The sequence below is a fragment of the Microbulbifer mixtoriginis (SeqCode) genome, from assembly GCF_052467235.1.
The window spans coordinates 4177733-4293075 of sequence record NZ_CP174305.1 but is presented as its reverse complement, the minus strand read 5'-3'; the positions used below and the strand labels follow the sequence as shown (position 1 = coordinate 4293075).

At 47.2% G+C, this 115343-nt stretch carries 99 protein-coding genes, 2 tRNA genes and 3 pseudogenes (2 of these 104 running past the window's edge); 30 read left to right on the top strand and 74 right to left on the bottom strand.

From position 1 onward, the window contains the following. Positions 1–1327: the 5' portion of a vanadium-dependent haloperoxidase gene (locus ACJJIO_RS18840; protein WP_444886392.1), read on the bottom strand. Its footprint begins 173 nt before the window's first position; the window shows 1327 of its 1500 coding nt (coding positions 1–1327); its start codon is at positions 1325–1327; the stop codon falls past the left edge of the window. 717 nt (positions 1328–2044) lie between these two features. Further along, positions 2045–2662, bottom strand: a complete 618-nt coding sequence (locus tag ACJJIO_RS18835) for a LysE family translocator (protein WP_444909444.1) — start codon at positions 2660–2662, stop codon at positions 2045–2047. A 297-nt stretch (positions 2663–2959) separates the two neighbouring features. Between ACJJIO_RS18835 and ACJJIO_RS18830 the strand changes: the two genes are divergently transcribed. Beyond that, positions 2960–3484, top strand: a complete 525-nt coding sequence (locus ACJJIO_RS18830) for an IS110 family transposase (RefSeq protein WP_444909443.1) — start codon at positions 2960–2962, stop codon at positions 3482–3484. A 49-nt stretch (positions 3485–3533) separates the two neighbouring features. Here ACJJIO_RS18830 and ACJJIO_RS18825 read toward each other — a convergent pair whose 3' ends face one another. The 12 genes from ACJJIO_RS18825 to ACJJIO_RS18770 all read right to left on the bottom strand — a co-directional run bounded on the left by ACJJIO_RS18825 (position 3534) and on the right by ACJJIO_RS18770 (position 10357). Continuing rightward, a complete protein-coding gene (locus tag ACJJIO_RS18825) occupies positions 3534–4031 on the bottom strand; it encodes a hypothetical protein (protein WP_444909442.1) in 498 nt (165 codons plus the stop codon). 106 nt (positions 4032–4137) lie between these two features. Then, positions 4138–4410: a hypothetical protein gene (locus ACJJIO_RS18820; protein ID WP_444909441.1), complete on the bottom strand. Its 273-nt coding sequence runs from the start codon at positions 4408–4410 to the stop codon at positions 4138–4140. A 123-nt stretch (positions 4411–4533) separates the two neighbouring features. Continuing rightward, positions 4534–4749, bottom strand: coding sequence for a hypothetical protein (locus tag ACJJIO_RS18815; RefSeq protein ID WP_444909440.1), 216 nt, complete (start codon positions 4747–4749; stop codon positions 4534–4536). A gap of 156 nt (positions 4750–4905) precedes the next feature. Next, entirely contained in the window at positions 4906–5451 is a 546-nt protein-coding gene (locus tag ACJJIO_RS18810; protein WP_444909439.1) for a hypothetical protein, read from the bottom strand. Further along, positions 5427–5729: a hypothetical protein gene (locus tag ACJJIO_RS18805; RefSeq protein WP_444884527.1), complete on the bottom strand. Its 303-nt coding sequence runs from the start codon at positions 5727–5729 to the stop codon at positions 5427–5429. Before ACJJIO_RS18805 ends, ACJJIO_RS18810 begins: the two co-directional genes overlap by 25 nt. A gap of 585 nt (positions 5730–6314) precedes the next feature. Continuing rightward, entirely contained in the window at positions 6315–6746 is a 432-nt protein-coding gene (locus tag ACJJIO_RS18800) for a hypothetical protein (RefSeq protein WP_444909438.1), read from the bottom strand. Further along, a protein-coding gene (locus ACJJIO_RS18795) for an IS3 family transposase (protein ID WP_444889693.1) occupies positions 6743–7926 on the bottom strand; the annotation gives its coding sequence in 2 pieces (ribosomal slippage) (positions 6743–7644 and positions 7644–7926; 1185 coding nt in all). The genes ACJJIO_RS18800 and ACJJIO_RS18795 overlap by 4 nt, the downstream gene beginning before the upstream one ends. After that, entirely contained in the window at positions 7904–8446 is a 543-nt protein-coding gene (locus tag ACJJIO_RS18790) for a hypothetical protein (RefSeq protein WP_444909437.1), read from the bottom strand. Before ACJJIO_RS18790 ends, ACJJIO_RS18795 begins: the two co-directional genes overlap by 23 nt. Positions 8447–8537: 91 nt before the next feature. After that, entirely contained in the window at positions 8538–8936 is a 399-nt protein-coding gene (locus ACJJIO_RS18785) for a hypothetical protein (protein ID WP_444909436.1), read from the bottom strand. Between the two features lie 90 nt (positions 8937–9026). Continuing rightward, on the bottom strand, positions 9027–9251 hold the full coding sequence (locus ACJJIO_RS18780) for a hypothetical protein (protein WP_444909435.1): 225 nt from the start codon (positions 9249–9251) through the stop codon (positions 9027–9029). A gap of 234 nt (positions 9252–9485) precedes the next feature. Further along, positions 9486–10016 (bottom strand): hypothetical protein, encoded by a 531-nt coding sequence (locus ACJJIO_RS18775; RefSeq protein WP_444909434.1) that lies wholly within the window; start codon positions 10014–10016, stop codon positions 9486–9488. A gap of 65 nt (positions 10017–10081) precedes the next feature. After that, positions 10082–10357: a hypothetical protein gene (locus ACJJIO_RS18770; RefSeq protein ID WP_444909433.1), complete on the bottom strand. Its 276-nt coding sequence runs from the start codon at positions 10355–10357 to the stop codon at positions 10082–10084. Between the two features lie 287 nt (positions 10358–10644). Here ACJJIO_RS18770 and ACJJIO_RS18765 point away from each other — a divergent pair, with 287 nt between their 5' ends. After that, complete coding sequence (locus ACJJIO_RS18765; RefSeq protein ID WP_444909432.1) at positions 10645–11586, top strand: IS110 family RNA-guided transposase; 942 nt, start codon at positions 10645–10647, stop codon at positions 11584–11586. 21 nt (positions 11587–11607) lie between these two features. Here ACJJIO_RS18765 and ACJJIO_RS18760 read toward each other — a convergent pair whose 3' ends face one another. The 16 genes from ACJJIO_RS18760 to ACJJIO_RS18685 all read right to left on the bottom strand — a co-directional run bounded on the left by ACJJIO_RS18760 (position 11608) and on the right by ACJJIO_RS18685 (position 22594). Beyond that, the gene (locus tag ACJJIO_RS18760) at positions 11608–12282 is read right to left on the bottom strand and encodes a hypothetical protein (RefSeq protein ID WP_444909431.1); all 675 of its coding nucleotides are present in this window, start codon (positions 12280–12282) and stop codon (positions 11608–11610) included. Between the two features lie 87 nt (positions 12283–12369). Then, on the bottom strand, positions 12370–12948 hold the full coding sequence (locus ACJJIO_RS18755) for a hypothetical protein (RefSeq protein ID WP_444909430.1): 579 nt from the start codon (positions 12946–12948) through the stop codon (positions 12370–12372). A 125-nt stretch (positions 12949–13073) separates the two neighbouring features. Beyond that, the gene (locus tag ACJJIO_RS18750) at positions 13074–13547 is read right to left on the bottom strand and encodes a DUF8453 domain-containing protein (RefSeq protein WP_444909429.1); all 474 of its coding nucleotides are present in this window, start codon (positions 13545–13547) and stop codon (positions 13074–13076) included. Continuing rightward, positions 13544–13780 (bottom strand): hypothetical protein, encoded by a 237-nt coding sequence (locus ACJJIO_RS18745; protein WP_444909428.1) that lies wholly within the window; start codon positions 13778–13780, stop codon positions 13544–13546. The genes ACJJIO_RS18750 and ACJJIO_RS18745 overlap by 4 nt, the downstream gene beginning before the upstream one ends. 137 nt (positions 13781–13917) lie before the next feature. Then, entirely contained in the window at positions 13918–14328 is a 411-nt protein-coding gene (locus ACJJIO_RS18740; RefSeq protein WP_444909427.1) for a hypothetical protein, read from the bottom strand. Between the two features lie 785 nt (positions 14329–15113). Then, positions 15114–16136: a hypothetical protein gene (locus ACJJIO_RS18735; protein WP_444909426.1), complete on the bottom strand. Its 1023-nt coding sequence runs from the start codon at positions 16134–16136 to the stop codon at positions 15114–15116. Positions 16137–16964: 828 nt separating this feature from the next. Continuing rightward, positions 16965–17150 (bottom strand): hypothetical protein, encoded by a 186-nt coding sequence (locus ACJJIO_RS18730; RefSeq protein ID WP_444909425.1) that lies wholly within the window; start codon positions 17148–17150, stop codon positions 16965–16967. A gap of 360 nt (positions 17151–17510) precedes the next feature. Further along, complete coding sequence (locus tag ACJJIO_RS18725) at positions 17511–17909, bottom strand: hypothetical protein (RefSeq protein WP_444909424.1); 399 nt, start codon at positions 17907–17909, stop codon at positions 17511–17513. Positions 17910–18032: 123 nt separating this feature from the next. After that, on the bottom strand, positions 18033–18275 hold the full coding sequence (locus ACJJIO_RS18720; RefSeq protein ID WP_444898736.1) for a hypothetical protein: 243 nt from the start codon (positions 18273–18275) through the stop codon (positions 18033–18035). A 68-nt stretch (positions 18276–18343) separates the two neighbouring features. Beyond that, a complete protein-coding gene (locus tag ACJJIO_RS18715) occupies positions 18344–18691 on the bottom strand; it encodes a hypothetical protein (protein ID WP_444909423.1) in 348 nt (115 codons plus the stop codon). 91 nt (positions 18692–18782) lie between these two features. Continuing rightward, positions 18783–19112, bottom strand: a complete 330-nt coding sequence (locus ACJJIO_RS18710) for a hypothetical protein (protein WP_444909422.1) — start codon at positions 19110–19112, stop codon at positions 18783–18785. Between the two features lie 497 nt (positions 19113–19609). Beyond that, positions 19610–19906, bottom strand: a complete 297-nt coding sequence (locus ACJJIO_RS18705; RefSeq protein ID WP_444896912.1) for a hypothetical protein — start codon at positions 19904–19906, stop codon at positions 19610–19612. A gap of 126 nt (positions 19907–20032) precedes the next feature. Beyond that, the gene (locus ACJJIO_RS18700; protein ID WP_444909421.1) at positions 20033–20380 is read right to left on the bottom strand and encodes a hypothetical protein; all 348 of its coding nucleotides are present in this window, start codon (positions 20378–20380) and stop codon (positions 20033–20035) included. A 496-nt stretch (positions 20381–20876) separates the two neighbouring features. Then, complete coding sequence (locus tag ACJJIO_RS18695) at positions 20877–21287, bottom strand: DUF6228 family protein (RefSeq protein ID WP_444911018.1); 411 nt, start codon at positions 21285–21287, stop codon at positions 20877–20879. Between the two features lie 478 nt (positions 21288–21765). Further along, entirely contained in the window at positions 21766–22098 is a 333-nt protein-coding gene (locus tag ACJJIO_RS18690) for a hypothetical protein (RefSeq protein ID WP_444909420.1), read from the bottom strand. A gap of 115 nt (positions 22099–22213) precedes the next feature. Next, positions 22214–22594: a hypothetical protein gene (locus ACJJIO_RS18685; RefSeq protein ID WP_444909419.1), complete on the bottom strand. Its 381-nt coding sequence runs from the start codon at positions 22592–22594 to the stop codon at positions 22214–22216. 325 nt (positions 22595–22919) lie between these two features. On the opposite strand from ACJJIO_RS18685, the gene ACJJIO_RS18680 reads away from it, so the two are divergent. Further along, positions 22920–23900, top strand: a complete 981-nt coding sequence (locus ACJJIO_RS18680) for an integron integrase (protein ID WP_444909418.1) — start codon at positions 22920–22922, stop codon at positions 23898–23900. A gap of 80 nt (positions 23901–23980) precedes the next feature. Here ACJJIO_RS18680 and ACJJIO_RS18675 read toward each other — a convergent pair whose 3' ends face one another. The 12 genes from ACJJIO_RS18675 to ACJJIO_RS18620 all read right to left on the bottom strand — a co-directional run bounded on the left by ACJJIO_RS18675 (position 23981) and on the right by ACJJIO_RS18620 (position 35515). After that, on the bottom strand, positions 23981–24427 hold the full coding sequence (locus tag ACJJIO_RS18675) for a GNAT family N-acetyltransferase (protein WP_444909417.1): 447 nt from the start codon (positions 24425–24427) through the stop codon (positions 23981–23983). Positions 24428–24509: 82 nt separating this feature from the next. Then, positions 24510–24974: a thioesterase family protein gene (locus ACJJIO_RS18670; protein WP_252081947.1), complete on the bottom strand. Its 465-nt coding sequence runs from the start codon at positions 24972–24974 to the stop codon at positions 24510–24512. Beyond that, positions 24971–26368: a Si-specific NAD(P)(+) transhydrogenase gene (gene sthA / locus ACJJIO_RS18665; protein WP_444909416.1), complete on the bottom strand. Its 1398-nt coding sequence runs from the start codon at positions 26366–26368 to the stop codon at positions 24971–24973. Before sthA ends, ACJJIO_RS18670 begins: the two co-directional genes overlap by 4 nt. Before the next feature lie 136 nt (positions 26369–26504). Continuing rightward, positions 26505–26747, bottom strand: coding sequence for a (Na+)-NQR maturation NqrM (gene nqrM / locus ACJJIO_RS18660; protein ID WP_252081949.1), 243 nt, complete (start codon positions 26745–26747; stop codon positions 26505–26507). After that, a complete protein-coding gene (locus ACJJIO_RS18655) occupies positions 26747–27805 on the bottom strand; it encodes an FAD:protein FMN transferase (protein WP_444909415.1) in 1059 nt (352 codons plus the stop codon). The genes nqrM and ACJJIO_RS18655 overlap by 1 nt, the downstream gene beginning before the upstream one ends. Before the next feature lie 14 nt (positions 27806–27819). After that, the gene (gene nqrF, locus ACJJIO_RS18650; protein WP_252081951.1) at positions 27820–29043 is read right to left on the bottom strand and encodes an NADH:ubiquinone reductase (Na(+)-transporting) subunit F; all 1224 of its coding nucleotides are present in this window, start codon (positions 29041–29043) and stop codon (positions 27820–27822) included. A gap of 17 nt (positions 29044–29060) precedes the next feature. Further along, positions 29061–29669, bottom strand: a complete 609-nt coding sequence (gene nqrE, locus ACJJIO_RS18645) for an NADH:ubiquinone reductase (Na(+)-transporting) subunit E (RefSeq protein ID WP_444909414.1) — start codon at positions 29667–29669, stop codon at positions 29061–29063. A 3-nt stretch (positions 29670–29672) separates the two neighbouring features. Beyond that, on the bottom strand, positions 29673–30329 hold the full coding sequence (locus ACJJIO_RS18640; protein WP_252081952.1) for an NADH:ubiquinone reductase (Na(+)-transporting) subunit D: 657 nt from the start codon (positions 30327–30329) through the stop codon (positions 29673–29675). Between the two features lie 2 nt (positions 30330–30331). Continuing rightward, on the bottom strand, positions 30332–31114 hold the full coding sequence (locus ACJJIO_RS18635; protein ID WP_252081953.1) for a Na(+)-translocating NADH-quinone reductase subunit C: 783 nt from the start codon (positions 31112–31114) through the stop codon (positions 30332–30334). After that, positions 31107–32318, bottom strand: a complete 1212-nt coding sequence (locus ACJJIO_RS18630) for an NADH:ubiquinone reductase (Na(+)-transporting) subunit B (RefSeq protein WP_444909413.1) — start codon at positions 32316–32318, stop codon at positions 31107–31109. The genes ACJJIO_RS18635 and ACJJIO_RS18630 overlap by 8 nt, the downstream gene beginning before the upstream one ends. A 2-nt stretch (positions 32319–32320) precedes the next feature. Then, positions 32321–33661 (bottom strand): Na(+)-translocating NADH-quinone reductase subunit A, encoded by a 1341-nt coding sequence (locus ACJJIO_RS18625; protein WP_252081955.1) that lies wholly within the window; start codon positions 33659–33661, stop codon positions 32321–32323. Positions 33662–34054: 393 nt separating this feature from the next. Beyond that, the gene (locus ACJJIO_RS18620) at positions 34055–35515 is read right to left on the bottom strand and encodes a glyceraldehyde-3-phosphate dehydrogenase (RefSeq protein WP_444885908.1); all 1461 of its coding nucleotides are present in this window, start codon (positions 35513–35515) and stop codon (positions 34055–34057) included. A gap of 306 nt (positions 35516–35821) precedes the next feature. On the opposite strand from ACJJIO_RS18620, the gene mfd reads away from it, so the two are divergent. Continuing rightward, positions 35822–39301: a transcription-repair coupling factor gene (mfd, locus tag ACJJIO_RS18615; RefSeq protein ID WP_444909412.1), complete on the top strand. Its 3480-nt coding sequence runs from the start codon at positions 35822–35824 to the stop codon at positions 39299–39301. Positions 39302–39438: 137 nt separating this feature from the next. After that, positions 39439–40398 (top strand): CsiV family protein, encoded by a 960-nt coding sequence (locus ACJJIO_RS18610; protein WP_444909411.1) that lies wholly within the window; start codon positions 39439–39441, stop codon positions 40396–40398. 662 nt (positions 40399–41060) lie between these two features. Here ACJJIO_RS18610 and ACJJIO_RS18605 read toward each other — a convergent pair. The 5 genes from ACJJIO_RS18605 to ACJJIO_RS18585 form a co-directional block, all read right to left on the bottom strand. Then, positions 41061–41276, bottom strand: a complete 216-nt coding sequence (locus tag ACJJIO_RS18605) for a cold-shock protein (protein WP_020413094.1) — start codon at positions 41274–41276, stop codon at positions 41061–41063. Positions 41277–41575: 299 nt separating this feature from the next. Next, positions 41576–42682, bottom strand: coding sequence for a mechanosensitive ion channel family protein (locus tag ACJJIO_RS18600; RefSeq protein WP_444909410.1), 1107 nt, complete (start codon positions 42680–42682; stop codon positions 41576–41578). 79 nt (positions 42683–42761) lie between these two features. Continuing rightward, complete coding sequence (gene nagZ / locus ACJJIO_RS18595) at positions 42762–43778, bottom strand: beta-N-acetylhexosaminidase (RefSeq protein ID WP_444909409.1); 1017 nt, start codon at positions 43776–43778, stop codon at positions 42762–42764. A 34-nt stretch (positions 43779–43812) separates the two neighbouring features. Beyond that, positions 43813–44445 (bottom strand): TetR/AcrR family transcriptional regulator, encoded by a 633-nt coding sequence (locus ACJJIO_RS18590; protein WP_444884603.1) that lies wholly within the window; start codon positions 44443–44445, stop codon positions 43813–43815. Between the two features lie 394 nt (positions 44446–44839). After that, on the bottom strand, positions 44840–45478 hold the full coding sequence (locus tag ACJJIO_RS18585) for an LOG family protein (RefSeq protein ID WP_252081961.1): 639 nt from the start codon (positions 45476–45478) through the stop codon (positions 44840–44842). Between the two features lie 164 nt (positions 45479–45642). Between ACJJIO_RS18585 and lexA the strand changes: the two genes are divergently transcribed. Next, positions 45643–46248 carry a transcriptional repressor LexA gene (gene lexA, locus ACJJIO_RS18580; RefSeq protein ID WP_252081962.1) on the top strand — a complete coding sequence of 202 codons (606 nt, stop codon included), beginning with the start codon at positions 45643–45645 and terminating at the stop codon, positions 46246–46248. Between the two features lie 86 nt (positions 46249–46334). Here lexA and ACJJIO_RS18575 read toward each other — a convergent pair whose 3' ends face one another. The 4 genes from ACJJIO_RS18575 to ACJJIO_RS18560 all read right to left on the bottom strand — a co-directional run bounded on the left by ACJJIO_RS18575 (position 46335) and on the right by ACJJIO_RS18560 (position 50590). After that, positions 46335–46589 carry a hypothetical protein gene (locus tag ACJJIO_RS18575; RefSeq protein ID WP_152453256.1) on the bottom strand — a complete coding sequence of 85 codons (255 nt, stop codon included), beginning with the start codon at positions 46587–46589 and terminating at the stop codon, positions 46335–46337. A gap of 103 nt (positions 46590–46692) precedes the next feature. Next, positions 46693–47181 carry a DUF6586 family protein gene (locus tag ACJJIO_RS18570; RefSeq protein ID WP_444909408.1) on the bottom strand — a complete coding sequence of 163 codons (489 nt, stop codon included), beginning with the start codon at positions 47179–47181 and terminating at the stop codon, positions 46693–46695. Further along, on the bottom strand, positions 47182–49851 hold the full coding sequence (gene topA, locus ACJJIO_RS18565) for a type I DNA topoisomerase (RefSeq protein ID WP_444884601.1): 2670 nt from the start codon (positions 49849–49851) through the stop codon (positions 47182–47184). 214 nt (positions 49852–50065) lie between these two features. After that, complete coding sequence (locus ACJJIO_RS18560) at positions 50066–50590, bottom strand: hypothetical protein (RefSeq protein WP_444909407.1); 525 nt, start codon at positions 50588–50590, stop codon at positions 50066–50068. A 146-nt stretch (positions 50591–50736) separates the two neighbouring features. On the opposite strand from ACJJIO_RS18560, the gene ACJJIO_RS18555 reads away from it, so the two are divergent. Then, on the top strand, positions 50737–51180 hold the full coding sequence (locus ACJJIO_RS18555) for a universal stress protein (protein WP_252081967.1): 444 nt from the start codon (positions 50737–50739) through the stop codon (positions 51178–51180). A gap of 59 nt (positions 51181–51239) precedes the next feature. Here the strand turns inward: ACJJIO_RS18555 and ACJJIO_RS18550 are convergent, their stop codons facing one another. Next, a complete protein-coding gene (locus tag ACJJIO_RS18550) occupies positions 51240–53105 on the bottom strand; it encodes an ATP-binding cassette domain-containing protein (RefSeq protein WP_444909406.1) in 1866 nt (621 codons plus the stop codon). Positions 53106–53268: 163 nt separating this feature from the next. Between ACJJIO_RS18550 and ACJJIO_RS18545 the strand changes: the two genes are divergently transcribed. Continuing rightward, complete coding sequence (locus ACJJIO_RS18545) at positions 53269–55272, top strand: transglycosylase SLT domain-containing protein (RefSeq protein ID WP_444909405.1); 2004 nt, start codon at positions 53269–53271, stop codon at positions 55270–55272. 129 nt (positions 55273–55401) lie between these two features. On the opposite strand, the gene ACJJIO_RS18540 is transcribed toward ACJJIO_RS18545, so the two are convergent. After that, positions 55402–55659 carry a glutaredoxin family protein gene (locus ACJJIO_RS18540; RefSeq protein WP_252081970.1) on the bottom strand — a complete coding sequence of 86 codons (258 nt, stop codon included), beginning with the start codon at positions 55657–55659 and terminating at the stop codon, positions 55402–55404. Beyond that, on the bottom strand, positions 55656–56537 hold the full coding sequence (locus tag ACJJIO_RS18535) for an FHA domain-containing protein (RefSeq protein WP_444909404.1): 882 nt from the start codon (positions 56535–56537) through the stop codon (positions 55656–55658). Before ACJJIO_RS18535 ends, ACJJIO_RS18540 begins: the two co-directional genes overlap by 4 nt. A gap of 329 nt (positions 56538–56866) precedes the next feature. Between ACJJIO_RS18535 and ACJJIO_RS18530 the strand changes: the two genes are divergently transcribed. From ACJJIO_RS18530 to ACJJIO_RS18520, 3 genes are read left to right on the top strand one after another with little or no spacing between them, the layout of a single operon-like run. After that, entirely contained in the window at positions 56867–57799 is a 933-nt protein-coding gene (locus tag ACJJIO_RS18530; protein ID WP_444909403.1) for a PP2C family protein-serine/threonine phosphatase, read from the top strand. 17 nt (positions 57800–57816) lie between these two features. Then, positions 57817–60153: an SUMF1/EgtB/PvdO family nonheme iron enzyme gene (locus ACJJIO_RS18525; RefSeq protein WP_444909402.1), complete on the top strand. Its 2337-nt coding sequence runs from the start codon at positions 57817–57819 to the stop codon at positions 60151–60153. Positions 60154–60194: 41 nt separating this feature from the next. After that, positions 60195–60605 (top strand): hypothetical protein, encoded by a 411-nt coding sequence (locus ACJJIO_RS18520; protein ID WP_444909401.1) that lies wholly within the window; start codon positions 60195–60197, stop codon positions 60603–60605. A gap of 110 nt (positions 60606–60715) precedes the next feature. Here ACJJIO_RS18520 and rlmKL read toward each other — a convergent pair whose 3' ends face one another. Then, complete coding sequence (rlmKL, locus tag ACJJIO_RS18515) at positions 60716–62902, bottom strand: bifunctional 23S rRNA (guanine(2069)-N(7))-methyltransferase RlmK/23S rRNA (guanine(2445)-N(2))-methyltransferase RlmL (RefSeq protein WP_444911017.1); 2187 nt, start codon at positions 62900–62902, stop codon at positions 60716–60718. Between the two features lie 438 nt (positions 62903–63340). Between rlmKL and rmf the strand changes: the two genes are divergently transcribed. Continuing rightward, positions 63341–63592 (top strand): ribosome modulation factor, encoded by a 252-nt coding sequence (gene rmf / locus ACJJIO_RS18510; protein WP_444884593.1) that lies wholly within the window; start codon positions 63341–63343, stop codon positions 63590–63592. Between the two features lie 138 nt (positions 63593–63730). On the opposite strand, the gene ACJJIO_RS18505 is transcribed toward rmf, so the two are convergent. Next, a complete protein-coding gene (locus tag ACJJIO_RS18505; protein ID WP_444900554.1) occupies positions 63731–64768 on the bottom strand; it encodes a quinone-dependent dihydroorotate dehydrogenase in 1038 nt (345 codons plus the stop codon). 130 nt (positions 64769–64898) lie between these two features. Continuing rightward, a complete protein-coding gene (locus ACJJIO_RS18500; protein WP_444911016.1) occupies positions 64899–69815 on the bottom strand; it encodes an NAD-glutamate dehydrogenase in 4917 nt (1638 codons plus the stop codon). Positions 69816–70130: 315 nt separating this feature from the next. Between ACJJIO_RS18500 and ACJJIO_RS18495 the strand changes: the two genes are divergently transcribed. The 6 genes from ACJJIO_RS18495 (at position 70131) to ACJJIO_RS18470 (ending at position 77400) form a co-directional block, all read left to right on the top strand. Beyond that, the gene (locus tag ACJJIO_RS18495; RefSeq protein WP_444884591.1) at positions 70131–71102 is read left to right on the top strand and encodes an AAA family ATPase; all 972 of its coding nucleotides are present in this window, start codon (positions 70131–70133) and stop codon (positions 71100–71102) included. Further along, complete coding sequence (locus ACJJIO_RS18490; protein ID WP_252081977.1) at positions 71102–72073, top strand: DUF58 domain-containing protein; 972 nt, start codon at positions 71102–71104, stop codon at positions 72071–72073. The genes ACJJIO_RS18495 and ACJJIO_RS18490 overlap by 1 nt, the downstream gene beginning before the upstream one ends. 100 nt (positions 72074–72173) lie before the next feature. Then, the gene (locus ACJJIO_RS18485; RefSeq protein ID WP_444909400.1) at positions 72174–72725 is read left to right on the top strand and encodes a DUF4381 domain-containing protein; all 552 of its coding nucleotides are present in this window, start codon (positions 72174–72176) and stop codon (positions 72723–72725) included. Next, entirely contained in the window at positions 72718–73755 is a 1038-nt protein-coding gene (locus tag ACJJIO_RS18480; RefSeq protein ID WP_444911015.1) for a vWA domain-containing protein, read from the top strand. Before ACJJIO_RS18485 ends, ACJJIO_RS18480 begins: the two co-directional genes overlap by 8 nt. Continuing rightward, entirely contained in the window at positions 73755–75632 is a 1878-nt protein-coding gene (locus ACJJIO_RS18475) for a VWA domain-containing protein (RefSeq protein WP_444909399.1), read from the top strand. The genes ACJJIO_RS18480 and ACJJIO_RS18475 overlap by 1 nt, the downstream gene beginning before the upstream one ends. Positions 75633–75696: 64 nt before the next feature. Then, positions 75697–77400 carry a BatD family protein gene (locus ACJJIO_RS18470; protein ID WP_444909398.1) on the top strand — a complete coding sequence of 568 codons (1704 nt, stop codon included), beginning with the start codon at positions 75697–75699 and terminating at the stop codon, positions 77398–77400. 206 nt (positions 77401–77606) lie between these two features. Here the strand turns inward: ACJJIO_RS18470 and ACJJIO_RS18465 are convergent. From ACJJIO_RS18465 to ACJJIO_RS18455, 3 genes and pseudogenes are all read right to left on the bottom strand, one after another. Beyond that, a pseudogene (locus ACJJIO_RS18465) lies at positions 77607–78579 on the bottom strand (integrase core domain-containing protein). Between the two features lie 349 nt (positions 78580–78928). Next, positions 78929–80041, bottom strand: coding sequence for a glycosyltransferase family 4 protein (locus ACJJIO_RS18460; RefSeq protein ID WP_444909397.1), 1113 nt, complete (start codon positions 80039–80041; stop codon positions 78929–78931). Then, the gene (locus ACJJIO_RS18455) at positions 80038–81069 is read right to left on the bottom strand and encodes a glycosyltransferase (protein WP_507014964.1); all 1032 of its coding nucleotides are present in this window, start codon (positions 81067–81069) and stop codon (positions 80038–80040) included. Before ACJJIO_RS18455 ends, ACJJIO_RS18460 begins: the two co-directional genes overlap by 4 nt. Before the next feature lie 216 nt (positions 81070–81285). Here ACJJIO_RS18455 and ACJJIO_RS18450 point away from each other — a divergent pair, with 216 nt between their 5' ends. From ACJJIO_RS18450 to ACJJIO_RS18425, 6 genes are read left to right on the top strand one after another with little or no spacing between them, the layout of a single operon-like run. After that, on the top strand, positions 81286–82053 hold the full coding sequence (locus ACJJIO_RS18450) for an ABC transporter permease (RefSeq protein WP_444909395.1): 768 nt from the start codon (positions 81286–81288) through the stop codon (positions 82051–82053). Beyond that, entirely contained in the window at positions 82050–82772 is a 723-nt protein-coding gene (locus tag ACJJIO_RS18445; protein ID WP_444909394.1) for an ABC transporter ATP-binding protein, read from the top strand. Before ACJJIO_RS18450 ends, ACJJIO_RS18445 begins: the two co-directional genes overlap by 4 nt. Further along, entirely contained in the window at positions 82769–83770 is a 1002-nt protein-coding gene (locus tag ACJJIO_RS18440; protein WP_444909393.1) for a hypothetical protein, read from the top strand. The genes ACJJIO_RS18445 and ACJJIO_RS18440 overlap by 4 nt, the downstream gene beginning before the upstream one ends. A gap of 26 nt (positions 83771–83796) precedes the next feature. Next, complete coding sequence (locus ACJJIO_RS18435; protein WP_444909392.1) at positions 83797–84732, top strand: glycosyltransferase; 936 nt, start codon at positions 83797–83799, stop codon at positions 84730–84732. Further along, the gene (gene glf / locus ACJJIO_RS18430) at positions 84729–85853 is read left to right on the top strand and encodes a UDP-galactopyranose mutase (protein WP_444909391.1); all 1125 of its coding nucleotides are present in this window, start codon (positions 84729–84731) and stop codon (positions 85851–85853) included. Before ACJJIO_RS18435 ends, glf begins: the two co-directional genes overlap by 4 nt. Positions 85854–85889: 36 nt before the next feature. Beyond that, complete coding sequence (locus ACJJIO_RS18425; RefSeq protein WP_444909390.1) at positions 85890–87686, top strand: glycosyltransferase family 2 protein; 1797 nt, start codon at positions 85890–85892, stop codon at positions 87684–87686. Positions 87687–89207: 1521 nt separating this feature from the next. On the opposite strand, the gene ACJJIO_RS18420 is transcribed toward ACJJIO_RS18425, so the two are convergent. From ACJJIO_RS18420 to cysC, 8 genes are all read right to left on the bottom strand, one after another. Beyond that, positions 89208–90524 carry a glycosyltransferase family 2 protein gene (locus ACJJIO_RS18420; protein ID WP_444909389.1) on the bottom strand — a complete coding sequence of 439 codons (1317 nt, stop codon included), beginning with the start codon at positions 90522–90524 and terminating at the stop codon, positions 89208–89210. Between the two features lie 11 nt (positions 90525–90535). Beyond that, positions 90536–91510, bottom strand: a complete 975-nt coding sequence (locus ACJJIO_RS18415; RefSeq protein WP_444909388.1) for a glycosyltransferase family A protein — start codon at positions 91508–91510, stop codon at positions 90536–90538. Positions 91511–91619: 109 nt separating this feature from the next. After that, the gene (locus ACJJIO_RS18410) at positions 91620–92495 is read right to left on the bottom strand and encodes an NAD(+) kinase (protein WP_444909387.1); all 876 of its coding nucleotides are present in this window, start codon (positions 92493–92495) and stop codon (positions 91620–91622) included. Positions 92496–92687: 192 nt separating this feature from the next. Next, the gene (locus ACJJIO_RS18405) at positions 92688–93653 is read right to left on the bottom strand and encodes a 1-aminocyclopropane-1-carboxylate deaminase/D-cysteine desulfhydrase (protein WP_444909386.1); all 966 of its coding nucleotides are present in this window, start codon (positions 93651–93653) and stop codon (positions 92688–92690) included. A 370-nt stretch (positions 93654–94023) separates the two neighbouring features. Continuing rightward, positions 94024–94100 (bottom strand) — tRNA-Asp (locus tag ACJJIO_RS18400). Between the two features lie 27 nt (positions 94101–94127). Further along, positions 94128–94203 (bottom strand) — tRNA-Val (locus ACJJIO_RS18395). Between the two features lie 95 nt (positions 94204–94298). Then, positions 94299–96665 (bottom strand): DUF6351 family protein, encoded by a 2367-nt coding sequence (locus ACJJIO_RS18390; RefSeq protein ID WP_444909385.1) that lies wholly within the window; start codon positions 96663–96665, stop codon positions 94299–94301. Positions 96666–96869: 204 nt separating this feature from the next. After that, a complete protein-coding gene (gene cysC, locus ACJJIO_RS18385; protein ID WP_444909384.1) occupies positions 96870–97499 on the bottom strand; it encodes an adenylyl-sulfate kinase in 630 nt (209 codons plus the stop codon). Between the two features lie 987 nt (positions 97500–98486). On the opposite strand from cysC, the gene nhaA reads away from it, so the two are divergent. Further along, entirely contained in the window at positions 98487–99929 is a 1443-nt protein-coding gene (gene nhaA, locus ACJJIO_RS18380) for a Na+/H+ antiporter NhaA (protein WP_444909383.1), read from the top strand. Between the two features lie 180 nt (positions 99930–100109). Here nhaA and ACJJIO_RS18375 read toward each other — a convergent pair whose 3' ends face one another. Together ACJJIO_RS18375 and ACJJIO_RS18370 are read right to left on the bottom strand one after the other, a co-directional pair. Beyond that, on the bottom strand, positions 100110–100505 hold the full coding sequence (locus ACJJIO_RS18375; RefSeq protein ID WP_444909382.1) for a universal stress protein: 396 nt from the start codon (positions 100503–100505) through the stop codon (positions 100110–100112). 724 nt (positions 100506–101229) lie between these two features. Continuing rightward, a complete protein-coding gene (locus ACJJIO_RS18370; RefSeq protein WP_444909381.1) occupies positions 101230–103668 on the bottom strand; it encodes a glycosyltransferase in 2439 nt (812 codons plus the stop codon). A 2157-nt stretch (positions 103669–105825) separates the two neighbouring features. Here ACJJIO_RS18370 and ACJJIO_RS18365 point away from each other — a divergent pair. Further along, the gene (locus tag ACJJIO_RS18365) at positions 105826–107190 is read left to right on the top strand and encodes an ATP-grasp fold amidoligase family protein (protein WP_444909380.1); all 1365 of its coding nucleotides are present in this window, start codon (positions 105826–105828) and stop codon (positions 107188–107190) included. Between the two features lie 423 nt (positions 107191–107613). On the opposite strand, the pseudogene tnpA reads toward ACJJIO_RS18365, so the two are convergent. Continuing rightward, positions 107614–108039: pseudogene (gene tnpA, locus ACJJIO_RS18360) on the bottom strand (IS200/IS605 family transposase). 36 nt (positions 108040–108075) lie between these two features. Here tnpA and ACJJIO_RS18355 point away from each other — a divergent pair. The 4 genes and pseudogenes from ACJJIO_RS18355 (at position 108076) to ACJJIO_RS18340 (ending at position 111588) form a co-directional block, all read left to right on the top strand. After that, positions 108076–108312 (top strand): hypothetical protein, encoded by a 237-nt coding sequence (locus ACJJIO_RS18355; protein ID WP_444909379.1) that lies wholly within the window; start codon positions 108076–108078, stop codon positions 108310–108312. Positions 108313–108324: 12 nt separating this feature from the next. Continuing rightward, positions 108325–108609 (top strand): hypothetical protein, encoded by a 285-nt coding sequence (locus ACJJIO_RS18350; protein WP_444909378.1) that lies wholly within the window; start codon positions 108325–108327, stop codon positions 108607–108609. A gap of 215 nt (positions 108610–108824) precedes the next feature. After that, positions 108825–109772: pseudogene (locus ACJJIO_RS18345) on the top strand (IS30 family transposase). 1069 nt (positions 109773–110841) lie between these two features. Beyond that, the gene (locus tag ACJJIO_RS18340; protein WP_444909377.1) at positions 110842–111588 is read left to right on the top strand and encodes a hypothetical protein; all 747 of its coding nucleotides are present in this window, start codon (positions 110842–110844) and stop codon (positions 111586–111588) included. Positions 111589–112098: 510 nt separating this feature from the next. Here the strand turns inward: ACJJIO_RS18340 and ACJJIO_RS18335 are convergent. The 3 genes from ACJJIO_RS18335 to ACJJIO_RS18325 all read right to left on the bottom strand — a co-directional run. After that, positions 112099–113796 carry a hypothetical protein gene (locus tag ACJJIO_RS18335; protein WP_444909376.1) on the bottom strand — a complete coding sequence of 566 codons (1698 nt, stop codon included), beginning with the start codon at positions 113794–113796 and terminating at the stop codon, positions 112099–112101. A 395-nt stretch (positions 113797–114191) separates the two neighbouring features. After that, entirely contained in the window at positions 114192–114662 is a 471-nt protein-coding gene (locus ACJJIO_RS18330; RefSeq protein ID WP_444909375.1) for a hypothetical protein, read from the bottom strand. A 445-nt stretch (positions 114663–115107) separates the two neighbouring features. After that, positions 115108–115343, bottom strand: partial view of a DUF2793 domain-containing protein gene (locus ACJJIO_RS18325; protein WP_444909374.1) — the 3' portion only. 82 nt of this gene lie beyond the right edge of the window; 236 of the gene's 318 nt are visible here — the last part of the coding sequence; its start codon lies off the right edge, out of view; it ends in the stop codon at positions 115108–115110.

Sequence of the window (115343 nt, the reverse complement as noted above, 5' to 3'; positions counted from 1 at the left end):
CTTGCGGTGTTATACCAGGTTCGATCTGTGAGCTTCCCGCAGGAGCTGGTACGCTATACCCTAACGTATCTCCTTGAGGTAAAAATAGGCGGCTTGTTTCTGCATGAGCTGCACAAAAACTGGCAGATGCAGAGGGATATTCCGGATGATCTGCTACAGGTAAATAGCTTGTCCATTGGCTAGCTGGCAAGTCGTTCACTGTTCCTTTGCCTACGCCACCCCAAGCAGTAACTAGCTCGTCCTTATAAATATAACGAACGGCAGAAAAAGGCCGTACTGAATTATGGCGACGCTTTTCTTTCCAAATTGCAATAGCTGTATCAAAAGCGGCCATATTGGTGAGGAAGTCATAATGAATGAAGTCCATCAACGAAAGACCTTGAGATTCAGATGCAAATACAGCAGCAAAGCCCAAGCTGAATATCTTCATATCAAACAGCTCGGCTTTCATCTTCTGCTCATCCGTCAAGCTCGCTGACGTATTCAGTACATCATTAACTTGCGCAACATAACTTGGATAGTTCCAGATTTTTGACTTCAGAGGTATTGGAGAGGTGAATTCATCCGGAGACTCATAGCTATAGGGTGTTGTCAGTGCAATTTGAGGGGTTACGAATTGCTGAACCCGGAATACGCCAGGGCGCTCCATTAAAACAGCTGGTTGCCACTTAGAAGGGAAGCGTAATTTGTATGCCGTATTAGCTGGCTTGAAATCGGTATAGTCGGCATAGGGTAAACGATGATATAGCTGATCTCCCTCATTACCCAACTGATTCATACCGTCATTGGCGCGCCCTTCCAATACCTTTCGGCCGGCATAGTTACCAATACCAATCGGCGTAGTAGTATCTTCAGAAAGGTTGTAGGGATCCAAACCTAATTCAACCAGCATGTTATCCCATTCCGGTACCAAATGTGGAAACAACCCACTTAGCACTTTATGAGATGCGTAAGAAAGTGCAATATTTAATTCACTGTTATCCGATGGCTGAGGCATCCTTGCAATGTCAGAATAAACACCTTTTGCAGTAGGGTGATAAGGTGCTGTTGCATCAAACCAGGAGTTGGTTATTAATGTCGTAAAACGTAGCACTAAAGTTGCATCATTAGCAGCGGGCGAAACCTCAAAAATTGCGCAGGCCGCAGCAGGAATTATATTCTGTACTGCAGCATTGCAACTCTCTAAGTCTACAGAGCTACACTTTGGTGGCAATGTAACATCGGCCAATTGTGGGCAAGTGAAGGCTTGAGCCTGCCAGCTAGCTGAAACAACTAGAAAACCCAAAACTCCTTTTAGAGCCTGCTTATAAAATTTATTGCTTCGCATTAAACTTCCCTTTTCATTTGATTAACATTAATAACAGAACTTTCGTCCCATAAGACATTTCCGCCGTCAGCAAAAGCCACGTAGACTATTTCAAAATTTTGACACTACTACCCCCCATTACCATTTATAGTGATCATAACGCCCGCATTACTGCAATATTGTGATACAACGCAAGCATCCTAAATATGTAGTGTCAAGCCAAGAGGAGACCAATTACCATTAGAGTTCTTCTCTTATTAAGTACTTAGATACTGCTGGCAGTTAAGCAAACGATACATATAAAGTTCTTATTAGATCGCACCTACTATTTACCAAACAGCCTAACCGATGAAAGGGACACAGCCAAATACCCCAAAATACAAGAACTTACACCCTAAAAAAGACACAAGAATGGAGTAAGAAAAGTGTTCCAAACAGTGAATTTAAAACCTACCCTAGCGCCATCTTCATATAAATAAATAACTCGAAGGAAAGTATATTCTTCAACTTAACTTTGTTGTTTTAGTCGACATGAATTTCAATTAAAGATGAGACGATCAGATTGCCTAGCGTGTCAGAATAAACCTAGGGAGGTGATAGAAAAACATAGATAAATTTTGAGAATTTCACCACAAGCAAGGATGCGACATCGATTAATTAGCGCCTTCAGGCACTTAGAGTGAAAAGCTACTACCCACTTAACTGGAGGAGGTTTCAGGCGCGAAGTTAATTGGCTTGTTATACCCGCTCACTAAACGCCAGCCTGATGCCGAGTGCTGCAAAGCTAGTTGCAAAGAGCTTCTGAATTGCAATGCTTGCTTTCTCTGATTTAATAATGAATGCGCTAAAACTACCTGATAGAAAACCATACACAATAAAAACGCCAAACGTCATTATCATGAACACAACGCCAAGTGTAAGCATGCTATCCAATGCACCTTCTGTTGTAGCTGGAATAAACTGAGGAAGAAACGCTAGAAAGAAAATAGATAATTTTGGGTTTAGTATATTTAGCAAAAAGCCTTTTACTATGATGCCTGAGTATTTGCTGTCTGACTGCTGGTTAGAAACTGATAAAGGAGATGAGGAACGCCACATTTGATATGCCAAATAAAGCAAGTAGACAGCTCCAATGTATTTAACGATTTGAAACGCTATTACACTAGTTTGAAAAATTGCAGCCAAACCAAAAGCGCTTGCTAAGAGTGCTGGAATGATGCCTAAAGTGCATCCTAGGGCAGCAAATAAACTTGCTTTTCTACCAATAAACAATCCGGTAGCCACAGTATACAACACTCCGGTCCCGGGAATTAAAACTACAACTAACGAAGTAAGTAAAAACTCTAAAGATATCATCCGGTGTATCCTTCTCCTGCAAGGGTATAACGTTCAGCTTACATATTTTGCGGGCAATCGTGCTGCTGCTTGTATGGTCGTTCTTGTCCGATTCTGATGTTGAAAATCCTTTTCGCTAACGGGTAAATTGAGACCCACCTTCAGCGGCCACCGAAGGCCTTGTTTATCACAGTTCGCTGCCCGGCCGGTTCGTAAAAGACCGATAACAAGTATGAACGTGATAAGTACTCACTAGGCATAACTCGAATAGTCATGTGGGCCTCGAGCCCGAATAGCAAGGCGGAGATAGCTTATCTTATGGAACCTCAAGAGATCAATGTCGGTATCGATACCAGCAGTAAACAACTCGATATTTATGTGAGACCTAATAGCCAATTCTTTAGTGTTACCAATGATAAAAATGGTATTAAGGATGCCATTAAACAACTACAACCTCTTAAACCTGAAAGAGTATTGATCGAGTCCACAGGAAGGCTAGAATTAGAATTTGTCTGTGCTGCTCATAAAGCGGGACTGCCGATAGTTGCTTGCAATCCTTCACAAGTAAGAAACTTTGCAAAGTCAGCGGGGCGGCTCGCAAAAACAGATAAGCTGGATGCAATTGATATCGCACATTTTGGTGAAGCAATGAAGCCAAGATTGTCATCGATCAAACCAGAAAAACTAAGAAATATCAGTGAGTTGCTGACGGTCAGGAACCAGTGCTTAGAAATGAGCACAATGCAAAAGAATCGCCTCAAGAGAATGCCTAAGTCTGTTCACAAGCCCATTCAGGCTATCCATTCTAAATACGATGGTAAAAAACAACACTTACTGGGATGAGAAAATGGCTTAAATACTTGACAAAGGACCATAGTCACTTGTTAAGCCCTTACTCCCATAGCTCCAGGTACTTGCTATGGAGCTCTTTCCGCTCTTGATCTGACATATTTGAAATTGCCAAACCCTTAGCGCACCTATTTTCGATCACATACTCCTGCCAGCTTGGAGGGAAATCTGAAAGCCTTACTTCTGGCTCAGGCCGCTTAAAGTGAACTAGTTTGAGAGTAAAGTAACTAAACTCTTCTGCTCCACGCATAACTTGGAAAGATTGCCAGAAATGCATATGCCCAAAGAGAACAGAAAGCATCAAAACGAGCGAAAAAAATGGAATAAATCGCTGGGCTTTTGCAACTATGCCAAGTCCCAACTCCAAAAGTGACCAGATAGCAAGCAACAGGAATACTACCGTATACATCCAAAAAGGATTCAATGAATCCGGATGGTAATCCCACACGTCCTCAAAACTCCAGCATTCGAATGGAGTTGCCGTCATAAAAATATGGAATCGGAAGAAAATCAGAACTGCCGTAATCGACAGCACCAGCACCGTTAATCTCCAATAATTTGATTCCACGTATCTCATTTTTACTTTGGCTTAACGCCCGTAGCAGGCGCGCGCATTTTGCGTCGCCTACCTGCGTTTGTTAGTAGCCTTAGCCTTTATTTGATACGAGGTAAGCTCTAGCTCTTTCAAAACGGCCACCCTCTCCGCATATAGACACAAAAAAGTAGCCTTCATATTTTTCTAATAGGACTGATATTTCAAAGCCCTCTTCTTTTAGAATATAGCGCGCTTCATTCTTCCCAGAATTTACAAATTGATCTTCAAATCTGGAGAAATTACCCTTTACATAAGGCACTTTTGTCAATTCAGATAGACCAATTAAAACTGACTCTGTGTCTGCAACACACTCTGTATAGTTCATGTTCAATCTATTAGCTACTAACGACTACAACAGGGGAGGCTGGAGCGTAGCGTAGGCCGTCCCGCGAAGGGCCAAAGGCCCGTAGCAACCTACTTGTACTTGTTATACTTTTCTTGCGTCAAGTTAATCACCGACCGTACCAATTGAAAAAATGAAAAATAATATTGCTAGAGAGCCGACAAGAAACCATTGCCCATGCACAGCAAACACAATCATACCAAGCAACAAGAAAATAATTATTAGAGTTGACCCTAGATCGTTAAGAATTTTCTTGCGCTTCAGTTTTTTAACCTTTGATTTTAATGTCTTTCCTGACAATGACTCTACGTTATTTTTCAAATATTAATCTCTCTAAATGTATAACACCCGCAGCAGGGGCAACCAATATTGAGCACCCATTGTGCTAAAAAGGAGCGCAGCGACAAGCACAATAGGTGCACAGCGTTGGGCGTCCCGCGCAGGCTCGAAGGGCCGGAGCTATACTGCCTGCGTTTGTTAAAGGGACTTGCCACACCACTGTGTTACTGCCACTTTAGGATCAACCTCAGGCTCATTAACCTTTTCACCAGAGCTAGCCGCGCACTCGTTACTACCACACGTATATCCAACAGCACGATCTACTTCTCCGTACTCTTGAATTAAGCCAACAGCTGCATTGTTACGAAGATAGAAGCGATTCTTATACGTTCCAGTTGGTACTGCGAGCGGAACTGGTACTACGCCAACAAATGCTCCAGCACCAGCCCACGACGTTCCGTCTTTATATATAAGTACTTTGCAATACTCAAATTGATCTACAGAATCAGGTTTTCCCCAACGTTCGATAATTTCAAGTTCTGAGTAAGGCGAATCTCTCTTTTCGAATGAGAATTGATTTCTCTCATTCCCTAGACTGAATTCTGTTCTAGCCCATTCTTTTTTCCCGTAAGTTCCAACAGCAAAACCAACACAACCCGACATTATGCTTAGGGAGACTATTACGAGAACTGCTCTAATCATTGACGTACCTTTAACGCTCAAAGCAGCGGTGCGTTTACGCATCCGCTGCCTTTGCTTGTTATGTTTTTACAACCGCTTGCGCTGCAGAACTGAAGCTGGTTGTCGTTTAATACAAGACCTTTTCCGTACCCTTGGTTTGGTTGCCTGAAGTCGGAAGCCAGAACATTGCCAACTGTAACAGGCAGCTCTCCATTTATTGCCTCGATAGCTTCAGGCCCGACTTTGCTTGAGTGAATGACCACTTGGATAGTACCGTCCCACATTTCTTGCGTGTAGTAAGTGGCAAATCCACCGCAGTACCTTTCTACTTGCTGGCGCATAGCATGATCGTCATTTTTCCAAGGATTAAACGCATACCCAAATATGAGCACAACTCCTATTGCTAGAACCAAAACCAAAGCGCTAACGATTTTAAGAAATTTGGCAATGATCTTCGATTACTCCTGAAACATAACGCCTTTAGCATGTGCGGCTGCGCAGCAGACGTCGCATGCCTAAATTTGTTATGTGCATTTGCCAACTGCCTTAATTGAATAGTGTACTGTACCTGCATGGCTTGTCTTTTTATATAGGCAAAGTTCTGAGCCTATTTTTACTTGACCAGGAGAGCTTACCGCCACATGAACTAAGCTGCCGTTAGCTAATTTGACCGAGAGCTTAGGCTCATTTCCAGTTTGGCTGCCATCATAGACCTGAGCTTGCGCGACACCCGAAACAAGCTCAGTGCTTTTAGGCAGGCCGACATATAGGAAGAGTACTCCAATGCCTAGCGTAACCAAGATTGCGAAAAAAATGCCTTTGCGCTCGGAACACCAGAGTTCAACTGTCGCAAATATGGCTCGTTTATCTCTCATATTCTGGGTACATAACGTCGCAAACACGCGCTTGTCGCGTGTTTTGCCTTGTTAACCCCACTCAAGAAAACTCTCCCCTTGCTCATTTATTTCAACGAAAATATCTGAGTAAGGCGAAATTTCAGGAAACTCGACACCAGGGTCACAGCGAACAGTAACCCCAAGAACCTCCACTAGCCTTCTAGCAAATTCAACGTCAGAACTCCATTTTTCTGCACCCTTGATACTAACTGATATATAACCATCTTGAATGCCAGTATTAATTAGAACCGCAATCTTATTACACGTGAATAAAGTATGTCCCTCATCGATTTCGCAATCGTAGGACAATGCACCAATCTCTTCATTAAGGAATGAAACCACTTGCGTTGTTTCATTTCCCTTCACATAAACTTCTATATCTTCCATTTTGCTCATATGGGTTAACGCCGCATTCACCGGCTTGTGATCTTGCCCCGATAAAACGGACACACTACTTTTCATACTGCTATTCGCTCATATTCCATTGGTGATCGGTAGCCTAGAGCTGAATGCAGCCGCCTACGGTTGTAAAAATCATTAATATATCGAGCCAAAGCATACTTTAGATGGCTCATTGTCTGGAATCTAGTTTCTCTAATCAGTTCAGCTTTTAAGCTATGGAAGAACGACTCCATATGGGCATTATCCGTACATTTACCCGCTCTACTCAAGCTATGCTGGATTCCATATTTTCTCAACTCTTTTTGATACTCGGACCCTCTGTACTCTACACCTCTGTCCGTGTGTAATATTAATCCCGGTTTGGATCCTCTTTTCCTTACAGCATTCATCAGGGTTCTTCGGGTTAATTCTGTTGTTCTTTTCGTATCTAAACTCCAACCGATTACTCGGCGAGAATACAAATCCATCACCACTGACAAGTACTGCCATTGACCCTTAACCTTAAGGTAGGTTATGTCAGCAACCCAAACTTGATTCTTGCTTTTAGGCACAGCTCCATCCGGTCTAAGATTCTCCCCAGAGGCTAGGAAACGCTTTATGCCTGGTGCCCTACGTGTCACTCTCGTAACTCTGGCTACGACTCCTAATTCCTGCATCAGCCGGGCTACGCGCTTACGGCTAACTTCATATCCCTTGGTCAGCAGGGCTTTCCAAATTCTTGGACTACCATAGCGCCCTGCAGAGTCATCCGAAATCTTTTGAATCTGAACCTTTAGATCATCATCTTGGTGTTTTCGGTGCGATCGCTGCCTCTTCAGCCAATCATAATAGCCACTGCGCGATACTCCCAGCCACTGACAAGTTCTTTTGATACCTAGTTCTGATCCGAACCTCTGGATGAATCGATATCTTGCTGATGTTCCTCCGCAAGAAACCGTTGCCACTTTTTTAACAAATCAAGCTCCTGCTTTAATTTACGATTCTCCGCCTCTAAACGCTTTACTCTAGAAAGTTCTTTCTCTGCTTTAGAGACTACACCAGTAAGCTTTCTTCGTTTATCTGCCACAATCTTCCCCTCCTGAAACTCTTTTCGCCATCGTGACAGCATGAAAGGGTGAATGTCGAGAGTTTCGGCCACTTCCTTAACTTGAACACCCTCTATCAAGCTAAGCATTACCGCTTTCACTTTGAATTCGTTTGAATACTGCCAAGTCTTTCTAGGTTTGTTGTATTTCGGCATAAGACACCTCGTCTGTTTGACTTTGGTGTCCGTTAAAACGGGGCAAGATCATTGTCCGGTGCAATGCTTTGTTAGGGCCGTGCCGCCATACCAACCAAAAAGCCAAGGCCCCAGCCATTCCAAGGGCACCGAAATAGGAAAAGCCCCAAACATACTGAAACCAACCATCTAAAGTGCGTACACCGTCAACAACTGTTTGAACTCCATTAACTGATGCGGATGTGGCATATGTAGGTAGTGTAAAGACTGCAACTGGAGCAGCGCCTAAAATAAAGCCAGTGCCAATTGTGGACCACCATTTTATAAAATTGAACTTCTTAAGAAGAAAAAACGCAGGTCCTCCAAGTGAAAAGACAAATGCGCCAGACACAAGAACCGTCATGTACAGCCACATACTAGTTCTTACCCAGATATACGGATCATCAGCTTCGAATATCATAAATTGACCGTATAAATAGTAACTAGTCACTATAAACGCTGGTGCAAAGATCGCTGCTATAAAAGATAAGAATGTGTTCATATAGCCCTAACGCCCACAGCAGGGGCGGCCGAAGCGTAGCGTAGGCCGTCCCGCACAGGCCCGAAGGGGCGGAGCAATCTGCCTGTGTTTGTTAAGCATTTTTCCCCTCCGACAGCTTAAATACAACGCTTGTCACCAAAGCCATTAACGATGTTAACAGAGTAAAAGACAAGAGCACTATTGGTACCACGATAACATGCATTTGTGCGGCTGATGTGCCTGAGTTTTCAGCGCGACCGTTCAAGGCGTAGTAAGCATATGCAACCAGGCTTAAGACCACAGAAAGGACGGCCGAAAATTTGAATGGTAGATCGGGCAAGCCTGATAATTTAGAAACACCTTGCAGGATCAGAGTAGCCAATATTGGCGTAGCTACAGCGCCAAGGTTTGCTACGCAAAAGCCCAAAAAACTGAAATAACCTTCTTCGTACCAGTTGTAAGCCGACAGCAAAAAAGTAAATGCTATGAGAATCCAAAGATATTTAATCATGCTTATGCTTAACGCCCCGCACAGGGGCAGACAAATGAGCGCAGCGTTTTGGCTGTCCCAGCGACCAACGGGAGCGATTGCTGCGGCTTGTTATACATATTTTGCCCACTCCAGCTGTTTACCAATTCTCTGCTTGTGCTCAGGGTTTTGCTCTATAAATGCCGAGATTCCGGATTTACTTTTTGGCAGTAGAGGATCACTGTGATAACCACTACCCACAAAACGAAAGCCAGCCTCCCAAAGGCGCTTTGCTGCTTCCCAAGCAGAAGCGTCTGCTTTTGATGGCGCTGCAAAATTGCGTCCCATGAATGCCATGCGATGACCGCAATTTGGGCAGACATGAATCATTTCTGAATCCGGCTGGTGAGCCGATCCAGACGACGTATCTTCTATTGCCCTACGCTTAAATGCGACTTGGCAATCAAAGCATGCAAACTTATGTAGGAACTCAGTCATAATGCATAACGCCGGCCACACAGGCGAGCGAAACGCAGTGTAGTGAGTCCAGCCAAATTCGTTTTTTGTATTTGGCGATTGTGCTGGCCTTTGTTAGTTTCGTTTTCCAAATACAAAGTGTTTTCCCTCAAGTGTACCTAATGTTGGGAGCATATTATCCATGCCTCCTTTTATGGTTTTTCCGCTTAGGTCCCATTCAACCTGGGGAAGCCAATAGTCAAGCTCCTCTCTGTTGTCGTGGCACTTAATGGGCATGCTTTCATCAACCTTGCTTCCTGAAAAGGTTGGCCCAAAATTAAAGCATGGCCAAGCAGGCCTCCACCAGTACATATCGGGAAGCCCTGTTGCTTTGCCTTTGCGGGGAATATCAAAAGCAGTAATGGAGCCACTATGGCTTTTGTAGATCATTACGCTCCATTTATAGCCTCTGATTGAATCACCGTAGTTTGGGTGATCAAAAATTATAAATTCTCCATTATTAATCTTTGATATATCTAGCCTAAACAGAGCTGCTTCAGCTTTAGAATTAGGCTGAAGCGATGAAAAAAAAGGCACCATAGAGAAAACAACCCCTATTAATAGAGTTGTTAAAACTAGAATCGATAACGATTTCTTTCGGTTCATATTTAAACTAACGTCTCAAACACTGACCGAGGCCGCCAGGCCGAAGGTCCGTGTGCTTTGACTTGTTAACTTTGTCTTCTGATAAACCTAAGTTCATCGTTATTTTCTGTATCGGTGAACAGTAATCTATCATCGATGTCTTCTAGTTCTTGAGAGTAATTCCAGCAGATAGCAATCGAATCCTCTGCCCACTCAGGTGTTTCATCTAAAAGCCACTGGCATTCTTTAGCTGCTTTCTTTGTATCAGCAATAAAAACGACTGTAGCTTGAACCCAAGTTCCACCCTCATTGCTTTCGACAATGTCGTATAGCTCTACTGATTCGCCAGATATATATTTCATCGTATTTCGAAGTTAACGCTTCAAACACCGACACGCTTTAGCGTGTCGGTGTGCTTTGACTTGTATGGTTGTTCTTGTCCGATTCTGATGTTGAAAATCCTTTTCGCTAACGGGTAAATTGAGACCCACCTTCGGCGGCCACCGAAGGCCTTGTTTGTCACAGTTCGCTGCTGCGCTGGTTCATAAAGACCGATAACAAGTATGAACGTGACAGACACTCACTAGGCATAACTCGAATAGTCATGTGGGCCTCGAGCCCGAATAGCAAGGCGGAGATAGCTTATCTTATGGAACCTCAAGAGATCAATGTCGGTATCGATACCAGCAGTAAACAACTCGATATTTATGTGAGACCTACTGGCCAATTCTTTAGTGTTACCAATGATAAAAATGGTATTAAGGATGCCATTAAACAACTACAACCTCTTAAACCTGAAAGAGTATTGATCGAGTCCACAGGAAGGCTAGAATTAGAATTTGTCTGTGCTGCTCATAAAGCGGGACTGCCGATAGTTGTTTGCAATCCTTCACAAGTAAGAAACTTTGCAAAGTCAGCGGGGCGGCTCGCAAAAACAGATAAGCTGGATGCAATTGATATCGCACATTTTGGTGAAGCAATGAAGCCAAGATTGTCATCGATCAAACCAAAAAAACTAAGAAATATCAGTGATTTGCTGACGGTCAGGAACCAGTGCTTAGAAATGAGCACAATGCAAAAGAATCGCCTCAAGAGAATGCCTAAGTCTGTTCACAAGCCCATTCAGGCTATCTTAAAGGCCATCAAAAAAGAGCTAGAAGGAGTCGATAAGCAACTTGATAAACTTGTTAACAGCGTTGCCCAGTGGCGACAAAAACGCGATCTCTTATTAAGCGCTAAAGGAGTCGGCAATGTACTGGCTTACACGCTAATGAGCGAACTTCCTGAGCTGGGCAAGCTGAACCGCAAAGAGATTGCGGCACTTGTGGGTATCGCCCCGATGAATCGTGATAGCGGCAGCTTCCAGGGTAAGCGCTATATTCGAGGTGGGCGACATCGTGTACGCACGGTTTTGTTTGTTTCTATGATGTCGGCAATACAATGCCACCCTAAATTAAAGCCAATGTATGAGCGCCTGGTCGCTGCTGGTAAACCAAAGAAAGTAGCCCTTATCGCATGTATGAGGAAGCAACTTACCATCCTAAATACAATGGTAAAAAACGGCACTTACTGGGATGAGAAAATGGCTTAAATACTTGACAAAGGACCATAGTCACTTGTTAGGCGATTCAAACGGCACATCAACTTTGTGTGTAAACCCACCCATTTGAAATATGAAACTCTCCAAATCGAATTCATCTTCCGATCCACCATCCTTACTTAGCTCCTCGTATAGAGCCTTATACTCAGAAGTACTCTTGAACACTTTAAATTGACGTGTTTTAAAATCCAGGTATTCATCAGAATTCATTTGAGCTGACTCGACTATTCGCCCACTTTTTATGCGAATTACAAGATAGTTTTCATAGCGAGACGCATATGAAAGATGAACATAGCCTGTTCTTTTACCAAGAGGAACGACAAGCAAGCCTGAAAACCAATCCATTTTCCTGGCAGATTGATTTGGAAATACCTTTTTAAGCACTGACTCCGTCAAATAGTTATGCTCTTTATCTTTATCTGGATCACGTTTTTCGATAGTGATATCACTAACAGTTAAAAATCCTTGCTTGATTTCAAATGTTGCGACGTATCCTCGCCAATTGCCCGTGGACATTACCCCACCTTTAGGCCTCAACTCTTTTTTCATTAGAAACAGCTCTTCAAGTGGATTTACATGCAAACGATGCCGCTCTTCTTTGTAAATCAGATAGTCCGGTGCCTGCGCCGTGGCGAATACGCTGATAGGAAGCAATACAGATGAGAGTAATATTATTATCCGAAGCACTTCGATTTCTCCTTCGCCTAACGCCGCCAGCAGGGGACGAAAAACCAGAGCGAAGCGGCGGTTTTTTGTTCCCTCTGGCTGGCTTTGTTATGCATCGTTCTTCGCACGCCTCTCAGCCGCTTCCCTTTGCCACTCATAGCGCTTTTCCTCAAGCTCCTCTTCAAATTTTTCTACGGCCTCTCTAGCATCGATAATTTTTTGAATAATTTGATTGAGAGAATCTACTGAGAATTGTAAAAATTCGTGCTCAAGGCCTTCCTTTCCCATCTTGAAGCGAACATGGGTATAGCCTTCTTCGTTGGTATGCTGCCAGTTAGCGTGTACTACTCGATTCCTAAGAGTGCCACACTCCCTCAAATTTGATATTAAATTCTTAAAGGAATGTAAATCCCAGCCGCACATTCGTAGCTCTTCACTCTTAAAGCGCTCGTACAAATCAACCTTTGTCCCATACATCATATTATGTAGAACCAACAAACCTTTATGGTCGGTTCGGTCGGAGATATCTCCACAAATCAGTTGATCGATGTCTGATTCTAGTGAGTTAAAAAATAGAACGACCTCGCCGATCAATGGCAGTAGATCTTCAATATATTCATAGGCGTCATCATTATCGCCTATACCTTCAATTATGTATTGCCCGACAGGGGATTTTCTATTCTTCAAAATTTGGCTCCATGCCTACTAGAGATGCATAACGCCCGCAGTAACTGCCGGCTAAAATGGCGCGGCTTTTGGCACAAAAGGCGTGACATTTTTGACGGTCAGATTGCCTGCGCTTGTTACACGTACTACATGGTTGGCCAGAATATCTCTTCATATTTTTCCCCGCCTTCATTTTCCCAGGTTAACTTAGCCTGATACTTTCTGGGACTATTCATATGAATTGCAGCCATGAGTTTAATTCTTGAGTTCGGCTTCATTTCTTGATGAGGGAACATATCCTGCAATTCACGAGTTGATAATGGGGTGTCACTACAATCGATTAGGTCAAAATCAACATTGTAGGCACTGCCTTGGCCAGTATTGGATATATAAAAATTGTATGATTTGCCCAACTTGGTGAGAGTTACATTAAACTTTGGCTTGGTCTTATTTGATTTTTCTTCGGCAATACTTTCAATTTGAAGCCTAGATAGCTCAGCGGTAACCTTCTCAAGTTCGATTTGTTCCTTAGCAAGTTTTCTTGTCCTTACTAAAGAGACGCATGAAATCACAGCAGCTAAAGTAGAAATTAGTAAGCTCAAAATCTCAAATTTACTCATTTAAAGCGACCTTTAAATGCCTTCTTTAGCATTTTTTCAATTTCCGCCTTTGCTTCAGGTATAACCACCTCTCTAGCTTGCTCGATGCCAACTTCCTTTAGATCAGATAGCATGATTTCAAAATGACAGCTATTGCACTTTACAAAGTCATCATCCTTTACATTCTCCGGCTGCTCAAATTCAGTATGACCACATTGAGGACACTGAATTGATATATGGTCAGTTTTAATCACGATATCTCCTTGTACGTGTAACGCCTTGGTCACATGCTAAATTGGAGCGTAGGCTTTTGCCATAGAATGGCGTAGCCATGGCAAAAGTTGTAGCGGAAATTTAGTCCTGTGCACCAACTTGTTAGCTTCAACATTTGCTACGATAGTCCCCAGAACTCCCATTCATGCATATTTTTTCTTTCAAAATACGCACCGCCTTCTCCATTCACTGATATACCAACAAATCTCAGTTCGGTGCCTTCGCTTGTTACGTCAATAGTAGACAATGCTTCTTTTTTAAGGTCTAGCAGCTCTTTTTCTTCAAGAAGCTTTAGCCAGCCAGGCAGCAATTCTAATGCCATTTTCCCTGCGTATTTGATATCTTCAGACACAAGGCTTTTCGTGGTTTCTAGATTTAATGTGAAGCTATATTGACCATCCACAACTGTAAGCTGGCCTTTTTCAATCTCTGCATAGTCAAGTCGACCGTCTTCATTTTCTACCCAGTCTTTGCACAGATTTATCTCAATTAGCTCGTCATCAAACTGTTTCAAGTAATAATCGTTCAAACTAATCACCATACTCAAAGGAAGCTAACGCCCGCAATAACCGGCCGGAGCGAAGCGGAGGTCCGGCGGAAGCCACAAAGTGGCTGGAGCGAAGTTAATTGCCTTGTTATGTGCATACACCGCAGGTCATCTACGGCCTTTTTTTTGAGTAAAAATACCAGCCCATTTTCTTAGTCCATGCTCCCCAACTATCAATAACAAAATGATTGCGACAACCAGCACCCACTTGGGCATTGATAAGGCCTCAACAATAATTCCTGCGATAAACGTCGGCAGTATTATGAACAGTACCCAGTAACATGGTGTGATGTACTTTTCATTCATTGGCTACGTATTCTAATTTCAATTTAAGCACGGAACGTATAGCACCTGACACATAACGTTGCCAGCAAGGGCAGCCGAAGCGAAGCGTAGGCTGTCCAGCCCAGCCTCCGGCTGGGCGATCTTGCCTGGCCTGGTTATAGCTGGCGCGCACTGAACGACCTACTTGCTCTCTGCCAGCCAACTTTGGCTAGCCACTGCCCGATAAATTTACAGGGGAAAATACCATACTTTCCCCAACGGTTAACTAACTGACTGGCACTCCACGATGCGGCAGCTAACTTGCAGAACTTGTTGGCTTAAAACGAAGGCACTTGAACGAAACTGCGGTACCAGTTTGCAGGAGAACTCTCTGCTGAAGTGTGTTCAGGTAGAGATTGTTACTTGCAGCAACTACAAACTATCTAAAAATTGACCGCCACAATAACGCCTAAAGCAGCGGCGCATTTATGCGTCCGCTGCCTTTACTTGTTAGGCAAATCCGAGGCTGAGAGGTAAGCCCTAAAATGCTGATAACCAGCCTCATTAATATCATCTATTTCTGCCATTTTTATAGGCAAAGGTGTGCCACCAAAATGTTTTGGGGTTAATTTGTAATCTATACAATGCTCAAAGAAATCAAGAAAAGAGTCATAGTCCATATGAATCTCATCATCTTCTTGGATAAATTTATTTGTAATGATTCCAACCCAGTTATCGCTTTCATCGAAAGCCAACATTACATTGGGGCGACTCTCAGTGAATCCTCTCGATATATATAAAGTGTCCCCCGGTTTAATATTTGAAAGATCACCTTTGAATGAGTCGTCTTTTTCCCAGAATCCCCTCAGCTCAATTCTTCCGGTATTTTCAATCTCACTTCTCAATAAGGATTCCGCCAGCTCGTATTGATAAGAATCATCCTCGTCGTCTTCTACCTTTAATGATGCTGGCAACTCCGCTTTTAATTCGCTGATTTCTTTGAGTATCTCTTCATCGCTTTTGTTTCTTACTCTCAGATTATCAAGATATTCACGCTCGAATTTATCCGCAGACTTCCTCAATCCTTTTAGTCGGTCAATTTCTTTTGTTAAATGTATTTCATCTCCAATTATGTCACCCCAATCAGCAACTGATGAGTTTACAGCATCCTGTGCACTTAAAAGACTCATCATGACAGCATTGTGATTACTCTCCTGCTTCCCGTCGCTAATGCTTTTTTCACTAGTCAATAAATGTTGTGCGCGACCAATGGATCTTTCAATCTCTTTGATGCGACGAAAGGCGCCGATGGCAAATTTCTTTTGAGACTCTAAAAATGATAGTTCACTAAAATAACTAGATATAATCCAAGAAAACCCAACCGAGAATATGAACTGTAGGATATTAAATAATGCAGACTCTGTTTTAGTTGTCGTATCAGCATTTAATATCTGGAGAATTGTTAGCGCAATGACACCAATTAACAGTCCAATCGCAATATAATTTTTAGAAGTGCTTTTATCCATACATGATGTTCTCGTGTTGCTTCTGCCTAACGTTGCCAGCAAGGGCAGCCGAAGCGAAGCGTAGGCTGTCCAGCCCAGCCTCCGGCTGGGCGATCTTGCCTGGCCTGGTTATAGCTGGCGCGCACTGAACGACCTACTTGCTCTCTGCCAGCCAACTTTGGCTAGCCACTGCCCGATAAATTTACAGGGGAAAATACCATACTTTCCCCAACGGTTAACTAACTGACTGGCACTCCACGATGCGGCAGCTAACTTGCAGAACTTGTTGGCTTAAAACGAAGGCACTTGAACGAAACTGCGGTACCAGTTTGCAGGAGAACTCTCTGCTGAAGTGTGTTCAGGTAGAGATTGTTACTTGCAGCAACTACAAACTATCTAAAAATTGACCGCCACAATAACGCCTGCAACAAGGGCGCGCTTGTAAAGCGCGTCCCAGGCCGTAGGCCGTTTGGTTGTACTTGTTAGAAGTCATTTTGTACTTCGAGCAAATCGGACTGCACCTACTACCAAAAATACTGAACAAAAGAATAAGCAAACGAAGATGAGTCGAATAGCTTCATATGTTTGTTCAAAGATTTTATTAGATTCAACCGCATAACTGTGGAGTACCACTATGAGCCCGAATTTCTTCTTCGGATCTTCATAAGGGTCTTTTGATAGACTTGCATCTTGAACTACACGCTCCAATTGGTTAAGTGCGATAACTTGCTCTCGGCTGGCATCCGATGGGGCAAACATGAATAGGAGAGCTCCAACTAGAAAAGTAGTAAGCAAAAGTACGCAGTAACCACTGACAAGATAGGCATCTTTCCTCATTTGGATTAACTTCTAACGTTTGCCAAAGGGGCCGGAGCGGCTACGCCGCGCAGGTCCCAGCCCGCGTTCGTCGCGGGCGAATTTGTGGCGCTTGTTAGAGTTGTTAGTCACTTCCACCAGTAAACCCGCCTCCATCGCCCCAACCCGAGTGCCCATGTGGCGGGCCGCATTTTCCAGCATCATTAAACTGCCCGCCATTTGTAGAATATTTATTAGAAGAATTATTTTTGGGACTAGATATAGAGCCTATGACAAAAAATAAGATGCCAACCGCCCAAATGTAAGGAAAGACTATTGACTCGAGGTGCGGATAGTTGTTGAAAACGTTGTTGTGTTTCGAAATAGATAGAACAATTAAGGTGACACTCACCACGTAAAAGAAACATCGCCACTTCGTCGTAAGTACAAGCATAGAGAAAACTCTAACGCCCGCAACAGGGGCGACCAATGCTATGCACGTTCTGTGCGAAACTGGGAGCGTAGCGATCCGCACAAAACGTGCATAGCGTTGGGCGTCCCGCGGAGGCCCGAAGGGCCGCAGCATCCTGCTTGCGTTTGTTATGTGTTTTCACGAGCCAATGCCATTTTCCAGCCTTTATAGCACGCTATAGATAAGCCAATGCTACCGACTGCTGCCCCAAAGTGTCCTAAGTATGTAGCAAGCAAGACAGTTGCAACAGAAGTTACTCCGAGAAAAATGCACCAAAATTTTAGACCTCCTATAGAGAAGAGCCCACCATTTTTCTGTGGTCTGTTGAACAGCAGGCGAATAGATATTGCCCCAAACCAATATGTACAGAGAACTAATGCTGCTGCACCAAGTAAAGTTGGGTACGAGAATGATGCATTTACAACCAGTATTGTGAGTAACCCGAAAAAGATTAGCGATATTGTTAGCGTAATCAAGCCAACAATTACTTCAAGAAATCGACCGGGTGAATGTTGATATTGGTTCATGCAGATTTACACATAACGTTGCCAGCAAGGGCAGCCGAAGCGAAGCGTAGGCTGTCCAGCCCAGTCTCCGGCTGGGCGATCTTGCCTGGCCTGGTTATGCGTGACCTCGCACTGTGAATAAAACTATTTCTTTCTAGGGCCGCCTGCAAAGTAGCCAGCCAAAATTAGTATGACGGCAATACCAAGCGTGTACCACTTGCTAACACTAGGGCTATCTGAGGGAACAACCTTGTAATAGCCATTTTCCGGTGTAGATTGCACCCAACTCAGCGGAACAAAATCCACTAACTCAGGAATTCCTGTAGCTATTGCTATCAGTGTGTAAACAAAGATCGAAATCCCTAAGTAAAAAATTATCTTAGCCATTCTCAACCGGCCGCATAACGCCTCAAACACCGGCGGAGCGTAGCGACGTCCGCGTGCTTTGACTTGTTCTACATTTCTTGGATTTCAAAGTCGGCAGCATTTAAGCCAGTCTCTCTGAAAGTGATAATGAATTGCATCGGATTGCTTTCTGGGCTGACGATCCACATTTCACGCCAAGCTCTTTGTCCAACGCTACCCACAGGCTGTTGAATTACAAATTTTATAATTTTGGCATCTGCCCGAATATTTGCGGACTCGATAAGGCCTGCTGTGGCATCGGCGATAAGCTTCTCATTTGCCAAAGATCCTTCTTCGGCTACGGATGGTTTGATTTGTGAAATTGGTGGTAGCTCGTTTGAGGTAGCACAGCCAAATAGCACTATGCTCGTCATAATCATGATTACAGTAGATTTCATCGTTTCTCCTTTGATGTAGAACGCCCCAATAACCGGCAGCCGGAGCATAGCGTAGGCTGTCCGGCGGAAGCCCGAAGGGCTGGAGTGAAGTTCATTGGCTGGTTATGAGTGTACTGACTAGCAACAACATTGCAAATATTAAAACACATAAAAGAGATGCCTTATATTTCTTAGCTACGCTAGTCCGCAACCGCAGAATTTCATCAGAGAAATTCTCTCGACCAAACTCTGTCTTACTTAAAATTAGGATCCAATAGTAATACGAACCATTTAATGCTGAGAAATATTTCTCATGCACTTTCGGCCGCTCTTTTTTAATCAAAGCAATAAGTGCTTTACCGGAAGCTGTTGCCCATAGGAAAAGCACCACACCCAATAGGAAAAACAGCAATGCAAAGATTAACATCGACTTATTCAACACTCATAACGCCTACGATAACGGGCCGCAGTGCAGGCGCGAAGCGCCGGAACGGAGGTCCGAGCCAGCTTGCTGGCGGGCGTTGATTGTATTGTTATGTTTTAGTCGAACTCCCATAGCTCCTGCTCTGTAAGATCTACAATAGAGCCTTCTTTTAGTTTAAAGCCCTGAGAATATGACGTAGATGTTCCGAAAAAGTGGTACTTAGTAATCTCGGCTATCACACTTAAAGCACCGTCTGGGTCTACTTCGCTAAATATTACTAAAGGGTACTTCTTACCGAACACGTCGTACTCCTTTTTTATAGGAGTACGTTCGTAGCCTTCTAGCTCTGACTTAGACTTTGTTTTCAACGATTCTCGTAGCCGAATAAGCTCTGAGTTAATTAGATCTATAGTTTCCATACGTTTTAAACATAACGCCTCAATAACCCGCAGCTGAAACGCAGCGAAGCGGAGTGTAAGCTGTCGGGCGCCGAAGGCGCGTAGTTAATTGATTTGTTAAATGTAAGACCACACTGCGCCTATGATAAGTAGAACTATTATTGCCACTTGGATTTTATTGGCTTTACTTTGTTCAGCTTTGGCTTCAGGTGTATCAGTCACTCCTACTTGATGATCGAACCCTCCTTCATCAAGATCTTCGTTGAAGATGATGAGGCCATTAATCAAAACAGCGATCATTACCAGTAACATTGCTGTTAGCCAGTAGAATCCAGTGAAGTACTGGATGCCCAATCCAAATAGAAGACAAAAAGTAATCATTATTGCTGCGGGCTTTAGGTCAATGCCATTCATCTTCGAGTACATTTAACGCCGCGTTCAGCTGCGGCCAAAGTTGGGCGGTTTTTGTGGTATAAGCGCAGCGACCGCAAAAGCCGCACAGCTTTTGGCGTCGTGCTGCAACGCTTTGTTATGCGTATACTACACACTAAGCTTCAACAACAACATGCTAAAGAAAAATACGACTGTTGCACCCACCAAAAAAGATAAAAACTTTAAAAAAATATTGTTCTTCTCGAATTCCTTTAAAGAGTAATGATAAGTGACGCCACCAAATTTCTTAGTCATGTAATACACACCATAACTTAACAAAGCAATAAAGGCTCCCATCTGGAGAAGCAACACCCAATCAAAAAGCGCAAAGAATATGAAAGGAGTACTGGCCACTGCCATGACAGCACCATATAAAAAACCTTCAGGAACTTCTTCATATTTTAGTTTGGTTCCGCAGTCTTCGCAGACACCAAACATTGTTCGAGACTCACCCAAGGAAACGCCTGGGTTAAATTTTTTCTTACATTTCTCGCAAATCATAATTTACGCATAACGTTGCCAGCAAGGGCAGCCTAAGCGAAGCGTAGGCTGTCCAGCCCAGCCTCTGGCTGGGCGATCTTGCCTGGCCTAGTTATAGCTGGCGCGTACTGAACGACCTACTTGCTCTCTGCCAGACACCTTTGGCTGGCCACTACCCGATTAATTTACAGGGAAAAATACCATACTTTCCCCACCAGTTAACTAACTGACTGGCACTCCATAATGCCGCAGCTAGCTTGCAGAGCTTATTGACTTAAAACGAAGGCACTTGAACGAAACTACGGTGCCAGCTTGCAGGAAAACTCTCTGGAGAAGAGTGCTCAGGAAAAGATTGGTGCTTGCAGCAACTTTGAACTACCTAAAAAATGACCGCCACAATAACGCCGCCAGCACGGGCCGGAGCACGCAGTGCGTAGGTCCAGCCCGGAAGGGGCGAGTGTGCCTGGCCTTGTTATAAGTTTGCATTGATTCGGAAGAACTTATAGATGTTACGTGACAACTGGCTTAACTGCCCCGACTCAATACATATGTTTGCAATAGCACGCCACTCATAGTTATATAAGTTGAGTTGAAAGCTTAGATTGACGTGACCTGTGTTCGATATTGTGGCTTCTAGCCTAAACTCATCCTCCAGTGCTCGCCAAGATTTCTCACCCTCCCAGCCTGACCAGTTGTCATCGAGGTCTTTAAAGAACTCCCAAATTGCGACTGTACACGGCAAGTTCTCTACTTTGACGGTTGCATTCATTGCGTCCGACTTTAGATGCAGATCATAGTACTCTACCCACCCCTCATCATTGAGTCGTGGGTTATCGAGAACTACGCAATAATCTGATTCGTTTCCTATCTGAAGCTGATCCATGGTTTTACTTATAACGCCTGCAATAACCGGCAGGCGACGCGCAGCGGCGACTGTCCGGCGAAGGCCACAACGTGGCCGTAGCGAAGTTGATTGCCTTGTTATGTGTAACCTCACACACCCGATCTTGATCCATTTTTTAGCGCCCACAAAATAAGTGATGGGAGCAGAGAAAAATCGATTATAAGTGCAAGCCATAGATAACTTAAATATGGTTTGCCGGGCATCCACATTACGCCCAGCAGCATGAATATTCCACCAACCATCGGTATATTAGTGGCCCCCGATTTCTTAATCATACGGCGTATTGATATCGGCCAATTTAGCAGACCTATAAAAACACCAATGCTTAGTAGAGCTATTCCGAAATATTCCAACTACCGAATCCCTTTGAGATGCACATAACGCCTAGCTCAACGGGGAGTTAAAGTGGCGCGACTTTTGGAACAAAAGGCGTGACACTTTGACGAGTCCGATGCAGCTACTGGTTAGGCGCATTGTAGCTAAGCCAATTTAAAAATTCAGTTTTCAATACAGGGGAATAACTTCCATTGTTGTACCATTCAAACTCTGAAAAATCTTCCTCTGCCCATTCTTCTTCACCAATTGCATAATCAATAGCAGGCTTGTAAGGCAAGGCATATAGAATTACAAGATAAAGGAAATCCCAGCCTAGTACTCTATTTTTTTGTTCATGGAACAGTTCGACAAAGAAAGATACTTTGCAAGGATCTTTAATGAGTATCTCTTCCAAAACCGACAGACTAGACTCGTCAAATGACTTGTCTTTCCAAATGTCTTCTACAGATTCCAACCGCAAGATCCTTTACCGCCTAACGCCCGGCTCACCGAGCAAATTTTTGTTGGCGACTTTTGTGCGCATTTTGCACAAAAGGTGGCAGCGGAAAATTGTCCGGTGCAGCCGCTTGTTATGAGTTTGTCGGTTCCCAGTTATTTATTGAAGACCACTCAAACTCCGACTCAACAACCTTCCCTTTGGCAAGAAATTCTTTGCGATAAGAGAAGACTCCATTTTTTAATTTAAAGCTTGTAACGAAACCCTTATCTACGGTTTTGAGCCTACTGACCAGACCATTTTCTAAGTCAAATATTGCGACTCGAGTAATTGGGCCTTTCTGATAATTCGTTGTAAGCCACTCTTCGATTGCTAAATAACGGCCACCTTCGAGTTCAGCTCGATTAAAGCCATAGTAGTATTTAGAGACTTTAACTCCCTGAATTTCTAACTTGAAATACTGTGGGCCAAATCTAATTTCGCCTGCAATATCTAAGTGGTACTTTCTATCCATGATTACTCATAACATTTATATAGTGATCATCATGACCACTATTATCCTGATTACTATTTCAGAAGCAATCCCACGACAGCCCCCTTTGAATCACTTTAAAATCATATAGTTATACAAAAATGATACGAAGGTGCAATGTGGAAATATGGTCACTGCGACCACTATCCCTAAATATACCACTTTACGTAACTCATTGTATTTAATGATTTTTTGAGCATATTTGCTAAACCTATCAAAATAACGGTCACGATGACCGAAATTCCAGCTCGCATATGGTCATATTTTTTGCAAGACTGTATATATAACCAGAGTTGGGTGTGTTTAAATGGATGACATTCCTATACCGATCCCCAAAAGCTCCTCTCGATTTATGGATCGATTACGAACTTTCATGCGATCAAAGTATTTGGCATACAAAACCGAGCAAACCTATTGCTATTGGATTAAAGACTTCATTCGCTTTAATCAGATGCGCCACCCAGAAGCACTAGGCAAGGCTGAAGTGAATAACTGGCTCAGTCATTTGGCAACCAATCGATCCGTATCAATCAATACCCAGAAAACGGCTTTAAATGCAGTCGTATTTTTATACAAGCAGTTTATGGGCCTTGAACTAGGTGAGCTCAAATTTCACAGCAGTCATCGTCCCAGGCGGTTGCCAGTGGTTTTCAGCCATGTGGAGGCCACAGATATTTTGGGGCAGCTTACTGGCCCGGCAAAGCTTGCTGCATCTTTGATGTACGGTTCCGGTCTTAGGGTCATGGAAGCCGTGCGGCTTCGGGTGAAAGACGTTGATTTTACAGAGCAGTGTATATTCGTACGTGAAGCCAAGGGTGAAAAGTGGAGAAGGACCCTACTACCTAAATCTCTTATTGAACCATTAAGGGCCCAAATTCACTATGCTCTCTCGCTCCATCAGCAGGATCTCGTTGAAGGATATGGCGAGGTCTATCTCCCATTTGCGCTAGCCAGAAAGTTCCCAAAGGCTGCCACCAACCCCGCTTGGCAATATATATTTCCTGCTAGAGAGCGCTCGCTCGATCCTCGTAGCAATATCATACGAAGGCATCATATTGGAGAACAACAGATAAGGCGTGCAGTTGCCAAGGCTATTTCGAGCTTAGGTATACGAAAAAAAGCCAGCTGCCACACCTTCAGGCATTCATTCGCTACCAACCTATTACGATCAGGTGCAGACATTCGCAATATTCAAGAACTTCTTGGTCACAATGATATAAGTACTACGATGATCTACACACACGTGATTGGTGTTCATGAACGTGGGATTAGCAGCCCATTAGATTAGATTGAGCCCCGGGCATGACCTCTAAAAACGGTTGAGCTTTAAGTCCTTCTCTCACTCTTTGCTAAAAGACCCGTTGCTTTTTAACAGGGTACTCTGTAGTAAATATTTTCACAGTCAATCTCAAAACCTAAAGACTGATATAACTGACGTGCGCGATTGTTTCTTTTCTCTGTTTTAAGTTCAATACGAATGGCCTGAGTTTCCTTGACAAAATCTATCGCAACCTGGATCAGCTTTTTAGAAACGCCCCTCCCCCTATAGCGACTTGAAACACCTAAGTCATTTAAAATCCACAGGCGTGTAAGAGCAAGGGAAGAAAAGCTGGGATAAAGATTCACAAAACCCATTACCTCAGAACACTCGGAATCTATTGCTATAAAAAGTGTGGAAGCCTGACTGTCGATCAAGTTGCCCAGAAAAGACTCAGTTCCAATTAAGTCCGATTTATAGCCACAAAACACCCTGTATTCATCAAATAATTGAGCCACCTCAGGTACATGATGGCTTTCACATCGTAATATTTTCACAATGTCCCCTCGCAATTTACAAAAGCATTTCAGCTTACCAAATTAGCTGCAAGTCAGTTCTTGCAACTAATCCAAGGGGGCATCAGTAGAGAAATGTGGCAGTCCCAGTAGCAATTAATTCTTCCCGGTCATTACTCAACTCCATACGCGCAACCACGAGTTTATTGCCTGTGCGTAGAATTGAGCCTTCACAGAGAAAGTGCTCCCCCCTTCCGGGCTTTAAATAATCCACGCGCATATCTACCGTACCCAGCTTAGAAAGGCGATCGGCTTTTTCTTTCCAGTGCAGATCCCCCATGCGCTGATATGCAGCAACCATTGCGGTAAGGCCACCGACGGTATCCAGAGCGGTGGCAATTACGCCGCCGTGCAAAATATTCGTCCAGACGTTACCTATCAACTCCGGACGTTGTTGAAAACCGGCGGAAAGAGTAAGGGCCTCTAGGTCTAGGGAGCGCATTTCAAGGCCAATCTGCTGATTAAAAGGGATCTTTTCAAAAAATCCCTTTACCAACTCCTGAAATTCATGGGGAGAGGGCTCTGTCATAATCTTGCAACCCGGTTGAGACCATCCAGTGCGGCACTACGGTAGGCCTCTGCCATGGTGGGGTAATTAAATGTGGTGTTAACGAAATAATCGATGGTGTTATTTGGCGAGGGCTGCTTCATGATGGCCTGACCAATATGCACAATCTCTGCCGCTTCGGCACCAAAACAGTGAATGCCGAGAATTTCACGGGTTTCAATATGGAACAGGATCTTGAGCATGCCCACGCGCTCACCAGAGATCTGTGCGCGTGCAGTGTGTTTAAAGAGCGCACGCCCCACCTCATAGGGTACCTTGGCGGCTGTCAGTTCGGATTCTGTTTTTCCTACTGAGGAAATTTCCGGCAGGGTATAAATACCAGTGGGCGCATCCTCGATTACACGGTGCCCGCGGCCGGCAATAGCTGCTGCTACCGCCCTACCCTGGTCATAGGAGGCACTGGCAAGGCTGGGCCAACCAATAACATCGCCCACCGCAAAGATATTATCCACTTCCGTGCAGTAATGATCATCTACGCTTAACTGGCCGCGGTGATTCGCTTCGAGGCCGATATTTTCCAGGCCCAGGGAGCTGGTATTACCTGTACGACCATTACACCAGAGCAGTGCGTCTGCATGGATACGCTTACCTGATTGCATTTCCATAATCACGCCCTGATCATTGGGGAGCACACGCGCATACTCCTCCTGGTGACGAACGGTAACGCCCATATCGCGCAAGTGGTAACTCAAGGCATCAGAGATCTCATCATCCAGAAATTCCAACAGGCTGCTGCGGGTATTGATCAAATCTACCTTGATACCAAGACCAGCGAAAATAGAAGCGTATTCACAGCCAATCACGCCGGCGCCGTAGATCATGATGGAATGCGGCGTATGCTGCATATCCAGAATCATATCGCTGTCGTAGACACGCTCGTGATCAAAGTCCACATCTGCGGGACGATATGGACGGGAACCCGTGGCAATAATAAATTTTTTCGCGGTGACAATTTCTGTGGCGCCATCGGGCAGCTGTACTTCTACACTATTCGCATCGCGGAAATTTGCCGCCCCAACGATTAGCTCAACCCGATTACGCGCATAAAAAGAGGTGTGCATTTCCACTTGATAGGAAATCACTTTATTGACCGTTTGCATCACCTGAGGAAAGGTTAGGCGGCGCGGTTCACCCAAAGCACGAAAAACACTCTGAGTGTTATAACGCATTAATTGTTTGACAGAGTGGCGCAGAGCTTTGGAGGGAATGGTGCCCTTATGGGTACAGTTACCGCCCACTACTTGGCGTTTTTCAATCACTGCGACACGCATGCCTTTTTTCGCGGCGCTCATTGCGGCGGCCTCACCAGCGGGACCAGAACCAATTACAACCAAGTCAAACTTTTGCTCTGCCATCTATAGCTCTAATTCTATTTTTCCAAAACGGAGTATGAGATTTAAGAATGCCTCACACTCAATACTAAAATCAGCACAGAAGGTGCCAATGATATAAAACAACAAGCCCGTTAATTACGGGCTTGGGAGAGATTGCTTACTTACGCTTAGTCGCGTCGTAAGCGAGGTCTTCAGCGGCAACCTTTTGCTGACGCTTACGCTCTTGCTCTTTTTCGCATTCGTCGTCGTTGCCACCACAAATGGTGCAGTCCTGCTTCATGCCGATATTATTCAGGCCGCCACAGGAGCCTTTTAGTGGCTTATTTTGCACCATGGCGCCGAGTGCCATTCCGGCAACTACTAACAGCATGGCAATAAAAGCAAAGATAAATATTGTCATTACTCAGACCTCTCTAAGTAGGGTACAAAGGCGCGACTATAGCGTTCCTCGAAACCCTTATCAGTTTTTACCAGCATGAAAACAGCCAGATTTTCACGTTCGGCCAAAGCCAACCCTTCTTCAGCCCCAAGTACATTGAGAGCGGTAGCAAGGCCATCCGCTTCAGCACAGGTATCTGCCAGCACTGTTACCGAGGCCAGCTTGTGCTGTAACGGTCGACCAGTGCGGGGGTCGATACTGTGCGCATAGCGTACTCCGTCGCGTTCATAGTAATTCCGGTAATCACCACTGGTAGCCACCGCCTTACCACTAACACCAATAGGCTGTTGAACCATCTGGCCAAATGAGTCAGGTGCTTCAATACCAATTATCCAAGTCTTACCTTTTGGATTCACACCCAGGGTACGCAGTTCACCGCCGATTTCGACCAAGTAGTTGCGAATTCCCTGCTGCTCCAGCAACAGTGCAACCCGGTCGACGCCGTGCCCCTTGGCGATAGCCGAAAGGTCAATTTCTACCGGTCTCTGACGAGTGATCGTATCCGGTTTACGGGTCACTTTAAGTGCATCGGAGCCGACTACCTTTTGCAGGCCGGCTATCTCCGCATCGGAGGGAATTTTCTCAGGCTCTGGTTGGGGACCAAATCCCCACAAGTTAACCAATGGGCCAACGGTAACCTCGAAGGCACCCTGACTGCGTCGATAAATATCCAGAGACAGCGCCACAATATCTACCAGCGGCTCACTGACCGGGATGGCCTCACCTACAGGACCGCGGTTGAAACGCATCAACTCCGAGTCCTCGATATAGGTGGACATCTCCTGGTTGACCTGCTGCAGCTCGTCGTCAATTAACGCTTGCAGCTCGCTACGCTTTACGCTTTGCGGTACATCGACAACCGTGATGTGATAAGTGGTCCCCATGGTGCGGCCACTAAGCTGCCAGCTTTCCGCTGCCGGAGTACAGGCAGTGAAAATTACAGTCGCCCAAAGCAAAAACAGGGCCGGAAGAACGGGCCCTGTTTTTGCTTTTATCGGGGCTTTGATTGCGTTTAGCAAACTAAGCTCTCCGTTTAACCACCGAAGTCATCAAGGAGGATATTTTCATCCTCTACGCCCAAGTCTTTGAGCATGCTGATTACTGCGGCGTTCATCATGGGTGGCCCACACATGTAGTACTCACAGTCTTCCGGAGCCGGGTGGTCCTTCAGGTAGTTTTCATACACCACGTTGTGAATGAAACCGGTGTAACCCGTCCAGTTGTCCTCCGGTTGCGGATCAGACAAGGCCACATGCCACTTGAAGTTATCAAACTCAGCAGCCAGACCGTTGTAGTCATCTTCGTAGAACATCTCGCGCAGAGAACGCGCGCCGTACCAGAAGCTGATCTTGCGCTTGGAATTCAGACGCTTGAGCTGGTCGAAGATGTGTGAACGCATCGGCGCCATACCGGCACCACCACCGATAAACACCATCTCGTTGTCGGTTTCCTTGGCGAAGAACTCACCGAAGGGTCCGTACACCTTGATCTTGTCACCCGGCTTCAGGCTGAACACGTAGGAAGACATCTGACCCGGCGGGATACCCTCGGTACGGGGTGGCGGAGTCGCGATACGGATGTTGAACTTAACAACACCTTTTTCTTCCGGGTAGTTAGCCATAGAGTAGGCGCGAACCACAGGCTCGGTCACCTTGGACTCCAGCTTGAAGAAGCCAAAGTGCTCCCAGTCACCGCGGTACTGGTCTTCTACTTCGAAGTCGGCAAATTTAACGTGGTGAGCTGGGGCTTCCAGCTGTACGTAACCGCCAGCACGGAAGTCAACGTTTTCGCCTTCGGGCAGACGCAAGGTCAGCTCCTTAATGAAGGTGGCAACGTTGGGGTTGGATTCCACAGTGCACTCCCACTGCTTCACTCCGAACACCTCTTCCGGCACTTCGATTTCCATATCTTGCTTAACCGCAACCTGACAGGAAAGACGCTTGCCTTCTTTCGCATCGCGCGGGGTAAAGTGAGCCGCTTCAGTCGGCAACATATCGCCACCGCCCGCAGTCACTTTACACACACACTGCGCACAGCTACCACCGCCACCACAGGCGGAGGCCAGGAACAGGTTATTGGCAGCCAGGGTTTGCAGCAGCTTGCCGCCGGCTGGCACGGTGAGAGTCTTCTCACCGTTAACCAAAATGTTGACGTTGCCGGTGTTTACCAGGCGCGAGCGGGCCGCAAGGATCACCGCCACCAGCGCCAGTACGATGACAGTAAACATCGCTACGCCGAGGATAATTTCAATACTCATTCTATTGTTTTCCCCGCTTAGATATCGATGCCGCCGAAGGACATGAAGCCCAGGGACATCAGACCAACGGTTACGAAGGTGATGCCCAGACCTTTCAGGCCATCCGGAACGTCACTGTACTTCAGCTTTTCACGAATACCGGCCAGAGCGGTAATCGCCAGTGCCCAACCGAGGCCGGCACCGAAACCGTAGGCAACACTCTCACCGAACGCGTATTCGCGCTCAACCATGAACAGGGAGGCACCCATGATGGCGCAGTTCACGGTGATCAGCGGCAGGAATACACCCAGGGCGTTGTAGAGCGCTGGTACATATTTATCCAGGAACATCTCCAGGATCTGTACCAGTGCCGCAATTACGCCGATGTAAGACAGCAGGCCGAGGAAGCTCAGGTCCACGTCGGGGTAACCGGCCCAGGCCAGTGCGCCGTCTTTCAGCAGGTAGGTGTAAATCAGGTTGTTCACCGGTACTGTCAGAGTCAGTACCACGATAACCGCAATACCCAGGCCAATCGCAGCTTCAATCTTCTTCGATACGGCCAGGAAGGTACACATACCGAGGAAGAAGGCCAACGCCATGTTTTCAACGAAAACGGCGCGGATAATCAAAGAAATATAATGTTCCATGGATTAGGCCTCCTGCGCTTGGGAATTAGGCGCAATCTTGAACTCGTCTTGCTCAACCTGAGCAGGCTTCCAGGCGCGGATTGCCCAGATGAACAGGCCGATCAGGAAGAATGCACTGGGCGGCAATAACAGCAGGCCGTTGGGGATATACCAGCCACCGTTGCTCACGGTGGTCAGGATATCTACACCGAACAGTTTGCCAGCGCCGAACAGTTCACGGATTACCGCGAGACCAATCAGGATAACGCTGTAGCCCAGACCGTTACCGAGACCATCGAAGAAGCTGGGCAGCGGCGGGTTCTTCATAGCGAAGGCTTCCGCACGACCCATTACGATACAGTTGGTAATGATCAGGCCAACGAATACGGACAACTGCTTGGAGATGTCGTATGCCAATGCCTTGATCAACTGATCCACCAGAATTACCAATGAGGCAATCACGGTCATCTGAACGATGATGCGGATACTGTTCGGGATCTGGTTGCGGATCAGAGATACCGCAACGTTGGAACAGGCCACAACCGAGGTCAGAGCGATACACATTACCAGGGTTACCTGCAGCGAGCTGGTTACAGCCAGTGCAGAACAGATGCCCAGGATCTGCAGTGCGATCGGGTTGTTGTTAAAAATCGGCTCTAGCAGAGTCTCTTTGATTTTCATGCTTATGCCTCCCCTGCTTTCAGGTTTTTCAGGAAGGGACCATAACCTTGGTTACCCAGCCAGAAGTTCACCAGGTTGCTAACGCCCTTACTGGTCAGAGTTGCACCGGACAGGCCGTCTACTTCGTGAATCGCATTCGGGCTGTTGGGGTTAACCTGGCCTTTGATCACAGCGATATCTACGTCGCCTTGCTTATTGAAGACTTGCTTACCAACCCACTGGGCTTTCCAGTTAGGGTTGTCCACTTCGCCACCCAGTCCGGGAGTTTCCTTGTGCTCGTAGAAGCCGAGGCCCGCTACGGTGTCTAGGTTGCTCTCCAGCGCGAGGAAGCCGTACAAGGTACCCCAAAGTCCGTAGCCACGAACAGGCAGAATGATCTTGTCCAGTTGGCCATCTTTCTCTACCAGGTAAACCTCTTTAATGTTTTCCCGACGGATAATCTTGGCGGTATCCTCGTCTGCCGGCAGTCTCTCACTGGCAGAGGGAATCTTGGAAGCAGCGCGACCGCTGCCGCCAGCCGGCGCTTCATCGGTGAACTTACCGGTGTTCAGATCAACGTATTTGATCTTCACATCGGCGAAGGCTTTCTCTACTTCCGCTTTGTTAGCGCGAGAGTCCTTCAGCAGGCCACCAGCCATCAGTACGTTGCGCTTCATGTCCAGCTCGGCATTCGCCTGCTGGGCAGGCTTCAGCATTACCGCCGCAGTGGAAACCACCACAGAGCACACCAGGCACATTACCAGCGCGACAATCAGAGTACCGGTTACGGAATCTTTATTAGCCACGTGCCAACCTCCGTTTGATATTGGACTGCACCACAAAGTGGTCAAACAGCGGAGCGAACAGGTTAGCGAACAAGATCGCCAGCATCATGCCTTCCGGGAAGGCCGGGTTCACTACACGAATCAGGACAACCATCACCCCGATCAGGATGCCGTACCACCAGCGACCAGTGTTGGTCATGGCAGCGGAAACCGGGTCAGTGGTCATAAAGATCAGGCCGAAAGCAAAACCGCCCACTACCAGGTGCCAGTACCAGGGTACCTGGAACATCGGGTTGGTTTCGGAACCGATCATGTTGAACATAAATGCGGTGGCCATCATACCCAGCAGAGTGCCGGCTACGATGCGCCAGCTGGCGATCTTCATGCCCATCAGAATTACACCGGCAATCAGGATAGCCAGGGTAGAAGTTTCACCGATGGAACCATGTATCTTGCCGAAGAAAGCGTCGAACCAGGTTACCTGGCCAACCGCAGCATTCACGATACTGTTCTGGATACCTTCGCTGGCCATGACAGACAGCGCGGTAGCGCCGGTGTAACCGTCAACCGCAGTCCATACTGCATCGCCAGACATCGCTGCCGGATAGGCGAAGAATACGAACGCACGACCGGTAAGTGCCGGGTTGAGGAAGTTTTTGCCGGTACCACCGAACACTTCCTTACCGATCACCACACCGAAGCTGATGCCCATAGCCACCATCCACAGAGGCAGATCCGGCGGACAGGTTAAGGCAAACAGGATGGAGGTTACGAAGAAACCTTCGTTCACTTCATGACCGCGCACAGCGGCGAACAGCACTTCCCAGATACCACCCACAATAAAGGTGACCGCATAAATCGGCAGGAAGTACATGGCTCCGTAGACAAAGTTGTCCCACAGGCTCGCAGGGTTATAGGAGGTCAGAGCACCAATAATGGCGTGACGCCAGCCGGACAGATCCGGATTGGTCATACCTTCCAGAATAGTGTTGGCCTGGAAACCGATATTCCACATACCGTAGAACGCCGGGATCATCGCACAAGCCCACACGGTGATCATAATACGCTTCAGGTCGATACCATCGCGCACATGAGAGGTGGTCTTGGTTTTATCAGCCGGCTGGAACAAGCCAGTATCAATGGCCTCAAAGAGGGCATAGAACTTTTCGAACTTGCCACCTTTGTGGAATTTCGGTTCGATGGAATCGAGGAATTTACGCAACATACTTACCCCTCCTTCTCAATACGGGTCAGGTTGTCCCGCAAAATGGGGCCGTATTCGTACTTGCCCGGACACACAAAGGTGCACAGTGCCAGATCTTCCTCATCCAACTCCAGAGCACCCAGTTTCTGGGCCATAGCGGTATCACCCACGATCAGGGAGCGCAGTAGCTGGGTCGGCAGTACGTCCAGCGGCATAACCTTCTCATAAGTGCCGACCGGTACCATGGCACGCTCGGAACCGTTAGTACTGGTGGTGAAGTTGAACAGTCTGTTCTTGAACAGGCGCGAAAGATAAATCGGGAAAACGGAGAAGCGCTTGTTACCGGCACGCAGATAGTGCAGGAAAGGACGCTCACCACCCTCTTCCAGCACAGATACCTGATTATGGTAACGACCCAGGTAACCCAAAGGACCTTCAGCAGTGCTGCCGCCAAATACGGAGCCGGAAATAACGCGGTCGTTATCACCTTTCAACTCACCGGAAGTCAAAGTTTCCAGGCTGGCGCCGAGACGAGTGCGCACAAGTCGGGGCTGTTTAACTTGAGGGCCGGCCAGGGAAACAACGCGATCGGTGAAAAGTTTACCGGTGGTAAACAGTTTGCCTACGGCGATCACATCCTGGTAATTAATGGTAAATACACTGCGAGAACCGGAAACCGGGTTCAAGTAGTGGATATGGGTACCGGACAGGCCAGCCGGGTGGGGGCCGGCAAAAGCTTCGCGGCGAATATTCGCAGCGCTCGGTACGGGGATATCTGCATCAGGAGCGGTACAGACGTAAGTGGTTTCCGCCAGCTTGGAAAGAATCTCAACGCCCTGAGAGAAGGCTTTGGGGTTCTCGGCAATGACCACTTCTGGGTTGGCAGCCAGAGGATTGGTGTCCATCGCATTAATAAACACCGCTTCCGGCTTGGCATCCAAAGCGGGAACGCGGCTGAACGGGCGGGTACGCAGTGCGGTCCACATACCGGATTCAACCAGGTTCTCAACGACCTGTTCGCGCGTCAGACCAGATAGCTTATCTACGCTATAGCTCTGGAACTGTTCTGCTGCATCGCCGTCTATGCCAATCACAACGGATTGCAGAACACGGCGAGCACCGCGATTGATAGCAACAACACGACCGGCGGCCGGCGCGGTGTAGCGCACGCCTTCGGTTTTTTTGTCACTGAACAGTAGCTGACCAAGATTGACGCGATCCCCTACAGCCACTGCCATTGTCGGCTTCATCCCGTGATAATCGGGGCCGAGAACAGCAACGGTCTTGATCGCAGGTCCTTTGTGGATGACCTGCTCGGGCGCGCCGGATATGGGTAAGTCCAATCCCCGACGGATCTTTCTCATACGCCTATGCCTAAGTTTCTAGTTTATAAAATTGCAATAAAGCCCACCCGCCCAGGTTCAAACTGAAAAACAGTCAATCCCGGACTGGCGAGCCATACTGTGGAATTCTGTGCTGCGAGGGCTTATGCCGTTTCACCCGTAGACCGGGCGGAAGGAAGCTAACTAAAGGTTGTGCGCGCTAACTTCTCGGCGCACGGCCGCCCCGCAAAATCGCGCGCATTATAAAGATGGGGCAAAAGCTTTACCAGTCTGGAAGCGTCCAAAGTGGCACTAAGATGGGAAATTTCTACTGAAAAAACAGGGATTTGGAAAGATGTGGGCGGACGGCTGTGACTGCCGCCCCACCCTCATGGCCGGCCCAAAGAGCCGACCTGCAGACCTCAAGCTGACGCCTTAGTCTTTCTTGGGGAACAACTCGTAACGAACGCCAGCCATATCTTCCAAGCAGCGAACCACTTGACAGCTATAACCGAACTCGTTGTCGTACCAGCAGTAGAGCACTGCGTTCTTACCATCCACGATAGTCGCAGTGGAATCGAATACGCAGGCAACGCGGGAGCCAACAAAATCGCTGGATACCACTTCCGGGGAGTTGGTGAAATCGATCTGCTGACGCAGTGGCGAGTGCAGCGCCACGTCGCGCATATATTCGTTCAGCTCTTCCTTGGTGGTTTCTTTACCCAGGTTCAGGTTCAGGATCGCCATGGAAACATTGGGGGTCGGAACGCGAATTGCGTTACCGGTAAGCTTACCTTTCAGCTCGGGCAGCGCTTTGGCAACCGCCTTGGCAGCACCGGTTTCAGTCAGAACCATATTCAGCGCTGCTGCGCGACCGCGACGCTCACCTTTGTGATAGTTGTCGATCAGGTTCTGGTCATTGGTGTAGGCGTGTACAGTTTCTACGTGGCCGTGCTCAACGCCGTAACCGTCCATCATCGCCTTCAGCACAGGCACGATGGCGTTAGTGGTACAGGAAGCGGCAGACAGCACCTTATCTTCCGGCTTGATGTCGCTACTGTTGATACCGTAAACGATATTCTTGATATCGCCCTTGCCCGGTGCAGTCAGAAGCACTTTGGAGGCGCCGGGGCTCTGCAGGTGCTGGCTCAGGCCTTCTTCATCGCGCCATACACCGGTACTGTCAACGATAATCGCATCGTTGATACCGTGCTGGGTGTAATCCACTTCCTGCGGGGAGTTGGCGTAGATAATCTTGATTTCGTTACCGTTACAGATCAGGGAGTTGGTCTCCTCGTCTACACGGATAGTGCCCTGGAAGGCGCCATGTACGGAGTCGCGACGCAGCAGAGAAGCGCGCTTCACCAGATCGTTGGGGGCCTTACCCTTGCGCAGTACGATAGCGCGCAGACGCAGAACGTCACCACTGCCGGCCTTGTCGATCAGCAGGCGGGCAACCAGACGGCCGATACGGCCAAAACCGTAGATCACAACGTCTTTGGATTCGGGCAGAGGCTTGCCGGCACCCGCTGCGTCGGACAGCTCTTCACGTACAAACTCATCCACAGACAAGCCGCGATCGTCGCGCATGTACTTGTTGGTCATGGTTCCCAGGTCGATATGTACGGGACCCAGCTCCATCTTGCAGATGGCTTCCAATACAGGGAAGGTTTCAAACTCGGAGAGTTCATTTTCCTCAACCTGACGCACGAAACGGTGCGCTTTCATAATGCTCAGCACTGAGCGATTAACCAGGTTGCGGCCGTACATATAAATACCGACGTTGCTCTCACGGTTGAGCTTTCCAATCATCGGGATCATGGATTCAGCCAGTGCTTCACGCTGTTTCCAGTCCTTGAAAAAGTCCGCGGGCTTCGGTCGCTTCTGAGTCACTATCGGACACCTCTGCAATGTGTTTAATAGGCAGGAAATCACGGCCCACAAACCACTCGGGGCCGTATGGCTGCGCATTATCAGTATTCACCCGCTGCTACGCAACTGCGCAAAAAAAAACCAAAAAAATGTAGTAAAACTACCTTTTTGTTGTCACAAGCCCTCGCGATACGCAATCCCCCAAAAATTGCAGCCGTTTGAGATCGAAACCACAGGCACAGATATCATAGACTGCAGCCCGATCCGATCGCGGCTACAATAGCCGCCCCTGGCACTACAGCAAATGAAAGCGCGGATATTTAAGGAACGATGACCGATATACAGCCCCTGACTCCCCCCAAATTTCACAGCACCACCGACCGGCAATTCTGGGGACAACTTCACGGCGCAGCGGCCGCACTCGCCATTCTGAATGCTGCTCGCAACAGTCAATCCCCCACACTGCTGATCACTCGTGACAGCCTCGAGGCGCACCGCTTAGAGGTACAGCTGAAATTTTTTAACAAAGCGCGGAGAGATGCAGCCTCAGAGGGCGACTTTGAGATCTTTCATTTTCCAGACTGGGAAATTCTCCCCTACGATACCTTCTCCCCACACCAGGATATTATCTCGGACCGCCTGGCAACCCTCTACCGCCTGCCGCAAATGGGGAGCGGTATTGTCATAGTGCCCGTGAGCACCTTAATGCATCGCCTGCCGCCAAGTGATTACGTAGCCGGCAATGCGCTGATCCTCAATGAGGGGCAACAATTTGATATTGATATCCAGCGTCGCCTGTTAGAGCAGGCAGGCTATCACTGTGTAGATACCGTCTATGAACACGGTGAGTTTGCCGTGCGCGGCTCACTCATGGATATTTTCCCTATGGGCAGTCCACTGCCCTATCGCATCGATCTATTCGACGATGAAATTGAATCCCTGCGCACCTTTGACCCAGAAACCCAACGCACAGTGGATAAGGTGGAAACTATTCACCTGCTGCCCGCGAGAGAGTTCCCAATGCACAAGGCCGGTCTTTCCGGCTTTCTGCAGAACTGGCATGAACAATTCCAGGTGGACCCCAGTCTTGTGCCCATCTACCAGGATATCAGTGCAGGAATTGCCCCAGCGGGTATCGAATACTATCTGCCGCTATTTTTTGATAACAATTGCGCGAGCCTGTTCGACTACCTACCCGAGAACAGCCAAGCTTTTATCCAAGGAAATGTGCAAGCACCTGTTGATAGCTTTTGGCGCGAGGTCAGCAACCGCTATGAGAGCCGCCGCGGCGATCTGACCCGCCCAATTCTTCAACCACGCCAGATTCTGCTGGATATCGATGAATTCAATGGCGCGCTCAAATCGATGCCAAGGGCCATCTTCTCTGCAGAGACGCTGCCCGATGCCCAGGGCAATTACAACTTTGCCACCCAAGTACCTCCAACCCTACCGGTAGACGGCAAGGCCGAGCAACCAATGGCCGCCCTGGAAAGTTACCTGATGGAGTACTCCGGGCGAGTGCTCTTCTGTGCCGAAAGCGGCGGGCGCCGCGAGGCATTGCTGGAGCTTTTAAAAGGTATTCGCCTGACTCCCCCAACCTATGCCAGCTGGGAAGAATTCCTCCAAAGCAATGAATCCATCGGGATCACCGTAGCGCCCCTGGATCAGGGCCTGTTACTGACCGATCCTGCCGTCAACCTGATCGCTGAGCCGCAGTTATTTGGCGAGCGGGTGCTACAACAGCGCCGCCGCAAAAAAGCCAAAGATGATGCAGACAATGCAGTCAAAAACCTGGCCGAATTGCGTATCGGCGCCCCGGTAGTGCATATCGATCAAGGAGTGGGACGCTACCGCGGCCTGCAACACCTGGAAATCGATGGACAGCCTGCCGAGTTCTTGACTCTGGAATACGCCAATGAAGCCAAGCTCTATGTTCCCGTAGCCAGCCTGCACCTGATCAGCCGTTACTCCGGTGCCGACGAGGCCCTGGCTCCACTGCATAAAATGGGCAGCGAACAGTGGCAGAAAGCCAAGCGCAAAGCCGCCGAAAAAGTTCGTGATGCCGCTGCCGAACTCCTGGATATCTATGCGCGTCGTGAAGCCCGTGTAGGTCACGCTTTTGCCGACCCCAAGCTGGCTTATAGAGAATTTTCAGCCGGCTTCCCCTTCGAGGAAACGCCAGACCAGCAGCAGGCCATTGAAGCCGTGATTGGCGACATGCAGTCGAAAAAGCCCATGGACCGACTGGTGTGTGGCGATGTGGGCTTTGGTAAAACCGAAGTCGCTATGCGTGCGGCCTTTGTCGCCGCCCATGCCGGCAAGCAAGTGGCCATGCTGGTACCCACCACCCTATTAGCGCAACAACATTTTCAGTCTTTCCAAGATCGCTTCGCCGACTGGCCCATCAATATTGAAGTGATCTCCCGCTTCCGTTCAGGCAAAGAAGTGGACAGCGTGAAAGAGAAGATAGCCAGTGGCAAAGTGGATATCCTTGTCGGTACCCATAAGCTTCTACAGAGCGACCTGGATTTTAAGAATCTCGGACTGCTGATTATCGACGAAGAACACCGCTTTGGGGTACGCCAGAAAGAGCGCCTCAAGAGCCTGCGCGCCGAAGTGGATATCCTCAACCTAACCGCCACACCGATCCCGCGCACTTTAAATATGGCAATGGCCGGCATTCGTGATCTATCAGTCATCGCCACGCCGCCGGCGCGACGCCTCTCTGTAAAAACTTTCGTGCGCGAGCGCGACGATGCACTGGTGAAGGAGGCCATACTGCGGGAGATCCTCCGCGGCGGCCAGGTGTATTTCCTGCACAATGAAGTGAAAAGCATTGAGCGTATCGCCCGAGAATTACAGGAGCTGATTCCCGAGGCCCGCATCGGTATCGGTCACGGTCAGATGCGTGAGCGCGAACTGGAGCAGGTCATGAGTGACTTTTACCACAAGCGCTTTAACGTACTGGTGTGTACCACCATTATCGAAACCGGTATCGACGTCCCAACTGCCAACACAATACTGATCGAACGCGCAGACAAATTTGGCCTGGCCCAGCTGCACCAGCTGCGTGGTCGTGTGGGGCGATCCCACCACCAAGCCTATGCCTACTTGCTGACCCCCAACAAACGCTCAATGACTGGCGACGCGGTCAAGCGACTGGAAGCCATCAGTGAAGCCCAGGATCTTGGGGCTGGATTCACTCTAGCGACCCACGATCTGGAAATCCGTGGCGCCGGCGAGTTACTTGGTGAGGAACAGAGCGGTCAAATCCAGAGTGTCGGCTTCAACCTGTATATGGAGATGCTCGACCGCGCGGTAAAAGCCATTCGCGAGGGGCGCACTCCCAATATCGACGACCCCCTGGAGTCCCCGGCTGTAGACGTCAATCTGCGGGTACCGGCGCTGATTCCAGAGGACTACTTGCCGGATGTCCATGGCCGTCTAATGATGTACAAACGTATCGCCAACGCAGTTGATCGCCAACAACTGAAGGAGTTACAGGTGGAGATGATCGACCGCTTTGGTCTACTGCCAGAACCGGTCAAACACCTGTTCCGCACCACCGAAATAAAACTGAAGGCCGATAAAATGGGCATTCGCAAATTGGAAGCCTCCGCCGCTCGAGGCCGCATCGAGTTTGCCGAAAATACCCAAGTAGACCCCCTCACCCTGGTGAAATTGGTGCAAACACAGCCGGGACGCTACCAGCTGGCTGGCGCCAACCAGCTGAACTTCAGCCTTGATGAAGAGGGCGCCGACCGCAAGCTACAGGAAATAAGCGAAGTGCTGGAGTGCTTAGCCCAGTGATAGTATCCGGTAGCTAGTGACCTGATCGATCGACAGGGGGGCCACCCCCTGCCACAATCCCGGCCTATATAGCTGGCCGCGAAATACTCACCCTGCTCTGACGATAGACAGGACAGATGGAAGAAAGTGGTAACCCAATGACCATAAAAAAGATAGTGCACCTCTGCTCTACACTTGCCCTGGCACTCTCCGCCACGACCTCACAGGCGGCGAACTACGCCGGCAATACTTTCGAAATCGAGATGATCGTGTTCGAACGCCCCCAAGGTATGGCACAAACCAATGAAACCTGGCCTGCGGAGCCGAGCCTCACCTACCCTGCTCGCTGGGTGGACTTCGACACCCCTGCACCCCGGGAGGAAAAAGCAGAATCCCCTATCGCAACCGCATTCCCTGAATCCACAGAGCTCCCCCAAGAAGATACAGCATTGGACGAGGAGCCTGTCAGCTTTGCAGTCAGCGAGTTCGGCGATCACAATACTGACCAAGCCCCCCCCCTCCGCTTACTCCTCTCCCCCGTAGACACCAAGCTGGATACTAAGGCGGCAGCTCTAGTGAGAGGCGGGGATCGCATTTTATTCCACAAAGCTTGGCACCAAGTTTTGGAGCAAAAACATAAGTCACCAGCAATCCTGATTGATGGTGGCGAAACCTTTTCAGGACACAGCCAACTGGAAGGGTCTATTACCTTGAGCGTCTCACGCTATTTACACCTGAGTACAAACCTTTGGCTCAATGATTTCTCTGCTCCCGCATCTGTGGAGGGTATCCGCCTGCCTCATCGACCCAAGGCTGCTCCAACACCCTCCGAGGAGACAATTTCTTTCACTACCACAAATGAAGGGTTTATTGCTTCCAATCCGGATAGGCATAACTTCTCAAACGCAGCAGGAGACCGGGAGCCAATAACCCTAGATGCCCCGACTGAGCAACCGGTATATGTGATGCGGGCCGCTCATTTACAGCATGAGCGCCGTATGCGAAGCGGCCAACTGCACTATATTGACCACCCGGCTTTTGGTATTTTGATTGAAATTCGCACTGTGGCTGAAAGCAACGAAGAAGTCACAGAAGAAACCACCCCAGTTACCTTATAAACAGCCAATTAATACTCTTTTAAATACCCCCCTTCAAAGGGGGTATTCCATATACAACAGTATATATAACCAAACAAATTACACTTTCCTAAATCTATAAAAGCCGAATCGAATCCGGCATAACAGATAACACAACCAAACCAATTTGACTGCAATTTATAAAATAAAATTTTACAAAGGCAGCAACTTAACGATATCCGGCAAAAAACAAGTACAAAGACACGGAAGGCGAAGAGAAAAACTCACCCCATTATTACAACACCCTCGCTCAAGTGAAAATCACTAGAGAAGAAAAATAGCCAAATAAAATAAAAAAGCTTAATAAAGAAGCAGCAATAAAGATTTTTAAATTTATTCCGCCAGACAGAACTGAAACCCTGACTCCTAACATTAAATTGGTTTCAAGATTATTAAAGCTTCACAAATAGCCTGGAGCGCTTTCAGAAATTAAAGGCGCAGGCAATTAATACATTTCAAAATATAACGAAACTCGTGGGACTGGTCATATATGTATGCAAACCGCCATAAGACACATATTGAACCAAGCGAATGGAGAAATAGAAAAGCGAGCTGAAAAGCCCGCTTTGGAGGCGCTGGCAGAGCTAGCGGCTGGCACCGCAAACTCTACGCGACAACAGTTCTTTCAACGAGTGATCCTAAAATCACTCACAGGGAACAACATCTTCCGCCAGCAGTCCTTTGTCACCTTGTTGCATTTCGAACTCAACCGCCTGCCCCTCGTTAAGGGTTTTATAACCCTCTCCGCGAATGCTGCGATAGTGAACAAAAATATCTTCAGTTCCTTCTCCACAGGTGATGAAGCCATAACCCCGTGCGTTATTAAACCACTTCACTGTACCTGTAACGCGATCACTCATTGAGAAAACCTCATTATTGTTATTGCGCCTACCTCTATTACCTCACTGCTCAATTCGGCAAGAGGGGCAAACGCCACCCCATTGTTAACAAACTGCTCCATGCAGAATGCTATCTTGCTTCACCCTATTGAGAGTAACCCAAAGGGCGTAACCTGATTCTTAGATAAAACAGCGCCAGTGTCTAGGTTTCTATGTGAAATAAATACTACGTTTTTACCAATAGGCGTAATTAACCGTCAAAACCCCAATTAGGCGCGATATTTAAACTAAACATTTGTACCTTATCGCACTCCCAATACTCAACTGTCTAACGCGGCTTCTCGCGCTAATGAAGGAATATCGGCAATATGTACCGTCGAGGTCGGAAATGCACAAGACGCACCATGGCGCTCAATTATATTGAGTACATTCAACAAAACATCCTGTTTGATTTCATGGTATCTCACCCACTCTGTCGTTCTGGTAAAGGTGTATATAAAGAAATCAAGGGATGAGGCTGCAAAACTATTAAAATTAACAATAAGAGTTCGGTTGGCATCTATTTCCGGGTGATGCTGTAACATTTTCTTAACATCTGCCACTATCTGCGCCATTAAATGGCCATCTTCATAACGAACCCCAATAGTTTCAAAGATCCTGCGATTGAGCATTCGCGAAGGGTTCTCGACAGAAATCTGCGTGAAGACACTATTAGGCACATAAACTGGGCGCATATCAAAGGTGCGTATGCGAGTCAGGCGCCAGCCAATATCCTCTACAGTCCCCTCAATCTCCTTGTCCGGGGAGCGTATCCAATCGCCAACCGCAAAGGGGCGATCTAAGTAAATCATCAGCCCACCAAAGAAATTCGCCAGCAAATCCTTAGCGGCAAAGCCAACCGCCAAACCCCCAATGCCACCAAAGGCCAAAACGCCACTGACGCTATAGCCTAGGAACTGCATAATCACTATACCCGCAGTGATAGCGATCGAAGCCCGCACCAGCTTGCCGATGGCTCTAACCGTGGTGGCATCCATCGGCTTGCCAATATAGCGGGGATTGCAAAGGTTACGCTCCGCGCTGTGCGAGAAGCGCCAAGCGAACCAGGAGAGGACCAAAATAAGGCCTATCTCGCGGGCAGGCTCTGCCAGGGAGAAAATCTCTGCACCCGTCGCCTGACCCGCACGCTGGGCGGCCACCGTGAGCCCCAACAGCCAGATTAATACTTGTCCAGGAGGGGAGAGAGCCCCTACCAGCGCATCATCCCAGGGATTGACGGTCTTCTCAGCCCTGGCAGCCAGTTTTTGCACAAAGCGGCCGAAAACCCAGGCCGCCAGTGCGGAAGCTAATACAATAAGAAAAACAGAGATTATCCAAACCCGGTTATCACCCAACCAGGACAACAGCACACTCTCTACGGACTCCACAATTCCCCCTCCGCTTATAAAACCGGCTCCAGCCGCCCATAGGTTCTTGGAGCAAGCTGCGGAAACCGGTATTTCTCAACTACTGCATTATTGAAGCTAACCAGCTGCGAGTTCTATGCCAGCGCTCACTTTTTTCGAGTTCCGCCCAGGAGGTGATTAAGGGTCTACCCCGCATAGCTTTCAGACGCTCACTCGATTCCGCTGCGGGAATAAAGTTCTGCAGCCCAGCGAGAGACTCCAAAGCCCCTGCGCGGTTATTGCAGACTACGCCCATATCACAACCCGCTTCCAGAGCAGCGCGGATTCTCTCCCCATAACCACCGGCAGCTCCCGCCCCCTCCATGGACAGATCATCACTGAAGATAACCCCATTAAAACCCAGCCGTCCTCGCAAAATATCCTGTAGCCAGTAACGGGAGAAACCCACCGGCTGACTGTCTATATTGACGAAGCGAATGTGAGCGGGCATCACCGCATCCAGTTCATCGGCCCCTATGCAGTCAATAAAAGGCAAGGCATCGCTGGCCAGCACCTGCTCCAGGGAGCGCTCGTCTTGAGGAAGCTCCACATGGCTATCTTCAAGCACGTGCCCGTGTCCTGGAAAGTGCTTGCCGGTTGTAGCCATACCGGCCTCACGCATCCCTTGAATAAATGGCCTTGCAATAGCCGTCAGGTGATGGGGGGCGGGACAAAAACTGCGATCTCCAATAACTCGGCTGTGGCTGTCATCGGCATCCAATACAGGGGCGAAACTGAAATCCATCCCTACAGCCAATAACTCAGAGGCGAGCAACCAACCCACATCCTGCAACTGTACTGCTGAAGCCTCGGCGGACAGCTTTTGCATGGAAGGCAAACGCGTGAACCCCTCTCGAAAACGCTGTACTCGCCCACCCTCCTGATCAACAGCCAGCAGTATCTCTGGGCGCACAGATCGAATATCGGCAATCAGAGCTTGAATCTGATCGCGATCGCGATAATTGCGCGCAAAGAAAATCAAACCACCCACGAGCGGGTGGCGCAAAAGCTCACAATCCTCATCAGTGAGCTTCTGCCCTTCGATATCGATCATCACCGGTCCAAGTGATGCAGGCATATTCAGTTCCTCTAAGATTCACCAGCTGCGCAGTTTAACCGGACTCCACCTTTAGCATTGCCGAAGCGGCCGGCACAAGGCGCTCCAAAGTTTCCGGCAGGCTGCTCTGAGCACCAAAATCCTCTCTCAGGATAGCCTCTATGGCATCGTAGCTCGACAAGGTGAAAATAGTGGCCCCTAACATAAAATACAGGCGCCAGTAGAAAGTCACGGGATCAACCCCCGGTAAGGCCTCGGCCAGTAGGCCTGCGAAGCGTCGGTAACTATCACCGTAACGAGACACTATAAAGCGGCGTAAGTGCCCCTGAAACTGCGTATAAGCTAGTCCCAGCAGGCGCATAAAGCGCTGAGCATCCAGCCCAAGTTGGCTCAGACTGCCCAACCCAACTCGGTATAGGCTCTCCAACAACCCTTCAACCTTAAGTGGCTGGCCAGAAGCTATGCGTCGATCCAACTCTGCTTCCAGGGCATCGGTAAATGGTGTTAGGAAACGCTCAAAAACCGCCTGGATCAACTCTTTCTTAGAACCAAAGTGGTAGTTGACGGCTGCCAGATTGACTCCGGCAGTACTCGTAATAGTCCTAAGGGATGTCTCAGTAAAGCCGCGCTCGGCAAAGAGCGCTTCGGCAGCATCCAAGATGCGGTTAACGGTATCCATCTGACTCATAGATATCAAACCACCATTTAAAACAGCTGTTTAATTTCGGCCAGAGTAGCACACTCCCCAGCTCGCTGGCGGCTTATTACACATACAGAAAGAACGGTTGTAGGGGGAAGTCCGACCTGGCGAATCCCCATAGGCGAAATTGGTTTGGTAAGTTGGCAGGATAAGATGTAATTACCGAAGCGACTGACCACTACCTCTTCCCATAGGCCTTAGTGCATTCCACTGCGCGGGAAGAAAGATAGAGGCGCTAACTACTATTTAGGGACGAGGCACAGCTGTAGGCTCTGTATTTGGCCTCTACCTCCTGTATTCCTGTTTTTCCTGCCTCCCCTACTCCTCGCCCTATCCGATTGTTAATTAATAAAGAAAGTAACCTAGACATCTCGAAAACTATTTAATCCCTGGCTCGCATATATTTCATAATTAAATCTGCAGCCTCTTCCACTGCATCCACCACATGAAACAGATCTAGATCAGCAGAGTCGATACAATTTCGTTCCAATACCGTATCTACCAGCCAATCGTACAGCCCTCCCCAATAACGCTTGCCCACCAAAACGATTGGGAATCGCCGTACTTTTTGGGTTTGTACTAATGTCAGCGCCTCAAATAATTCGTCCAGCGTGCCGTAGCCCCCGGGTAAACCCACAAAACCCACGGCATGCTTCACAAACATAAATTTACGCACAAAGAAATAGCGAAAATTCAAGCTGATATCTTGGTAAGGATTGGCTGCCTGCTCAAAAGGCAGCTCGATATTTAATCCGATTGAAGTACCAGGCTGCTCAAAAGCCCCACGATTACACGCTTCCATCAGACCCGGCCCGCCACCGGTCATCACAGGTATCCCCTCTGCTGCTAAAAGCTCCCCAAGCTTCACCCCTTGCTGATATTCCTGGCTATCTTCAGTGAAACGCGCACCGCCAAAAACTGTTACCGCCCCGTTAAGCGCAACCAAACGCTCAATTCCATCAACCAACTCAGATTGAATGCGCAGAACTCTCCAGGCTTCAGCCATTTTCGCATCAAGCATTATTGTTCTCCCTTGCTGTCAGTTCTTTCAACTATTCTTTTCATTCCCTGTTTTCTTAAACAATGTAGCAGCTGGACTGCAGGCAGGTGCTCAGTTTGCGAGATCCTTAAATCTGTATATAATCCCAGCAACTGTATAAAAATACAGAAACGCTAGGTAAATCTATGACCAATCTCACCGCACGCCAGACTCAAGTATTAGAGCTGATAAAAGCCTACCTGGACGACACAGGTTACCCTCCCACCCGCGCAGAAATCGCCCAAGAGCTGGGTTTTCGCTCGCCCAACGCTGCAGAGGAACACCTCAAAGCACTGGCACGGAAAGGAGCCATTGAGATGGTTGCCGGTGCCTCCCGAGGTATTCGAATTCCCGACCACCAATCGGGACTTCCCATCGTGGGGCGTGTCGCCGCAGGCAATCCTATTCTGGCAGCCGAGCATATTGAGGATTATTGCGACCTGCCCGCCAGTTTCTTCCACCCACCGGCAGATTATTTATTGCGGGTACACGGCATGAGTATGCGAAATGCCGGTATTCTCGATGGGGACCTTCTGGCAGTGCAGAAGACCGAACAAATCAGAAACGGGCAGATTGTAGTTGCGCGGATTGATGATGAAGTAACCGTAAAGCGCTTCCGCCGTAAAGGTAATCAGGCAACAGTACAACTCCTGCCTGAAAACGAAGACTTTGATACCATCCAAGTAGATATGCGGGATAAGAACTTTGTGATTGAAGGATTAGCGGTGGGCGTTATTCGCCAAACTCCGTGAGACTAAAAGATTTACCGCCAATCAAATACAATAACAGCGGCTTCTAGCCGCTGTTGTTTCACTTAATTTTTCGCCTTTACCATAGATTAGTGAATCGTATGGTTAACCGGCATCGACTCTTCCTCTTCAAAGTAACCTGGCTCCAGGTCATCGAGATTTTGCACGGCTTCTATACCCGCCTCTAACATGGCCCGGGCTACTGCTACCTTGTGCTTTCGCAAAAATTGGAGACTCTCGGCTGAGAAACGAATACTCACCAGAGGGTCCTCCTCATGGCCGGCACGGCGCAGAGCCACATCGCCATTGGCCAACTCGATAATCTCAAAAGTTTCGGAGGACATTTGCTTTCCCTTCACTGCACATCAGTTTGCGCCCAGTGTACCACAGGCAATTTAGAAGTTTCAGTGGGCGCAAAAAGATGAATAGAAAGGAAGCGGAGCCCTCTTAGCACTCCTCGAGATTGGCACGCTGTCTAAGTATCAGCTCACTGAGAGCTTTGTGCCATTTAAGCAGCACTTCGAAAGAAAGCTCAATTGGTACTGGTCCGGCGATATTGTGGGTCGGAATAAGGTTGCCAGCTTGCCCCTTTTCCTCCGCTAATGTAGGCAGCCTTAAGAGCAGGTTCCACGCGCGTAATAATTCGCTAAGCCAACTCCCTGGCTCTGAGAGCAATGACTGCAGTTCACTTACTTCAAGGCTCGCTCTCCCCTGGCTGTGCAGGCTATCTAAAATAACCTGTACAGACTCCGGCTCAAAACCCAATTGCAGCTGGTGTGACAGTTCAGCCAGGAAAGCCTGATAGGCTTTCCATAGCTGCAACAAAGCACCTTCTTCCAGGGCCATTCGCCGAATAGTAGAGTCATAACTACTTGTGGCCAGCAGCTGGCTCTTACGCAATGCCGAAGTGACTAGGCCGGTATAGGGGTTACTCATTTACTTTTTTGCCGCCGCTTTCTTAGCTGCCGGCTTTTTCTTGGCCGCCGCTTCGACTTTCCAGGAGCCATCCCGGTAAAAAGCCTTCCAACCCGTGGCCTTTCCATCCTCCTCGGACTGAACATACTGCTCTTGGGTCTTACGGCTGAAGCGAACTACGGTATCGCGCCCCTGATCATCCTGTGAGGGAGCCGAGAACAAGAAACTGTACTTAGGGTCAATCTCACTTTGGTGAGGCAGTAGCTCTTTTATCAGCGGGGCACGGGTCTCACGGTTTTTCGGAAACTGGCTGGCAGCCAGGAATAATCCGGAGGCACCATCGCGGAGAATGTAATGATCCTCAACCTTCAGGCAAGCCAACTCCGGCATAGGAACCGGATCCATTTTGGGTGGCGCCGGCTGGCCATTTTTCAACAGCTTGCGGGTATTCTTACAGGCTTCGTTAGTACAGCCGAAGTATTTACCAAAACGACCTGACTTCAGCTGCATGTCGCTACCGCACTTATCACACTCAATAATCGGACCGTCGTAGCCCTTAATTTTGAACGTGCCCTGCTCTACCTCGTAACCATTACAGTCTGGGTTATTACCGCAGATATGTAGCTTTCTCTGCTCATCAAGCAGATAACTATCCATCGCCGTGCCGCACTTGGGACAGCGGCGCTTCTCCCGCAGCTGGCGGGTTTCGGCATCTTCGTCCTTATCCGCGTCCACGGCCTCATCGCCTGAGACCAGATTCATCGTGTTGGTGCAGCGCTCCTTAGGAGGAAGCGCGTAACCGGAGCAGCCAAGGAATACACCGGTAGAGCCTGTGCGGATCTGCATATGGCGACCACACTTACTGCACTCGATATCGGTATCTGTCGGCGTGTTGCGCCGCATACCCGCATCGCTGGACTGAGCTTTTTCCAGCCGCGAGGAGAAGTCTTGATAAAACTCGTCGAGTAACTGCTTCCAACCTTTATCGCCATCGGCAACCGCATCCAGAGACTCCTCCAGGCTTGCGGTAAAACCGTAGTCCATCAGATTTTTAAAACTTTCGCTGAGGCGGTCGGTGACAATATCACCCATTTTTTCCGCGTAGAAACGGCGGTTCTCAAGCCGCACATAGCCCCGATCCTGAATTGTGGAAATAATAGAGGCATAAGTTGAGGGCCGGCCAATACCACGCTTTTCCAGCTCTTTCACCAGAGCGGCTTCGCTAAAACGAGCCGGAGGCTTGGTGAAATGTTGTTTCGGGTCCAGCTGCTGCAGAGACAGCTTATCGCCAACCTGAACATCAGGCAGCAGCAGATCTTCATCTTTCTTGCCCGCAGGAGGGGCAACTTTGAGAAAGCCATCAAAACGAATCACTCGGCCGCGAGCACGCAACTCAAAGTCACCGGCACTCACCACAATTGAGGTGGAAGTGTATTTTGCCGGGGTCATCTGACAGGCGACGAACTGCTGCCAAATCAGATTGTAGAGCCGCTCCGCATCCCGCTCTGCACCTGAGAGCATATTCGGGGCAACACGCACATCGGAGGGACGAATTGCCTCGTGAGCTTCTTGCGCTCCCTCCTTGCTGCTATAACTAACGGGCTTTTCTGGCAGATACTTATCGCCAAAATTCTCACCGATATACTGCCGGGCCGACTCAACCGCCTCTTTACTTAGGTTGGTCGAATCGGTACGCATGTATGTAATATGACCAGCTTCGTAAAGACGCTGTGCAAGGGTCATGGTTTTCTTGACACTGAAACCGAGACGATTACTAGCCGCCTGCTGCAGTGTCGAAGTAATAAAGGGAGCACTAGGCTTGGAACTGGTAGGCTTATCGTCACGACCGCTAACAACAAACTCACTACCCTGAAGCAATTTCACCGCGCTATTCGCATCGGCTTCATTGGTGGGGCGGAAAGTTTCACCAGCTTGTTTTTTAACCTCTAGCCGCAGCTTGTTCGCTTTGCTGGTAGCGGTATCAGCGAAAAGCGTCCAGTACTCCTCAGGAATGAAAGCGCGGATCTCACGTTCGCGCTCTACCACGAGACGAACTGCCACTGACTGCACCCGGCCAGCAGAGAGTCCTCGGGCAACTTTCTCCCACAATAGTGGGGAGACCATATAGCCAACAATGCGATCGAGGAATCGGCGAGCCTGCTGGGCATGAACCCGATTGATATTCAGGCGGCCGGGATCTTTGAACGCCTCCTGGATCGCGGACTTAGTGATTTCATTAAAAACCACTCGGCGATAGCGTTCGTCATTACCGCCAATTGCTTCCCGCAAGTGCCAGGCGATCGCCTCTCCCTCGCGGTCCAAATCCGTTGCCAGATAAATGTGATCGGCATTCTCAGCCAGCTTTTGCAATTCGCTGACTACTTTTTCCTTGCCTGGCAAAATTTCGTAGTGAGCCTGCCAGCTATTATCCGGGTCGATCCCCATGCGCTTGATCAGCTGCGCACGATTTTTCTTGCGCTTGTAAGCTTCTTTCGCCTCAGGAGAAAGCTTACGAGTCTCTGCCGCACGCCTTGCCCGTTCTTTTGCGTCAACGGGCTGTTTGTTGCCACCACCGGTTGGCAAATCGCGAATATGACCGACGCTGGACTTAACAACAAAGTCCTTGCCGAGATATTTATTGATGGTTTTCGCTTTGGCCGGTGATTCGACGATGACCAGTGATTTACCCATAAGCCTTTGATTTCAAATGAAAAATTTACTGCTATCCGAAGCATTTCAGGCCCATCAATCGGGCCTGCGCTGCGCGAATATATAAGCCTCAGTCAAGGCGCGGTCAAGCAAAGCTGACAACTTTTAGTGCTTATTCGCCAAATTTCACCCCCAGAAAAGGGTAAAATTGTGACAATTTTCCCTATTTGAGCAGCCCGCTAAAATGCCTGTCGCCCTAGTCTTCTGGGAGCTTAATGGGACTGATCTTGCGTACAGATTCTTCTATAAGAGGGGTGTACTCCGCCAAACTCTCAGACAGCTGCGAAAAAGCTTTGACCCCACCGTTTTCCTGCCATTGCACGCCCAATCCGACATCGGTTGCGATAATCGCATAGCAATCCGCCGGCAAGCTATCCAGCAACTGGTGCAATTGCTGCCATGCTGCCTGGGGGGCTCTCACACTGTTGCCCCAGTCCCAACTACCGGCAAAATTCATTTCGTGCGTAATCCGCTGGCGCTGTAGCTTCCAACCAATCTGTAGACGCTTTCTATCCTTCCACCGATAGTAATAAACCGCTGCGGTCCCCTCCCCCAAAGCTTCAGGTAAGGCTTGAATTTGCACGGTAATACCTGCCCTGGCGGCACGGCCACGCAAATCAGCCAGACGGCTGTCGCGCTGATTGGGCTTCAGCCACATCACTGGCCCCAGCACCAGGGCAATAGCAAAGCCAATTATGATTACCGGTAGCCATTCGGACATAAAAGTTCCTTATGATGGTTTTAAAAACGGCCTATTCTGCGGCGCCATATATGATCCATGTCAAACAGTTTTTTTTGCGATAGACTGAAAATAGCTGTCGTATGAGGCCCCACTGGGCAAATAGAAAAGACAGGAGCTAATGGAAAATGGCGAAATATGAACGAATATTGGTGGGCCTGGACCTCTCGGAAGAATCCTCACAAGTGCTGGAAAAAGCGGCCTCCCTCGCTGAAGCTTTCAATGCCGAAATCAGCTTGATGCATGCCATTGAGCCGCTGACATTTGCCTACGGTGGGGATATCCCCATGGATTTATCGGAGGTACAGGATCAGCTACAGAGACAGGCCAAGGAACAGCTCCACAAAGCCGCTCTACCGCTGAATATCCCCGCTGAACGACAGCATGTAATTTTGGGCCAACCATCCACCGAGATACATCGCCTAGCCAAAGATTTAGAGGTCGATCTTATTGTTATCGGTAGCCATGGACGCCATGGCCTGGCTCTTCTGCTGGGCTCAACCTCTAACGGGGTTCTTCACGGCGCCAAGTGCGATGTTTTAGCTGTCAGGGTATATGTGGACGAAGAATAAGCCCCCTCTTTCGGCGAGAGAAGTGGTGCCATGCACCCCTTCTCTCCAATACTCAAACCTTACTCTTCGCCCCCCTCCAACTCCGACCATCGATCAAAAGCGGTCTCTAATTGAGTTTGCTTCTCCGCCAGTAAATTGAGCCGGTTTTGCACCTGGGCTTGCTCCTGTTGATAAAAAGTAGGGTCTGCTACCTCAGCCTCTATAGCGCCAATTTCAACTTCAAGCTGTTCGATCAAGGCTGGTAAGCCATCCAGTTCACGTTGCAGCTTATAGCTGAGCTTCTTTTTCTTAACCTGAGGCTTGTCCGCTTCGACCGGCTTTGCTTTCACCTTGCCTTCGGGGACTTTTTCCTCTTTTGACTCCTGTTCAAAGCTACCTCCCTGGCGAATGAAGTCCGCATAACCACCCACATACTCTCGGATACGACCATCTCCCTCGAAGGCCAGACAGGAATCCACAACATTATCGAGAAATGCACGGTCGTGACTGACTAATAACACTGTGCCTGTGAATTCCAGAAGTAACTTTTCAAGCAGCTCCAGGGTTTCTACATCCAAGTCATTTGTCGGCTCATCGAGCACCAGAATATTGGCTGGCTGACTGAATAATTTCGCCAGAAGAGCCCTATTGCGCTCACCACCACTCAACGCACCTACCTTGGTCCGCGCTTTCAAACCGCTAAAGAGGAAATCGGATAAATAGGACATGATATGGCGGCTTTTACCGCCAATGGTGACAGAGTCGCGCCCTCCACCAACATTATCCAACACGGTAAGTTCTGGATTTAATTGGTCCCTGCGCTGGTCAAAATAGGCTACCTGCTGCTTTGTACCCAAACGCACCTGACCGGACTGAGGCTGAAGGTCCCCGAGCAACACTCGAATTAAGGTGCTTTTACCAACCCCATTAGGACCAATCAATCCCACCTTATCACCGCGCATTAAGGTAAATGAAAGGTCGCGAATCAGGGGGGACTCATTGGGGTAGGCAAAGGTAACGTTGCTAAGCTCAGCCACCAGTTTACCGGATATTTCTCCACTATCGAGAGACATCCTTGCAATGCCCTGTTGAGTTCGACGCGCCTCTCTCTGGCGCCTTAGTCCCTGCAAGGCCCGCACCCGCCCTTCATTACGGGTGCGTCGCGCCTTGATACCCTGGCGAATCCAGGCTTCCTCCTGGGCTAGCTTTTTGTCGAATAGCGCTTCGTTCCTGGCCTCTTCTTCTAAAAGTTTCTCTTTTTCTTCCTGGTAACGCCCAAACTTACAACGAAAAACTCGTAGGTATCCACGATCCAAATCCCAGACTGTACTGGCCAGCCGCTGCGCCAAAGCACGATCGTGGCTGACGAACAATAACGCGCCTCTAAAAGTATCGAGGAACCCTTCCAACCACTCCACAGCGGCAATATCCAAATGGTTGGTGGGCTCATCGAGAATGAGCAAATCGGGCTCTGTAACCAGTGCGCGCGCGAGAGCTGCACGGCGCTGCCAACCTCCAGAGAGATCAGCCACGGATTCATCGGGACTCAAGCCGAGGCGGTCGAGCACACTATCGACTCTAGGCAGGAGATCCCAGCCGTGCTCCGCTTCAATTTTGGCCTGTAGCTCGGCCGATGGGTCCTCCCGATAACCAGCCAATACCCCCCCTATAGGGCCCAGACCCTCGGCAACATATCGGTAGACAGAGTCGAGACAGCCTGCGGGCAACTCCTGCTCAAGGGTTGCCATAACCATCCCACTCGCGCGCACAATCTCCCCAGCATCTGGGTCCACCTGCCCCGCAATTAAACGCAACAGGCTGGACTTACCCTCTCCATTGCGGCCAACAAGGCAAATACGATCGCCCCGCTCAATTTTTGCACTGACGTTTTCAGCAAGCACCTGGGTCCCGTAACGCAGACTGACCCCATCCAATAGAAGCAACATAATTAGGCACTACAATTAACAGACCCGGTTAACATTCTCGCTAGTTAGTTGAATGAAACGAAAATTGATACTTCGGGTCCTGTGAAAAATTCGCTATTTTACGCTTTTTTGCCAAGCCGTCTCATAAACTTGCGCGACCAGACTCAACTTTGGGGTTACTGTCATGTCAGTTAGCACAAGTCGACTCTTCCAGTTTATTGCCCCTTTAATGGTCTGGATCTGCCTCAGCGCCCAGGCAGAGTCACAAGCATCATCGAAGGAGTTGTCTCAGCAAGACAAGCCAGCCACAGGTATATCCAACCAGCGCCAGCTATTACAACAAGCCAGGATAGCGATCAAATACGGCAATAAAAAACAGTTAAAGCAATTGAAAGCCAAGTTGGCGAATTACCCTCTAGTGCCCTATCTCGACTACTGGGCGATCGGAAGAAAATTACACCAATTGCCCCTAAAAGATATTGATCGCTTTCTCGCTGAGAATCAGGGAACAGCGGTGGGTGACTGGATGCGTATTAGGTTACTTAGAGAGCTGGGGCAACAGAGACAATTTCAGACCTACCTAAAATACTTTCAACCTGAGAAACACAAGCGCGCGGCACTGCGTTGCTATTATGCCGACGCATTGTTTCGCCATGGCAACAAAGACAATGCCGATCAAGTAACCACCGAGCTCTGGCTGGTTGGGCACTCACAAGTAGAGGAGTGTGACCCTGTTTTTGCCCGTTGGAAGCGCAATGGTGGCCTAACCCAGGAAAAGATTTGGTCCCGCCATTTACTCACCCTAGAAGAGGATAACCTAGAACTCGCTTCCTATATCGCCAGGAAAATGGACAAACCCTTCCAACAGAGAGCAGCCCTGCTAAGGGAGGTGCACAAATCACCCAAGCTTCTTCTCAATTACCCCCGCTTCTTACAGTCACCAGAGCATCATAGGGAAATTATTCTGCATGGATTGCATCGATTAGCTAGGGAAGATGCAGCCGTCGCTGAACAGGCATGGCAGCGCTATAGTGCCAGCCTCCTGTTTAACGATAAGGAGCAAGCCAATATGCTCCGCCATCTGGCTCGACAATTTGCGCGTCAAGACGATACCCAGGGACTGCTACAACTGACCAAGAATCACACAATGGATGATGGATATTCCATTGAATGGCTGGCGCGGCAATCCCTGCGAGAGCTCGACTGGGAGCAGGTTGCCTTTTGGATTGATCGCCTGCCACTCGATCGGCAACAGCGCGATCGCTGGCTCTACTGGAAAGCCCGCTCACTGGAAGAACTTTATGGTAAAGCGCAGTCTGGAGCAGCCTCCCTGCTCTATCGAAAAGCTGCACGGGAACGCAGTTACTACGGCTTCCTTGCTGCCGATACCCTCGGACAAAATTACAGCTTTGTAGATCGTCCCGCGCCAATCACGCCAATTCAAGTGCAGCAGATGGCCCAGCACACCGGCTTACAAAGGGCACGTGAATTGCAGGCTATTGGTGAACTATTCCATGCTCGGCGTGAGTGGAGCTACGCTACTCGGGAAATGGATCACGAGGAGCTATTAGCCGCGGGCAAAGTGGCAAGCGCATGGGGTTGGTATCACAAATCCATTCAATCTGTTCTTGCGGCAGACTACCTGGATGATCTGGAACTCCGCTTCCCCCTGGCCTTTGCCGATATTGTAGAAAGTGTAAGTGAGCAGGTTGGACGGCAGAGCACGCCTCTAGAGCCCTATATGATTTATGCAGTTGCCCGCCAGGAAAGCCACTTCAGCCACGACGCCAAATCACGGTCTGGCGCATTGGGCCTAATGCAATTGCTACCCTCTACCGCACGCGCAACGGCAAAGCGCGCCGGTGTACGCTATCGACGCAGCTGGGATCTACTAAGCCCCAAAACTAATATTGCCCTTGGCAGCTTTTACCTGAGCACCCTGTTAAATCGATTCGATAACAATCGCTTCCTCGCCGCTGCCGCTTACAACGCGGGGCCAACGCGGGTTGCCAAGTGGTTAAAGGAGACTCGTCAGCGTCTGCCACACGATGTCTGGATCGAGACGATTCCCTATAGTGAAACAAGGAATTATGTACAGAATGTACTCGCTTATACGGTAATTTATGCCTATCGAAGCGGCACCAAGCTACAACTTCTCAAGGCGCATGAGGCAGGGAATAAACTTTAAGGTGTCTCAGAATAACCTTACAAACCTCTGCCCTAACTTTGATACCGTTTGATAGGAATAGAGCCCCCCTTGGGAACCCGAGTCATTGGGGCTTAAGGTGGGAGTTATCTCCCAATAAATGACGGGCGCCTAACCAATTCGTTTGGCTAACCAGGCTTGCAGCTGCGATTGCTGAAAGGGCCATGCATAAGTGTCTTCAGGATCACCGAGCCCCACCACGGGTATCAAAAGACTAAAGCGCTCGAATAAATTGTCATCATCGGCAATATCTACCTCCCTTAAACGCAACCCAAACTGCTCGAGCAGGGGCCATATTTCCAGCTTGGCCTTTTCGCACAGGCTGCATCCAAGGGTGGTATAGAGCAGCAATTCACGGGGCGAACTCATGAGAACACTCCCAGGTTATTAACCCAAAAATATCCGGCAGCACCGGAAACCAATAACAGAGTCAAGCCCAAGGCTTTTATAGGGATACGTGGCTGAAGTTTTTCCTCCTGGGGCTCAGCCATACTTGGGCTCTCTTCCCGCAGCCCGGCGATAGAAGCCGAGAAGGATCTCTGAGTGACATCTTCAGCTGTCACTTCACCTGAGCCAATTTTTGGAGACTTCATAAGATGTGAAGAGATTGCAGGGCGCACTGCGGTGCGATCAAGATCATCCGCAGGGCCCACAACAGAAAAACTCAACGAATCAAACCGCAGTTCATCGCCTCTTCGCACACGGCTTTCCGTGATCCGTCGACCATTGACGAATGTCCCGTTGGCCGAGCCGAGATCAATTGCGAACAGCAACCCTTCACGCACCTCCAACCTTGCATGGCGACGTGAAAGGTGTGACAAGGAAAAAGTGATATCGCACTCCTCAGAGCGCCCCACCACCGCGCCACCCTTCACAGGAAACACTTTCCCCGCTATCGCCTTGTGATTTGCCCGTAGCGCCCAGGCGGTATTTTTCGACTTGCTCGAATTAAGCTTTGTTACTTTGGGGTCAATAATTTGTAGTGTTCGAGTACCGATTGTTATCTGATCGTTCAGCTTGATTCGACAGGCTGATGCCATCGGCTTCCCATTAACCAGTACATGGGAGTCTCCAGAAACATTCCCCAGGGTAAGCTGCCCCCCCTTAATCGCGATCTTTAGATGTAACTTCGCAATCGAGTCATCCGGTATACACAGATCACAACCCTGATCTCGCCCCACCGTTACACCGGGGGCCACCAACCAAACACTCTGGCCAGAATCGTTTACATCACAAAGTTTTAGCATTGATCACGCTCCTCAGCCCTAAGGAGACTGAATATAGGGCAGCCTAAATAAAGGGACTGTCCCAATTAACAGTAAAACCTGAAAAAAATTTGCAGATTGAAGATAAAACCGAGTTTAACACGGGCAATATCATTAGCGTGTGATTGGGTTTGCAGCTTACAATGGCGCAAAGGTCTAATATCCGGCTCAGGCAGGGATGACCAATTCAGCTGCCATTGGTGTCGTTGGGTAAAGTACACTTGCAGCACCACAAGGAAAAGACGGATCTTTGCCGAATCGGCTATCACCGTCAGTAACGATGAGAAACCATAACAGGTAGTTGCACGCCAGTGAGTGAAGCCAAAGTTCGCGAGGTATCGCGGCACAGCGAAGTAGTTCAACACACCCCAAGTGCTACACGTAGCGCTGGCGCCACTCATCCCGGCTACCGGCGAGAGCAGAATGAAGATGCCTATTGGGCAGATGAAGAAAAAGGCATTTGGGTCGTCGCCGATGGCTTGGGCGGACACCACGCCGGCGAGATTGCCAGCCAGACCGTAGTAGAAGAAATCCAACAGTGCGCGTCAACTGACCGCCACTATGAACGCGCCCTACAAAGGGCCCACGCCCTACTGCTTGGTGATGAGCACAGCACTGCTAATATGGGCTCAACCGCAGTAGTGCTCGCCGAGGAAGGCGATTACTATCACATCTATTGGGTTGGAGATAGCCGAGCTTACCTCTGGACACCGGGCGACAAAAACGGCGAACTCAGCCAACTGACAAGTGATCACTCCTATGTTCAGATGCTGATGGATTCTGGTGCCATCAACTCAGAGGAAGCCGCAACCCATCCAAATCGCCACGTTATTACCCGATGTATCGGCGGTAGTACCAACCCCAAGCTCGAAGTTGACCGGGTATCTCATCGCTGGAGTTCAGGACAAAAACTTCTACTTTGCAGCGATGGACTCAGTTCCGAAGTACCCAATGAAAAAATAAACCGAATCATTGCTGAATACCCCAATAACCACCAAATAGTTGAGTTTCTCATAAACGCAGCCCTTGATGCCGGTGGCAAGGACAATATCACCGTTCAAATTATCGAAGCACCAGCTATCGCCCCTCCCCCAAGCTTTTCGCAAGAATCTCACAGCAGCACTGCACAAAACAAAACTAATGGTGACAGCCAAAGCAATAGAAGCTGGCGACCACTTCTGGTCTTGCTTGCTGCTTGCGGAGCAATTGCCGCACTGGCAGGCGGAATATTCCAGCTATTTTAACGAGGCCATAGCACACCATGGAGCTCGTAAAGAGTGGCAATTCTTCGCTACAAATCCCCGGCTATCGCATCCTCCGCAAAATTAACCAGGGTGGCATGTCCACGGTATACCTAGCCATTCAGCGCAGTGTCGGCCGCCAAGTGGCCCTCAAGGTTATGTCGCCGGTTCTCAATGCCGACCCGATTTTCAGTGAGCGATTTCAACGGGAAGCCAACATTGTCGGACAGCTCTCCCATCCAAATATCGTTGGTATCCATGATATTGGACGCTACCGCAGCCTTAACTATATCGCCATGGACTATATGGCTGGGGGCTCTGTTTCTGAAAGACTCGCCAAAGGGCCATTGGAGCCACTGGAAGCCCTCAATGTTGTACGCCAAATCGCCATGGCCTTGGACCACTCCCACAGCAAGGGGTATGTGCACAGGGACCTAAAACCAGAAAATATACTGTTTCGGGAGGATGGCTCTGCCGTATTGAGTGATTTTGGCGTGGCGCGCGCTGTTGCACATACTACAAGAATGACCAATAGCGGCATGGTCGTAGGCACGCCCCACTATATGAGCCCCGAGCAGGCCAGAGGTAATGCTATTGACGGTCGGGCCGATCTCTACAGCCTAGGTGTTGTCTTTTATGAAATGCTCACTGGTGCTGTTCCCTACCAAGCAGAGGAAGCGGTGGCTATTGCCATCAAGCACCTGACCGACCCCATCCCCAAGTTACCTGCTCGGCACGCGCTATACCAGCCGATCATTGATCGCGCCCTGGCCAAAGAGCCGGCCAAACGATTTCAACGGGGCCTGGATGTCGCAGATGCAACCGATCAGTTAGTTGCAACCCTAGCCGGCAAGCCCAGCCAGCAAATCAGCCAGTTAAACAACGCCTCTGTCGGTGTTTCCAGTCTAGCCCGTGCACTTTTTCTCACTCTTTTAAGCAGCCTCCGGGATCGCTTTATTAAAGGCTGGCAGGTGAGACTGGAGAACCCCCAGCAAGTGGACTCCGTACGTAAAGATCAGGATACCCTGGTGCGTTTACGACAGCTGGTCAGTGAACCAACAAAGCACAGGCGCCCATGGGCACTAACCGCCATCACCGCCATTACGCTACTCTTTGGCTGGAGCGTTCATAGCACTTTCAGTGGTAAGGAAACTTGGCTTAGCCAGATCACTTTATCCGACAGCGCAAGACGCCATACCTCCGACACTGCGCCCAGCGCCGATCGTTCTGAAGAAGTACAAGTCAGAGATGTAGAGAAGCCTCCAGTTAAAGATCTGGTACAGACACAAGGGCAGGAGATCTCTCAAGGTCATTCCATAAACAACCAATCCCCGGAAAATTCACTATCGGGCAATCTACACACCCAAAACTCGGTTGTGCTTTCACAGGAGCAGCCAAACTCAGTACCAAAGTTTGCATTTACGGTCAAAACTGAGCCTGAAGATGCCCGCGTACGTATTATGAATATAAGTCCGCGCTATACACCGGGTATTCAACTAGAGCCCGGGCGATACGATGTAGAGGTCAGCAAACCCGGCTATGACCGCTTTCGTAATTGGATCATTATTGAGGATCAGAACCACCAGCTTTCGGTAAAGCTACAAAAAGCCTATTTTGCCGGAAAGAAAATACGCTCCAAGCTCTCCTCCGGCGGTCAGGGCCCTCAGATGATCGTAGTAGGCTCGGGAGAATTTATGATGGGCAGCAATAAACGCAGTAATAGCCGCCCCGAGCACCAAGTAAAAATTCCCAAACCCTTTGCCATTTCAACTCAAGAAATCACTTTTGAGGATTATGACCGCTTTGCTCTCGCCACAGGCATTAATCAACCCAGTGACTCAGGCTGGGGCCGAGGGAGGCGACCGGTCACCAATATTACCTGGCGGGACGCACAAAAATATGTTGAGTGGCTTTCAGAGCAAACGGGACAAAAATATCGTTTGCCCAGCGAGGCCGAGTGGGAATATGCAGCCCGCGCGGGCACTGACCAACCTTTCTGGTGGAAAAGCAGCGATGCAAGGGGAAAAGCCAATTGCAGGCGCGGATGTGACAGTGAATTTAACAGTCTCTTTATCACGAAAACCGGGCCGGTAGCGAATTACCAAGCCAACCCTTTTGGACTATACGATACGGCCGGCAATGCGGCAGAGTGGGTGCAAGACTGTTATCAACCCGGTTATGATAAAAACCACAACACATCTGCACCACTGAAAATCAAAAACTGTCAGTTACGCAGCGTTCGCGGTGGCTCAATGCGGGACTCGTCTAGCAGAATTGGGGCAGATTATCGCAAGGGCCTCAATGAAAATAGTCGTGCAAAGGATGTAGGAATGCGGATTGTTATGGAACTTGATTAATAACTCCAACTCAAACTAGCGTAACCAGAAAGGATTAAGCAATGATAAGGATCTTTGTTCTACTGTCAGCACTCACAGTTTCAGCTTGTAGCAACCTAAAATTCAACACCAATGCAGGACCATACTTGTCAAATAAAATTACCTCAACTTTTGTTAAGGAGTACTCTCCAGCAGAAATACGCCGATATAATGGAATCATCTTGGGAGTAGTAACGTCTTCAGAATGCCAAGCCTCCCCCAAAGAGGATAAGCCCTCAAAAAAAGCTCTGAACTGGGCACTAAAAAAACAGGTTCATGATATGGGCGGGAATGCAATTGTGATTGAAAACTGCGCAGTACAGCAATCTGCCGGTTGTATTTCTTTTCTTGAATGCCAAGGTGTCGCCTATACAATCCCTAATCCAAATTCACAAGCAAGCAAGACTAGCCATAGAGAGAGTTATAGCTTCTAAAGCTGATTTCTAAATCAAAAACCTCAAAACCCCATGTTAAAAATTGGTTAATTAGCGGCCTGAGGAAATACCCTCAAAGCCGCTGCAAAGAAAGTTTAAGTTATCCCCACTTACACCTTCACTCTCACTTCCCAAACGTTGTGGATTTTAGGGTTGCGTTGAAAATCCTTATCCAACAACTGTAAAGGCTGCACGGCAAAGGCATCAGTAATCGCCACATCCATTTTAAAACTGCGCAAATTATTGGAAAAAATCAGAGTGCCCCCCGGAGCCAATAATGCCATGCATTGGCTGATCAGCTTGGCGTGGTCGCGCTGAATATCCAGCACTCCGCGCATTTTGGCCGAATTGGAAAAGCTCGGGGGATCGAGGAAGATCAGGTCGTAATGGCCTTTGCGATTTTGTTGGGCCGATGCCAACCACTGCAGGCAATCAGCTTCCACCAGCTGGTGCTTATAGGGATCCATACCATTTGCACGGAAGTTTCGCGCAGCCCAGGATTGATAGGTTTTGGACATATCCACACTGGTACTTTGTATGCTGCCACCCAAAGCAGCTTGCACAGTGGCTGTTGCGGTATAGCAAAACAGGTTGAGAAATTTCTTCCCAGAGGATATCTCGCGCAGGTGCTTTCTCACCGGGCGATGGTCTAGGAACAGCCCTGTATCCAAGTAGCGCCATAAATCCACTTCCAGCTCAGCGCCGTACTCCTGCACCTGCAAGCTAGCCCTTTCCTCAACCTGCTTTTGATACTGGCCAGCGCCCTTTTGGCCACCTTTATGGCTGTGGCGGCGACGCTCCTTGATGCTAATTTTCCCTCTAGGCAGCTCCAAAACGGATTGCACGGCTCTCAACAGATCCCTTAACCGGTTGCGCGCCTTACCCTCATCAATACTGGCCGGCGCGCGGTACTCCTGGAGGTGAGCGTAGAGCTCCCCCTCTAAAGTGCGATATAAATCTACTGCGGCGGCGTACTCCGGTAAATCAGCATCGTAGAGCCTATAACAGTCAATACCGTTTCTGGATGCCCACTTGCCTGTTGTGCGTAAATTCTTGCGCAGGCGATTGGCCACCATTTCAGCTTCCGGGGAAAGCTTGCGTTCCTTAGGTGCGCTCTCGGCCTGCCCCCCCTGTTCGCGCACCTGAAACAACAACAGCTGACTGGGGATTGAGCCGTTATATAACTGGTAGTGCTTGTGAGAGCGTAGCCCGGTGGAATACCCCAACTCAGGGTTGCCGGTAAAAATTCCCACCTGCCAACCGGGAAACTCCGCCTTTAACTGCTTACCCAACTCCGCGTAGGTTTCTCGCAGAGCCTCCTGCTCACCAAGGCGTTCACCATAGGGGGGGTTGGTCAATACCAAACCAGTATTGATCTCCCGATGACTCGGAACCTTGAATGCGGCGACCGGCCGGCAACTCACCCGCACCTGGCGCTCCAATCCCGCCCTATCAATATTGGCTTCGGCAGCAAATAGCACCCTAGCATCGGCATCATAACCGCGAATTTCCGGCAAAGGCTTCTCCAAACCGGCAACGCGACGCTGCAGAGCCTCTTCACGAAGCTCATTCCAAATATCGCTCTGGTGGTTGAGCCAGCGCTCAAAACCAAAACTCTCACGGAAGAGACCCGGAGCAATATCAGCAGCCATCATGGCCGCTTCAATCAAAATAGTGCCCGAACCACACATTGGATCCAGCAGAGCCCCACCCTCAGCCGCAATCTGCGGCCAACGAGCGCGCAATAACAGGGCTGCAGCCAGGTTTTCCTTGAGGGGGGCAGCACCGATATGCGTTCGGTAGCCCCTTTTATGCAAGCTATCCCCACTGAGATCTATGGCAATATCCAGCCTGTCCCGCTGCAGTCGCAAAGCCACAGTCAGGTCGGGATTGTGCTTATCGATACTCGGTCTCGCCCCGGTTTTATCACGCAAGCGATCAACGATGGCATCTTTTGTTTTTTGGGCTCCGAACTGACTATTACGGATTTCCCGATTTGTCCCCGAAAACTGCAACCACAGTTTGCCCGAAGGGCCAATATGCTCCTCCCAAGGCTGTGCAGCCACCGCCCGGTAGAGGTCTTCAGCATCACCGATGCGAACCTGATCGAGTTGCAGCAAAATCCGGTTTGCCAGGCGACTCCACAGACAGCAACGATAAGCAAGCTTCAAGGAGCCTGCAAAATGTATGGCCGCAGGCTGCTCCCGAAGGACCTTAGCCCCCAGAGACCCAAGCTCTACAGCAAGTAAGCTTTCCAATCCTTTCGGACATGTCGCAGTAAACTTAAATTCTTCTATACGTGAGTCGATCAAAACTTTTACTCGATAACCCCTAGCATCAGGGGGATAAATATGGCGCCCCTTGGCGCAAATTAGATTTTCAAGAGCCTGGTAGACATACCCGGAGGTCAGTATTCCCCTCAACAGGCCAGATTTTCTGGCGCGATTATCCCACTTTGTAGCGGCGGAGCCTATGTAGTCGGGATATCTTGCTAGTGTCTACACAGTCACCCCGACTTTTAAATGCCTCTCTGTAGATGTCTTGAGAGCGATGCCCAGCCATTTTCCGATTTTGCTCTCTCCACCATATTCTTGCTATGTGGGAAGCGATAGGAGTCACACAACTGCCCACGCAAAAGTTTCGCTAAGCTTTAATTGTCGATGCAACAAAACCGTAATAAGCATCCAACGGACTGCGCCGCAGTTCGTAAATCTACAAGCAGAGGTGCCGTATAGATGAAACGCCAAAAACGCAATCACGCCGACAGGGCTTTCTACAAAGGGTATTTGGCAGCCCTGAACAATAAGTCTATAGATAGCTGTCCCTTTGTCGAAAATGACCCACACCAGGAATGGGTTAACGGCTGGCGTGAAGGGCGGGAAGATTACTGGAATGGCTTTGACAGGACTACCAAGGCGCAAAAACTGGAAATCTATGGCGCCATTTCCACCGATATCCAATATCCAGACGGCTGGAGTACTATTTAGCCTGCGGGAAAGGTGCAGGTTCACCTGCACCTTTTACAAGACCACCACCAGGCTACACCTGCATCCCTCTGAACCCGTTCAACGATAAAGATGAATTCAACATCTCAATCTAGGTTAATAGGACCAGGCGTTACTCGCCTATTCACCAGCTGAGCGACGACGCTCCATAGCTATAGACTCCACCGCTTCGCGGACAAGCTGCGGTCCCCGGTATATAAACCCGGTATAAACCTGTACGGCAGTTGCCCCTGCGCGAATTTTTTCTGCTGCACTGTCACCGTCGAAGATACCCCCAACACCAATAATAGGGATCTGCTTGTCCAGAGCCTTGGACAGCTGCGCAATAACCTCCGTGGAGCGGTGCTGCAGAGGCTTACCGCTCAGCCCACCCTGCTCATTACCATGGGGCAGATTAGCCACAGATGACTTATCAATGGTGGTATTAGTGGCAATTACGCCATCAATACCGTATTCGCACAGAGCCTCGGCGATCTGCTCTATGGCATCCCCTTCGATATCTGGCGCGATTTTTACCGCAACGGGCACGTAGCGATCGCTCTTTTGAGCCAGTTCCGCCTGCTTCTCCTTGATACTTCCCAGTAGCCTGTTGAGGCTCTCACCAAACTGCAGGTCCCGCAGCCCCTTGGTGTTCGGCGAAGAAACATTGGCGGTGATGTAATCCGCATAGGGATACACCTTTTCCATACAGAGCCGGTAATCATCCGCCGCCTTTTCTACCGGAGTGTCGAAGTTTTTACCAACATTGATTCCCAATACACCCCTGTAACGGCGGTGCTTCACTCTGTCGATTAAGTAGTCAACTCCCAGGTTGTTAAACCCCATACGGTTGATAATGGCACCCGCCTCTTCCACACGGAACAGTCGTGGCAACGGGTTGCCCGGCTGTGGGCGTGGGGTCACGGTGCCAACTTCCACAAAACCGAAACCCAAAGCACCCAAACCGTTAAAAGCCTGGGCATTCTTATCCAGTCCTGCAGCCAGACCAACAGGGTTAGGGAGGGTCAACCCCATCAGCTCTACCGGGTCGTGAGCGACTGCCTGTTTGAAAAAAGACATCAGGCCAAGGCGCTCAACGGCACCAATTGCATCCAGAGAGAGGTGGTGGGCCCGCTCGGGATCGAGCGCAAACAGAGCTTTACGCAGAGTTGAATACATACCTTTCCTTACGTGGGGACTGAACCCGTCCGCCAGGAGTCAACGAACGGAGATAGAATTTCATTGCCACCCGTGAAATAGCGCCAAGGAGAACTAACCCCCTAGCGCTATTTCCCGAACTCACTTCGGCCTACTCAGCCAGGGTTTCGCGGTCTGCAGTTGCGTGGGCAAGGTACATCAACTCGCGCAGCGCTACTGTAAACATCGCAAAATCACCGACGGCAGCTGCCTTCAGCTCGGCAATCATGTTGTGCCAACGCTGAATAGCCGGCGCCATAATAGCGCCCCAGCGCAACATTGCACTATCTACGTCCAATTTCTCCACAGTGGCAAGGCGCAGGATATTCACTGCCAGGGTGGCGAGCTGGCTGTCTAAGTCATCCATACTCGTTTCGCGTGCCTGGGCTTGCCAGAAGCTGTCCACCGGTAGATCGACAATCAAATTGCCAAACCAGTGTAGATTCAACTCGTCAGAGAGGCTGAAATAGACTTTGGCCACCTCTTCTACAGGGCGGTCACTGGCATAAGCAGATTCGGAAATGCCCAGTGCCGAATAAAGGTAGGTCGGGGATGCTGATAGCAGGGCAATCTCCTCTGGCAGCCCCGCCTCCAATAATTTTTGGTAGCGCTGTTCCCACTCACCCAGCGGACCACCACTCAGGACTTTCGGCAGGGCCTTGATCACCCTCTGCACCTGAGACTGGAACAGTGCGCAGTTTTGCCCAGGCTCCAGATCACTGCGACGATTGCGCAGGAACCAGCGGGTGGCACGGCGGACCCGACCGATCATGGAGTTGAGCAACTCGGTCTGCAGCTCGGCCGGTACTTTGTAGTCCAATTCAGCCAGTTGCTGCTGGAATTCCACCATCTTATAAACATCGCGGGCACTGATATAAGCCGCAGCGACATCATTGACGTCCGCGCCTGTTGCTGTGCTGATGCGGTTGTAGAAGGTGATTCCCATGCTGTTCACCATTTCGTTGGCCACCTGGGTGGAAACGATCTGGCGCAGAAGGGGGTGCTCGTAAACCTGGCCCTTGTAGCGCTCAACCAATGCCGAAGGAAAAGCGGATTCCGCGGCTTCACGCACCCGGGGGTTATCCGTGATTTCCGCCTCTTGAAGCTCCTCTTTTAACTTCACCTTCACATAAGAAATCAAAACGGAAAGTTCCGGCCGGGTCAGGGTCTGCCCCTTATGTACCCGATCGGAGATCTGCTCGTTATCGGGGATAAACTCCAGAGCCCGATTCAGTCGACCGTCATCTTCCAGGGTATTAATAGTGCGGCGGTATTCGTCAAGGCGTTTGGAAACCTGGTATTCCGCCACACTCAATGCACGAGTTTGATCATAGTTATTGTGCAGCACCAGATCACTCACGGAGTCTGTCATACCATGCAGCAGCTCATTGCGCTGCTTCTCGGTCAAGTCACCGTTGGCAACCACTTTATCGAGGAGAATCTTGATATTCACCTCATGGTCGGAACAGTCCACTCCTGCGGCGTTATCGATAAAGTCGGTGTTACAGCGGCCGCCATTGAGGGCAAATTCGATACGTCCTTGCTGGGTCATCCCAAGGTTGCCACCCTCACCAAAAACTTTGGCACGCAACTCAGCACCATTAACCCGCAGGTGGTCGTTGGATTTGTCACCCACCTCACTGTCGGATTCAGTCCCGGCTTTCACATAAGTACCGATGCCACCATTCCAGATTAAATCAACCGGCGCACGTAGTAATGCACTGATTAATTCGTTTGGCGTGAGTCGGTCTTCTTTGATATCGAAGGCTTCTTTCATCTCAGGTGTGATGCTAATTGCCTTCACCCGGCGCTCAAAAACACCCCCCCCCTTGGAAATGAGAGTGCGATCGTAATCCCTCCAGCTGGAGCGAGGCAGCTCAAACAGGCGCTTGCGTTCTTCAAAGCTAGCCGCTGCATCAGGGCTTGGGTCGATAAAAATATGCATGTGGTTGAAGGCGGCCTTCAACTGAATATGCTCAGATAGCAACATACCGTTGCCAAAGACATCCCCACCCATGTCGCCAATACCGATGACAGAGAAGTCCTCTTTCTGAACATCCACCCCCATCTCGCGGAAGTGCCTCTGTACAGATACCCAGGCACCGCGCGCGGTGATTCCCATCTTCTTGTGGTCGTAACCCTGACTACCACCTGAGGCAAAGGCATCCCCCAGCCAAAAACCATAGTCCTCAGCAATACCATTGGCGATATCGGAAAAAGTCGCGGTTCCTTTATCTGCGGCCACTACCAGATAGGGGTCATCCTCATCCCTGCGCACCACTTGCTTAGGCGCTACTATCTCACCATTTTTCAGGTTGTCGGTGATATCTAGTAAACCGCGAATAAAGGTTTTGTAACAGGAAATGCCCTCTTCCAGCATGGCTTCGCGACTGCCATCCGCCGGAGGACGCCGCACAACGAAACCGCCCTTGGCTCCACTGGGGACAATCACGGCATTTTTTACAGCCTGGGCCTTCACCAACCCCAACACCTCGGTGCGGAAATCTTCTAAACGATCGGACCAACGCAAGCCGCCACGGGCTACCTTACTACCGCGCAGGTGAACACCTTCCACTCTGGGGGAGTAAACGAAGATTTCAAATTCCGGGCGAGGTTCGGGAATACCGGGAATATCCCGCGGGCTGAATTTAATAGAGATGTAGTCTTTAGGCTGGCCGTCAGCACCCGCCTGGAAGAAGTTGGTCCGCAAAGTAGCCAGGATCAATTCGAGATAACGACGCAGCACCAAGTCTTCGTTGAGATTTTCAACAGCATCCAAACCGTCATGGATCTTAGCGATTAATCGCTCAACTCGTGTTTGCTCCTGCTTGCCACTGCTAAGACGCGGGTCAAACAATGCGCGGAACAAAGCCACCAGATTGCGGGTAATTTCAACTTGATTGGCCAAAGTCGCAGCAATAAAGCTCTGGCTAGCGCTAGATTTTGTTTGTTTCAAATAGCGGGCGTAGGCACGCAACATAGAAACCTCTCGCCAATTCAGGCGAGCCGCCAGCACCAGACGGTTAAAAGCATCACTTTCCGCAGTGTGATTCCAAATAGCAGCGAATGCATCCTGGAACAGCCCGCGCGATGCTTGGGCATCAACTTTTGTTGGAAGGCCAAACTCCAGATGGAACTCATGCATCCATACATCACTACTGCCACAAGGGCGAATGGTATATGGGAACTCGCCCATAACTCTAAGACCGAGATTTTCCAATACTGGGATCACATCGGAGAGGGTTAAGCCGCTACCCCAGTTAAACACCTTAAAGCGCAAGCTACCCTGGGCCGCACCTACCGGCTGGTAGAAACTCATGGCCACCCGGTTGTTTTCGTTGAGATTCTGGATTGCTGCCACATCCTGTACAGCGATACGCGGCTCAAAATCCTCACGGTAACCAGCGGGAAAGGCTCGACCAAAGATACGGAAAAGTCGGTTACCCTCTTCCTCTCCACTGCTTTCAACTAAGGATCTTTGAAAAACGTCTTCCCAGGAACGGGTAATATCCACAATCTGCGCCTCCAACAGCGCTACATCTATATCGACAGGTTCATCGGGCGAGATGCGGAATACAAAATGCACACGCGCGAGAATGGATTCAGAAAAATAAGTCGTAAAGTCCGATTCTTTGGCTTTAATTGCCTTGGAAATATGGGAGCAGATCAACTCACGTACGTTACTGTTGAATTGATCTCTCGGCACATACACGGTGGCCGTAACAAATTTTCCAAAAAGGTCTCTACGCATAAACAGGCGAACATGAGCGCGCTCATTCAAACTGAGCACACCCATCACCACTTTAAACAGGTCCTGACTACTACTTTGGAACAACTCATCGCGGGGGAAGGTATCCAAAATACGGCGCAACGCCTTGCCATCGTGGCCATAACCGGAAAGGCCACTGGACTCAATAATGGAGGCCATCTTACGTCGGATAATTGGAATTTTGGCTGGGCTTTCCGTATACACAGGGGAAGTGTATAGCCCCATAAATGCCGACTCTCCAATTACCTCACCCTCGGCGTTGTAGCGTTTGATCATCACATAATCTGAGTAGGCGCTGCGATGCACACGGGATTTCACTGAGGATTTGGCAAAAGTCAGATAGTTGGGGCCCTGGTAAAAGCGCTGCTTACCCTCGCTAAAGGCGGCTTCGAGCATTGGTGCTGCAGACTCTTCCAGTTTTTTGAAAATACCCAGGCGGCGATCTTCCACCTCACTGAGAATTTTCTTGTCATCAACCTGACTGAACTCGTATTCCCGGTAGCCAAGGAAGGTAAAGTTACCATCGCGCATCCACTGCAGAAACGCACAGGCCTCGAGAAGATTGGTGTCGTCCTCAGAAACCCCGGCTTTCAGCTGCCCTTCCATACCCCCACAGGTCTCGAGCATCGGCGCATAATCATCCACTACCAGCTCTACATCGCCTAGAACATCTTTCAGCGCCGCACTGAGTTCCGAGGCAAACTTGGCGGAAGTGTCATGGTTGACCTCAATATAAATGAGGGCCTCACTGACCAGCTTTGATCCCTTGGCAGGCTTATGATCCTTGGCCGTAACATGGTCGAAGGATAGATTTGGAATTTCATCCCGCGGAGGCAGTAGGTGCTTTAATTTGCCACTGGCACTGCGCTCTAGTTTTAACACCGTACTCTTAATGGAATGAATAACCGTGTTTCTCTGGTTGACCTCCATACGCACCGAGTCCACCAGGAAAGGCATATCTCGCACCAACAGCCCAATTACAGTGTGCGAGCATTCCCAGCCATCGTCTTCCAGACGTGGATTGAAGATGCGCACCTTCGGCAGGCCGTCAGAACGTTGTTGGATAAAGTTCCACCAGGTGTAGATACAACCGTAGATATCTACCAGGCGTCGGCCCTGCAGGTCTTCCAGCGGGTACTGGTGCAGGAACTGCTGCGCAAAAGCCACTACTGGTTCTGCATCAGATGCCAACTTGTCACGAATCAGCTCACAAATCTGTGCTACCAATTCTTCACGGCTTTCGGTAATCACCGTCGCCATATTCACGGGGAACCTCCCAATCTCATTTTTGTCACATCGAATCCAATGACTGTAGATCCGAAAAGATCGTCATCTCATCCCTGAAGTGCTGCAGGGACGAGTCCTAAAAATTAAACTTTCACGTAACCTTGTAAGTGGCACTGGTGCCACCGAAAAAATGTCGCCTAAAAAGTGGGCTTGGGCGCGGTGGTTGCCTCTTCCTCTGGTGCCGTTAAAATCAACAGGCCCCACCGCTTTGGCGGCGACTATATATAAAAGATGGTAGATAGCCACCCGAATGAATAGGGCGGGTACATTTGTAGAAGAAGAGACGCTATGGAAGCAAACCGGAATAACAGAGATCACATCATCGCACTGGGCGACTGGCTTAAAGAGCAGATCATAGGCCAGGAAACGCTGGTTAATCGCATTCTTATCGCTCTGCTTGCCGATGGACACCTGCTTGTCGAGGGGGCGCCAGGCCTGGCCAAAACCAAGGCGATTAAAACACTGGGCGAAGCTATTGAGGGTGACTTCCATCGAGTTCAATTCACGCCAGACTTACTGCCGGCTGATATTACCGGTACCGACATTTACCGGCCGGAAACCGGAGAGTTCCATTTTCAACCGGGACCAGTATTTCACAACTTGATCCTGGCGGATGAGATAAACCGCGCGCCGGCCAAAGTACAGTCGGCACTGCTTGAGGCTATGGCTGAGCGACAAATTAGTGTGGGTCGAAAAACCTATCCGCTGCCGCAATTATTTTTAGTGATGGCCACTCAAAACCCCATTGAACAAGAGGGGACTTATCCTCTGCCCGAGGCTCAACTGGATAGGTTCCTCATGCAAGTGAATCTTGCCTATCCCGATGCCGAGGCGGAAGCAAAAATCCTGCGCCTGGCCAGATCCGAGGCCACCCTTGGCGAAAATCGCCCTACCGAAATCATTAGTCAGGAGACCATTTTTCAGGCTCGCAACCAGATTCTGGAAATGCAGATGGTCGAAGCCGTGGAAACCTATACTGTCCAACTTGTCATTGCTACGCGCGAGCCGGCGAAGTATGACAGCGAGCTGGCATCATGGCTAGATTTTGGTGCAAGCCCAAGGGCAACAATTGCACTCGACCGCTGCGCCCGTGCACGCGCATGGTTAGATGGCCGCGATTTTGTAACGCCCGATGATGTCATGGATGTAGCCCCGGATATTTTACGCCATCGCTTGCTACTCAGCTTTGAAGCCGAAGCCGCAGGTATCACTACCGACCAGGTTATTCAGCGCCTGCTGCAACAGGTGCCGGCTATCTGATGCACACAGCAACACCTCCATCAGATTTGGACCTGCGCGGCGCCTATCCGGAAGTCAACTCACTCGTACAAATGCGCTATGTCGCACGCCAGCTACAACTCTTTAAACCGCGCCTGGTACGTAGCGACCAGGCTGGTGGCCTTCTTACCCGCTACCGTGGGCGAGGTATGAATTTCGAAGAGGTACGAGATTACCAGGCCGGCGATGATGTGCGCTCAATTGATTGGCGTGTTACCGCCCGCACCGGCACTACCCACACCAAGTTGTATCAAGAGGAGCGGGAGAGACCCATTGTTATCCTGCTCGATTTGCGTTCACCGATGTTTTTTGGCAGCCATCGCGCTTTCAAATCTGTAGCAGCGAGCGGCATTGCCGCCGCGCTGGGCTGGGCTGGACTGCAACATAGCGATCGCATTGGTGCCCTGCTCTTCTCGGATAACGACATCGATACAGTGCGCCCGAAACGCAGCCACCATGCCGTATTAGCGATGATTCACAGCGCGGTGGACAGAGCATCTAAATTACAGAGCCCTATCGCCGAGAATGGCAGCCAATCCATGCAGACTCTGCTGGAGGAAGCCCGCCGTATCGCTCGCCCCGGCAGTGCACTTTTTCTTATAAGTGATTGCCATGACCTCAATCAGGATTGCTCACAATCATTATATTTGCTGTCGAGACATGCGGATTTACAGGTACTGCGAATCACCGATCCGCTGGAACAGCATTTACCCGATCAGTCCCTGACAATTTCTGATGGCCGCCAGCGCACATTTTTGTACGCAGGCAACCGCCCCCTGCGTGAACATTTTGCAGAGAAGCAGGCCCAGGCCCGCGCCGATGTTGAACAATTATGCCGGAGGCACCGACTTCCGCTTTTGGATTTTGACAATACAAAACCCATTGTTGGGGAATTAATGTCTTTTTACGGTTCACGCCAGCAAAACGGCTGGCATAAAAATAAAAGGCAGTAGCCGTGAGCGATAGACAGCACTCTATATTTTCGCCAAGCAGGCTTTATGTAATTGGAGCGATTAGCGCTACCAACAAAGTCATTCCAACGGGGGGGCAACTATGCTGAGAAAGCAGCAACAACTACAGCCCCCCTCGCCTGAGGCCCAGGAATTACTGGCACAACTATACGATATCCAGGAACCAGCACCAGTAAGCTGGTGGCCACCTGCCCCCGGCTGGTGGCTACTAGCCCTATTAATCATGTTATCTCTGCTGGGAATTGCCCTATGGATCAGATATCAGCGCAAACAAACTGAGCGCAACCGCTACAAGGTTAAAGCGGTTAATTTATTGAATACGGTAGATATAAGCCGACCTGAGGCCACCGGGGAGATCAACGAAATTCTTAAGCGTGTTGCTGTGACCACTTATGGCAGAACCCGCTGTGGCAACCTCACCGGTACTGCATGGTTAAGTTTTTTAGAACAGAGCGCTTCTCTGAAGTGCCCTGATGAGGCACGGACAGCATTGCTCGAGCAACTTTATCGCGGCACTTCCAAGCCAGAAAGCAGCCAGGCTTTTCAACAATACGCTATTCAGTGGGTCCTGCAGCATCAACTGTCGATGCAGGAACCTGAAAAACAAGTTAGTGAGGAACATGCCGGTGTTTGAGTTTGCCTGGCCCTGGGTTTTCCTGCTCACCCCACTGCCACTACTCGCGCGGTGGCTAATGCCCCGCTCAAAGCCATTGAGCAGTGCCTTAAAAGTACCCTTTTACTCTGAACTCTCCCAACGCAGTGGTGGGGAGCAAAGCAACTATCTCAATTTATTATTACTCACACTGATTTGGTTACTGCTGATCAGCGCTGCCGCGCGGCCTCGCTGGTATGGGGAGCCGATTTCCCAAGCCAGCAGCGCAAGGGATCTATTGGTTGCCGTAGACATATCCGGCAGTATGGAGACTCCCGATATGCTCCTTGGCGGGCGCCCGGCAATGCGTATTAATGCGGTCAAACAGGTAGTGGGAGACTTTGTCGAGCGACGCCAAGGCGACCGACTGGGCCTAGTGCTATTCGGCACCCGCGCCTACCTTCAAGCACCACTAACCTACGATCGGGAAACTGTAGGGACCCTATTGCGCGAGGCGCAAATCGGATTCGCCGGCCAGGGTACCGCTATAGGGGATGCTATAGGCCTCTCTGTTAAGCGCCTAACCCAGCGCCCAGCCGAGCAGCGCGTGCTAATCCTGCTCACCGACGGCGCCAATACTGCCGGCGAAGTCTCCCCACTGAAAGCCGCCGAACTTGCACAGCAAGCGGGCATTACGGTTTACACCATCGGTGTGGGTGCCGAGGAAATGGTTCAACCGGGCTTATTGGGCAGCCGCTATGGCAGCCGTAGAATTAACCCCTCCAGGGATCTCGACAGCAAGACCCTGCAGGCGATTGCCGATACAACGGGGGGGCGCTATTTCCGCGCTCATAACCCCCAGGAACTGGCAGAAATCTATTCGGAATTGGATGAACTGGAACCTGTGGAGCAGGAAGCAGAAAGCTACCGCCCACTGAAGTCCCTATTTGTATGGCCGCTTGGAGTAGCCCTACTCCTATCTTCTATTTGGGCATTGGCTCCTCTCACCACTAATTTCAGATATTCCGGCAACGGCAATAAACAAACCACTACCAACGGAGGCCAGGCATAGTGAACATACCTGAGCTACTCCAATCGTTTCATTTTCTCCGCCCCTACTGGCTTTGGCTATTAATCCCCGCAGCACTCATTTGCTGGGGCTTGGGCAAAATCGTTCTAAACAATGCCCAGCTGCAAAAGGTGATTGATGCAGATTTGTTACCGCACCTTCTGATGCGCGGCGGTGCCAAGCGCCCCTGGTTGTTCGGGTTAATCTTTGCATTACTCGCCGCCATGATTATCGCTATGTCGGGGCCCACCTGGAGAAAATTGCCGACACCGGTTTACAGCAATCAAGATGCCCTGGTGATTTTATTGGATCTGTCTCCCTCTATGATGGCGACAGATCTCGCCCCCAACCGTCTCACCCGTGCAAGATTGAAAATTCTGGACATTCTTCGTGAGCGCAAAGATGGCCTGACCGCCCTGGTAGCCTATGCCGGCGAAGCCCATGTGGTCACACCACTGACGGAAGATACCGCCACCATCGCCAACCTGGTTCCCGCATTATCCCCTGCCATTATGCCGGTACCAGGCAGCAACATTGAGATGGCTGTGCAGACCGGTATTCGCCTACTCAAGGATGGCTCTGCGGGACGCGGACAACTCCTCGCAGTCACTGACGGCATTGAGCCAACGGCTGCGGATATTGTCGCCAAATCCCTGACGGAAGCTGGAGTTGAACTCAATATCCTCGCTGTCGGCAGTGGCGAGGGCAGCCCAATCCCCCGCGGCAATAGTGGCGGCTTCGTCACAGATAGTAATGGCGCAATTGTGATTGCCAATTTTGATCCACGGGAGCTGCGCAAACTCGCTAGAGGCAGCGGCGGCCGTTACGCCAAGATCACCGTCAACGACGCCGACATAGAACACCTGTTGCCGCAAAGCGAAACCCCCGAGCAGGCCGAATTGACCGAGCGAGAATTCGACCAATGGCGCGATGAAGGCCCCTTGTTGATTTTACTCCTCCTGCCCTTTGCTGCCCTACTGTTTCGCCGTGGCACTCTCGCCTGCACCCTGCCCCTCGCCCTTTACTTGGGCCTACCGAGTGAAGGTCAGGCTTTTGAATGGAAAGACCTCTGGCAACGCAAAGATCAGCAGGGACAGGAATTACTCAACAAAGGGGAGTCTGCCGAAGCCGCCGAAACTTTCCGCAACCCAGAATGGCGGGGCACGGCAAATTATCGCGCCGGTGATTATGCCGCTGCTCAGCAGGACTTTGCCCAATTAAATGATGCGCAAGGCCTATACAACCTGGGCAATAGCCTAGTGCAACAGGGCGACTATGAGCGCGCCATTGAAGCCTATGACCAGGCTCTGGCCCAAGCCCCGCAATTCTCCGATGCGCAACACAATCGGGAAATTGCCGAGAAACTCAAGGAGCTTCAAGAGCGCCAACAACAACAAAACCAACAGCAATCCGGTGATCAACAAGAACAACAAGATAAGCAGGACCAAGAACAGGAGCAGCAGGCCGGCAACCAACAGCAAAACCAACAAAGTCAACAACAGGAGAGCCAACAGCAGCCCTCCTCTGGCGAACCTCAGCCCTCCGAGCAGCAATCCGGTCAAGAGCAGGAGCAATCAGACCAACAGCAATCTGAAAATGCTGAGCAACAGAAAAATGAACAGGAACAGCAGTCTCAGCAAGGCCAACAGGGCGAAGAAGAGCAAAAAGAACAGCAAGGAAAGCCCCAACCCGCCGGCAACGAAGAGCGACAATTAGACCCAGAAACCCAGCAGGCTCTTGACCAATGGCTGCGCCAAATTCCCGATGACCCCGCCGGCTTGATGCGAGAAAAATTTAAATACGAAAGTCTGCAAAGACGGCGTGCCTATCGCAGTGGCGAGTGGGAGCCTCCTGAAAACGGCGCTACCCAGAGGTGGTAGAAAGATGCCCACAATGCACAACATTATTTTCGGCTTTAGATGTGACCAAACCCCAGGAAGGCTTATGGATAGCTTTTTTTTAAAACATAAACTTACTCGGCCACTAAACCTTACAGGGCTTCATTGCCTGCTATTATTTCTTGCTCTCTTTTGCCTGCCCGCAAGCAGTTGGGGCAGCGACCTCAATGCCAGCGTGGACCGCAATAAAATTGGTATTGATGAGACCCTGAATCTGCGCGTGCGCTACTCCGGTGATGAGAATGGCGGCCAACCCGATTTCGAATTACTTGAGCAGGATTTCGATATTCTATCCCGTCAGCAGTCCAACCAATATCGGGTAATTAATGGTCGTGCGGAAAGCTTCGTCGAATGGACGCTCACACTGGCACCAAAGCGGGAAGGAGAGCTGTTTATTCCCTCTCTTCACTATAAGGGACAAGTTTCTGATGCAATCCCTATAAAAGTCAGCGAAGCCGGTAGTGCGCCCGACGGTGCCGATCGCAAAGCCTTTCTGGAGATCGAATTAGATAAAGATAAAGTCTACGTACAAGAACAGCTACTTGTTAAGGTGCGCCTATATACAACAATCGGCCTGCACGATATCGCCACCGAACCTTTACAAGTAGCAGGCGCCCATGTAGAAAAAGTCGATGAACAGCGCTATGAGCGCAAGCTCGGAGGTATCAGCCATGCGGTATATGAACTCACTTATGCCGTTTTTCCCGATAGCTCTGGCCAGCTCGCTATCCCGGCAATGACTTATGTTGCGGTTGCCGGTCGCCGAGATCCTTTCTCACTGTTCAATCGCAACAGCCAGAGATTGCGATTGCGTTCCCAGGCAAAAACTATTGAGGTCCTTCCCAAGCCTGACAGCTACAGCGGTGCCCACTGGCTGCCCGCTGCAAGTCTCGGAATCGTACAAAGTTGGAGCCAAAACCCGGATACCTTTACTGTCGGCGAGCCCATAACCCGTATTCTCACCATACGGGCAGAAGGTCTGCGTGCAGCCCAACTACCACCTCTCCCCAAGTTGGATATTGAAGGCCTTAAAACCTACCCAGATCAGCCACAACAAGAAGATCAGATAGGCCCAAATGGGGTAACAGGTAGCCGCATAGAAACTACCGCAATCGTCGCCACTCAGCCCGGCAATTATCAGCTACCCGCCGTCACACTCACCTGGTGGGATACCAAGAGCCAAAAACAGCGCGCCACCCAGCTCCCCGCCTTCCGCTTTGAAGTCAGCGGTACTGCTGCAGCCACACCCCAAACTCAAGAGCCGGGAAATCTCCCCACATTGGTACCTGGAACCACCACTTTGGAGGAGCAAGATCATTTCTGGCGCAACCTGGCCATAGCCGCCCTTGCCTCTCACCTTCTGTGGATTTTTTACCTTTATCGATATCGTCCCCAACGGCTGGAACAGCCCACAGCGAGCGCCAAGCCAGCAAGAAAAATGCACCACGAAGCCAAGCTAAAGAAGGCTCTTGAAAGTGAAGATCCTAGACACATTCAACAAGCCCTACTCGACTGGCTTCAGCAACGCTGGCCACAAGTTGAGGGTAATAATTTAAGTGAGGTTTCGCACCAGTTAGGCTTTGAGGAGCTTCATGAGATCCAATCGCTGCTCAGCGCAGCCATCTATCAAGAACCTGTTAAACCGCTAAATATAGTGAAGATAAAAGTTCTGGTTGATAGGTTGATGAGTCGAGAGGGTGGTATGGATAAAATTTTGGAAGATGGGGAGTTACCGAAGCTATTTACTTGACACTGCCTCCACAAAAACCAACGTTTTTGGCTCGTAAGAATTAGGTAGGACCACCCTCAAAGAAATAACTTGAAAACTACCCCAAGGGCTCAAATAGGCTAACCAATATTGAGAAAGTCGCAATAGATATTAGCACTCATATGTAGTAATTCAGACTTGATCTGATAGTTACCAGTTTTTCAGGGGGCGGCCCTGTCAAGTCAAATTCAGCTTACGAGCTTTTCCTTCCAGATACTTTTTCCATCTTCAAGGGTTGCTATCGGTGTTCGACCGCAGCACTCCTTACCTTGATGGGCTCTCTCGTTATGGTAATATGTGAGCCATTCATCCAAATTCTTTTGAGGCTCTCCCATAGATTTGTAGGCCTTGCGACGCAATAAAGATTGGTAGAGCTCTTGTAAAATAGTTTTATGGAAGCGTTAGCAGATACAGTTCGCCTGCGGATACCTCACTTTTGTCTTGGCATACTCATTCACATTCAAGTGTAACTAATTATGATACTGCTCTGACTAGTCACAATACTCTGTACTGCGGTCAGTAGCACTGGCAGATCATGCATAGCGTATAGTGGTAATACACTATTATCGCTCGAAAGGCCTATCCTAGTGACCGGGGCTCTAGTGGTGTACAGCTTGTAATAGGCCAGCTTTGCATAGTGATTAACACAGGTTTACTGATAGACTAGCCAACACCTAAAATGCTCCTAGGTAAAAGGTATCTTGCAAGAGCAAATATCCTAAGTGATGGGCATTAATTTCACCGCAGACTTCTTGACCGTGTTGCTTTCGCCCCAAAGCCTGAACTTGAGATTCAGTGAGCATCAGCTCCTTTTCAGTTACTTTGGCCTTAGCGCTTTTAAAAGTAATTTGACGTTAACCAAGTCACACCTTAACCAGATGCCCTGAACGCCAATGGGGGCCACAAATACACCCCACCTACGCAATTCATTAGATATTCAAAACCGCCCATGGGCAGGCGCCTGGAGGGCATATATCGACACTAGCTGCTCAATCACAGCGTAAACACGGTTTTATGTCGATTCTTCTCGTTAAGGGCTTCCACGCCGCCGCTTGAAACGGCTTCCTTGCAGCGATAAAAAGGGGCTTTCTACACACCGCGCATCCCACAAGCCATGGAGAGATTACCAAATTTCTCTGCCCGGTTTAGCAGTCCAGTCATTTTTTTAATGTGCCATCATTAGGATCAGCTTTGATTTTAGGTTTGGGTTTAGGTTAGGTTTAGGTACCTTAATAAAACTGATAAATCGCTCTTTTTCAAGAGAGTGTCAGATTGGACCTGAACTATTTCACCTCATAGAACCTAAATCATTCAACATAAGCCACCTACAAGCGACTCAGCTACCTCATTAAAAAATATCCCCACAAACAAATCTGCCTCTTCTCTTCCTATTGCCAAAAGCTATTTCATGACCTTTTAACAATTAAGATACGTACAATAATGAAAGTGGGGACTTTTTCCGACACCACTCCCACATTAGAAAAAAGGTAAACAAAGGTAGGGCTTGCAACTATTCTATATAGGATACTCGCTCAAGTATCTCTAGAGTATCTTTAGCTGCTTGATCCCAGCAAAACCGCCTCCTCCTCTGCTTAGCCTGCTGCTGAAGATTACGAACAAGCATCAAATTACGATGCAATTGCACCAAGCCAGCCGCCATATCCTGGATACAAAAAGGATCCACCAACACCCCCCCCGCACCCGCAACCTCTCGCATCGCTCCAGTATTCGACGTCAATACAGGCGTGTTTTGCGAAAACGCCTCAACAATAGGAAGGCCAAACCCTTCATAAATCGATGGCATCAGCAATGCCCTAGAGTTCAAATACAGAGCACTTAATTCAGTATCTGGTACATACCCCAGCACCCTTACATTCTTCTCCAAACCCAACTCCCGAATAATCTCACTTATCTGCGGCAAGCCCCAACCAGCTCCACCACAAATATAAAGCGGCAACGATTCAACCGAGACTATATCCAAATATGCACGATAGGCTTTGAGCAAACGAGCTAGATTTTTTCGAGGTTCCAAGGTGCCAACAAATAAGAAGTATTTACCATCTTTCAAAGTTGACGTACCCTCCAGGAAGGGAGCTTCAGGAATTACAGTGATTTTCCCTATAGATTCCGGTATCAACTTCTCTAGCTCATTTTTAGTAAACTGTGACACAGCTATAACTGCATGAGCCAAACGAACAGAAGAAGGCATTAAGGCCCTCTCAAGATATCTACCAAAAACTGACATAGTCTCAGGAAACCTGGCCCAGACAACATCATGGACTGTCACCACCTTTTTGATGGGTGGCGGCATTAGTAATGGCAAATGATGCCTAGGAGACCAAAATACATCTATAGAGTCACACTTTGCCCAGCATGGAAAAAACGTCTGTGCAAATACGCTACCCAAGGCTTTGTGACCTCTCGCCCCCGCCCTGACCACTACGTTGGAGATGCCATAATATGATTTTGGAAGAGGGGCATCACTATAAAGAAACCATTTATGACCACTCTTAAGTAAACGACCAATAATCGCCTCTGTATAGCGCCCAATTCCCGTTGTAGCAACTGATAGCGGCCTAGCATCCACGCCAATTTTAAGTATACCCCTCCCGGCCTGACTCAAACCACCTCACCCTCATCACAACCAAGCACCTCCCTATAAAGCTTCTGATATGAAGCCCTCATCACCTTACCTGTAAATAATTCCTCGTAACGCTTCCGGGCAGCCAAGCCCATATCCCTCGCTTTCCCTTGATTATCAATAAGATCTAGCATGGCACATCGGAGAGCATTAACATCTGCTGGCTGCACAACGTGACCAGTAACTCCGCTCTGATTAACGAAGCTCGTGCCAGTACCAATCTCGCAACTTATTAGCGGCTTGCCTGCCATAAGCCCTTCAATCAACGTGACCCCAAAGGCTTCCGACCGTAGATGAGATGGGAAAACTACAGCCCCACACAATTGATATAACGCAGACTTTTCCTTTTCAGATACAAAACCTAAGAACTCCACATTAGTTAGGCCCAGATCCCGAACAAGAGAGCGCATCCGCCTTTCCTCGGGCCCTACCCCAGCAATTAATATACGACTACCCAAACCTTCAGCGGCCCGGATTAAATACTCAAGCCCCTTATAATATCGAAGGACCCCAACAAAAAGCATATAACCGCGCCCGTAAGCTCGCTCAAACCTCTCAAGATCACTTTCAGTTGCTAAAGGCAAAGCGTCTTCATCAATACCCAAAGGGATAACAGAAACCTTGTGTTTCCAACGCTTTAAAAACTCGCTTGTCTTCACATATTGCTCGGAAGTGGCCACGATTCGATCCGCTTTTGCAAAAAACCGATTCATGAAAGGGGTATAAAGCCTTAATAGCCATTTTTGCCTCACCACATCTGAATGGTAGGTCACGATTAGAGGGCGCCGCCTTCCAGCCAACAAATAAACAATATCACCAAATGGCCAAGGAAAATGCAGATGCAATACTCTCGCTTTGCTTCGCCACATATCCAAAATCAAACCAGGACCAAAGCACATTGACTTAATGGAGAACCATCGACGGCTTACCCGAACATGCAAACCCCGATCAAGCTCAAACGAGCCAGGTCGGGATGAAAGCGACAAGACTTCACCACCCCCTCGGGCCATTTGGAATATAGCTTGTTCTACCCCTCCCTGTGTTTCAGGAAGAAACGTTCTATAACAATGAGTTGCGGTTACTTTTTGTACCAAAACCTAAAGCCCATTCAAACTTTGTGCGACAGTTTACAACATGTAAGCTGTTGTTTCTAAAGCTTTTACTGTATATTTTCGGCTGTTTTGTCATTATAATCCGGCCTCTGTACTAGTAACCGTAACACCTGGATGCTTAAGAATTACTTCAATATTGTCTGGCTTAGAGGCCTTAACGCTCTCAAAGCCGACATGGAAAACACCTACCTTGGGACCATCTGGTGGGTAATGGAACCTCTTCTTCTCACGGCACTTCTATATTTCGCATTCTCGTCAGGATTCCGCGATAACCAGACTGGCTCAGGTTTTCTGATATTTCTACTTTGCGGGATGCTGCCGTTCAAATGGTTTGCATCCTGTATCAGCAATAGTGCCGAATCAATAATTAACAACAAGGGAATTCTTGGGCAGTTTTATTTGCCTAAGTGGATTTTTCCTTGCTCAATTAATTTATCTATATTCTTAAGATTTATATGCATCTTACCAATTCTCCTTGGGGCGGTATGGTTGTCGGGCTTCCCCCCGAAATCAGCATGGCTCGTACTTATTCCTGTAATTTTTTCTCAGCTTATAGTTAATCTAGGCTTGAGTTTGCTAGCCGCTGCCACTGTCCCCCTTATTCCGGATCTGAGGCATTTAATCCCTTTGTGTGTAACAGGGGTTCTTTTTACATCTGGAATTTTTTTTGATATCAGCAGCCGCCCGCAGGAGACTCAAGACCTCTTGCTGTTAAACCCTTATGCTGAAATATTTAATAGCTACAGAACGATTTTATTAGAGGGCCAAGTACCAGCAATCAAAGAGCTCTTATATCCTTTCACTGTCGGCATTTCATCCCTTTGCTTTTCACTCGTATTGATCAAAGTCTTAGATAGGACTTACCCAAGAGTTTTACTATGAAATCGCCGATATTGAGATTCTCTAACGTAGGCCTTGCCTACCGCAAAAGATTGAGCCTATTCGCAAAACCAGATTGGGTCTTGAAGGATATTTCTTTTGACCTATTTGCTGGAGAAACACTTGGAGTAATTGGGAGAAATGGCGCTGGAAAATCAAGTCTACTTAAGCTGCTGGCAGGAATTATATTACCAAATACTGGCAAAATTCATCGCCCTGCCAACACCCAATCACAACTGCTCTCTTTAGGCTTGGGCTTTAATCAGAATCTCAGCGGAATTGATAATGCACTTATGGCTTTGGTTACTCAGGGAAGTGGTATTCGACAAGCAAAAGAGCTAATCCCTACTATTGCGGAATTCTCAGGCCTAGGAGATAAGATTAAGGAGCCCGTAGGCACTTTTTCTTCAGGGCAAAAAGCACGTCTCGGATTTGCAGCAGCAATTCACTCCACTCCAGACATACTTTTGCTTGATGAAATCCTAGGTGTAGGTGATAAAGAGTTCAAGAAAAAGTCGGGAGAAGCTTTAAGAAAGAGAGTACAGTCGAATCAAACAGTGGTTTTAGTTTCACACTCTCTTCAAACATTACGAGACCTCTGTGACAGGATTCTATGGATTGAAAATGGAGTGGTTAAGGAGATCGGAGATGCGCAGATAGTTTTGAACTCATACGAGGCTGAGGCTGAGGCTGAGGCTGAGGCTGAGGCTGCACCAGCGTGAAAGTATATTTGCATATTGGCTCAGATAAAACTGGATCCACCGCTATACAGTCAGCATTAAGTCGATACAGAACCCTATTAAAATCTAAAGGAATAATATACCCGGAGCTAGTCCAAAACCAGGATCATCACGAATCATTAGTGTTAGAACTCCAATCAGGAGTGAAAGGAAATAGCTGGCAAAAGCTAGAAGAAATAATTGCAACCAATCCCCCACACATTTTATTGAGCTCAGAAGCTTTTTGCGCTTTAAAAACCATTGAAATTAAAAGGCTCAAGAATTGGCTAAACCAGCCAACCATAAAAGTCATTGCGTACTTGCGTAGAGCGGATGAATATTTGGAATCGGGAATGCTGCAGCGCCTAAAAAGTACCAGCTCTTTGAAGGCATTCAAAAGGCAGTATCTTATAGCCAAACACGTACCCACAATATTAGACCCCTATGTATTTAATGCCGCCTTTAAAGCATTTTTTTTAGTAAAATGGCAAAGGGTTTACCCAGAACAAGTCATAATTCGCCCCTATGACAAAAACCAATGGGTCGAACAAAATATTGTTCACGATTTGTTAAATAGACTTGGTCTTAACAAAAACCTTGATGACTTAAAACCAGCAAGTATCCATCGAAATGTAACCCTTGATATTACCGCAATTTATGCCATATCAATTTTATCTCGCAACAAACTTTATGGCTTACGCAACACATTTTCTGAAACTTTAGCTAGAGGCTCCAAGCACAAAAAGAGCGGTCCACTCCTCAGCTGGAGTAAACGCACAACTGCAAGAGCGATGTCATCACTATTTAATTCCTTAGCACTACGCTCCAACAATATTACATTCCCCTCTCACAAAACAGAAAAATCTCATGGTCTACCAAAATTAAGCAAACTAATAAATACAGCAGAAAATATTGTCGCAGGCTACTTGGCCGAAACAAATAGAATTAAAAACAAGCTTCAAGGCCAATTAAACGAGACTTCGCGGTCTTCCCACAAATAACATTTATCAACCAGGGTTGTAGCAGCTTGCCTCTAGAATTTGAAAAGAAACTATCAACTATTCCAGAAGTAGAGATTGTAGTTGTAACATACAATCGAAGCGTTGACTTGCTAAAACAACTAAAACTTTTGCAAGGGCTGGATTACTCAAAAGACCACTACCATGTAACAATCGTCAACAACAATAGCGATGATGATACTAAGCAAGTCGTACAAGATTTCATTAAAGAGAATAGGTTGTCAACCAAAACATATAACCTTATAAATCTATCGAAAAATATTGGCGGCTCTGGCGGCTTCAGCAATGGGATAAAGCAGGCATTACTAAAGGGCACAGCTAAATATATTTGGCTGCTAGATGATGATGCCACACCACAAAAACAAACACTTAAAAAATTGGTACATGCTGCCGAACTTAAATCTGGAAATAGCATTATTGGGGGCGTCATTCTTGACAAAGACAATACTCACATCGTCACCGAAGCTGGGGCTAGGATTAACTGGTGGCAAGCGAGGCAGCAACTACTTTACAACGGCCAGAATATTGAAAATCTTCCAAATAAGCCTTTTGAAAGCGATTACTCGTCAGCAGCCTGTATGCTTATGCCGTTAACATTGGCAAAGGAGCTCCAAAATTTTTCAGATTTTTTCTTACATTTTGACGATGTTGAGTGGTGCCTGAGGGCGCGCAAGGCTGGCTACAAGACCTTTATTGAACCGTCCGCTCGTGTAACCCACCCAAACAAAAAAAATGCTTTTAGACCAGGAATTAAATATTACGATGTTAGAAATTTTCTTTACGTATCTTCCTGGCACTATAAAGCGGCAATGCCTTATCTTTTTATTAGATTTATGGCTAAAGGCATACTCTCCAGCCTTAAAATTTCAACAAGGCCTCAGGGCATGGAAATTTTTAAAGCGCTAATAGATTTCACAAAAAATGTTAGAGGAAAAATGAAATGAACGCAAAGAAAAATACCGTTGCAATAGTTGGTGCAGGGTTTTCTGGGGCGGTAATAGGAAGGCAGCTTGCAGAAGCAGGATTTGATATTGAAATATTTGAAGCGAGAAATCATATCGCTGGTAATTGCTACACAGAACGCGACAAGGAAACAGGCGTCATGGTCCATACGTATGGACCTCATATTTTCCACACCGCAGATGAAGAAGTCTGGAAATATATTAACAAGTATGCAGAAATAGTTCCGTATAAGAACCGCGTCAAAGCAATTTACAACGACAGCGTTTTTAGCCTACCAATTAATTTACATACAATAAACCAATTTTTCGGGAAAACCTTTTCGCCGAAAGAAGCTGCAGCATGGATTGAATCTAAAGCAGACTTATCTATTGAAGATCCAAAAACCTTTGAGGAACAAGCACTCCGCTTTGTAGGTAAGGATTTATATGAGGCATTTTTCAAAGGCTACACTCAAAAACAGTGGGGGCTTCACCCTTCTGAGCTACCAGCTTCAATTTTAAAGCGCCTCCCCGTGCGCTTTAACTATGATGACAACTATTTTAATCACCCCTTCCAAGGGATGCCTAAAAATGGTTACACGGAAATAGTAGCTAAAATATTAGACCATCAAAATATTAAAGTATATTTGAATAGTACATTTGACCCAGAAGCAAGAAGTAATTACGGGCACACCTTCTGGTCAGGCCCTTTGGACGCCTTCTTTGGCTATCAGCACGGCCGCCTTGGATATAGAACCCTGGACTTTAAACGAAGCATTCAAGAAGGTGACGCTCAAGGAAATGCTGTTATCAATTATACAGAAGAGAAAGTGCCATTTACACGCATTACAGAACATAAACATTTTGCGCCCTGGGAAGATCATGAAAAGACCGTGCTTTACCATGAATATTCCAGATCTTGTGAGGAGGGTGATATTCCTTACTACCCCATCCGATTAGCAGGCGAAATCAAAATGCTCGAAACCTATGAAAAATGCGCTAAAGCCATCCCAAATGTAACTTTTGTCGGCAGACTGGGCACATACCGCTATCTCGATATGGATATCACAATCAAAGAAGCCTTAGTTGCAGCAAAAACCTTCTTGGACAACTCAAAAAAATAAATAATATTTAAAAGAGGTTCGGTAGCAGCATCTCCCATGAGCATCAACATTCACACAATTATTCCTCCAAACGACAGCGTATCTGAAGAGCTTTCGCTATACCAGCGATGCTCAGGAGATGTACGCTATCAATCGAACCCTTCATTTTGGCGGCTAAGTGAATTCTCAACACTATCCTTTGACACTTACTTTAATGTTTTCAATTATGGGAAGTGGAAGAAGTATTGTAATCTAAATTCATTGAGCCTAAAAATTACCGCTTCAGGCTCTTTTAAGTGCAATGTAATGTTTGCCTCAAGGAAACGAGGCGTTATCACTCTCAACCAAACAGAGATTGACTTTAAGGATAAGTCAAGCTTCACAATCAGTATTGATTTAGGAAATGCCTTAGGGTCAGGGCTAATCTATGTTGAGCTTAAAACTAACAAAAGTATTGCAAAAGTTTACAATCTAGCTTTTTCCACCAAAAGCAAACCTAAGAGAAACGCCTCTCTCGCTTTGATTATGCCCACATATAAGCGAGAAAAGTTTGTGGAAAAAAACATCAATACAATTAAAGAACTTAAAAAAAGCCTTTCCTCCGAAGTCACCATAGACCTTGTCGTTATAGATAATGGAAAGACTCTAAGCAACCTTGAAAATTCATCTGCCAAGGTGATTTTCAACAAAAACTATGGTGGATCAGGCGGCTTCGCTAGAGGGTTAATAGAGGTTTTGTCGTCAAAATCTACATATAGCCACATCATTTTATGTGATGACGATATCGTAATAGAACCTTCAATATTTACACGCCTGCAATCATTTTACTCTCACTGTATAAGTGACCAAATAGCAGTAAGCGGGAGCATGTTGCGGCTCGATAATAAAACCATTCAACATGAAAATGGGGCCACTCTGAATAAAGACGCCCACTTCATCCCGATTAAAAGCAAAATTAATCTGAACAATCTTAGTGCACTCTTGGAAAACGACCAAGAGGTTACAAAAGCTTATGCGGGATGGTGGTTCTTCTCAGCCTCTACCGAAGTATTCAAAGAGCTCGGCTTGCCAATACCTGTTTTTTTAAAGTGGGATGATGTAGAGTTTTCATTAAGAGCAACAAAAAGAAAGGTCAAGATAATTGACTTAAATGGTATCGGAGTGTGGCATGAACCATTTGAAAATAAATACTCGTCATCAACATTCTTTTACGAGGAAAGAAATTCATTTATTGCTAGAAGCATCCATGATGCTGACTTTAATTACTTTTCGATGTGTCGACGACTTATCAAGACAGTCCTAGTTTTGTCGCTTGGCTATAGATATGACTCAGCACAAAAAGTGATCGATGGAACTAAAGCCGCATTAAGGGGCTATTTGCATCTTCACGATACATTACCAGATGAGCTGCACAGTCAGCTTATAAGCTCACAGAAAGATGTAGCAAAGACAATTACTACTCCCAAAGTACCTAAGCATAAACTAGATGATACTATAGTTATGCCGCACCTTAAGATCCTGTCCAAACTAACTTTAAATGGGCACCTCCTGCCCAAATTCTGCCTTCGTCCTGAAGAATCATCCGAGCATGAAAAAATCAGAATTCTGGAGATTTATGATTTAGACTATACAAAATGCTTTCGTTCTCGTTACGTGCAATATACTCAACCCTCCTTGACTTCTGGTTTTATAGCTCAACGTAACACCGCTCGCTTTTTTGGAATCCTAATTCAATTAACTGTGACATGCATAACATCTTACAAAAAATTTCCAGAGGCAAAAAAAAGTTACCTCGATAACTTTAACAAAATGACATCCATAATTTTCTGGAAAAAATTTCTAAAACTAAAGTAAACAACAACCCTGTCGACCATTTTTTATGGAATCTAAAGCCACAAAAATTTGATTGTGTTTTTTATCAAGAGTTAAAGTGACACCTAAATCCCAATGCTCTGCACTGAAAAACCTCCAATCTCAAAATACATTATAAGTATAGCAACATAAAAATATGGAACTCGATATTCAGTTAAAGGGGGTATAGGTGATTCTTCAGACTGAAACTTTATCAGCGATTACACAATAAAAATCAGGGAGCGTAAAACTAACCAGCCACTTATGTTAGCACCCACATTTAAATATGTGGGCAAGTGTCAAAAAGAAGATTCAAGTTGGCATTACTACTAAGGGAGGTATTAATTTAAGATATAAAATATTCTTATAATTTTGGCCAGATTACGTTTGCAAGCTTTTCTTTTTAGATATTTTATCCTCTTCAAGGGCCGCCATCGGCATGTGGTCACAACACTTTTACCCCGATGAGTGCGATTATGATTTTAATCTACAAATCATTCGTCCAGATCCTCTACAGGTCTTCTATTGCCCCATAGATCATTGCAGCATAATAGATGCCCTTACAAGTACCTTTCTCTTACTTCTTGATATGCTCTATTTCATTTGTTCTAAGGTACAACTGATAATCATGCTGATCCAGTCTGCCACAATATCTAGTAACGCGATCAGTTATAAATCATGAATCACATAAAACAATGGTACACAGCCATAAAGAATAATCTGCCGCAGTGACTCATGCTTGGTGATATACAGCTTGCTTGTAATGATCCACCTTTACATAGATATCTGTCCAACTTCCTTAAATGTCCCACGTAAAAGGTATCCTGCAATTCTAGGCAGCCGAGATCTTGAGTATCAATTTGACCATAGACTACATCAACATGCCGCTTTCTTTCCAAAGACTAAACCTCGACTCAGCTAGGATCAGCCCTCTCTCAGCCACCTTGGCCTCAAGCGCCTCTAATCGTAAATTGAGGTTGACTAGGTCATGCTGCTCCGAGCACTATCGAGGGAAAAAATACATCGCATCTACAAAGCTTATTGGGGCTCAAACCTGTCTATGGGTAGTGCCTTAAAGGGCATAGGCCAACACAGCCTGTTCAATGGCAGTATCAACACGGTTCTTGTGGTTGGGCGCTCTTCGATTCTTTTCAAGAAGGTCACCCACATAGCCACCTGAAATGAATTTCTTGTAGCGATAGAAAGTGTCTCAATGTATGGAGTATCTTACATGCTTTGGAAATATTGCCGAGCTCTTCTGCCGAATTAATCAATCCGACCTTGTGTTTGATAGTGGGATCGTTAGTATAGATTATGGGGTTTATCCTTGGTTTTACTTTTTTAGGCTTCATCAAAACCGGTAAACCCCTCTTTTTAAGAGGATGTGTCAGATTTCCTCTAAACTAATCCAAATTAAAAATGACGCCTTTCGTTTGTAGTAACTGACACTTAAAAATAAAAAATTTTAATAAACTCTGGCGCCGCCCTTATCTCGCAACCAGTTATATAAAATCTACAGCTACTTCACTTAGGCTTAGAAAGTTCTTGAATATCAGCAAGTACAGATTTAATTTCAGCAAGCTCTTTCCTGACATCCTTTTCGAATTCATCATTTAATGCCAGCAGATATCCCTGCAGGGTCATCTTATTTTCAATAGATCTCAGTTTATTCATTACTTGATCATTTGAGCGGACATTAAGTGTAGTTACTGCTCGCCCCTTATCAATGACAACTTTTACGGCCGGTGGAGATTTATGGTAAAAAAATCTAGCGGCCTGCTTAGCAGTTGAAAAGAAACCCTCTTTTCTAAAATAAGCTATCGCACGCGTGAGCACCCCTCTTTCGCTCTTAATTTTTTTAGCTAATTTTTTATTGCCGGTTATTTCTAATGCATCGCGCACTAGATTCCGCCCGCCCCCCCCCATATAGTCAGACATTGTTACTCTTACCACAGTATCTACATCATGGCGCAGTAATGCCCCCGCCAATGACTCGAGTACTTTTGGCTTCAACTCATCCTTAATCGCTTCATAAATCCAACAGCTATTATTGATCACCCATAAGATAAGTTCATTTTTGTACTTGGCATATTCACCCGCTCTATGTAACCATTCAAATATAGTATTGTGATGCTCATACATTGCTAACAGGCGCCCATCACCTGCAGACATTGTCTGCCCCACACGATTCATGCGGTGATGACAAATATAATCGTCGATTAAAGTAAAATTTCTTGCTGAAATCACACAATACCAATGGAAAGGGTTATCTTCATAAAAGTAGTCTCCTTCGGGAAAAAATATATCATTTTCCACCAGAAAACTGCGAAGATATAATTTTCTCCACGGAACTGGGTTTAACTTCAAAACTTTTTTGCGGACATCCAGCCCAGATATCGCAGTATTTAGAGGTAATGACTCAGAGCCCCAATACTTCTCATCACTCGCATCATAAAATAAATTCGCTTCTTCATCGAAGTTCTTGAATTTTCCGATTGTGACTTCTGCACCACTATTTTGAGCCGCAGTAACAAGTCGCTCAAACATAAATGGCTCACACCAATCATCACCATCCACAAACCCAACGAACTCTCGAGAAGCTTTGCGAAGCCCAATATTTGCAGCAACTGCCACCCCGCCAGGTGTGTTTTCGGGTAATAGTACTGGAATTATCCTTTCATCCTTAAGGGCATATTTTTGTATTAATTCTGGTGTCGAATCAGTAGACCCATCGTCTACTACGATAACCTCGATATCTGTTAAGGTCTGATTTAGAACGCTTTGCAAACAGTCATCAATGTATTTTTCGATGTTATACGCTGTAACAATCACTGAAATCATAGCAACAACTCTTATTTTAACCCCAATTTAAACCGCATAATCTCACTAGCAGTTTCTGGCATTCTTTCTGCAATATTTAAGATATCCAACCTATTCATTCTTGAAAATGTTTTAGAAAACTCAACTTTAAACATGTTGCGATACTCTTCATCTAGGCGATTAGATGCCCAGGAATAAAGTTTCAGCTTAAAGTACATGAAAAAATGATAGAACTTTCTCTTCAACTCAGGGTGGCATGAAAAGTACCGCTCTAATTCTTGGAAAACATCCAACATAGCCAATCTTCTGGAGTCAGAAATATTCGTCACTTGATTGGCCTTGGGGCAAACACGGTGACCGCAAAAAGACTCGGAAAGAAAAGAAATATTTTTTGAGTTCATTAATAACATCCAATGCCCCATTACATCATTATGCACTGGTGTATTCGAGAACCTCAATCCAATTTCTTTTGCGTAACGAGTTGATACCAATTTGTTCCATGGATAATTGACTAGATTCAAAAGATAACCATTATCATCAATTGAAAGACAATCGCTAACATTCTGAGCGATGCGATCAAATATTTTTCTATCGCCTTCTATCATCCCTAACTTTTGATCATTTCTGCCTTGAACTAAGTCATACTCCATTAGTAGGACATCACACTCTTTATCGTTAGCTTTTTCGACTGCTTTATCTAACATTCCAGGATAAACAAAATCATCCGCATCAAAGAATAATACATACGGCTCTTCTACAAACTTGAGCGCTTGATTTCTTCTATAACCGGCCCCTTTATTACTTTTAGCAACTAGTATCTGGTGGGCTATACTATTCTCTTCAAGGTATTCAGCGGCTCTACAAACAGTATCATCTGTTGAAAGATCATCAGCGATATAAAATTTAACCGGTATCTCATTTTTTTCTACAATCGAGCGTATTGCTGAGATGATACGATCCTGTTCATTAAAAACTGGAATAACAATACCCACTTGAATAGTCGTCATTTATCCTCCAGAAAAACCTAAGCAAACTATAAGAACCTAGAAATAGCTTTTCTTTTTCACTATGTAAGAGCACTTGAAAAGTCTAATCCTATTAACTGTTGAATATTTCTTAGCCGTCTCTATACCACCCTAACTTTGATCGGCAGGTTTCGTAAAAATTGTGATTAATAGGATGTATAAGGGTAAGCCGGTGTGGCTTTTTGTGAATTCGAATTACATCGCCAGGTTCAGTAATAACGTGATTATGCCCATCGCATGTCACATGCGGGTGGGCATTATTTTTTTCACCCACAATAATTTTAAATTCACTACTACCTTCGACAACAATTGGGCGACTACTCAATGTATGAGGATTGAGGGGGACAACAACAATAGCATCTAATTTGGGGTGCATTATCGGTCCCCCCCCAGAAAGAGCATAAGCAGTAGAGCCTGTTGGAGTTGATATAATTAAACCATCAGATCGTTGTGTGTAAACAAATTGGCCATCAATATATAAATCAAATTCAATCATCCGAATATATTCACCGGGATGAAGTACTACATCGTTCAAAGCTGTGCCTCTTCCTTTCGGCCTGCCCTCACGAGATACAGACAGATCAAGCAAGAAGCGGCTTTCAGCCATATACTTACCAGCCAATACCTCACCAACTTTTTGTTCAATCTCGTCAGGGGTAATATCGGTGAGAAAGCCAAGTCGGCCGCGATTAATACCAAGTAGAGGTACACTAAATTTGGCCAGGGCGCGGGCGGCAGCTAAAAGGCTACCATCACCACCTACAACAATGACAAGATCACAAAGTTCTCCCAACTTTTCTTTTGGAGAAACTCTCGCATTATGGCTAGCGACCGCAGTCGCAGTACCCATCTCAAGTACAACAGAATAACCTTCCCTCTCAAGAAACCGCATAAGGCGATTGAGTGAAAGGGCAGCACTATCACTCTCAGTACGGCCGATCAGGCCAATAATTTGAAATTCCGACACCGCTCCCTCTCAAGTGCCCAAACCAGGGCCTTGCGATTGATGCTTTACCTATCTTACATACGCTTGATTACGTTCACCACGCCGACAGGAAATGCTTTCCAAAATGTGACAGGCAATTATGCCTTAGCTTGGAATTGGAGTCGAATTAGAACGGCTGGTCAAGGGAAGTTGTTAGACCAAAAAGGGGAGACCCTAGCGCTCTCGTGGAAGCCCACGCCGACCCTGTAGTCCGCCGGAATGGAGCGCTAAGATCCTGGTTCCGCAGCCGAAATGACCAGCGTTAGCTTTATGCGAAATTGCATATAACAGCTTCACAGTATAAACAGGGTCTAGCGAAATACCCGTTTGATACTCAAAGGTTCGCTGGAATTCCTGAAGCTGCTTGGGGTACTTACCATAACCCCCACAATGGTATTTCTCAGTAATCTCTCCCACACCACCTATTGTCTCAATACTATATGCTTCATTTTTCGATAGTGCCGAGAACCATCGCCAGGCATTTTGACGGACAACCCCCCCTGCTTTTAACACCTCAACTCCACACACGAGAATCCCACTCAAGGAAGAACTTAATCCACCCAGCGTCAAACCTGTACCGCAGGCAATCCAAAGCTGATCAAAATCAACTGGAGCTGTCTCCGCGATAACCCTCCCTAATAAATGGACTCCTCTCACCCCTGCAAAATTTGCCCCACCTTCCGGTAAATAGGCACCACTAGCAGAACCAACGCCAACGCGATTGAGAAAGTCTGATTTGCTGCGTTGCCTATATAATTCACGGGACACGAATATAAATTTCATACCGAGGCGCTCGGCATCTTGCAGCATGGCACTGAGCACCGGTGGGCGCTCACCTCGAACAATACCAATTGTGCGAAAGCCAAACCGTGCTCCAGCAGCAGCAGTGGCATGCAAATGATTTGACCATGCTCCTCCACAAGTGATTAGCGTCTCGACACCCAGCTCCCTTGCTTTAATCAAGTTAAAAATGAGCTTATACGCTTTATTACCTGAAATAAGTGGGTCCAGCAGGTCATCACGACGAATCCAGACCTCAACTCCCGGAAAAAGATTGCTTCGGACTTTTTGGTAAGGAATCGCGCGCGCAGCTTCAGTGAAGGCATTCAGATCAAGAGTGGTCAGGTAGGAAACTGTCACGTATCTCCAATCCCTTTAAAAAGAGGCTGTCTGACAGGGTTCGCTCCATAAAAGCAGCCCTTTACCGATAAGAACACACCCCCCTCTCAAAAAAGTTGACGAGCAAAGTGTGGGTCCCGACCCATCCAGAGCCAGCAATACGATAGAGTCTAACGCCCTCCGTATTAGGTTAGTGCTCGGCACTTAGCCAGAGATCATATGGACAAGGTGAAGAGCACCCCAGTGCAGAAGGCTGAAGGTTTCAAATCTACTGCAAGCCCTATCTTCCCGCCAAATACCACAAGCTTGGCTACAAGGAACAAGAGCAGTGCCACTCCGCCCCCATACAAATAAAAAGGCCCGTACCTATGTACGGGCCTTTTATCGTATCTGGCGGACCGGACGGGACTCGAACCCGCGACCTCCGGCGTGACAGGCCGGCATTCTAACCAACTGAACTACCGGTCCTCGGTAGTAAACTTCCATTTAGGAAGTTGGTGGGTGGTACAGGGGTCGAACCTGTGACCTACGGCTTGTAAGGCCGTCGCTCTCCCAACTGAGCTAACCACCCGCTGCTCATCTTCTTTCAGGGCCTTGCCCCCTGAGCGAGGCGCATATTACTGGAATAAAATTTCCTGTCAATAATTTTCGCGCCAAGTCCCACTATTATTCATCGGGCATGCTTTCCGGTGGTACAGACACCGGTTGCATCTCCTCTTCCCCGAGACTTGCCTCCTGCAATACCTTACCCTGTCGATAGTCTGGGTCAATTAAATGACCCGCGATTCGCACTGGGACCTCTTTAGGAATCAACTGCTCTCTTGGGCGGGCCAAATCCTGTTCATTGTAGTTGCATACCCCTGTTGGAAAGATACGGCGTAAGTCATCGAGACGACCTGATATCTCTTCCGTATGAGAGCCATAGACGCCTTTTGCAAGAGCCCTCTCCACCGGCTGAAGCGCGCACTTAAAGATGTCATCAGTCACTGGTGCTCCGGCTACCTGCCTTGAGGTGCTGTGGGCAGGGTATTCCCGCATACATTTCCCTTCCGACTGGCGGTTCCAGTCTCCACTCCAAACATCAGATCCTGATGCTAGTACATTACCTTCGCTATCAAAGCATTGGTCACTGGCATCCTCAGGTCGATTACCAACTACACCTTTAGCAGGGTCATTAATGATGTTTTGCATCCACCGGTCGACCAGATCAAGTGCATCATCCAATGGGTTGTAGTCTTTGTGACTCATCCAGATCAGTTGATTGTCAGCGTGGCCACGGGCCCTCCGGATACGCTCTCGAGTCGAAAAAGAAGCCGAGCTGTGATGCATATCTGGTTCTTCGTCCAGATAGTGGCGCATATCAATTATCGGAATTTCTACATCCCCAAGGAAAACATGACCAGACCTATAAATCCCCTTGATTGCCTCCATATCCGCGCGGCTACGCTTAGCTGGACTCGCCAGAGTCCCCATGTTTAAATTTTGCTCACTCCATACTGAAAGGCGCACAGGAAAAAGCCCACCATTGAGAAACCAAAGCTTTTCTTGCGACTGATTCTGCGGGGCTTTCCACCCACCTATTGCAGCATTGATTTTTAAGAAATTATCGATGCTTATTTCTCCATCAACCAACGCTTTCAACCCATACTGAACCCCTTCATTATCCCAGGTTGTATTCGCATAGCCATTTTCAGCAGCACCATAGAACTGTCGAAGATTTTCCCAATGTGTCCAATGCACTCTATCCGGCAAATCACCGGAAAAACTTTTAAAGAAGTGTACAAAGTTTGGGTTATTTACCAGTGGCACCAAACCACGCCAACCTTCTACGCATTCAGTTGCACCGCTAGGTCGTCCCCTATAACGGCCATCAAACAAACCAGCGGCTAAAGTAATCAGCTTAAAGCGGCTATCCGCTTCAGGGTTCGCAGCCAACCCCTGTATCCGTTGACGTTCCTCAACATCCTGCCAGCGGGGGTTGTTAGCATCCAGGACATCGAAGAAATACTCTAAAGGCTCACAGTCAAAGGCATAGATAGTCTGGGTTACCATATCTGGATAGGAGTAAAGTGGTATCGCCGCATCCAGTAGCCCCGGTGCATTTTGCGCCAAGATGTACTGCTGAATAGCACCTCCCGAGCCACCGATACCAACCGTATACATGGGCTCACCATAGAGTGCTAGGAACTGTTTTTTTAGGCGCCGTGCCGTATCCTCTGCCAACCATAAGTTATAGTGATTTCTGGTTTGATTCGCCGTCGAGTAAACGATGGCATATCCTCGAGCCAACTGGTCCATTCGCCGAGTTGTCACATCTCCTTTGCTCAAATTACCTTGGCGCCAACCTATACCTACTCCCCCACGAAACTGATAGATCAAACGCCGGTTCCAATTGCTGGCATTTGGTTTTTCGGCAGTTTCGCCGTCTCCTCGCAGAGCTGCAATAGCATAATGATGCCGGTTAATCGTGCCTGTTTCGACACGGACAATAAAATCTACTTGGCGGCCATTTACTGTTACCTTATCAATATCGTTACGTGCTTCATGTAGGTAATAAAAGCTTCCATCCGTTGTGCTCCTATAGAAGTACGTTACCTCCGTTGCATGGCTACAGTCTCGGCTATAACCAATCACCTCTTTGGTTTTCTTCCCATCTGAACCTAAAGCAAAAACTGGGACTCCCTCCTTAGCTTGGTTATCAACCAATGGCTGCTTATCGGTGATCGCATTACGACCACAAAAGAAGGGGTACTTTGAGGGGCCAGTAAATAACGTTTCTACTGGTCCAACCTCACCAATTGAGATAGGGAATGGGAAATACTCAGGCGGGCGTGACATCATTCTAGGGTGAGGCCCCGCATAAGCCGGTGTAGAAGCATAATCAAGAGCTCCAGCCGGCACCCCTATTACTGGAGCATCTGCTTTACCATGTACTTTTGGCAATTTCGCATATGCGATCCAAGCGACTACCCCCAGCACTCCGAGCAGCGCCAAGAAAAATACAGAGAGAAACCAAGCTCCCCTTGTCGACATAAACGCCTCCACAGCTGTCAACTTCACCAAGTGATACAGCTTGAGTATATGAAGGGATAAAGAGGTCAACCGACAGTTGGCGCCGGGGAGGACTTATAGGAAGGATGTATCAGAAATATCGAACCAAGTAGCCCAACAAATCAGGCAATCACAAAAAAGGAAGCCCGCCAGGCTTCCCTTATAGTATGCCTCAAAAAAGTCAGCTTAATCCTTGGCAATAAGACCTTTCTCTTGCAGGGTAGAAATAATCACTTCCACCTCTTGCTCTATGGTCATTTCTGCCGTATTGAGACGCAACTCAGGGGAAATAGGCGCTTCATAAGGGTCATCAATTCCAGTAAAACCCTTAATTTCACCCGCACGAGCCTTTTTATAAAGGCCTTTAGGGTCACGAGATTCTGCCTCCTCCAGTGGACAGTCTACAAACACCTCCAAATAAGGCAGATTGCCATCCTCATGCATCTTTCTAACCATATCGCGATCTTCTCGATATGGACTAATAAAGCTACTGAGAACCACAATCCCAGTGTCCGCAAACAGTTTAGAAATCTCACCTACACGACGGATATTTTCTTGGCGATCTTCAGCAGAAAAGCCTAAATTGGAGTTGATACCCAAACGTATATTGTCACCATCCAAGCGATAGCTCAGGACACCACGCGCAGCCAAAGCCTTCTCAACTGCTACTGCTACCGTGCTCTTGCCGGAACCCGACAGGCCGGTGAACCATAGGGTCACGCCTTTGTGACCAAGAATACTGGCCCTGTTGTCACGAGTTACATCGCCATCATGCCAATGTACATTGGTCGCCTTGCGTTCAACTGTTGTCGTCACCGATCACTCCAAGATTTTGATTCAATTCCTATTCCCTCTTCGGTGAGAGGTTCGCAGGAAACCACTCCCCCAGAGGCTAGACGGCCAATTATCAGGCATTTGAAGCATTAGCGTAAAGGCTTTACTTATAGCATATTCAACCACATATAGTGGTGGATGTGCATAAGTAGCTCTGGCCACTTAATTCTAAATTTTGACCTCAAGCAAGAACAGCGGCACCCAAAAGAGAAAAATTTGAGGTATTAAGCTCTAAGGAAAAGCGCCTTTTTCCCTGGTCGAGAAGTAGAGACTATTTTTCCATTGACTTTTGTGGGCCAGCAAATAGATTTAACCTAAATTTGATAATGAACATAATTCTATTGAGAGCATCATAAATTCAATGCCTCAATACTGTGCACTTTCAAATAAGCTTCATTAAACAACAATCAGTATTAACCAAATAGCAATTAAGCATATCACGCAGCATTATCTCACTGCGCTCTATATTGCAGTTATAACACATATAAACAATTGAATATTACGTTATGATTCTAGCTTTGCTTCATCTAATGACATTATGCAAGCATACACAACTATACCTTTAAATATAATCCGCATATAGAAGTGCCACGTAAAGACTATAGCGCAATCTAACAGAGAGTTAACAAACAAGAAACCCTAAAAAGTTATAAGGTGGGATAAACCCTTTAATAATTAACTGATATTCAAAAGTGAGATTATCTTTTAGTATGTGCCATGCTTCACTCTCCAATTACATATGTAAGCAATATCATACATATAAATTTGTGCTTACTTAGTGCCTACTCGCAAACAAGATATGCCTATCTCTCCCCCTATTTTCAAAGCTAAACCCAGTTACACCCTGCTCAATAAAACACGTCAAATATAGAAAATGACACTATGACCATGATAACCTCTGGTTTGAATAGGCATGAAATAGCCCTGCATTTAGTGGGGCTTAGCTTTATAAAAGGAGGCAATTAGCCGATGGCAAAAAGTGTTCTGGATAGATTCAAAATTCGTAAAGGAAAAGTCTTTGAGGCACCGCTAGAGGAGGCCTTTGGCCGCCTGGTTACACCTTTTGAAGAATTTATCCATCGCCAAAGCAGCAGTGGTATCTTACTGATGCTCTCTGCAATGGTTGCACTGATTGTTGCCAACTCCCCCCTACAGGATGCTTACAAGCACCTGCTGCACATGCCAGTCAGCATTGGCACTGGTGACTGGGAGCTTTCTCTATCATTACACCATTGGATTAATGATGGCCTAATGGCCATCTTCTTTTTCTTGGTAGGGTTAGAGCTTAAGCGTGAATTTTTAGTTGGGGAACTTTCAGATCTACGCCAAGCAGTCCTTCCCGTAATGGCAGCGGTTGGCGGCATGGTAGTTCCAGCCTTGATTTATAGCTCCCTAAACAGTGGCGACATCGCAGAACGCGGTTGGGGCATCCCTATGGCTACTGATATCGCTTTTGCCGTGGGCTGTATAGCATTACTAGGAAACAGAGTACCAAGGGCTGTAGTAACTTTTCTGGTAGCCCTAGCCATTGTAGATGACCTAGGAGCAATTCTTGTAATTGCTATTTGGTATACAGAGCAAGTGAACACTACCGCTTTAATGGCCTCAGGATTTCTAATTGCAATCATGGGCTTACTCAATGCCGCCGGGGTTCGCCGCTCTTCTGCCTACGTCTTTACCGGTATTTTGCTCTGGTACGGACTTTACAAGGCAGGCGTTCATGCCACTCTAGCAGGCGTAATTACGGCAATGGCACTACCTGCTAAGCCAAAGTATGATCCCGTAGCGTTCAGCACCTTTGTTAAAGATATTATCCGCAGCTTCGATCGATACTTTCGCCCCGGTGATAAGATCATTGCAAACGATGCCCTCCATGCACGTGTAATGGCCTTGGGTAACGGTGTAAATCTAGCCCAGTCCCCCCTACAGCGTATGGAAACCCGTTTACATATCCCTGTGGGCTTTATAGTAATTCCAATTTTCGCACTGGCTAATGCGGGCATCCCTTTCGATAGCTTTAGTAGTTCAGCAGCGGTTCTCAACCCAGTAACACTTGGTGTCATTAGCGGCTTGGTTGTTGGCAAGCTAATTGGCATTGTAGGCGCAACTTGGATTGGCTGGAAACTTGGCTGGGGCAAGCTACCCAAGGATGCAAGCTTTCATCATATCGTAGGTGTCGCATTACTCGCCGGCATTGGCTTTACTATGTCTATCTTTATAGCCGAGCTGGCATTTAGCTCCCAATACGAACTTCTGGTGCAGGCGAAAGCCGGTATCCTACTAGCTTCTGTAATCGCAGGAGTTGCCGGCTTCCTAATTCTACGCAATGCACCTATCTCTGCAGAGCAAGAGGATGAATTCAAGGAAGCTGAGAACTCAAATTCTGGACTGCCGCCTCATTCCGTCTCGTAGAAGGGCAGATTTGTGGTAGGCCTAAAATTTCCGCTTTAAATCGCACAAACGGAGCCGAGTAACTATAATCAATAGTTACTCGGCTAAGATTTACTCACGTAACAATTACTTAGATAACAGCACCGGCTAGGTTTGGTATCGAATAACTCAACTAACAACAAAAAATAAGTTCAGCATCAATTAAATCCGCACCAAAGTTACATCACAATGAGCATAATTTACGATACTATTTGCCGTAGAGCCTATTAGAGAGCTTATACCTTTCTTAGAGTGAGTCCCGAGCACGATTAAATCTACACTTCTTTTTTCAGCTTCCTTGCAAATCACCTCGTAGGGCTTCCCTACTTTCAGGAGTCTATTTTTCTTAGAGATACCGAAATCTGAAACTATCTCCTCAAACTTCGGAATAGCATCCTCTTTAAGCTCTCGCTGATAATCCTTAGGCAAAAAACTGTAGGGAAGCACATTTAATACGATTAACTTACTTTCATGCTGCCTTGAAAGCTCTACAGCTCTAGAAAGCACCAAGCGCCCTTCTTTGGAAGCCTCTATAGCGCAAAGAATTGTTTTATACATCTAACCCCCTCCCCTTATTATGATAACTAAACACTACTAGAAACAGCCGATCAACACAAAACGCCAACTACTAGATTCATTATCACACAGAAATCCTCTCCCATGCGTCCACCTAAAACACAAATACACCAGTTTACAAAACATCCTTTTCAGCATAAGTCTCGAATTATCACTCCGCTCTCGCCTCAATACTCCCAATAATACCATCAGGCACAAATACCTTCAGCGAACCTGGCACTACCAATCTCCTGCCTGACCTCCTCTAGAGAGCTTACCGGCTCATGGGGGGTATGTTTTTCGCCTGTCCGCCGGAACGGCATAGTCCTGCCAAATCTCATAGCTAGAAGCAGTGGCTTACCTATATATTAATTAATAGCTCACTTACAGCCGACTAACTCCTATTACACTTGCCAAGCGTATCAACTGTCATAGGAGAAAGGATTTACTTGATCTTTTCAACGGACACCTCTAATACGCAGTTTATCGCTTAAGAGAATACCCGTCGTTAGTGGGTTGGACCACTGCACAGCCGGCCGGCCTCTTCGTACAGTTTCACATCAGCGACTCAAAGACCACCTCACTGAGATGGTCTTTGAGTCGCACCCTTCAATGGAAATGGCACTGTTCAACCCCTTTAACTTATCTGCCTCCCCCCTCAACGAGTTCGAGTGAAATCGACTTCAAGAGTAAATATGCGAAAATATTTGACGCTATCAAAGGCAATTTATTCAATTACCTCCCTACGAGAAAAATAACTCAACAATTTTCTTTTGATAAGTGAAAACTTTCTATTTTTCTGTAGTTCACTTTCAAGCTCCTTGATCTTCAAGCCTCGCTCTGCTTTTTCTTTGTAGGTTTGTTGAAGCTTTGCGTTTATTTCTGATTTTTCTTTGTAGGTTTGCTGAAGCTTTGCGTTTATTTTCTGCTCACCTCTCTTGCTTTTACTTGCCTCTCTAGACATGCTTTGGGTGTGAAAAAGTGATATTTGCTCAATCAAATTTCTGTTAAAGGGAGTAGATTTACTTTTTGGGGTAACTTCATTCTGCAAGTTGTTAAACAACATCTCCCATTCAGATAGCAAATTTAGCTTTTCGTATTTGGAAAAACTATCTTTCAACAAAGCGCTATTTTTGTTCCAATGCTCTTCGTCACTTAGTAGTTTGCAAATTTTTTCGGCAGCCCCCTTTGCATCCAACTGGGGAACTCGCTCCCATCCCTTTAGTATTTTGTAATACTCGAGCCATGGGAGGTCATACATTACAGTGGGCAGTCCAAGACTGGCACTCTCAAACAAGGTTAATGGAAAACCCTCATAAATAGACGTCATTAAGAAAACAGATGAACTTGAATAGTACATGCCAACATCTTTGCTATAGCCAACTATGTTTATATTTCTATCCAAGTTTTTTTGAGATATTAAGTCTCTTAAATTTTTGATAGCACTTTCTTCACCATCGCCAACAATATTACAAATGGCGTCCGGGTGAACTTTCACCACGTGCTCCATTATAGATACTGCCTCTAAGGGCTTTTTTTCGTCCGAAATTCTAGCAAGCCAAAGGATTCTCTTCCTGTCTGAAACAAATTTTGCGCTTGTTTCATTAAGCTTGTGGATGGGGTTAAAAATAAGGTAAGTATTTTTATTGAAGTTGGACCAAATAATTTCATCATATTCTGTTAATGCAACCACACCATCTGAAATAGAGTAGGAGTTAAATATCTCGCTAACTTTGTTGTTCACCCTAAATATCATAGCGAAAAAATTATGAGTATGATTTATGTAGGCCGGCCGCTTTGGGTGGGACTTAATTGTTAACATATCCCAAAGATTTGCGGAGCTCACCCAAGCAGAGTTAAGTACAATGTCAACGTTATATTTATCGATAATACTTACCCAAGCTTCAGCTCGCTTTGCATAACTTTCTTTTTTGGGGAATAAGTTTACATCTGGAATTACTTCTCTATTCACTCGCGGAGAGATATAGAATTCATCGCTGGCTTGAGGCTGATCAGTGACTAAAACCACATTATACTTATAATCCTGATTTATTTTTGCATCCGCAAACAAATTGCACAAATGCGCCACCACTCTTTGAGCCCCCCCTCCCCGCACGGAATGATAGTAAAGTACAATAGTTTCTGTTTTTCTCGGTATATGTTCAAGTTCCGCAAAGCCCTTAAAATATGAGGATATTTCACCTCTATTAAACCACTTATTTCTCGCCAAAGCTGCTATTATGAAGTGATATCCCTTATCCCAAACTGCATTCATCTCAAGAAGACCGGAATGCTTTTCATCTGGCGATAGATTAGTAAACCATCTTTCGACTTGCTCATTAATAAAGTTGTTTTCAATTTTATTGAAAACAGATTCGTATTCTTCAGTAATGCCACTGTTTTCAGGATTAATACTCTTCCTGATCTCGTTTAGTACCAATACAGATTGACAGTGCAGTTTAAAGTTATCTATATTCATGGTCGGTTTGCCTGTCATTCCCAGACCAAACCGATAATGATATAGCTTATCATCCACCCCGGAGTAGCTACTAGCGTGCTTCAAAATAAAGAAAAATGCGTATAGATCGTTTGCTTTGGGAAAATAGCCATCTGAAACTTCTGAGAAGGCTTTGCGACAAATGGCTCCATTATAAATTTTATTCCATAAATTAATGCTGAATTTCTTTTCCAAAAAACATTCTTGCATCAAGTTGCTTGAAATAAACTCTTCAGTGAATGGTCGTACCATTCTCTGATTTGAATCTATTCTAGATTGAGGTAAATTGCCGCAATTCTCAATAAAGGTCCCAAATTGCAGAATATCAGTACCATTTTCCGTTATTGTATTGTAAGCGATTTCGCATGCCGTTGGTTCGATATAATCATCTGCATCAACAAACATTATATATTCACCAGAAGATGAGAGAACGCCATCCTTTCTACATTGAGAAGCAGAAAGATTTTTATCGTGTTTAATGGCTGTGATGATGTCTGGGTACTTTCTTACATATTCATCCAAAATTTCAACACTGTTGTCTTCGGACTTGTCATCAACACATATTATCTCGATATCTGATATTGTCTGATTCAGTATGCTATCAAGGCAGTGTTGGAGATGTTCTGAGTTATTGTAGATAGGAATAACTATTGAAACTTTTCTAGGCACTATTCTCTCGCTATGTACGTACACTATATCTTTTATAAACTTGGCCGGCATCTCAAGGATTAAGGAGTGAGTGCCGGCGACCCTTCCCAGCTCATCTTTGACTATGGAGTTCACCCGAGTGCCGAGCTGTATCTTTATGTCTCCAAAGTCAGCTTGAGGCGCCTATTTTCGCCCATTCTAATACCCCAAAGCAACTTTGGGCCTGGGCGACAAAATTATCACGAGCCTTCAGGGGCTGGAGAGGCCTATGTGCGATTTCTTGAGAGATAGCTCATCGCAGTTAGGTACTTGATACAGGCTTTATCATAAAACCCATCAAAAGGTTCACGTCATGTAGAAGTCAAATAAGAGCTTCCCCTAACAATCGGGAGTAAACGGCTTGACATTTGGCATGTGGTTGAATAGCGCTTAAAGCTTGTCAGGGCACTTACTGCCATGAGAATGGCTTGCTATATGGCAAAAGATTAGGCGTGCCAGAGAACCCCCTATCAGCCCAAGGTGGCAGGGGTTGCTGGATGGTGAGTTTTTACATTGAGGTATCAAAACTTTGACCAATCTTAAAGATATGGTAAAATTTATAACCGGCAATTGTAATGGTTATTTCTAAAAGCTTAGCCGGGATTATCTCTGTGAGGCCTTTGATGATGCGGCTCCCCGGATTATGTTGTTGTTTTACCTAGTGAGACTCACTACTCTGCGCCCTGCTTTTTCTTCGGTTAGCATGGTATTGCAGTGGAACTGGTGATGAGGACAGCCGTACCCATATGACTATCAATAATGAAACTCCAATCTGAGCCTTAGATCGTGCAAGTTAATAAGGCATCACACCTCTAACGTTATTCACGTTGTGTTGAAAACCAAGTCAGCATGTGAAGCCGCCCTTGGGTAAGTCGGGAGATAATCCGTCTAGATTGTCAAAGACTGTAGATAATGCTTTTGATTATCTTGTTGACATTGACCTCTATAACCACGAAGCAGAACGAAGCATGAATGGTAGAAGCCTGAACACGCAAAGAATCGTACCAGACAACATAGACTATCCAGTACTGGCAGTCCCCCGGTGAAACTTTGCGGCGGTAATGAGGCTGTAGCTTCCTCCTTGGTCTCCTCGCCTTATGCTGATAAAATGGGGCATAGCTAGGAGCCCGACGAAAATTTGAGTGCTCTTCAAGATTGAAGAGATCATAGATTTGCCTAATGGCTTTGATTCGTTGGTCAAACGATCTTACTCTGATACGCCGGTAACTCGTTGAGGATTACCATGATTCCCGGCAATAGTGGAGGAGCGAGCTGGATTCCGATACTTCAAAGGTAGGTCTCTTTAGTGCCCTAGAATAACCTAGGTTGCGATGAGGTCCTTATAGATTACTCCTGCAGTAAAGATCTGTGTACTTCACGCCCCGCACGAAGCTTCCACTTAGAGCAATTTACAGATAAGTGAACATTCGCATATCCGAGTGATAATCTTGCCGCTATTTTATCGGCAAGCATAGATTGATTAGTCTACTAGCACATACGCATAGGGTGATAGCTAAGCAGCTCCACTCACTGTTGATGTAACTCTGGTCTCCACCCTCATTGGTATTCTCATGAAAAGCCATCCCACTGCGTACTATGCCAATCAGCAAAGTCGAATGGGGGGTAGCTTTCCGAAGAGAGCAGTCTTCCACTGCTGAGGCGGGTATTCAGTGTTCGGTTGTACTTGAAAAGGGTCTGACAGGGGCTTCTTCGGCGTACTCTGTGATTATCGTAGTTGAGGTCATTTAACGACCTTGGACTCCAGCTGTACGACGCGTTGTATGTCCGAAAAGCTTGCCCTGCTTGTTGGACAATCAAGGGAGCTGACTTTAACAGGCAGTGAGCGTCAAGCCAGACAAATACACAGAGGCATATCAGGCTTCATCAGGTGCCAAGCTTCATGAGCAGAGAGAGGCCGTGAAATAGATCGCTAAATAGCTATGATGAATGCCGATACGCCGATACAATTAAAGGTGTGGCGCCTTGAAGGATAGTATGCGAGCTCAGAGGAGCTTAACGCTGACAGCAAGTTGGCATTGCTTTGCAGATGCGTAAAATGTGCAGCAATTGGTAATTTGAGGATGCTTCGTTCGAACATCTGATAATTGTGATGTTACTTTAGTAGTGGTCGATTAATACATGAACAATATGAACCCACCAATTCACAACTATTTCAATGATAGCCCGTTTTTAAACTTTGTAGCTAAAAATTTCCATGGAAACTGGACACACTCAGATATTCCTCTTTACGCTGCCAAAGTGAGAAGTGCTGGGTTAGTGTCAGAATCTGGTTTTTGTGTCCCTAGACGTTTAGCGACCTTCGAATCGATCGAAGATTTACGGAATGCTGAAAGTAGCCTTCCTGAAAGTTTTGTACTGAAATATAGTGATGCGCACTCAGGTATAGGAATAGACATTCTGAAGTCTATAGACCAAGGGAATACCAAATGTCGTATGTACAGGGATATCCTAAAGAAAAAAAATGTTAGCTGGAATGAGATTTGCAATAATCAAGAGGTCGTTTCAGAAAGGATAAGTAGAGATGGTTCCGTATGGTACATAGAAGAGAAGATTGAGAGTGGAAGCATCGATGTAGATATACCTTTCGATTACAAGTTTTATTGCTTTAACGGGCAGGTAGGCGCTATTGTTCAAATAGATAGAAATGTAAATCCACCACGGGTTGTTATATTTGATGGCAATTTTTTCCCCTATAACTATCAAGTAGATTACAGGCTCGATGAGGTTAGATGGAGGCAGGGGAAACCACTGATACCCTTTAGGGCGGGCGAGCTGATTGAATGTGCCGAGAAGTTATCCAAAATCCCTAACACTCCGTTTGTGAGTGTAGACCTTTATGACGGTAAAAAAGGTCCTGTTTTTGGTGAGTTTACGTTTTCTCCAGGTGCTACGCAGACGAAAATGGTAGTTTTCTCCGGAGAAAGGCTTAATAACTTTGACAGAATGTTTAATGGTGAAATGCTATCAAAGAATGTTAATAATGTAGGAGTCTTGAACGTTGACAAATTAAGGGCTTTACAATCTGATGTGGGCTCTTTAAGGGCGGATGATTATAGGGCTTTGGCAACAGCATACTATTTAGGGGACAAAAGGTCAGCTCTACCTATATCTAAGTTACTTGAGAGTACAAATAGTGACTTATTAAATTATGTGTCGCTAATTTGGAGTTTTCTTGCATCTCAAGATGGTGATGGGGAGGTTAACGAGCGAATCGCGCGTCAGATTTTTGAGAGCCCTGTGTTTGAAAATGATTCTATACAACACTATTTGGACAAAGCAGAGGCTTTTTACAAACCTTACGTGGGGAAACATAATTGGTTCACTTTGCGTTTAGGGCGCCTACTTCGAAAGAAGAGTGATCATAATCAGAAGGTTATCGGTGAAGCACTCATTAGAGGGCTCGTTGAACTTGAATATGGGCCCGCCGTGAGAGAGCTAGCAAATATAGATAATGAAGACCCTGAAAATTTGGCAAAAAAATAGTTGATTGATTTCAATGATGTTCAGATCACGTTATTGCGCTGTGAGCTTCTATAAACGGCTGAGAAAATACGGTGGCCTGGGTGTATCGACTCTTTCTCAGGTGGAGCCTACGGAAAATGAGTTTCTCACCAGCTAAAAAAATGTATGCCGAGCTGTCGCTGCGAAATGAGTTTTTGAAAGAAGCGCCTGTTAAAAGAGAGCAAGCTATCTGAGCGTAATGAGGTAGCTGTTTTTACCGTCGAAATAAACGTGGTTTTATTCGTAGTTAATGTGAGTTGTGCAACCCGGATGGACGCAAATAATCCTAGCTAAAATCCGGGGGAGACAATCCGGGCTACGGATGATTTGCAGTAGTTCAGGCTTAAATCTGACAATCAGCAACCACCCGCATAACGGGTGGTATGGTGAAAGGCCCCGAGCTAGTTACAACCCCGCTAGTTGAATCTGCTCTTGCCGGCGTTCTTCGACCTCTTGATTCTTGATGTACTCTCGAATCATCTCCTCATCAAGCCCCACTGTACTCACGCAGTAACCCTGAGCCCAAAAGTGTCTTCCTGTGAAATTTCTCTGTACATGCTTGTACTTCCGAAATATCTAAATCGCAGGCTTCCCTTTCAGAAACCCAACCGTATTGGAAACACTAAACTTCGGAGGAATCATTAACAGCATATGAATGTGATCCCTCATTGCGTACCCCTCGACTAACTCAATGCCCTTTTGACGACATAAGTCTCGGAATATTGCTCCAATCTCCCGCCTCAATGTCCCAAATAACGCTTTCTTTCGATACTTGGGCACAAATACCACGTGGTACCTGCAATAATGTTCACGTGAGCTTGGCACTGCCAATCTCGCATATGGCCTCCTTCTAGAACTTGCCCGTTCATGGAGGCCATATTTTTACTCTGCACGCCGGAAGGGCTGAGCCTTGTCAAGTCTCACCGCCAGAGGCAGTGGTTTACCTGTGTGTTAATTACCGGCTTTCTTAAAAGGCCCTTTTTTACCCATCGCCAAGTACTTGCTGGAGAAGGTTTCAGTTTTGGCAAGAGCAAGGCGCTTGGCTGGGGGCTTGGCGAAAATTTCTCGGACAGTTCGATCGAAGATCCAAGCTTAACTGGGTAAGAAGTTTTTCGGATGGCAGCTTTGCCCCTGCAAGAAAAGGGGAGCAGAACCAAGCGGGGCAAGGGTACAAAGTGGATGGTGGTGGTCGATGTCGAGGATATTCCATTGGGAAGCACCGTTACTTCGACGTCACCAGAAGAAGTAAATTTATTACATTCACTTCTCGATGCTACCTATAAAAATACAAAAATTCAGAACCTAGTATACGACAAAGCTGTAAATTCTGCCCCCTTATGCTATGGCTTAGCCCGCCGTAAAATTGACCTGATTTGCCCTCACCGTAAGAATAGAAAATAACCTTTTAAACAAGATGATAGAAAACTTAGAAGGTATGTACGACGCTTGAAAGTTGAGAGAATTTTTACATGGCCAGGAAACTACCGTCGCTTGGCCATCAAGTGGGATCATTACTTATCCCTAGATTCCCATAACAACCGACACACTTGGCAATAGCGAGAGAGGCCAGCTGGCTGTAGGCTAGTAAGCTTCCACACAAACAAGCCAGGAACCTCATGGGAACCCTTACCAACCAGCTGACCTTAAAAGAACGATATCAGATTGAGGCCCTTAATGGGCAGAGCTATTCAGCTCGAGCCATTGCACAACGCCTCCATAGATCCAATAAGAGCATCTCTCGCGAGCTTGGTCGTTACAGCCCCTACTGTGCCGAGAGTGCCCATCGTCAGGTACTGCAACGGCGGCACGGAGCTCTTAAGAACACCAAGCTCGACTTTGCCATGCAGGTACAAATCGACCTCCAACTAAAAAATGCAAGCCCTGAACAAATCGCTGGGCGAATGCGGCTTGAACGGTGTACGAAAGCGGTTAGCTGTTCAACAATTTACCGCTGGATCCGTCGACTTAACTGAGGGTCACGTCTGCCAAGGAAAGCCAAACCTTATCGTAAACGGGCAAGTTCTGAGGCAGGCGTAAAGCTTATTCCAGAGCGCATAGATATTGATGAAAGGCCTGCGATTGTCGATGAAAACTCTGAGATTGGTCACTGGGAAGGCGATACAGTTTATCGTCAAGATGGCTATCTGGTGACACTGGTTGAGCGAGTCTCCAAATTATTGCTCACTCGCAGAGTCCCAAATAAGAGCAAGAAAATAGTGGGGCGGGCAATAAAGCAGATGCTGAAGCCATATCAGGCCATCTGCAAAACCATCACCTTCGATAATGGCGGGGAATTCGCAGGTCATCAATCGATTGCGCAGAAGCTAGGGTGCAGAATATATTTTGCAAAACCTTACCACTCCCGGGAGCGTGGGCTGAACGAAAACACTAATGGTCTCTTGAGGCGCTTCTTCCCGAAAGGAGTGGAAATTGGCAAGATACCAAAAAGCCGTATTGATGATGCAGTGTTTCGAATCAATATTCGCCCCAGGAAGGTGTTAAATTATTTGAGCCCACTGGAATTGTTGGTGGGTAAACGTGTGTCACTTATGTTGGCAATCTAGGACCTAGTGCAGTTCCTCACTCTCGCATTCATAGAAACGGCTGCTACATGTGGTTAAGGGAGAAATTCGACACACTTACCATGCAGCCTGAGGAGCTAAATCCAGAGGGTGTAGAGAATCTCCTAAGAGGTATCGAATATGACCTCAAATTCTCATCATTTCCGCACTATGTTATGTTACCGGCCGACGAACTTAGACGCATAGGAAAAGCATGAGTATCTATAAAGTATCTGAAAACGACAGCGACTTTATGAAACCCTACTTCGAGCCTACTGCGGTACTTAAAAGTGAGTGGGTATGAAGTTCCTTTTCAATACAGTTCCTAAGTCCTACAGTGAAGAGTAGGAACCATTAGAGCTGAGTATCAAGGCTTGCGATTCTGCCCCGGTCATTCCAATGATTTCTCGCTAGTAAAACTATCTTGTATTGCATGAAGCTGCTTACAACGCTCTCGAAGGTACACTAGGTTCTTTCAGCGAGTTTCTTCCTTGCACCTACAAGGGGCCAATTTTTACCTATTTAATCCACTAACTATTGCCGAAAATCTTAATGCAGTAGTGCCCGGATCGGTTATTCGAGATAACCATCTAATCTCAGCTATTGAGTTCGATGAAGTAAAGCTGAAAGGGGTTCCGATATTCAGGGTGAAAGAGTCCAATGTAAGTATCTATTGCACCGAAGTCTTCAAAGAAATGGTCGAAGCGTCATCGCTTGATGGTTTGCTCTTCAGTAAGAATCTAACTCAGTATTAATTGAATAGCCCCTGCCATATGGATGGGCCCTCTTTCCTACAAGTATAATACAGTTAAAATCCGATCATGTAACCTCGACACTTTAAATTATTATCCTAGCACGTAGGCACTGAGTACCTCCTTTAGAAGCTGCGCTGAGCCCAACACCCCCGACTACTTCAAAGTATTGCAATTAGGCTGCTCAATAGAGAGCAGCCCAGAAATATTGTTAGAGCAAGGAATACCATATGCTTTCAGAAAGAAATTCCTATTGGGGCACATTAAGAAATGTCGGATATGTCTGGAAATTTACCAGCAAGCACGAAGAGGAATAAATAATGGATATATGGGAATTTGTTCAGGATACTCACTCTACAGAGCGTACAAGAAGGCAGATATTGAACGATATTATCTTATCTTCAGGAAAGGTTTACAAAACTCCATTTGCCATTTGTTCTGTACTGTTTGGTGTAAGCTTGACCCGTTATTTCATAACGATACCTATGAGCTCCGCACCTATAAAAAAAGCTTTAAATATAAATGGGCTCTGGGTATTTTTAACTTTGCTTTCCGAATTTTTATCAACAATCGTTCTTCTGCTTGCAAGAAAAAAGTATTTAGCGAGGATACAATCAGACTTTGGGTATAGTGAAAAGTCTCTGAAAAAGTTTGATAACGGGAAACTTCGATATCTAAAATTCAAATCAAAACTAAGGACACAAAAAGTTGGCAAGGAAGATATTGAGAATATAAAGGATACCCTAGAAGCATGTGAAAATTTAGCTGAGTTGCCAGGAACATATGCTAAAATTCTAGCTAAATATATAGCTGCATTAATGATTGCCTTACTTGTAACTATCGCAAAGACCATGCCAGCTGGCTCAGCACTTTTTACAGTGATTTGTCTCGGTACTTTTAGTTACCTCATTTATCAAATAGCAGCTATAGTGCCAGCCCTCTTTGAGCGAGTGAAAGAGTTAAGATACACCTTAACAGAGTATCAGGCTGAACTGACCCCCAGTCCAATCTCCTCCACTCCCACTAGAAAGGAGCTATTTCCTAAGAGCAAAGAAGAGTTAGAGTGAACTACTAATGCCTATATCCAAGAGGGTAACTTAGCCCTCCAATAAAGCTAGAATCTGGGCTGACTCCTTAAGTAAGAAGTTCAGCCCATACTTCTCCACTATTGCCATAAAGCTCTGCACATAGATAGCCTGTACTGGCTCATGGGGTGGCATCCATTCGTCTGGGCCTTTGTCGCCCTTGCTCCGGTTCCGGCTGTCATCAACTAGCCAAAGGTTCTCTAGGTCTTCAGCAAACTGCCTCTTCAGCTCTACAGTCCAATTGGCATCGCCGTACTCTTCTCAGGCTTCGACTTCGAGCCAGCCAGCCAGCCAAGGCAGCAGATAGTAGAATAGGCAGCAAAAGGCGCATGACGACCCCTCCTTGTTGTTTTGACGGATCGTTCAGGAGGTGTTTTTGGGGGCAAATACAGGCTGTTACTCTCAATGAACTATTGAAGGGGCTATTTAAACCGGTTAAGCCAAATAGCCCCAAGCCATAGAATTGAGCAGTTAAAAAAGAAGGAGCCTGATTTAATCCAAAGTATTGGCTATCGCACCATAAACTTGAGCTTTTGTAGCAGCATTGGGGTATAGGTTTGAATCAAAGCTGCTCCAAATCCGATATATACTTTTTAACTCCGCATCGTATTTAGATAATTTAACCCAAGCTCCTTGATTCCTACCTACAATTATATTGCCCACTGCGCTACCATCAACATTATCATTAAAGACATGCCCAAGCACCTCATTACGAGTTTCCCCGTTCCATATATTATATTTGACAGCGTTAGCCAGCCTAGACAAATCTTGTAGCTCAAAAACAAAATTCTGCTGGTAGCTTGCTATAATAAAATTGACTGTATCACCAGCATGACTTACATCAATAGTGCCGTCCACGGGTAATTTTTCTGAGCTACAGTCAGCTATAGGGTTCATATAACAGCGTATATCATATGCATTGCCGTGCAACTCTAACGAATCCTTTAACTGTCTACCTTTTACCTCAATGAAGTTTTTATATTCCTTTTTCCGAGATTCACTGAGTGATGCTTGATATAAAGAAAGTGCTATCATACCCACACGCCCTACAAAGTGAGTAACTCTAATATTACTCAGTCTCCCTTTGTATTTTTCGCTTTTCTCCCATTTATCCCAGACATGAGTCTCAACAAAATTGACCAAATTTTCAGCATCTGATTTCATCAGCGGATCACTAGATAAAGCAGGATCGGTTAATACCCTAGCTGCAACAATGGCAATCCCCATAGCCGCTCGCCATTCATAGTGACCATGGCTGTAACCTTGTGGAATAAGATCACTACTCCAATCAAAATAACCATCACCATCGAAATCGTACCCATTATTCTGGTATGCTAAGCTTATATCTAGTGCATGTCGTATTAATTTTTTATCTCCTGTGGCCTGGTACATTTCAACTAAACCGTCTATTGCAGGCATATTGGAATACATAGGAATTACACTATTAGTAATAGTGTCTTTAAAAGACTCTGGCTTAAGCTTTAATAGCTGATCATAGTAGTAGTCTTTACTCAGTAGATCTACCACATTATAAAGTGCAGTTTGAGTCACACTTCCACTTGGTCCAGTACAGATAATAGTAGAGCTTCCTAAGCCAACCCTCTTTGGTATGTTTTCCCATGAACCACTCAAATCTAAATTTGTTCCAGATGAATTGTGGCATTCTGATGCATAATTAGAGGACCAAGTTCCTAAAGTATATTCACCGATAAAAATTTCTCTGGGAGTATAAGAAAAGTTTAGAGTCGGCTCAGGATAGGGTAATACTGTATAAAGAGCAGTTTTGGTGACACTCCCTCCCGGACCAGTACATGTAATTGTCGATGATCTAAGACCAACTGAAATAGGTGTATTTGTCCAAGAACCGACTAGAGAGAGCTTAGTGCCAGATGAATTATGGCACTCTGTAGCATTAGATGAGCTCCAGCGCCCTACCGTAGATTCTCCAATAATAAACTCACTCGGAAAGTAATTAAAATCGAGGCCCGGGGGAGCAACCTGCTCTCCCGCAAAGCCCAGCTCGTGCTTAGCTCCATCTTCCAACCTGCTAGGAAAGGGCCCACCTAGATCAATTTTTGTATTTATGGTTTCTGCCTGAACCAATGTCGATGCACAGATTAATGTGATACTACCGATAGAATTTTTTAACACAGCTCTGTACTGAGGATACTTATTAGCCAGTTTTTTCAAAATCACATTCCATTAAATACAATATGAGACACAACAACATTTCGGACAGTTTTTTATAACTCAGCCCTTATAAAGCAAGGCCTTTGGGTTGATAAAGGGATGGCTAGGACACAAGGGCACCCCAGCCTGCCGATAGTTTAAAACTTAGCCCACACTTTTAGTGAAATACAGACTGTCTTTCACCCGAACGCCGGTACTTGGATCCGTGACATACCAGGTTAACTCGCAATCTCCGGCCTCAAACCACTCTAGTATCGTTAGATAGTTTCGAGTGTAGTCCTTCGCCTCAGAATAATTTAACACAACATCCCGTGATTTATGAGTGGGATAATTATCCCCGTTGGGAAGAGTGAGTACACTCCACTGCTCAAATGTAACCAATGATTTCGAAGAGTCTAAATTACGAATACTCGCATCATAATTGACTCTTCCTCCGTAGAAAGAACTGAAAATTCAGCAGATTCATCAAGCACGATCACCAACTGAGTGTCAGAGGTATTACCTTCAATAACCAACTCAAAGTCCCAAAAATCTACATAACCACCGGACACATTAAATGTAAACTTACCTTCTCCATCGAGAAAATTTTTCGCTAATATGCTATTTTCACCTTCACATATACTGATATTTCCCATCTGTGGCACTAGATTTGGATTTTCCGGAGTTGGGTCATCAGTGGAATAAACAATGCCTATCCCAAACCTTATACCCATAGATACAAAGCCGGGCACAGGCTCACCTTTTACACCCAAAATTGACGAGGAGGCATATCCTTCTTTAGCTTCAGTTTTAATACAAACTTCTTCAATGCTATCGAATCGATAGCCAACATCTAAATCCACCTCGTACTCAATTCCATCTTCCATCCTGAAAGGGAACGGCTCACCCAGATCTATTTTTCTTACTGATTGTGCCTGCCTGAGCCAATGCCGATGTGCAGATTAAAGTGATACCACCAATAGATTTTTTCAACACAGCCTTATGCAGAGGGGAATTTGCAGTCAGTTTTTTCAAAATTAAAATCCATTACATACATTATGAAACACAACTTACTTCGAACAGTTTTCTTGAGTCAAATCCTGATAAGATAAGGTCTATATCTTTGTAAATCTACAGACCCCAGAATTACCGACCTAAAACTGTTCGAAGCATTGTATTTCACCCTTTCCTGCCCCACCAAAATTTTTTCCCCTTTAGACGTACCAACTAAATACAAAAACTAAATTACCTGGCTATCCCAGTAAATATTATTTAACGCCCCCAACATCTGCGTAAGCACCCCAGCCAAATCGTTGCTTGTACTGCCCGTAATCACCGGCAAGGTCGCGGGGCGGTTACCAATTTGCCAGCCGCTTTATTCAGGGCCACTTTTGCGGGGAAAAATTGCCAGTAGCCTGGGTCTGCGACATAGAGGGCGAGCTGGCCGTCTTTGCCGGCCCAAACGCCAGTGCCGGTAGCGACTAGGTAGCGATCACCATCGCTGGCAGAGCCCGGTGGATCGTTCTGTATGGCCAGCATTTCCAGCTGTAGCAGTGTGTCTGCGGTAT

Coding starts and splice junctions, on each gene's coding strand:
- ACJJIO_RS18610 (WP_444909411.1), top strand. CDS start 39,439: ATGACCATAAAAAAGATAGTGCACCTCTGCTCTACACTTGCCCTGGCA.
- ACJJIO_RS18340 (WP_444909377.1), top strand. CDS start 110,842: ATGGATATATGGGAATTTGTTCAGGATACTCACTCTACAGAGCGTACA.
- ACJJIO_RS18520 (WP_444909401.1), top strand. CDS start 60,195: ATGATAAGGATCTTTGTTCTACTGTCAGCACTCACAGTTTCAGCTTGT.
- ACJJIO_RS18505 (WP_444900554.1), bottom strand. CDS start 64,768: ATGTATTCAACTCTGCGTAAAGCTCTGTTTGCGCTCGATCCCGAGCGG.
- ACJJIO_RS18830 (WP_444909443.1), top strand. CDS start 2,960: ATGGAACCTCAAGAGATCAATGTCGGTATCGATACCAGCAGTAAACAA.
- sthA (WP_444909416.1), bottom strand. CDS start 26,368: ATGGCAGAGCAAAAGTTTGACTTGGTTGTAATTGGTTCTGGTCCCGCT.
- ACJJIO_RS18415 (WP_444909388.1), bottom strand. CDS start 91,510: ATGACGACTATTCAAGTGGGTATTGTTATTCCAGTTTTTAATGAACAG.
- ACJJIO_RS18550 (WP_444909406.1), bottom strand. CDS start 53,105: ATGTTGCTTCTATTGGATGGGGTCAGTCTGCGTTACGGGACCCAGGTG.
- ACJJIO_RS18725 (WP_444909424.1), bottom strand. CDS start 17,909: ATGAACCAATATCAACATTCACCCGGTCGATTTCTTGAAGTAATTGTT.
- ACJJIO_RS18605 (WP_020413094.1), bottom strand. CDS start 41,276: ATGAGTGATCGCGTTACAGGTACAGTGAAGTGGTTTAATAACGCACGG.
- ACJJIO_RS18730 (WP_444909425.1), bottom strand. CDS start 17,150: ATGGCGGGCAGTTTAATGATGCTGGAAAATGCGGCCCGCCACATGGGC.
- ACJJIO_RS18810 (WP_444909439.1), bottom strand. CDS start 5,451: ATGCGTAAACGCACCGCTGCTTTGAGCGTTAAAGGTACGTCAATGATT.
- ACJJIO_RS18680 (WP_444909418.1), top strand. CDS start 22,920: ATGGATGACATTCCTATACCGATCCCCAAAAGCTCCTCTCGATTTATG.
- nqrE (WP_444909414.1), bottom strand. CDS start 29,669: ATGGAACATTATATTTCTTTGATTATCCGCGCCGTTTTCGTTGAAAAC.
- topA (WP_444884601.1), bottom strand. CDS start 49,851: ATGGGTAAATCACTGGTCATCGTCGAATCACCGGCCAAAGCGAAAACC.
- nqrM (WP_252081949.1), bottom strand. CDS start 26,747: ATGACAATATTTATCTTTGCTTTTATTGCCATGCTGTTAGTAGTTGCC.
- ACJJIO_RS18445 (WP_444909394.1), top strand. CDS start 82,050: ATGAAATCGCCGATATTGAGATTCTCTAACGTAGGCCTTGCCTACCGC.
- ACJJIO_RS18685 (WP_444909419.1), bottom strand. CDS start 22,594: ATGGATAGAAAGTACCACTTAGATATTGCAGGCGAAATTAGATTTGGC.
- glf (WP_444909391.1), top strand. CDS start 84,729: ATGAACGCAAAGAAAAATACCGTTGCAATAGTTGGTGCAGGGTTTTCT.
- ACJJIO_RS18735 (WP_444909426.1), bottom strand. CDS start 16,136: ATGGATAAAAGCACTTCTAAAAATTATATTGCGATTGGACTGTTAATT.
- ACJJIO_RS18800 (WP_444909438.1), bottom strand. CDS start 6,746: ATGAAAAGTAGTGTGTCCGTTTTATCGGGGCAAGATCACAAGCCGGTG.
- ACJJIO_RS18555 (WP_252081967.1), top strand. CDS start 50,737: ATGGCGAAATATGAACGAATATTGGTGGGCCTGGACCTCTCGGAAGAA.
- ACJJIO_RS18570 (WP_444909408.1), bottom strand. CDS start 47,181: ATGAGTAACCCCTATACCGGCCTAGTCACTTCGGCATTGCGTAAGAGC.
- ACJJIO_RS18560 (WP_444909407.1), bottom strand. CDS start 50,590: ATGTCCGAATGGCTACCGGTAATCATAATTGGCTTTGCTATTGCCCTG.
- ACJJIO_RS18545 (WP_444909405.1), top strand. CDS start 53,269: ATGTCAGTTAGCACAAGTCGACTCTTCCAGTTTATTGCCCCTTTAATG.
- ACJJIO_RS18375 (WP_444909382.1), bottom strand. CDS start 100,505: ATGTATAAAACAATTCTTTGCGCTATAGAGGCTTCCAAAGAAGGGCGC.
- nhaA (WP_444909383.1), top strand. CDS start 98,487: ATGGCAAAAAGTGTTCTGGATAGATTCAAAATTCGTAAAGGAAAAGTC.
- ACJJIO_RS18765 (WP_444909432.1), top strand. CDS start 10,645: ATGGAACCTCAAGAGATCAATGTCGGTATCGATACCAGCAGTAAACAA.
- ACJJIO_RS18640 (WP_252081952.1), bottom strand. CDS start 30,329: ATGAAAATCAAAGAGACTCTGCTAGAGCCGATTTTTAACAACAACCCG.
- ACJJIO_RS18425 (WP_444909390.1), top strand. CDS start 85,890: ATGAGCATCAACATTCACACAATTATTCCTCCAAACGACAGCGTATCT.
- ACJJIO_RS18715 (WP_444909423.1), bottom strand. CDS start 18,691: ATGAAATCTACTGTAATCATGATTATGACGAGCATAGTGCTATTTGGC.
- ACJJIO_RS18625 (WP_252081955.1), bottom strand. CDS start 33,661: ATGAGAAAGATCCGTCGGGGATTGGACTTACCCATATCCGGCGCGCCC.
- ACJJIO_RS18355 (WP_444909379.1), top strand. CDS start 108,076: ATGGAGGCCATATTTTTACTCTGCACGCCGGAAGGGCTGAGCCTTGTC.
- ACJJIO_RS18820 (WP_444909441.1), bottom strand. CDS start 4,410: ATGAACTATACAGAGTGTGTTGCAGACACAGAGTCAGTTTTAATTGGT.
- ACJJIO_RS18470 (WP_444909398.1), top strand. CDS start 75,697: ATGGATAGCTTTTTTTTAAAACATAAACTTACTCGGCCACTAAACCTT.
- ACJJIO_RS18495 (WP_444884591.1), top strand. CDS start 70,131: ATGGAAGCAAACCGGAATAACAGAGATCACATCATCGCACTGGGCGAC.
- nqrF (WP_252081951.1), bottom strand. CDS start 29,043: ATGAGTATTGAAATTATCCTCGGCGTAGCGATGTTTACTGTCATCGTA.
- ACJJIO_RS18450 (WP_444909395.1), top strand. CDS start 81,286: ATGCTTAAGAATTACTTCAATATTGTCTGGCTTAGAGGCCTTAACGCT.
- ACJJIO_RS18330 (WP_444909375.1), bottom strand. CDS start 114,662: ATGGAAGATGGAATTGAGTACGAGGTGGATTTAGATGTTGGCTATCGA.
- ACJJIO_RS18835 (WP_444909444.1), bottom strand. CDS start 2,662: ATGATATCTTTAGAGTTTTTACTTACTTCGTTAGTTGTAGTTTTAATT.
- nagZ (WP_444909409.1), bottom strand. CDS start 43,778: ATGCCTGCATCACTTGGACCGGTGATGATCGATATCGAAGGGCAGAAG.
- mfd (WP_444909412.1), top strand. CDS start 35,822: ATGACCGATATACAGCCCCTGACTCCCCCCAAATTTCACAGCACCACC.
- ACJJIO_RS18695 (WP_444911018.1), bottom strand. CDS start 21,287: ATGGATCAGCTTCAGATAGGAAACGAATCAGATTATTGCGTAGTTCTC.
- ACJJIO_RS18785 (WP_444909436.1), bottom strand. CDS start 8,936: ATGATTAAATATCTTTGGATTCTCATAGCATTTACTTTTTTGCTGTCG.
- ACJJIO_RS18720 (WP_444898736.1), bottom strand. CDS start 18,275: ATGGCTAAGATAATTTTTTACTTAGGGATTTCGATCTTTGTTTACACA.
- ACJJIO_RS18535 (WP_444909404.1), bottom strand. CDS start 56,537: ATGCTAAAACTTTGTGATGTAAACGATTCTGGCCAGAGTGTTTGGTTG.
- ACJJIO_RS18805 (WP_444884527.1), bottom strand. CDS start 5,729: ATGCGCCAGCAAGTAGAAAGGTACTGCGGTGGATTTGCCACTTACTAC.
- ACJJIO_RS18770 (WP_444909433.1), bottom strand. CDS start 10,357: ATGAAATATATATCTGGCGAATCAGTAGAGCTATACGACATTGTCGAA.
- ACJJIO_RS18365 (WP_444909380.1), top strand. CDS start 105,826: ATGAACAATATGAACCCACCAATTCACAACTATTTCAATGATAGCCCG.
- ACJJIO_RS18780 (WP_444909435.1), bottom strand. CDS start 9,251: ATGGCATTCATGGGACGCAATTTTGCAGCGCCATCAAAAGCAGACGCT.
- lexA (WP_252081962.1), top strand. CDS start 45,643: ATGACCAATCTCACCGCACGCCAGACTCAAGTATTAGAGCTGATAAAA.
- ACJJIO_RS18420 (WP_444909389.1), bottom strand. CDS start 90,524: ATGATTTCAGTGATTGTTACAGCGTATAACATCGAAAAATACATTGAT.
- ACJJIO_RS18750 (WP_444909429.1), bottom strand. CDS start 13,547: ATGAGTAAATTTGAGATTTTGAGCTTACTAATTTCTACTTTAGCTGCT.
- ACJJIO_RS18590 (WP_444884603.1), bottom strand. CDS start 44,445: ATGAGTCAGATGGATACCGTTAACCGCATCTTGGATGCTGCCGAAGCG.
- ACJJIO_RS18500 (WP_444911016.1), bottom strand. CDS start 69,815: ATGGCGACGGTGATTACCGAAAGCCGTGAAGAATTGGTAGCACAGATT.
- ACJJIO_RS18790 (WP_444909437.1), bottom strand. CDS start 8,446: ATGAACACATTCTTATCTTTTATAGCAGCGATCTTTGCACCAGCGTTT.
- ACJJIO_RS18575 (WP_152453256.1), bottom strand. CDS start 46,589: ATGTCCTCCGAAACTTTTGAGATTATCGAGTTGGCCAATGGCGATGTG.
- ACJJIO_RS18455 (WP_507014964.1), bottom strand. CDS start 81,069: ATGGCCCGAGGGGGTGGTGAAGTCTTGTCGCTTTCATCCCGACCTGGC.
- ACJJIO_RS18775 (WP_444909434.1), bottom strand. CDS start 10,016: ATGAACCGAAAGAAATCGTTATCGATTCTAGTTTTAACAACTCTATTA.
- ACJJIO_RS18485 (WP_444909400.1), top strand. CDS start 72,174: ATGCTGAGAAAGCAGCAACAACTACAGCCCCCCTCGCCTGAGGCCCAG.
- ACJJIO_RS18540 (WP_252081970.1), bottom strand. CDS start 55,659: ATGAGTTCGCCCCGTGAATTGCTGCTCTATACCACCCTTGGATGCAGC.
- ACJJIO_RS18525 (WP_444909402.1), top strand. CDS start 57,817: ATGGAGCTCGTAAAGAGTGGCAATTCTTCGCTACAAATCCCCGGCTAT.
- ACJJIO_RS18670 (WP_252081947.1), bottom strand. CDS start 24,974: ATGACAGAGCCCTCTCCCCATGAATTTCAGGAGTTGGTAAAGGGATTT.
- ACJJIO_RS18585 (WP_252081961.1), bottom strand. CDS start 45,478: ATGCTTGATGCGAAAATGGCTGAAGCCTGGAGAGTTCTGCGCATTCAA.
- ACJJIO_RS18630 (WP_444909413.1), bottom strand. CDS start 32,318: ATGTTGCGTAAATTCCTCGATTCCATCGAACCGAAATTCCACAAAGGT.
- ACJJIO_RS18390 (WP_444909385.1), bottom strand. CDS start 96,665: ATGTCGACAAGGGGAGCTTGGTTTCTCTCTGTATTTTTCTTGGCGCTG.
- ACJJIO_RS18350 (WP_444909378.1), top strand. CDS start 108,325: ATGGCAGCTTTGCCCCTGCAAGAAAAGGGGAGCAGAACCAAGCGGGGC.
- ACJJIO_RS18490 (WP_252081977.1), top strand. CDS start 71,102: ATGCACACAGCAACACCTCCATCAGATTTGGACCTGCGCGGCGCCTAT.
- rmf (WP_444884593.1), top strand. CDS start 63,341: ATGAAACGCCAAAAACGCAATCACGCCGACAGGGCTTTCTACAAAGGG.
- ACJJIO_RS18705 (WP_444896912.1), bottom strand. CDS start 19,906: ATGAATGGCATTGACCTAAAGCCCGCAGCAATAATGATTACTTTTTGT.